Consider the following 115,343-nt stretch of genomic DNA (forward strand, 5'->3'; position numbering starts at 1 on the left):
GGCCAGGTCATCAAGGCTGCAGTGCCCTGGTTGATGCTGCTGCTCATCTACCTGGTGTTCATCACCTACGTGCCTATCGTCACCCTCTGGCTGCCAGGCTTGTTTGGCTAAGCGTTCGCTGTTGACATAAGGGTGTCATATGGCACCCTCATAATCCCCTCCCAGTGCCTGGGCCATGTGGCCCAGGCTTCTGCGAGGGGATTTTTGCATGCGGCATGCGTTGACACTGAAAAGCCGATTTATTTTGTATCTTTCATTGCTTGCACTCTGTACGCTTTTGGTGCTGGGTGCTGTATTGCATCTGCTGCGTGCAACCGACACGCTGCGTCAAACAGAAGCGGCCCGTTCTCATGCCACCCAGCTGGCCACGCGATACCAGGCGGCTCTCGACGCGTTGACCCGCAATACCATGGCATTTGTGGCCAGCGAACAACCTGAATTCGAACAGCGTTATCAACATGATCTCGCCATCCTGACTGGGCAGGCAGCGGATGTGGCAGGCATCCAGGCCAGCGCGTTGGAGCGTTTCCAAAGCGCCGGGTTCAACAAGCAAGAGATGGCGCTTATCCAGGATGCGCACGCCCAGCTCATTGCGCTTGCCCGTATTCAGCGCGAGGCCATGAATACTGCCAAGGGGCAACTGGACGATGGCCAGGGGGGTATCAAAATTGCATTGCCCAACGCCATGCTGGCCAAGGCCCTGATTTTCAGTCAGCAGTATACGGATACCGAAGCCGCCATTCGGACACTCATTCAGCACTTTGATGCCTTGCAGGCGCAACGGATGGCGCAGCGCGTGGATATTGCAGCTGCAGATGGGCGATCCGCGGGGTATACGGCGATTGCCGCCGTCCTGGCGCTATTATTGCTGAGTGCGATGGCACTGCGCAGCCTGTATCGATCCATCAAGCGTCCTTTGGATCAGGGGCTGGTGCTGGCCGATCATCTTTCTGCGGGCAATCTTACTGTCGGTATCAAACAGGTTGGGCGTGACGAAATGGGCCGGATGATGGCGGCCCTGGAAAGCGTCCGTACGGATCTGAATGAAACGCTTTGCGAGGTGGCCGATCATTTTTCGAGGGTTGATGTCAGTGCGGGCCTTCTGGTCAGCAGCCAGGGTACTGCCTTGAACAACAGCCATACCCAGCGTCAGATGGCTGGCCAGGTATCGGCGGCCATGCATTATCTCGATGAAGCCGTTCAGCAGAACCACGACCGGGCGCTGGAGGCACGGCGTTTGAGCGAGCGCAGTGATGAGCAATCCCACGCCGGCTCGGAAAGTGTGGCCCACCTGGCCCGGGCCATGTCGGAGATTACCGAAGATGGGATACGTGTCGAGACAGCCACTCGCCAAATCGAGAAAATTACCTTTCAGGCCAACTTGCTGGCCCTTAATGCTGCTGTTGAAGCCGCCCACGCGGGGCCACATGGGCGGGGGTTTGCAATCGTTGCCGCTGAAATTCGGTCGCTTGCGCAGGGTATCCGCCATGCGGCGGACACCGTGCACGCCACCATTACCCAGGCTATCAGTAATAGCCGCCAGGGACAGCAACTCGCGGTGGCTGCGCAACAGGCTATGAGCAACGTAGTCGAGGCAACGCAACGCAGCCGTGAGATCATGGACGCCGTGACAGATGCAACAAACCAGCAAGCTCAGGCGATTCACGAAACTGCCCAAGCAGCCCGTGCACTGGAATCCATGGGTGCCCAGAGCGCCCTCCAGGCGGAGGACACCGCGCAGGCTATTGCCGAGCAAACCTCGGGCATGAGCAGGCTGCGTGCAGCCTTGGCACGTTTTCAGCTGGATGTCGGGCCATTAGGCAGCAGCCATACTGCTATTGAATACGCTGAGTAACCTTGTCCCGGCCTGTGCCTCAGGTGCAGGCTGCGATGCTTCTTTTTTTGAAAAATACCGTCTGCAGGTTTAAGAAGCAGAGGTTCGAAGCCCCTTAAGCAATTGCAATGTTTCGTGGGCAGGCAGGCCCATGACGCCGCTGTGGCTGCCTGAAAGGTGGCACACAAAGCCAGCTGCGCGGCCCTGGATTGCGTATGCACCGGCTTTGCCCATGGGTTCGCCTGTGGCACAGTAGGTTTCGATCTCCACCGGGCTCAGTACCTGAAACTGAACCTCGCTGATCTGGCTGGCAGTACGGATACGGCCTTGAAACGACAGCACAATGGCCGTGTGCACCCGGTGCCGGCTCCCCGATAGCTGAGTCAGCATTCTGGCTGCTTCTGCAGGGCTGCCTGGTTTGCCAAGAATGGTGTCGTCCAGAATCACCGTGGTGTCTGCGCATAAAACAGGCGCCTGTCGCCAGTTTTTCGGCCAATGAGCCGGGATGTTGTCTGGTTGCCCCCCAGACCCCAGCCACTGGGTTGCCTGGTGCGCTTTATTCAAGGCGGTACGTTGTACGTAGTCGTCCGGGGCTTCATTGGGCAGGATGGGTTCGTCTTCGCCAGGCGGGGGAGGAACGTGCAGGACGCCATGGGGAATATCCAGCTGCGTGAGGATCTCGTGGCGTCTGGGGCTGGCTGAGGCCAGCAATATAAAAGGCACTGACACTTAGTGCACCCGCAATATTTTCAAGCCGTTGGTGCCACCGCTGTTGCTGTAAAAATCACCTTTTGTCAGGATGATCCAGTCGCCGGCCTTTAACAGGCCCTGCTGGCGCAAAATATCGATGGCTGCCTGGCTGACTTCTGCAGGGGGCAGGGCAGCGGCATCGAAAGGCACGGTATAGACCCCCCTAAATAAAGCTGCCCTACGTTGGGTGGCCACATGACGGGTGTAGCAGTAAATCGGCACACCAGAGCGGATTCTCGACATGATCAGCGGGGTGTGTCCGCTTTCAGTCAGGCTGATGATCGCTTTTACCCCCGGAAAATGATTTGCCGCATACATGCTGGCCAGGGCGATGGTTTCGTCGCAGCGGGTAAATGTTTCGCCCAGGCGGTGATGCGACTGAATACTGTTGGGCTCTTGTTCGGCACCCAGGCAGATGCGCGCCATGGCCTCAACCGCCTCAACCGGATATTGGCCCGAGGCCGATTCGGCAGACAGCATCACGGCATCGGTGTAGTCCAGTACAGCATTGGCGACATCCGAGACCTCTGCCCGGGTGGGAATAGGGCTGGTGATCATTGATTCCATCATTTGTGTGGCGGTGATGACCAGCTTGTTCAGGGTGCGGGCGTGCCGAATGATGCGCTTCTGAATCCCCGCCAGGCGGGCGTCACCGATTTCAACCCCAAGATCGCCACGGGCCACCATCACCCCGTCGCTGGCGCGGATCAGATCGTCAAGGGTTGAGTCATCATCCACGGCTTCAGCACGCTCGATCTTGGCGATGATCCAGGCTTGGCTGCCTGTCTGCTGCATCAGGGCTCGGGCCTGTTCGATATCCGCGCCGGATCGTGGAAATGAGACGGCGACATAGTCTACTTCGAGTTCAGCGGCCAGCAAGATGTCCTGATGGTCTTTTTCAGTGAGACTGGGCGCTGAAATGCCACCTCCGCGTCGGTTGATGCCCTTGTTGTTGGACAGTGGGCCTCCCACAATCACCACGGTATGTACGGCAGAGGAATCCACCGACTCCACTCGCAGGATGACTCGGCCATCGTCCAGCAACAGCTCGTCGCCGGCGGCACAATCCTGAACCAAGGGTGGGTATTCGATGCCGACAATCGCGGTTGTGCCAGCATCCAGTGGGTGTTGGGTAGACAAGGTAAAGGTGTCTCCGGCCTGTAGCTGGATGGCGGTGTCGGTAAAGCGGCCAATGCGGATCTTTGGCCCCTGGAGGTCGCCCATGATGGCCACATGGCGGCCATGACGTTGCGCGATTTCCCTGACGAGGGATACGCGCGCCCGGTGATCGTCGGCGATGCCATGCGAGAAATTCAATCGCGCAACGTCAAGGCCTGCCAGGATAAGCGCCTCGATACGCTCTGGCGAGGATGTGGAAGGGCCCAGGGTAGCAACAATTTTTGTTCTGCGACGAGCGGTCATCGGGCGGCTCCGTGAATGCGCCGGCCAGGACAGTTGGACAGCAGGGTTGGCAATCGGACGATATGCCACAAGGATACTGCAATCGGTGTTGGCCTCGGCCGGCCGCTTACTCGCGGTGGTAGGGGTGATTGGCCAGGATGCTCCATGCCCGGTAGAGCTGTTCGGCCAATAGTACCCGGACCATGGGGTGAGGTAATGTCAGTGAAGATAGGCGCAGTGCCTGGCGCGCACTGTGTTTGAGATCCGGATCCAGACCGTCTGGGCCACCCACAATAAACGCAATATCCTGGCCGCTGGCCCGCCAGGTTTCCAGGTGATGGGCCAGATCCTGGGTGGTGGTGTCACGTGCGTGCTCATCCAGAATCACACGCCAGACATGGGGGCCCAGAGCGGATTCAATCCGCTGAGCCTCGGCCCGCATCAGTTGTGCTGCAGTTTTTCCGTGTGTGCGTGGCTCTGGCCGGATCTCGTGCAGCTCTACCGGGCAATCGCGCGGCATGCGCCGGGCGTAGTCCTGCCAGGCATCCTGTACCCAGGCGGGCATCCGGGTGCCCACTGCCACGATACGCAATTTCATGCGTCGATGTCGTCATCCATGTCTGCGAAAGGCTGAGCAGGCCCGGAGGATGCCAGCCTTACACGGACTGGTTTGGCTCCCCAGATTTCTTCGAGGTTGTAGTAGCTGCGGATGGCGGGTTGCATGCAGTGCACCACAATATCCCCCAGATCGATCAGCACCCATTCGCCGGTTTCTTCGCCTTCAGTGGCAATGACCTCCAGACCGCCACGCTTGGCTTGCTCGGCAACGTGGCTGGCCATTGCGCGGGTTTGCCGGTTGGACGTGCCGCTGGCGACGATGACGCGGTCAAACAGGCTGGTCAGCCCGGTGGTGTTGAATACTTTGATGTCCTGTGCCTTGGTGTCTTCCAGGGCGTCTACGACAAGACGTTGTTGTTTTTGCAGATTCATGAGTTTTCAGAAGGATCCGGGGTGTTGCCCAAAGTTTGATAGAGCCCGTGGGCGCGAATGTAATCGAGGACGCGGATGTCGATCATGGTACCGAGTGGTTTGCCCTCAGCAAGGGCCTGGCGGATGGCCGTACTGGCAATGTTTTGAGGTAGAAACGGGATGTGCACCAAGCCACCTGGCTTGAGTGCCTGGGCCAGGTCTTTAGGGGGGCATGCCTGAGTGCCTGGGCGTTGTGCGACAGCCAGGCGCACCAACGCCAGAATATCGCGCCAGCGGTGCCAGGTGCAAAAATTGGCCAGCTGATCAGCCCCTAGAATCCAGGTGTAGTCTGCATCCTCTGGCAAGGCCTGCAGGGTATCGATGGTGTAGGTGGCACCCGGGCGCTGGAGTTCGATCGGATTGACCTGCAGGTGGGGGTTGCCGGCACATGCAATTTTAAGCATATCCAGGCGTTGCTGCGCGCTTGCACCCAGTTGCCCGCGTTGCCACGGGCGGGCGGCCGGTAATAGCTGCACGGTGTGCAGGTCAAGCGTTTCCCAGGCTGCCTGGGCCAGTGCGATGTGTGCCTGATGGACGGGGTCGAAACTGCCGCCCAGCAGGCCAATCCGGGGTTTTACAGCCATGTGCGGGGTTTTAGATAATCAGATAGCGCTGCCTCGGGAGAGCCAGGTTCTGGCGTCCAGTTGTAGCGCCAGTTGGCGATCGGTGGCATGGACAGCAAGATGGATTCGGTTCGTCCGCCTGATTGCAGCCCAAACAGTGTTCCTCGGTCGTAGACCAGATTGAACTCGACATAGCGACCCCGGCGGTATGCCTGAAAAGCGCGTTCGCGATCGGTGTATGGGGTGTCCATGCGTGCCTGCACAATTGGCACGTAAGCGGGGATGAAGCAATGGCCGACCGCCTTTGTCAGCGCAAAGCAGGTATCGAAATCAGGTTGATTCAAGTCGTCGAAAAACAGGCCGCCAACTCCGCGTGTTTCTTGCCGGTGGCGCAGTAAAAAATAATCGTCGCACCAGGCCTTGTAGCGGGGGTATTTATCGGCACCAAAAGGAGCTACGGCGTCGTGGCACACTTGGTGAAAGTGCCGGGCGTCTGCCTCGACAGGGTAATACGGGGTGAGATCCAGCCCACCGCCAAACCAGAACACGTCCTGGTCGCCACCCGTGCCGTGCGCCACAAACAGGCGGACGTTGAGGTGTGTCGTCGGGACGTGTGGGTTGCGTGGATGCAATACCATGGAGACCCCCATGGCTTCCCAGCTGCGCCCGGCAAGCTCGGGACGATGGGCGCTGGCAGATGGTGGTAGGGTGCGTCCCTGGACATGGCTGAACAAAACGCCCGCACGTTCGAAGACAGTGCCGCCTTCGATATAACGGGTTAATCCACCGCCGCCTTCGGATCGTGACCAGGAATCGTGCCCGAAAGGCGCACCTTCCAGGGCTTCGAGTGCTTGGACGATCTGGTCTTGCAAGTGGGAGAATGCGTTGTGCGCAGCCTCGATGGGAACATGCATCAGTAAGCCTCCGCTTCAGGTATCCAGGGTGCTTTTAGTGAGGTTCAGTGCTCGCCAACCAATGTCGCGCCGAAATTGCCGACCCTCAAACAGGGTTTGGTTGACGGCATCGTATGCGGCCTGTTGGGCCCTGCGAATGGAATCGCCCAGAGCGGTGACACACAGTACCCGCCCGCCATTGGTGCTGAGTTGGCCTGTTTGGCGTGTGGTGCCCGCATGAAACGTCACGCAGCTGTCTGTATCTGGTGCCAGGCTGGTGATGGCGTCTCCTTTTCGGGGAGCGTCCGGGTAGCCCGCTGCAGCCAGCACCACGCCAACCGCTGTCCGGCGATCCCATTGTGGGTCCGCCTGGTCGAGCGTGCCGTTGATCGCGTGCTCGAGGATCTCGGTGAAGTCACTTTTGAGGCGCAGCATGATGGGTTGGGTTTCGGGGTCGCCCATGCGGCAGTTGAACTCGAGCACCTTGAGTGGCCGGGTGGCATCGGGCCCGGGACCGATCATCAGGCCGGCATATAAAAAGCCCGTGTATGGAATGCCGTCGCGAGCCATGCCCAGAACAGCAGGCTGGATGACTTCGCGCATGATGCGGTTGTGCAGGGCAGGGCTGATCAGTGGCGCAGGTGAGTATGCACCCATGCCGCCTGTATTGGGGCCTGCATCGCCATCCAGCAGGCGCTTGTGATCCTGGCTGGTGGCCAGGGGTAAGACATGGTGTCCGTCGCACATCACGATAAAGCTGGCTTCTTCACCTTCGAGGAAGTCTTCGATGACAACCCGTGCGCCGGCCTCGCCGAAGGCACCTTCTTGCCCGAGCATGTGGTCGATGGCCTGCAAGGCTTCAGGCGTGGATTGGGCCACCACCACGCCTTTGCCGGCGGCCAGGCCGTCGGCCTTGATGACGATGGGTGCACCCTGGGCTTGTACGTAGGCCTTGGCTGCCTGTGCATCGGTAAAGGTTTGATAGGCTGCAGTAGGGATGCCGTGACGTTGCATGAACGCTTTGGCGTAATCCTTGGAACTTTCGAGCTGGGCAGCCGCCTGGCTGGGCCCGAAAATGCGCAGACCCGCTGCGCGAAACGCATCGACGATACCAGCGGCCAGCGGTGCTTCCGGGCCAACCACGGTAAAGGCGATTTTCTCGGCCTGGGCAAAGGCGATAAGCGCGTCAAAATCCTGCAAGGGCAGGTTTTCAAGTATAGGTGCGTTTTCGGTGCCGCCATTGCCGGGTGCGATGTAGATCTTTTGCACCCGGGGTGACTGGGCCAGGCGCCAGGCCAGAGCGTGTTCGCGGCCGCCTGAGCCGATCAGCAATAGTTTCATTCGTCGTCCATGACGGCAGTTGTATAGACCTCCTGGACGTCGTCCAGGTCTTCGAGGAGGTCGATAATTTTTTGCATGCGCTCGGCGTCGTCTCCGGCCAGCTGTACCTTGGATTCTGCCTTCATGATGACGCCGTGGATTTCGGCGGTCAGGCCGGCCGCGTCGAAGGCTTGCTTCAGGGTGGTGTAATCGGTAGGCTCGCAGGTGACTTCAATCACCCCTTCTTCGTCGGTCTGGACGTCGTCTGCACCGTTTTCTAGGCCGACTTCCATGACGGCTTCTTCGGAGGTGCCAGGAGCAAAAATGAATTGGCCACAATGTTTGAACATGAAAACAACGCTGCCGTCCTGGCCCAGATTGCCGCCGTGCTTGCTGAGCGTATGACGTACTTCGGAGACGGTTCGTTGGCGGTTGTCCGTCATGCAGTCGATGATGAGCGCTGCGCCGCCGATGCCGTAGCCTTCGTAGCGGATTTCTTCGTAGTTGGCGTCATCCGCCCCGCCAGCACCCCGCTGGATTGCCCGAAGAATATTGTCTTTGGGCATATTGGCTGCAGTGGCCTTGTCCCAGGCCAGGCGCAGGCCTGGGTTGGCATCCGGATCGGCGCCGCCCGCACGGGCGGCGACAGTGATTTCACGGATGATTTTTGTCCAGAGCTTGCCGCGTTTGGCGTCTTGACGCCCTTTGCGGTGCTGGATATTTGCCCATTTGCTGTGTCCGGCCATAGTGTTTCAATTTGGATAAAACAAAGAATCCTTGATTTTAACGCCTTGGGGCGGTTCAGTCTCCGGTACCCGTTTTAGCGTTGGGCCGTTGCAGCCCCGACCATACGATTGCACCCACAATCAGCGCACCGCCGAGGAGGGCGCGCATAGAGGGATACTGGGCAAACAGGATGGCGGCAAACAAGATGGCATAGACGGGCTCGAGGGCGATGACAATACCGGCGGTGCGAGCCTTCAGCTTTGCCAGGCTTGAAACCAGCAAAGAATGCGAGAGTGCTGTGCAGAAGACACCCAGCATAAACACCCAGAGCCAGTCGATGGAGCGCAGGGCAGCGAATTCGGTAAAGCACCAGGGCAAGGTGAGGGCAGCCACCACCGCATTTTCCCAGCAGGCCAGCTCACGCCCTGACATGCCCGTGACGGCCTTGCGATTGGCCAGTGTAAACAGCGCAAAGGTCAGTCCCGAGAGTACTGCCCAGGCCAGCCCGGTTGTGGCCTTATCCTGAAAATTGAAGGACGGCGTCACCAGCACCAAGCCCAGCGTGACCAGAATCACCACCAGCCACTCGGAGGGGCGGGTGCGTTCGTGAAACAGAAAGCCTTCAAGTAGAGTGATGAAGGCCGGGAAGCTGGCAAACCCAAGGGTTGCGATGGCAATGCCGCCAATCTTGACGGCCACAAAAAAAGTGGCCCAGTGGATGGCAAGCAGGGTGCCGGCCAGAATCAGTGCACCCCATGCCGAGCGGGCAGGCCACTGGATGCGGTGCCCGGCGTGGCCGATGAAGAGCAGCAATGTAACCGTTGCAAAGGCGGCACGCCCTGCTGTGATCAGAGTGGCACTGCCCTGGATGAGTTCGCCAAAGATGCCCGTGAGTCCAAACAATACTGCGGTGATATGAATGGCAACCTGAGCTTGACGGGAATTCATGCTAGTCTTTTTGCGTTAAGCGATATAAAGCCCAGCCGGGCGGAGGAACATACAGTGAGCAAGGCGCAGATCATTCAGATTGAGAAACATGGTGGGCCTGAGGTTTTGCAGATGGTGCAGGTGGATGTGCCTGCGCCTGCTGCAGGAGAAGTGCAGATTCGCCAAAAGGCCGTAGGCCTGAACTTTATCGACATCTATTGTCGCACGGGGCTGTACCCAAATCCCTTGCCGCATGGTTTGGGCTTTGAGGGCTCTGGCGTGGTTGAGGCAGTGGGCGAAGGTGTGACGCACGTCAAGGCAGGTGATCGTGTCGCCTATGGGCAAGGGCCTCTGGGCGCCTATTCCACCTTGCGTAATGTCCCGGGCGACAAAGTAGTCGCCATTCCGGATTCAGTCAGCTTCGAGCAGGCAGCCGCCCTGATGCTCAAGGGGCTTACTGTCCAGTATCTGTTTCGCCAGACGTACCGCCTCAAGGGTAATGAGACCATCCTGTTTCATGCTGCCGCAGGCGGTGTTGGCCTGATTGCCTGCCAGTGGGCACGCGCCCTGGGGGTGCGTCTGATCGGCACCACATCGTCCCCCGAGAAAGCCGCCCTGGCACGTCGTTATGGGGCCTCGGAGGTCATCGACTACACCAAAGAAGACGTGCCGGCCCGTGTGCTCGAGCTCACAGATGGCCAAAAAGTGCCTGTGGTCTACGACGGCGTGGGCAAGGCCACCTGGGAGATGTCCCTGGATTGCCTGCAGCCTCGCGGGATGATGGTCAGTTTTGGCAATGCCTCCGGCCCCGTCGAGGGGGTCAATCTGGCAATCCTGGCCAAAAAAGGTTCTTTGTACGTCACGCGGCCGATGGTTTCTGCCTATACAGCCACTGCTCAAGCCATGCAGGCAGCGGCAGCCGATGTCTTCGAGCTTGTGACTGCCGGCAAGCTGGATATCGTGATTGGCCAGCGCTTCGCGCTGAAAGATGCCGGCCTGGCGCACGAAGCCCTGAAATCGCGCCAGACGACAGGCGCGACGGTACTTACCCTAGATTGATCCTGGGATCAGACACAGAACAAGACGCCCCAGTGTGCAGGCAACCGCACATCGGGGCGTTTTGCGGGGACGTTTATTTTGCCGTGTGGTAACGCTGGACGCGTTCGACTTCTTCACGGGATCCCAGAATAACGCCGATCCGCTGGTGGATGCCCTCGGGTTGGACGTCCAGGATACGGTTTTCGCCATCCACTGCACAACCGCCGGCTTGTTCCACCAGAAAGCTCATGGGGTTGGCTTCGTACATCAGGCGTAGCTTGCCCTTGCCGCCTGAAGGCCGGGCATCACGGGGGTACAGGAAAACCCCCCCACGGCTCAGGATCCGGTGGACATCAGCCACCATGGATGCAATCCATCGCGTATTGTAATTTTTGCCCAGAGGGCCAGTCTCACCCTGCAGGCATTCTTCGATGTAGCGCTTTACCGGCGCTTCCCAGTGACGCATATTGGACATGTTGATGGCAAATTCTGCCGTTGTGTCGGGAATCCGGATGTTCTCGTGGGTAAGCAGCCAGGAGCCCATTTCGCGATCCAGTGTAAAGCCCATGACCCCCGCACCGACGGTTAGCACCAGCATGGTTTGCGGCCCGTAAATGGCGTAACCTGCGGCTACCTGGCGTGTGCCGGGTTGTAAGAAGTCTGCCTCGGTTACTTCCCGGCCAGCCGCCTCGGCCGGTGCCTGCAACACAGAGAAAATTGTGCCGATCGATACATTGACATCAATATTGGACGAACCATCCAGGGGATCAAACAACAGCAGGTTCTGGCCCTTGGGGTAATGATTGGGAATGCGGTGGATGGTTTTCATTTCTTCAGAAGCCATCGCTGCCAGATTGCCGCCCCATTCGTTGGCTTCCAGCAAGATTTCGTTGGATAGCACATCCAGTTTTTTCTGAATTTCTCCCTGGACGTTTTCAGTGCCCTGGCTGCCAAGTACCCCGCCCAGTGCTCCTTTGCTGACCGCGTGGCCAATGGCTTTGCAGGCGCGTGACACGGTTTCAATCAACAGACGGACTTCAGGAGAGACCGCTTTGTGTTCGCGTTGCTGTTCAACCAGATACTGCGTCAGTGTTTTAAATTTCAAGGTGTTCCCCCAAAAAAATGGAATAGCGGTCAGGCATCAAGTGCTTTGGAAATGATTTCAGACACATTGCGCGATAGGCCCGGCGCGGAGCGCACGCGTTGCAGGGCTGCCTGCATGCCCTCGCGGCAAGTGGGCTCAAACCGTGCCCATTGGTCGAAGGCCCGTGCCAGGCGGGCGGCAACCTCAGGGTTGATTCTGTTAAGCGCCAAGACTTGTTCTGCCCAGAAGTCGTAGCCTTCTGGTGTGTGCAATTGGGCAGGATTATCTATCACAAAGCGGAAAATCACAGCCCGGGCCCGGTTGGGCGTGCGCAGGGTGAAATCGGGCAATGCCATCAGCGCCCGGATCTGAGCAGCGCCATTGGCCGGGGCGCTGGCCTGAATACCAAACCAGTTGTCCAGTACCAGGGGATCATGCTGCCAGCGTGTGTGGAAATCCTGCAGAAGATCGGTGCATGCCTGTGGCGACTGCTGCAGCAGGGCATTGAGTGCCCCGAGGCTTTCGGTCATGTTTTTGGCTTGTGCGTATTGCTGCCGGGCTGTCTCGGCTGCTTGGGACACTTGGCCGGCCAGCAGATAGCTCAGTGCCAGATTGCGTAGTGAGCGCCGGCCCGCAGAGACTGGGTCGGGAGAATATGGACGGCCATCATCCGCCATGGCCGCGTATAGGTTGCGCCAATGTGTGGCAAGCTGTGCGCCCAGCGCAGCTTGCGTGGCACGCCAGACACGAAACGCCGCTTGTGGATCCTGGGGCTGGCTACGCTCGATAAGTTCGCGTAGGGCAGGGAGGCCCAGGAGTCGTGCCCGGTAGGCCGGGGAGAGGGTTTGGTCTTCTAGGGCGGTTTGCCAGAGGGCCAGCATGGGCGCCATATCGGGGGCTGGTTTTTGTGATTGCCGGGCTTCGACACCTGCCAGAAGATGGCGTAGGGCGGTTTCCTGGGTAGCATCCCAGCGGGCAAAGGGATCGGTGTCGGTGCGTGCCAGCAAGGCGAGGTCTTCAGCCTTGCGTGCCGAGGCGATGATCACTGGCGCAGAAAAGCCTCTGAGCAGGGACAGCACCGGGGGCCGCTTGACACCTTCGAGCCTCCAGCTCTGTTTGGCCTGTGTCAATTGAAGCACCAGCGTATCCATGGTTTTTCCTTGCCAGGAAATCGGCTGCGGCTGGCCGTTGCCATCCAGCAGGCCAATGGCCACGGGGATATGCAGTGGGGGCTTTTTGGCCACCGGAACCTGCCGGGCTTCCAGGCCAACTGGGCCGCATTGTTGGCTGAGAGTGATCTGCAGCGATTGGGCAGAGGCGTCGTAGTGCTGCTCGATGTAGAGCCGTGGGGTGCCTGCCTGTTGATACCAGCGACGGAAGATGCTGAAGTCTTGCCCCGGGAAACGTTGACTGTAGATGGATTCGGTGGCGTTGACGAAGTCGTCGCAGGTGACTGCCTGCCCGTCGTGGCGCCGAAAATATTCGGCCATTCCTTCCTGAAAGCCTGCTTCGCCCAGCAGTGTGTGCTGCATGCGGATGACTTCAGCACCTTTTTCGTACACGGTAGCTGTATAGAAATTACCGATTTCCTGATAGCTGTCAGGCCGGATCGAGTGGGCCATGGGGCCCGCGTCCTCGGGGAACTGCATCATGCGCAGGACGTGTACGTCGTCGATCCGTTTTACGGCCCGGGCGCTGGCCGCCTCGGCCTGGGGCAGGCCGCTGGCCAGCATATCGGCCGAAAACTCCTGCTCGCGAAACACCGTGAGGCCTTCTTTGAGTGACAGCTGGAACCAGTCGCGGCATGTGACGCGGTTGCCTGTCCAGTTGTGGAAGTATTCGTGGCCGATCACGTCTTCGATGCGCCGATAGGTGCTGTCCGTGGCACTTGCTGGGTCGGCCAGCACATAGGCTGCATTGAATACGTTGAGGCCCTTGTTTTCCATGGCGCCCATGTTGAAGTCACGCGCCGCCACGACCATAAAGCGATCCAGATCGAGCTCGAGCCCAAAGCGCGTTTCGTCCCAGTGCAGGGCCCGTGCCAGGCAGTCGAGTGCCCAGTGTGTCTGATCCTTGCAGCCACGGTCGCTGTACACCTGTAGCAGCACCGACCGGCCACTGCGGGTGGTTTCGGTACGTTCAATGCAATCGAAGTCGCCCGCTACGAGTGCAAACAGATAGCAGGGCTTGGGATGTGGGTCGCGCCAAAGCGTCTGATGGCGGCCATCTGGCAGGGTGCTTTGTTCGATCAGGTTGCCATTGGAAAGCAGGGTTGGATACTGGGTTGGGTTGGCCCGCAAAACCACCTCGTAGATGGCCATGACGTCCGGGCGATCCGGGAACCAGGTGATGCGGCGAAATCCTTGCGCTTCGCATTGTGTGAACAGCTTGTCGCCTGATACATACAGCCCCATCAGGGTGGTATTTTGGGTGGGGTTGCAGTCGCTGATGATTTCGAGAGTGAACTCACCGTTGTGTGAGGGAGGCGTCAGTTGCAGTGTGGTATCGGTCAGCTGATACTGTGAGGCGTCCAATACCTGATCGTCGATCAGTACCTGGATCAGCGTCAGATCCTCACCGTCCAGGATGAGGGGTGTGCCGGCCGGGGTATTATCGGTGGCCTGAAGGCGTAAAACGGAATGGACCCGGGTAGAGTCAGCAGCCAGATCGAACTCGAGCCGGACCTGTGACAGACGATAAGGATAAGGGCGGTAATCCTGGCGATAGATCGTCTGGGCCGTATCAGTGCGCATGGTAATTTCCGTCAAGCTTTTAAAGCCATATTGTAGTTCTCCAAACGGGCCATGACAGACTTCTGGCCGAACATGTCTGCTTGTATCACTGTGCAAAACCCTGCTTTCGAAGCCGTAAGGCCGAGTCTATGATGTCAGTGTTATATGCCGGAACAAGGTGTTTGATGTTTGTATTTTCTGCACGGTTGAAATTGGCCATGATCAGCATCGTCTTGATGCTGGGTGGTTGTGCCAGCGTATTTTCCGCTCAGCTTACGCGTTACCAGCAGTGGCCCGATCAGACGCAAGGGGCGCGGTACTGGGTGCAGCCTGATGCGGCGCAGCAAAATAATCTGCAATTTCAGACGTTTTCGGATGCCGTGCGTGCAGCCCTCGGCCCAACCGGCTTGGTCGAGGCACCATCACAAAAGCAGGCCCGCTTTATTGTGCATATCGAATACGGCAGCGAGCAAACCACCGAATGGCGCCAGCAAATGGTGGATCCATATTTTTCTGGTGCCTTTGGCGGCGGTTTTGGATACCACCGGCACTGGGGTGGCTGGGGGCCGGGTCCTGTGATTGAAACGGTTCCTGTTGAAGTAAACCGTGTGCACCTGATGGTGCGTATCGACGATCAGTCGAAGCAGGGCCAGGAGGTTTACCGTGCCACGGCTGTGACATCGGCCAGGGACAGTCAGCTGGGTGCAGTGATGCCTTATCTGGCCCGTGCGGTGTTTGATCAGTTTCCGGGGCGCAATGGCCAGGTGGTGCGGGTAAAGTACCCGCTGCCATAAATAGCGCCGCGGAAGACCTGCCTTTTATTTATATTAAGCAGCAGGTTTGATCAGAAAGGCTTCGCGTGGAGTGCCGGCTGCTTCCGCGTCTGAGACCCAACGAGGTGGTTTCCCGCGCCCGGTCCATTCGGCGTGGGTTTCAGGGTGGCGGTATTTGGGTGGTACAACGCGTTTGGCGCTGGCGGCTGGCTTGCGGGGAGCGCTGGTGGTGGGTTTGCTGGTTTTTTTGCGGTCGAAGGCAGCCAGGATTTCTTCGGGCGTAATGCCATAATCGCGCATAGACCGCACAATCGAGGTGATAACCGGTTTGCGTTGCTTGGCCTGCAGTGACTGCAGTTGTTTTTCGATTTTGGCTTTTTCTTTCTCGAGCCTGGTTTTTTGTGTTGCGTAGCTGGAACGGGCCATGGAATGCTCCGGGAACTAAATAGGTGGAAGTATGATCTGACAATAGATAAAGACCTTTTGTATTAACGTCGGGCCTTGACCGATTTTAATATGGTTTTTATCCGTCTGACTACCTGACTGCTTATTTGATTTTGTTTCAGATATTTAGTTGCGATATTTTATCCATAAGGTTTTGATATGCGGGAATCTCTGTTTCCAGTTGCTGCCGTGCAAATGGTCTCTGGTTTATCGGTTGATGATAATCTCGAACAGGCCGCCCGCTGGATTGCACAGGGTGCGGAAAATGGCGCGCGCTTGCTTGTGTTGCCCGAGTATTTTTGTTTCATGGGCCGCCATGATGCAGACAAGCTGGCCCTGGCCGAGCAGCCGGGAGAAGGGCCTATTCAGGCGTTTCTGGCCTCACAAGCCAGGCAGCACAGAATCTGGCTGGTTGGAGGCTCTTTGCCCCTGCATAGTCCAGACCCGGATCGTATTTACAACGCTTGCCTGGTGTTTGGCCCGGATGGCAAACAGATGGCGCGCTACGACAAGATCCACTTGTTTGGTTTCACCAAGGGTTCCGAATCCTACGATGAATCCATTTCCATTCGGCCGGGCGACAACCCCCCACAAGTGGTGCATATGCCCTGGGGGAAAATGTCCTTGGGGATTTGCTACGACCTTCGGTTTCCAGAATTTTTTCGCTCTCAGGGGGATGTCCGCCTGATGGTGTTACCAGCCGCTTTTACCTGGACAACAGGTTCGGTACACTGGGAAATCCTGCTTCGTGCGCGGGCCATCGAAAACCAGTGCTATGTGTTGGCCAGTGCCCAGGGAGGGCATCACGAAAACGGCCGACGCACCTGGGGCCATTCGATGCTGATTGATCCCTGGGGCGAAGTGCTTGCCTGCTTGCCTGAAGGCCCGGGGCTGGCTGCGGGCACGCTTGATTTTTCACGGATCGAGTCCGTCCGGCAATCTTTGCCGGCATTGCGTCACCGTGTGCTGTAATAGCCAAATAAATAGTGTCAGATTGTTTACATGGATCGCATCAGATGAAATTGTTTGAACCCGGTTTGGATGCGCTTAATACAGCGCGTAGCTTGTTGCTGGAGCCTTGGGGCCTGGATGAGTCGCACCTGGCTCGTGCGCTGTCAGAAATCCATACACATCGGGTTGATTATTCCGACCTGTATTTTCAGTACAGCTGCTCCGAGGGCTGGAGCCTTGAAGAAGGCATCGTCAAGACTGGCAGCTTCTCGATCGACCAGGGCGTTGGGGTCAGGGCAATCAGCGGCGAAAAAACCGCCTTTGCCTATTCTGACAGCCTGTCTCCCGAGGCGCTGATTTCCTCCGCGCAGGCGGTGCGCACCATTGCGCGCCAAGGTGCCGGCCGGCAAAAGGTGTCTGCGGGGCCAGAGACGCCGCATCACCTCTATCCAGCTGTCAACCCTGTCGAGTCTCTCTCTGCGGCAGATAAGGTTGCACTGCTGGGGCGTGTCGAAGCCATGGCCCGGGCGGCAGATCCCGAAATCATTCAGGTGATGGCAGGCCTGGCGGCCGAATACGATGTGATTCTGGTGGCAGGCAGCGATGGGCGCCTGGTTGCTGACGTCCGGCCACTGGTGCGCTTGTCTGTCACCGTGATCGCCGAGCGTAAAGGCCGGCGGGAAATGGGCCATGGTGGGGGCGGCGGCCGCACCGGCCTGGCGTATTTCACAGATGATATTTTGCGTGGCTATGTGCAACGCGCGGTTCACGAAGCTCGGGTCAACCTCGAAGCTCGGCCGGCGCCCGCCGGACAAATGACTGTTGTCCTGGGTTCCGGATGGCCCGGCATCCTGTTGCACGAGGCTGTGGGGCACGGGCTTGAGGGCGACTTCAATCGCAAGGGATCCAGTGTTTTTGCCGGCCGCATTGGTCAGCGCGTTGCCTCACGTGGGGTAACGGTGGTGGATGATGGTACCTTGCCTGATCGCCGTGGTTCATTAAATGTTGATGATGAAGGCCATCCCACTCAGCATAATGTGCTTATCGAAGAAGGCATCCTGCGAGGTTATATGCAGGATTCCATGAATGCCCGGCTGATGAAGCAAAGCCCAACAGGCAACGGGCGGCGTGAATCCTATGCGCATCTGCCGATGCCGCGCATGACCAACACGTATATGCTGGCCGGCACTGCCGAGCCAGACGAGATCCTTGCCTCTGTAGACCGTGGCTTGTACGCCGTAAATTTCGGCGGTGGACAGGTGGATATCACCAGCGGCAAGTTTGTGTTCTCTGCCTCAGAGGCCTACATGATCGAAAACGGCAAGATCAGCTATCCAGTCAAGGGGGCCACCCTCATTGGTAGCGGCCCCGAGGCCATGCAACGCATCGGGATGGTGGGGCACGACCTGGCCCTGGACTCCGGTGTGGGCACTTGCGGTAAAGAAGGCCAAAGCGTGCCTGTGGGCGTCGGGATGCCTACCTTGCGTATCGATGGCCTGACAGTGGGCGGCACGGCCTGATTTAGGGGGGGTACACACCGGCCAGGCTGCTTGCCTGCTGGGCGTACCCAACGCCCGTTGTCTTAGGCGTGCGTGTGGCCAGCCTGCTGGTGGCTGATATCGTGCCCAAACACCTGCCGCAAATAGGCAAGAAAAGTCTGGTCTGTGCAATGCTCTTTGCCGGGGCTATCGGCCAGTTTGGCCGTTGGCATGCCATTGCATTCAAAAAGCTTCATCACGATATTCAGTGGCTGTGGCCCCAGATCGTTGGTGAGATTGGTGCCGATGCCAAAGCCCAGTTGTACCTGATCGGCAAAGTGGTGGTAGATTTCCAGTGCCTTGGGCAGATCCAGCGCATCCGAAAATACAAAGCGTTTGGTTTTTGGATCGATCCGCAGTGAGCGATAGTGCGCCAGGGCTTTTTCGCCCCACTGAATTGGGTCGCCTGAATCGTGTCTCAGGCCGTCAAAAAGTTTGGCAAAATACAGATCGAAGTCCAGCAGAAAGGCATCCATCCCGACAACATCCGTGAGCGCGATGCCGAGGTCTCCGCGGTATTCCTGTACCCAGTCCTCAAGAGCACTGCGCTGAAAATCCCGCAGCCGGACTTTGCCAAATGCCTGATAAGACTGCAGGTATTCGTGTGCCATGGTGCCTACCGGCACCAGCCCGTGTTCTCTGGCCAGTGCCACGTTGGAGGTACCCGTCATGATGTGGGGTACGGCTTGTCGCAGTGTGGTGACAACCTCGGTTTGCCAGGTGCGGGAAAAGCGCCGACGCAAGCCGAAGTCGGAGATCTGCAGCGGAAAGCGTCTGGACGCCTCTTGAGAAAACGTTTTCAGCAACTGGATCTTGTTGTGCAGGCGCAAGCGCCCCTCTGCGTAGGTTTCCGGTGTCTGGTAATGGCGGAAATAGAGTTCATTGACGATTGCCAGAACAAAGATTTCGAAGCCCATCACGTGTACTTGCGGGCCACGTGCGATGATGCGTAGTCCTGCGCCTTCGGTTTCAATTGTTATGAAGCGCCGCTGAAAATGAAACAGCGAGAGAAAGTCGACGAAATCAGACTTGATATAACGCAGTCCGCGAAGATAATCGAGCTCTTCTTGCGTAAACCGTAAAGAGCACAGATGGTCGATCTGTGCCCTGACTTCATCTGCCAGGGCTGCCAGCGGGTGCTCGGGCTGATTGCGGCAGATAAAGCGATATTCTGCCTGGGCAGCGGGGTGCCGATGCAGCATGGCCTGCCACATGGTGAACTTATAGAGATCGGTGTCCAGCAAGGACACGATCACGGGCTCGAATGCGGCGGGTGTCATACGGTTTGGCTCCTGAGTCACTCGCTGAGGCGGTGGCGTTGTGCCCTGACGCGATTCAGCGTATCGCCAAATTGCGTCAGGCGGGCCTGTTCTTGTTCGACCACAGCCTTAGGGGCGCGCTCGACAAAACTGGCGTTTGACAGCTTGCCTTGGGCCTTGGCAATTTCTTTTTCCAGCCGATCGATTTCTTTATCGAGGCGGATGCGTTCTGCTGCCAGATCGATCTCGACATGGAGCATCAGCTGAGTGGTGCCCACCACCTGCACCGGCGCGCCGATCTCTGGCAGCTGTTCAAGCGCCTGAACATCGGACAGCCGGGCAAGCATGCTGAGGTACGGGGTAAGCGTTGTCAGGTCTTCGGGGGCGCCCTGAACCAGCAAAGGTACCCGTTGTCCCGGCGCCAGATTCATTTCTCCGCGCAGTGCCCGAATGGCGTCTGTCAGGGTTTTGAGTGTTTTGAGACGGCCCACGGCAACAGGATCCAGCAAGGTATCGCGGGCCTGGGGGTAGGGTTGCACGCTGATGCTGGCGGTCTGGTCGGGTGTCCGTACGCCCGCAGCCACTGACACCTTTTGCCAGAGCTCTTCGGTGATGAACGGCATGATCGGGTGAATCAGGCGCAAGAGCGTTTCGAGAACATGGATCAGGGTACGGCGGGTGGCCGCCTGCTGGACAGGCTGGCCGGACTGCAGCTGCACCTTGGCGAGTTCCAGGTACCAGTCACAGTATTCATCCCAGATGAAGTGATAGAGCCGGTCGGCGACGTGATCAAACCGGTATTGTGCAAATCCGGCATGGACGTCCGTAATCAGCTTCTGCAAGCCGTCAATGATCCAGCGGTCGGCAAAAGAGAGGTCGTCTGCTTGCGCCTGGCCGAGTGTGTGGCCCTCGACGTTCATCAGCACGAAGCGGGTGGCGTTCCAAAGCTTGTTGCAGAAATTTCGATACCCTTCGCAGCGCTTGAGATCGAAATTTATGTTGCGTCCCAGTGTGGCGTAGGCCGCCATGGTAAAGCGCAAGGCGTCGGTGCCGTAAGCGGGGACGCCCTCAGGGTAATCCTTGCGCGTGCGTTTGCGGATGGCATCCGCCTGTTTCGGGTTCATCAGGCCGGCCGTGCGCTTGGCCAGCAGCGGCTCAAGCCCAATGCCGTCGATCAGATCCACGGGGTCGATGGTATTGCCCTTGGACTTGGACATTTTCTTACCTTCCATGTCACAGACCAGCCCGTGAACATAGACGGTGCGAAACGGTACTTCGCCGGTGTGGTGCATGCTCATCATGATCATGCGGGCCACCCAGAAAAAGATAATGTCGAAGCCCGTGACAAGCACTGCCGACGGCAAATAGCGGGCAAGATCGGGGGTCTTGTCTGGCCAGCCAAGGTCTGTGAAGGGCACCAGGGCGGATGAAAACCAGGTATCCAGTACGTCAGGATCACGTGTCAGGGGGCCCTCTATGCCGGCTGCGCGCGCCTGGGCTTGCGCGTCTTCGGCAGAGCGGGCAACAAAAATCTGGCCGTCGGCCGAGTGCCAGGCAGGAATCTGGTGGCCCCACCACAGTTGCCGTGAGATGCACCAGTCTTGAATGTTGGTTAGCCACTGGTTGTATGTGGTAGTCCAGTTCTCGGGTACAAATTTGACGCGGCCGTCTTCGACAACCTGAAGAGCAACCTCAGTGATGCTTTTCCCGGGGTGCAGGCTGTCTGTGGGCGCTGGCTTGCTCATGGCGACAAACCACTGGTCAGTGAGCATGGGCTCGATGATGCTGTTGGTGCGATCGCCGCGGGGTACCATCAGCTTATGTGGTCGAACCTGCTCCAGTAGCCCCTGTGCAGACAAGTCTTCGACCATCCGCTTGCGGGCCTCGAAGCGATCAAGGCCTCGGTAGGCAACTGGTGCTTCATCGTTGATTTTGGCATCCAGTGTCAGTACGCTGATCATCGGCAACTGGTGGCGCTGTCCGACAGCGTAATCATTGAAATCGTGTGCCGGCGTTACCTTGACAACCCCTGTGCCAAATTCGCGATCGACATAACTATCGGCAATCACCGGGATCTCACGACCTACCAGCGGCAGCGTGACGGTCTTGCCCACCAGGTGGGCGTAGCGTTCGTCGTCCGGATGCACCATCACAGCCACGTCACCCAGCAGGGTTTCAGGGCGGGTGGTGGCCACAACCAGATGGGTAAGACCTTGCTCGGGGCGGGTGAGCGGATAGCGGATCTCCCACATGTGGCCGTCTTCTTCGCTGCTGACCACCTCGAGATCCGAGACCGCGGTACCCAGTATCGGATCCCAGTTGACCAGCCGCTTGCCGCGATAAATCAGGCCTTGCTGGTACAGCCGTACAAAAACCTCGATCACGCCGCGTGACAGGCGGTCGTCCATCGTGAAGTATTCACGTGACCAGTCGCAAGATGAGCCGAGCCGGCGGAACTGGCCCGTAATGGTGCTGCCGGATTTTTCTTTCCAGGCCCAGACGCGTTCCAAAAACGCTTCACGTCCCAGGTCGTGGCGTGAAACCCCTTCGGCATCCAGCTGGCGCTCTACCACGATCTGGGTGGCAATACCTGCGTGGTCGGTACCAGGAATGAAGACGGTATCGTCACCGTTCATGCGGTGGTAGCGGATCAAACCATCCATGATGGTTTGATTGAATGCGTGCCCCATGTGAAGGGTACCCGTGACATTGGGTGGCGGAAACTGAATGGCAAACGGAACAGCAGCATGTCCTGCAGCAGGCTGCACATGCTGGCCACCCGAAAAAAGGCCTTGGCGGCTCCAGAGTTCATACCAGCGGGACTCGATGTCCTGGGGTTCGAAGCTTTTGGGTAGTGAGGCAGAAGAAGAGTCGCTCATGGCGTCGGGTAGCGAAAAAACGATTATTGTAGGCGGATGTCCGCGGCGACGTGCATGATAAAATGCACGGTTAACTGTTGGCGCGTACTGCCCCGCATCCAGGGGGCAGCCAGCACAACGGGATTCATTCTACCTTTTCACCGGGAAACTCTTTTCCCCGACTCCACCGGAATACGCTCCATGGCTATTGAACGCACTCTTTCCATTATCAAGCCCGACGCCGTCGCCAAAAACGTAATTGGCCAGATCGTGGCCCGCTTCGAGCAGGCTGGCCTGAAGGTCGTGGCAGCCCGTTTGCAGCAGCTTTCGCGCGACGAAGCCGAACGCTTTTACGCTGTGCACAAAGAGCGCCCCTTCTTCAAGGATCTCGTCGACTTCATGGTCTCGGGCCCTGTGTTTGTGCAAGTACTTGAAGGCGAGTCCGCCATTGCCAAAAATCGCGACCTCATGGGCGCCACCGATCCCAAAAAGGCTGCTGCCGGTACCATTCGTGCCGATTTTGCAGACAGCATCGACGCCAATGCCGTGCATGGCTCTGACGCGTCCGAAACCGCTGCGGTGGAAATCGCCTTCTTTTTCCCGCAAAGCAACGTTTTTAGCCGTTAATCCCGGCTAATTGGCCCCGGGGTTCCGGGGCCCTGGTTTTCACTGGTTAATTGTTCATGTCGACATCAGACACCGTCAATGTTCTGGACCTGGATCCTGCAGGCCTGGAATCCCTGGTTGCCCAATGGGGCGGCAAGCCTTTTCGTGCCCGTCAGTTATCCCAGTGGGTGCATCAGCGGGGTGTCGACCAATTCTCCGACATGAGCGATCTGGCCAAAGAATTTCGCAGTCAGCTGGACGCCCACTGTGTAGTCAAGGCTCCACCGCTCAACATCGAAAAGCGTTCTGCCGATGGCACACGCAAGTGGCTTTTCGATATGGGCGCGGGCAATGCCATCGAAACCGTTTTTATTCCCGAGGACGACCGCGGCACCCTGTGCATCTCCAGCCAGGCAGGTTGCACTGTTGCGTGCCCGTTTTGCTCCACGGGTTATCAGGGGTTCAGCCGCAACCTCAGCACCGCCGAAATCATCGGGCAGCTGTGGTACGCCAATCGTGCCCTCTACGAAGACCCCCAGGCCGCACGCCTTAACGGCCCTGCCGAAGACGCCCGGCGCGCCGTCAGCAATGTGGTCATGATGGGGATGGGCGAGCCCCTGCTGAACTACGATCAGGTGCTGGGTGCCTTGCGCCTGATGGTCAGCGACCACGCCTACGGGCTGTCGCGCCGTCGGGTCACGGTGTCTACGTCGGGCGTGGTGCCCATGATCGATCGCCTCGCCCAGGATTGCCCGGTTGCGCTGGCCGTGTCACTGCATGCGCCCAACGATACCCTGCGCGATCGCCTGGTGCCATTGAACCGCAAGTATCCTTTGGCGCAATTGCTGGATGCCTGCAACCGGTACCTCGATTACGCACCGCGTGATTTCATTACCTTCGAGTACATCATGCTTGACGGCGTCAATGATGCCGACGAGCAAGCCCAAGAACTCATCCAGCTGGCCCGTAATATCCGCTGTAAATTCAACCTGATCCCGTTCAACCCTTTCCCGCAGTCCGGCCTGAAACGCTCGCCAACTGCCCGCATCCGTCTATTTGCTCAGCAGCTGACAGACGCAGGGTTGGTGGTCACTGTGCGTAAAACCCGCGGTGATGATATTGATGCCGCGTGTGGCCAGCTGGCAGGCGAGGTCAAGGATCGTACCCGCATCAACGAGCGCCTGCCAGATCGCGCCCGCATCGTCATACGTAAAAAGGAGCATGGATGAGCGAATCACAACGCGATCTGCCCGAACTTTCTGGCCAGGCAGAGTCTGCCGACGTCCTGTCTGCCGGTACTGCGCTTCGCCAGTTGCGCGAGGCAAAGGGGCTTGGTCTGTCCGAGGTCTCGGCGCGCATCAAATACTCGGCCGTGCAGCTGGGATATCTTGAAGCCGGCGACTGGGCGCGATTGCCGTCCGGGGTGCCCTTGCGCGGCCTAGTGCGTAATTACGCGCGTTTCCTTGAGGCAGACGTTGATGCCGTGCTGGGTTTGCTGGATGATGAAGTCGGCTCTACCCGGCCGCAGCCGGTCGTTGGTCAGCAAGGTACCCGCCGCGTGCTGCAACCGGCCGATATCGTCCCGCGGGGCGAGCCGGCGCACCGTACGTGGGCATGGCTTTTTCTGCTTTTGATTTTGCTGGTGGTGGTTGGCTGGTATGCCATCAATCGGGGGTGGGTACCCGATCAATGGCTGATTTTTGATTGGTTGAGGGCCTTGCGTCCATGAGTTCAGAATCTTCAGGCACCGAACCCTCGGTCGCTTCACGTCGTCCAACACGAGGTGTTGCGGTACGTTGGGGTGATCACGTGGTTCAGGTGGGCGGAGATGCCCCGGTGGTGGTGCAGTCCATGACCAACACCGACACCGCAGATCCGCTGGCAACGGCCAGACAAGTGCGCGAGCTCTGGCAAGCAGGATCCGAGCTCGTGCGTGTTACTGTCAATACGCCCGAAGCTGCCGCCCAGGTGGCGGCATTGCGCAATCACCTGGACGGCATGAATGTGCCCGTCCCGCTGGTGGGCGATTTTCACTATAACGGGCACAAGCTGCTTACCCAGTTTCCCGATTGTGCTCAGGCACTGTCCAAATACCGTATCAATCCCGGCAATATGGGTGGCGGAAAGCGTCGCGATGACAATTTCGCCCAAATGATCGAAGTTGCCTGCCGCTACGAAAAGCCCATCCGGATAGGAGTCAACTGGGGTAGCCTGGATCACGAGCTGCTGGCGCGGATGATGGACGAAAACGCGGCGCGCCCCGATCCCTGGACAGCCAATGCGGTGATGCGTGAGGCGCTGGTCGTCTCGGCTATCAGCAATGCGCAGCGTGCAGAGCAGCTTGGCCTGCCAGGCAACGCCATTGTCCTGTCGTGCAAGGTCAGCCATGTCCAGGATCTGATCGCTGTCTACCAGGACCTGTCGAAACGCTGCGATTATCCCCTGCATCTGGGCCTCACCGAGGCCGGGATGGGCTCCAAGGGGATTGTCGCCTCTACGGCGGCGCTGGCCGTACTTTTGCAACAGGGTATTGGCGATACAATCCGTATTTCTCTTACCCCCGAGCCTGGCGGCGATCGCTGCCGCGAAGTCATCGTGGCACAAGAAATTTTGCAGACCATGGGCTTGCGGGCCTTTACCCCCATGGTGGTGGCGTGTCCCGGGTGCGGCCGCACCAGCAGCACGGTTTTCCAAGAGCTCGCGGCCAGTATCCAGGATTACCTGCGCACCCAGATGCCTGTCTGGAAAACTCGTTATCCGGGTGTGGAAACCATGAATGTCGCGGTGATGGGATGTGTCGTCAATGGCCCGGGCGAAAGCCGGCACGCGGATATCGGCATCAGCCTGCCGGGTACCGGAGAGGTGCCGGCTGCTCCGGTATATGTCGACGGCAAGCGTACCGTCACGCTCAAGGGCGATGCCATTGCGCAGGAATTCAAACAAATAGTGGCAGACTACGTGGCCAGGCGCTATGGGCAGCAGCAGGCCGCAGACGCCTCGGCTCATCGCCCCGGTGTTGTGCCGCGTCAAGCAGGTTGATGCATGTCCGAATTCAAGAAACTCGCCGGCCTGACCGGCATGAAAGATACTTTGCCGCCCGAGTCCTCTCGTTGGCAGCAGCTTGAAGCGTTGGTGCGACAGTGGCTGGCTGCGTATGGCTACCAAAACATGCGTACGCCGGTGCTTGAGCACACCCGGCTGTTTACCCGTGGCATCGGTGAAGTCACGGATATTGTCGAAAAAGAAATGTACTCTTTTGTCGACCCGCTAAACAATGAGCGGCTGACCATGCGCCCAGAGTTTACGGCAGGGGTTGTGCGCTCGGCCATTGAACACAATTTTTTGTACGACCGTCCGCGTCGCATTTACGCCATGGGGCCCGTGTTTCGTCACGAAAGGCCTCAACGTGGGCGCTACCGGCAGTTTCACCAAATCGACGTTGAAGCCCTGGGGTTTTCCGGGCCCGATGTCGATGCTGAACTGATCATCATGCTGGCGCGCCTGTGGCGCATGCTGGGGTTAAACGATATCCGCCTCGAGCTCAACTCGCTTGGCCAGGCCACCGAGAGAGCAGCGCACCGAGCGGCCTTGATTGAGCACCTGGAGCGCCACATCGACGTGCTGGACGAAGAGGCCCGCCGCCGCATGCACAGCAATCCGCTCAGGGTGCTGGATACCAAAAATCCCGCCATGCAGGAGATGGCCAATGCCGCACCGCGCCTGTTTGATTTTCTCGGACCAGAGTCTCGTGCGCATTACGCCGGATTGTGCGCCCGGCTGGACGATGCCGGTATTTCCTATACATTAAACCCGCGACTGGTTCGCGGGCTGGACTACTACAACCTCACTGTCTTCGAGTGGGTCACCGACCGCCTGGGCGCCCAAGGTACCGTATGTGGCGGTGGGCGCTATGATGGCCTCATCGAGCTGCTGGGCGGCAAGCCTGCACCGGCCGTGGGCTTCGCAATCGGCATGGAACGTTTGCTGGATCTCTGGCAGCAGGATGCCCCCCAGGAGGCCAGTGCCGAATGTCAGGTGTACATGGTGCATCAGGGGGATGCCGGCCAGCGCCAGGTGGTGCGTTTGGCAGAAGCGTTGCGGGATGCCGGGTTACAGGTACTTGTTCACGCAGGCTCCACTGGGTTTAAATCGCAGTTTCGCCGGGCGGATGCCAGCGGTGCTGCTGTGGCAATTATTGTTGGGGAAGATGAGCTCTCCTCGGGATGTGCAACGGTCAAATGGTTGCGGGCCCGACAAGACGACACCCCGACACAACAAGAATCAGTCGCGTTTGCTCAACTGGTTGATTATCTCAAGCAAAGGATCTAACGACAGGCATGGCATACGATCTCGAAGAACAGGAAAAAATTGACGCCCTGAAAGCATGGTGGGAGCGTTACGGCACCTTTTTGATGGTGCTGGTGCTGGCCATATTGGCAGCCTTTGCAGGCTGGCGCGGCTGGCAATGGTATAGCGGCCATCAGGCCGGCCAGGCCATGGGTTACTACGAAGCGCTCACCACAGCGGCCAGCCAGCCGGGTGAGGACTCTGTGGTGCGCATCAAGGCGGCCAGCGCAGCATTACGAGACGATTACGCCGATTCGGGCTATGCAGCCCGCGGTGTTCTGGTCGCTGCCTGGGCCTTGCAAGAACGCAAAGACCTCGACGGCGCACGAGAGCAGTTGCAGTGGCTGGCTCAAGATCACTCTGCGCCTGCACTCCAGGCAGTGGCGCGCTTGCGCCTAGCTGGCGTCTTATTGGCCCAGAAGCAGTATGCGGCCGCACAAGATCAGCTCAAGGGAGACATTCCTGCAGGCTTTGAAGGCTTGTATGCAGATCGCCGGGGTGATATCTATGCCGCCCAAGGAGACACAAAGCAGGCTGTCGAGGCCTGGCACCAGGCACTTAAGGTGTTTGGTGCCGATCCTGCTGCCCAGATTGTCCAGCTCAAAATCGATACCACCAACGGAGCCTGAGCCCCATGCGTATCCCTGTCCGTCTGTTTCGTGCAGCTGTCATCAGCATCGCGGCTGTGGGCCTGTCCGGTTGTGGCCTGTTTTCCAGCCACGACGCCCGGTTTGATCCGGCCGAGCTCACCGAGTACACCCCATCACTGTCAGTGAGTACACGGTGGTCCACCTCTATTGGCAGCGGCGGCGACTACGGCTTTGCTCCGCAGGTAGTGGGCGATACCGCCTATGCAGCAACGCCGTCTGGCTCGGTTGTTGCGCTTGATCTTGCCAGTGGTGCGGTACGCTGGCGTGTCGACGACAAGCCTTTGCAAGCAGGCGTGGGTAGCGATGGCAACACAACGGCTGTGGTTACCCGTGAGGGGGTTGTGGTGGCCTATGATGCCACCGGCCACGAGCGCTGGCGCAGCCAGGCTGCCAGTGCAGTCAATGTGCCACCCGCCGTAGGCAACGGAATTGTGGCCGTCCGCACCACGGATTACCGCATACAGGCTTTTGATGCGGCCTCGGGGAAATTACGCTGGAACATCCAGCGTCCGGGCCCCGCACTGGCCTTGCGCACCAGCATCCGGATGGCTGTGGCACCCAATCTGCTGATCGCCGGTATGCCCAACGGCCGTTTGTTGGTAATTGATACGGCCTCTGGTGCCGTGCGCTGGGAAGGCACCGTCGCTGCTTCCCGGGGGGCCTCCGATCTCGAGCGCATCAGCGATGTGGTTGGCCAGCCGATTACCATTGGCCCGCTTTTGTGCGGGGTAAGTTATCAGGGCCGTATCACCTGCTTCGACGTCTCGCAGGGGGGGCGCGCCGTCTGGTCGCAAGATATTTCGTCGGCCACCGGGATGGTTACCGACGGACAGCGGATCTATCTACCTGATCTGCGCGACCGTGTTCATGCGCTTGACCTGAAAGACGGTCACCAATACTGGAAGCAGGCAGCGTTGCTTAACCGCCGCTTGTCTGCGCCAGCTGTTATCAAGAATGTGGTGGTGGTTGGCGACTACCAGGGTTATCTGCATTTCCTGTCGCGTACCGATGGCGCCTTGCTGGCGCGCACCCAGATAGGTAGCGACCCCATCCAGTCTGCTTTGCTGGCCACCCCGCGTGGGGTTTTGGTTCAGACAAATAATGGCAATCTCTCCCTGGTAGGTGTCAGTGACTGACCTCCGATTCAAGCCTGTGGTGGCCCTTGTGGGGCGCACCAACGTGGGCAAATCAACGCTCTTCAATCGCCTGACGCGGTCGCGCGCGGCCTTGGTGGCCAATATTTCCGGTCTTACCCGTGATCGCCATTATGGCGAGGGCAGGATGGGGGATCAGCCCTTCATCGTGGTGGATACCGGGGGGTTTGAACCCGTCTCAACACGGGGGATTCTGGTGGAGATGGCGCGCCAGACAACGCAAGCCATTGCCGAGTCCGATGTCGTGTTGTTCCTGGTGGATGGTCGTGAAGGCATCAATGCCCACGATCACGAAATTGCGCGGCTGTTGCGCAAGTCCGGGCAACGGGTATTGCTGACTGTCAATAAAGCCGAAGGTATGCGAGATCACGCTGATCTCGCCCAGTTTCATGAGCTGGGCCTGGGCGAGCCGCATGCTATCTCTGCCGCGCATGGCGATGGCGTGTCTGCACTGGTTGATGATGCATTGGCACCTTTGTTGGTCGCCTCCAAGCCTCTCGACGATGAAAGCAGCGAGGCCGATCATGCTGCGGAGGGCGCTGCACAGACGCCTGATCACCGGATCAAGCTGGCGATTGCCGGACGGCCAAATGTTGGCAAGTCCACGCTCATCAATACCTTGGTCGGAGAAGAGCGGGTCATTGCCTATGATCTCCCCGGCACTACCCGGGACGCCATCGAGATCGAGTTCCAGCGCGGCGAGCGGCGCTATACCCTGATCGATACAGCCGGTTTGCGCCGGCGGGGCAAGGTCTTTGAAACAGTCGAAAAATTCTCGGTTATCAAAACGCTTCAGGCCATTGAGGCAGCCAATGTGGTGTTGCTGCTTATCGATGCGCAGGATGGAGTGTCAGACCAAGACGCCCACATCGCCGGCTTTGCACTCGAAGCGGGCCGGGCACTGGTGGTGGGTCTAAACAAGTGGGATGCGGTTACCCAAGAGCAACGAGAGTGGGTGCAGCGCGAGTACGATCGCAAATTGCGCTTTTTGTCGTTTGCGCGGGTTGTGCATATGTCGGCGCTCAAAGGGCAGGGTGTCAGCGCAGTGCTCAAGGCTGTCGAGGCGGCGCATGCCGCAGCGTTTGCCAAGCTGTCCACGCCCAAACTGACGCGTATTTTGCAAGCGGCCGTCGAACAGCAGCCGCCTCCACGCAAAGGTATTTTCCGGCCCAAGATGCGCTATGCCCACCAGGGCGGCCAAAACCCGCCACGCATCATCATCCATGGCAATGCACTGGATGCTGTGCCGGATTCCTATCGGCGCTACCTCGAGGGGCAGTTTCGTGATGCCTTCAAGCTTTTGGGTACGCCGCTCAGTGTCGAGTTCAAGTCTTCTCACAACCCCTACCTTAAGGACGCAGAGTCGTGAGTGCCCTCTGGAGTGATCACATCGCAGGGTTGGTGCCGTATGTTCCCGGCGAGCAGGCGCGCATCCCCAATTTGTTAAAGCTCAATACCAACGAGAACCCATATGGGCCTTCACCCAAGGCCTTGGCTGCCATGCAGGCGGCCATCTCTGATGCTCTCCGCCTTTACCCCGATTATCAGGCGCTGGGATTGCGTCGGGCAGTGGCTCGCCGTTTCCGGCTTGAGCCTGATCAGGTGTTTCTGGGCAATGGTTCCGACGAGATCCTGGCGCATGTGTTTAACGCGTTTTTCAGGCGCGGTGAGCGTGCGCTCTGGCTGCCCGATGTCACTTACAGCTTTTATCGTACCTATTGCCGATTTTACGATGTGCCCCATCGGCTGATCCCGCTGGCAGACGACTTTACGCTGCGGATTGGGGATTACACTGGAGACACAGATCAGGAACCTGCCGGGATTATCTTTGCCAACCCGAATGCGCCCACCGGGTGTGCCCTGGATCTCGGATCGATTGCCGCCATTGCACAGGCACGGCGGGATTGCGCCGTGGTGATCGACGAAGCCTATGTGGATTTTGGGGCAGAGTCTGCCGCCTCCCTGCTGGGACGTTATCCCAATCTGGTGGTGGTTCACACTTTGTCAAAATCACGCTCTTTGGCCGGCTTGAGGGTTGGGTACGCCTTGGCGTCCACCGAGCTCATCAACGGGCTGTTGCGGGTAAAGGATAGTTTCAACTCGTATCCGCTTGATCAGGTGGCCCTGGCAGGCGCCCAGGCGGCCATCGAAGACGAGGCCTGGTTCGAGCAAACCTGCCAGGCCGTCGTGCAATCGCGTGAAAAACTTTCGACAGAGCTGCAGGCCTTGGGCTTTAGTGTTTTGCCGTCCAGCACAAATTTTGTGTTTGCACGGCATCGTAGCCAGGACGCGGTCGTGATTGCCCGTCGTTTGCGGGATCACGGGATTTTGGTGCGGCATTTTCAGGCACCACGGATCAATGATTACCTGCGCATTACAGTGGGGACGCCAGAACAATGCCAACGCTTGTGTGATACGCTCAAGGGTATTCTGTCGGATTAATCCGCAGACGTTTCCTTGGTGTGCCGGGCAAGCGTGCTGCGGTGCACGATTGGCATTAAAATACACGGCCGGACCGCTCTGCCATACGCCTTCCGGCGACACAGAGCATCCTAATCATAACTTCAATAACCGGAGCCCCCGTCCATGAGCAATAAAGGTCAAATTCTTCAAGACCCATTCCTCAATGCCTTGCGCAAGGACCACATTCCTGTCTCTATCTATCTGGTCAATGGCATCAAGCTGCAAGGCCAGGTCGAATCCTTCGATCAGTATGTTGTGTTGTTGCGCAATACCGTCACGCAGATGGTGTACAAGCACGCGATTTCTACCGTGGTTCCAGCCCGGCCGGTTTCTTTTCAGGTGGACGACTCTGCTGAATAACGCCCAGAGCAAACACACTGCTTTTCAGCCCGCCGTGCCTGTGGCATTGGCGGGTCTTCGTTTTGGGGTGTGGGCAGGCACGGCCATTCAGCCCGCTGCCTGGGGGTGTGCATGATCGCGCTGGTCATCAGCGTCGATCTCGGTGAGTCCGACTACACGGCGCATGCTGAGGAATTTCTCATGCTGGCCCGAGGGGCGGGTGCAGAGATCGTCGAAGTGCTGTCCGTACGGCGCAGCCGGCCGGATGCTGCAGGCTTTATTGGCTCCGGAAAAATCGAAGAGGCAGCTGCTTTGGTCAAGGCAACGGGTGCCGAGGTCGTCCTGTTCGACCAACCTCTCAGCCCAGCCCAGCAGCGCAACCTCGAGCGCCACTTCGAGGTTCGGGTGGTCGATCGCGTGGCCCTGATCCTGGACATTTTCGCGCTACGAGCCCACAGCCATGAGGGCAAGTTGCAGGTTGAGCTCGCCCAGCTTCAGCATTTGTCCACCCGCCTTACCCGCATGTGGACTCACCTCGAACGCCAAAGTGGCGGCATCGGGGTGCGCGGGCCGGGTGAGTCCCAACTCGAAACTGACCGACGCCTGATCGGGGCGCGTGTGCGGGCCTTGCGAGACCGCCTTGATCGCGTTCAGCGCCAACGTCTGACCCAGCGGCGGGCGCGCCAGCGTGGGCAGACCTTGTCGGTATCCCTGGTGGGTTATACCAATGCAGGGAAATCCACCTTGTTCAATGCCCTGACGCGGGCAGATGCCTATGCGGCAGATCAATTGTTTGCGACACTGGATACCACAACTCGCAAAGTCTGGATTGAAGGTGCGGGCCAGGTTGTGGTGTCTGATACGGTTGGGTTTATTCGCTCTTTGCCGCCCACCCTGATCGCGGCATTCCGGGCGACACTCGAGGAAACCGTGCATGCTGATTTATTGCTGCATGTCATCGACGCCGCCAGCCCGCAACGCGACGAGCAGGCGTTCGAGGTCAATAAGGTTTTAAAAGATATTGGTGCGGATGATATTCCGCAGATTTTGGTTTACAACAAAATCGATGCTGCGGGATATGAACCGCGGGTCGAAAGAAACGAACATGGTACGATTGCGCGAGTCTTTGTCAGTGCGCTGCAACGAAGCGGGCTGGATGGTTTGCGGCAATCGATTGCCGAGTTTGGGGGGTCAACGGGAAACAATGCGTGGAATGAAACTGTTCAACCTGAATGATCCGGGCTGGGGGCGCGGTCAGCAAAATCAGGATAACACCCCACCAGAAAAACCTAATTCGGCGGGTGGTCCACCTGATCTGGATGAAGTCTGGCGTGATTTTAATAAACGCCTGTCCGGGCTGTTTGGTCGCCGTGGCGGAGGCGGTGGGCCGCGTCGCCCATCGGGCGGTGGCTTGCCATCGTTGCCGGGGCCGTCACCCAAATTTGTTCTGCTGGTGATTATTGCCGCCATTTTGCTCTGGTTGGCCAGTGGCTTCATGATTGTGCAAGAAGGCCAGGTGGCGGTAGTTACCCGGTTTGGCAAGTATGTGCATACGTTTAGCCCGGGCTTGCAATGGCGCTGGCCGTCACCCATCGAAAACTCCCAGGATGTCAATATCGCCCAACTGCGGACATTCGAAGTCGGTTTTCGTGGGTCGTCGCGCAATAAGGTACTGTCCGAATCCCTTATGCTGACCAACGACGAAAACATCGTCGATGTGCAGTTTGTGGTGCAGTATCGGTTGCGGGCAGATGGCGCGCCTGCCTATCTGTTTAACACCAGCCAACCCGACGAGTCTGTCCGCCAGGCTGCCGAAACCGCGATGCGCGAAATCGTTGGCCGCAAGCCCATGGACTTCGTGCTGTACTCCGGGCGTACCGAAGTTGCCACCGAGGTCCAGGAACTGGCACAAAGCATTCTTGATCGCTATGAAACCGGGATCCAGATTTCAACCGTTGCTATTCAAAACGTTCAGCCGCCCGAGCAGGTTCAGGCTGCTTTTGATGATGCCGTGAAGGCAGGCCAGGATCGTGAACGCCAGATCAACGAAGGTAATGCGTACGCCAGCAAGGTGCTGCCCGAAGCCGAAGGCCAGGCGGCCCGGATGATCCAGGAATCCGAGGGCTACAGTGCCAAGGTGATTGGCGAAGCACAAGGTAATACGTCGCGTTTTGACAGCATTGCCACCGAATACGCCAAGGCACCAGACATCACCCGAGATCGTATCTATCTTGAAACCATGCAAGATATCCTCAGCGATACAGCCAAGGTCATGATTGATGCGCCTGTGGGCAATAACATGCTGTATTTGCCCCTCGACAAGATCATGAACCAGGTGGGCTCAGGCAAAGGTGGTTCCTCCAGTTCAGGCAGCGGCGACGCGGGCTCAAGCTCCTCCAGCAGCTCTACTGTCAGTGCGGCAGCTTCTGCTCAGGCAAGTTCCAGCAAGGGGTCTTCGTCCGGCCCGGCATCCTCTACCCGGGGATCCGTGCCTTCCGGCCTGAACGGCCTGATGAGCAGCCCGTACTCAAACTAGGAGCTTATTGATGCAACGCTTTTTTCCTGCCCTGGTTGGTCTGGTTGTCGTGGTGGCTATCTTGTCATCCAGCCTGTTTGTGGTGCGCGAGCGCGATTCGGCCCTGCTGTTTGCGCTGGGCGAAGTGCGAGAAACCATCACAGAACCCGGCCTCTACTTTAAATACCCGCCACCCTTCGAAAACGTGGTTTACCTCGACAAACGGCTTCAGACCATCGAAAGCCGTGATCCCGAGCGTATTCAGACCGCCGAGAAAAAGAACCTGCTGATCGATTCTTTTGTGAAATGGCGTATTGCAGACCCGCGCCTTTACTACGTTACCTTCGGGGCCAATAGCGGCGCCGCTGTCGAACGTCTCCAGGCCCAGATCCGCGATGCCCTGAACGCAGCGGTTAACGTGCGGACAGTCAAGCAGGTGGTTTCCAGCGATCGGGACACCATCATGAAAGAAATCCAGAATTCGGTGGCTCAAAGGGCCAAGCCGCTGGGGGTGGATGTCGTGGATGTACGCTTGCGCCGGATTGATTTCGCGCCAGAGATCTCCGAGTCTGTCTATCGCCGTATGGAGGCTGAACGCAAACAGGAGGCCAACCGTCTGCGCGCCAGTGGTGCAGCCGACAGCGAGCGTATCCGTGCCGAAGCCGATCGCAAGCGCCAGGAGGTTTTGGCGCGTGCATATGCAGAATCCCAAGCCAAGCGAGGCGAGGGTGATGCAACCGCAGCGGCCATTTACGCCCGCTCGTATGGGCAGAACCCCGAGTTCTATCGCTTCTACAAGAGCCTGGATGCTTATAGATCTGCATTCTCGGGTAACGGCAGCACCTTGGTTCTGAGCCCTGATTCAGACTTCTTCCGCTACTGGGACAACGCACGGGGCACGCCTCCGGCCGCCCCCGCGCATTAAATTCCACTAGCCAACCCGGCCTCGGCCCCTTGTTTTCGGGGTTCTGGCCGGGTTGATTCGTGCCGGATCTGATTTTGGAATAAACACACCATGATTTCAAACTGGCTGTTGCCGGAAAATCTGTCGGATATCCTGCCGGCCGAGGCGCGGCGTATCGAAGAACTGCGCCGCGAACTCCTCGATCTTTATCGTACCTACGGCTTTGAACTGGTTGCACCGCCGATGGTCGAGTACCTGGATTCCTTGATGTTGGCAGATGATGAGGGCCTGCGCCTGCGCACCTGCAAGCTGGTGGATCAGCTATCCGGGCTTACTATGGGTGTGCGGGCTGATATTACCGTGCAAGTCTCCCGTATTGATGCCCATCTTCTGAATCGCCCGGGTGTGACGCGGCTTTGTTATTGCGGGCCAGTGGTGCATGCGCGGCCTTCAGGGCTGATGTCTGACCGCGAGCTGCTGCAGATCGGCGCCGAAATTTTTGGCCATGCCGGCGTGCAGTCGGATATCGAGGCCGTGCAATTGGCCCTGGCTTCGGTGCGCCGGGCCGGTGTTCAACAACCCCGACTCGATCTCAATCACCCCGGTGTGGGGCGTGCGCTGGTGGATGCCGATCCCGCGCTGGCCGAGGTATCAGACGAGATCTACGACCTGCTCAGTGCCAAGGATGTGCCAGGGCTCGAAGCTTTGTGCGACCAGCAAGGCGCACGTCCAGAAACCCGGCAGGCGCTTCGCACGCTGACCACCCTGTACGGTGATTTGCAGACGGTGCAACGGGCCCGGCAATGTCTGCCGGCGCTGCCTCCCATCCATGCGGCACTGGACGCCTTGCAAACATTGTGTGATGCGCTGGCAGAGGCCACGATTGCAATCGACCTTGCGGACATGGGTGGCAGTTATGGCTATCACTCGGGGGTGGTGTTTTCGATTTACGCGGCCGGCTGGCATGACGCGATTGTCAGGGGCGGACGCTATGATGGTATTGGGCGAAAATTTGGGCGCTCGCGGCCGGCTACTGGCTTCAGCCTCGATCTTCGCAAGTTGTCGGCAGGCTTGCCGGATGCGCGTCAGGCTCAGGCCGTTCGTGCACCTTGGTCGGATGATCCTGCGCTCGCGCAGGCGGTAGCCAAGCTGCGCAGCGGCGGGCAGATTGTGATCCAGAGCCTGCCAGGAGAACCTCAGCAGTTCGACGAATTCAGCGTCGATCAAGAGCTGGTTTTAGTGGATGGCAAGTGGGTTCTGCGAACCCTCGCCGTCTGATGGTATAAACTTATTCGTTTCGCAAGGTGACATGGTGTCGCCACAGTCAGGGCTTATGAGCAAGAACATCGTCGTGATCGGCACCCAGTGGGGTGACGAAGGCAAGGGCAAAATCGTGGATTGGCTCGCAGAGTCTGCCCAGGGCGTCGTGCGCTTCCAGGGGGGGCACAATGCCGGCCACACTTTGTGGATCAATGGTAAAAAAACCATTCTGCGGTTGATCCCTTCCGGAATCATGCACCCACACGTTACCTGCTACATCGGCAATGGGGTTGTGCTGTCGCCAGAAGCCTTGCTCGGCGAGATCGCCGAACTCGAAGCGGCCGGGCTGGAAGTGCGTTCCCGCCTGCAGATTTCTGCGGCCTGCCCGCTGATTTTGCCTTACCACGTGGCGCTGGATCAGGCCCGCGAGGCCCGCAAGGGCGAGGGCAAGATTGGTACCACTGGCCGTGGCATTGGCCCGGCCTACGAAGACAAGGTTGCCCGTCGCGCGCTGCGTGTCCAGGATCTCTATGATCCCGCTGTGTTTGACGAAAAGCTGGCCGAAGTCCTGGATTATCACAACTTTGTGCTTACCCAGTACCTGGGTGCCAAGGCGGTTGAAGCCAGTGCCGTGCGGGATCAGGTCATGGCGCTCGCCCGCCAGATCGAGCCCATGGTGGCCGATGTCTCCAGCAACATTTATGTTGCGCGCAGGGCAGGGCACAACTTGCTCTTCGAGGGTGCACAAGGCACTTTGCTGGATATCGATCACGGAACCTACCCGTTTGTCACCAGCAGCAATTGTGTTGCAGGTGCCGCTGCAGCGGGTACGGGTGTTGGTCCGCAGGCACTGGATTATGTGCTGGGTATCGCCAAGGCCTACACCACACGGGTGGGCTCCGGCCCATTCCCCACAGAGCTGCTGGATGATACAGGTCTGCGTCTCGCTACGGTGGGCAAAGAATTCGGTTCCGTTACGGGCCGTCCGCGCCGCTGCGGCTGGTTTGATGGCGCTGCCATGAAACGCTCGGTCATGATCAACGGCTTAACCGGCCTGTGCATCACCAAGCTGGATGTGCTCGACGGCGTCGAACAGATCAAGATCGGTGTGGGCTATCGTTACAAGGGGCAGTTCCTCGACGTGCTCCCCTACGGCGCGCACGCAGCCGCCGAGGCCGAGCCTGTCCTCGAAGAAATGGCCGGCTGGACGGAATCCACCGTGGGTATCACCGAGTACGACAAGCTGCCGGTCAATGCCCGCCGCTACCTCGAGCGCATTGCCGAGGTGTGCGATGTACCCATTGACATGGTTTCCACAGGCCCCGACCGGCTGGAAACCATCGTGTTGCGTCATCCGTTTCAAGGTTGATGCGTTAGGCAAAACCGCAAGGCAACTTGCGGTTTTTTGATTTCACTCTTCTTGCAAGCAACAGGACACACCATGAGTACACCACCGAGCACTGATCGCGACCTCTGGATCAGCTGGGAGCAATACCACGCGTTGATCGAACAGCTGGCTTTGCAGGTGCATGAGTCTGGCTGGGCCTTCGACAAAATCCTGTGTCTGGCCCGAGGGGGTGTCCGCGTGGGTGATGTGCTCTCGCGTATTTTTGATTTGCCTTTGGGCATTTTGGCTACCAGCAGCTACCGCGAAGCGGCGGGTACGGTGCAAGGCCAGCTGGATATTGCCCAGTTCATTACCATTACGCGTGGCACCCTGGATGGCAAGGTGTTGCTGGTTGATGATATGGTAGACACCGGGCTTACCTTTACCCGGGTGCGCGACCATCTCCTGCATCAGTTTCCGGGCATCACCGAGCTTCGCACGGCGGTATTGTGGCAAAAGGGCCATGCCCAGGTGCAACCCGATTATTTTATCGAGCAGCTGCCCACCAACCCGTGGATCCATCAACCCTTCGAAGACTATGACAGCCTGCGGCCACACCAGCTTGAGTCCTGGATTCGCAAGGGCGTGCGCACGGCGTATCCAAATCCGTAATAACAACCACAGGCATGGATTCATCCATGGATCCATGCTAGAATCTTCTGCTGTCCAGTTACCAAGCTAATTTGGGCTGGTTTTTATAATTTTCACCGTGGGCGCACCGGCAGCAAGCAGGCCGACACCCATGATTTTGTACAGGCCATCCAAGGATTTACATGCCGATTGTTCGCCTTAAAGAAAACGAGCCCTTCGAGGCTGCCCTGCGGCGCTTTAAGCGCACCATCGAAAAAACCGGTTTGCTCACCGAGCTTCGCTCACGCGAGTTCTACGAGAAGCCCACCGCAGAGCGTAAGCGCAAGCTGGCTGCTGCCGTCAAGCGTCACTACAAGCGCATCCGCAGCCAACAACTGCCGCCGCGACTCTATTGATTGATTCCTGAATCCTTCATCCAGGAACTACTCGCGCGCGTCGATATCGTCGATGTTGTAGGCCGATATGTTCAGCTGCGCAAAGGGGGCGCAAACCTGCTGGGTTTGTGCCCTTTTCACACAGAAAAAACACCCTCGTTTACCGTCAGCCCCAGCAAGCAGTTCTATCACTGTTTCGGCTGCGGTGCGCATGGCAGTGCATTGCACTTCCTGACAGAACATACGGGGGCTCCCTTTCCGGAAGCCGTGCGCACGCTGGCAGCCAGTGTCGGGCTCACCGTGCCGGAAGAGCCCCGTACGCCCAGGCAGCGCGCGGCCGAGCGCGAGCGGCGCGAAGAAGGCTCCCGTCAGCGCGACATCCTGCAACAGGCTCAGGCACATTACCGGGCGGCGCTCAAGCAGGCGCCACAGGCAGTTGCGTACTTAAAAAAGCGCGGCTTAAGCGGGGAAATCGCTGCGCGCTACGGGCTGGGCTGGGCAGCGGCTGATCGCCGCGGTTTGGCGGCGGTCTTCGAGCACTACGAAGAGCCGGCACTGATCGAGTCCGGTCTGGTGATCGAGGCGGAGGATGGGCGCCGGCACGACCGTTTTCGTGGCCGGATCATGTTTCCGATTTATAACGGGCGTGGTCAGCTGCTTGGGTTTGGTGGCCGTCTCATTGAGGCGGGCGAGCCCAAATATCTGAATTCACCCGAGACCGCGCTGTTTTCCAAGGGTAACGAGCTCTATGGTTTGCATGAGGCGCGGGCGGGCATTCGTGCTGAAGGCTGCGTGCTGGTGGTTGAGGGCTACATGGATGTGGTGGCGCTGGCCCAGTTTGGTCTGGGCAATGCGGTGGCCACTCTGGGTACCTCCACGACCAGTGCGCATTTGCAGAAACTGTGTCGGGCCAGCGACCGGATCATCTTCAGCTTTGATGGTGACAATGCGGGCCGCAAGGCCGCGTGGCGTGCATTGCAGGCGTGCTTGCCTTGGGTGGCAGAAGACGTGTCGATGCGGTTTCTGTTTTTGCCTGAAGGGCAAGATCCAGATTCCTACATTCGTGCGTATGGTGCCGCCGCTTTGCGGGCGTGCCTGGACGAAGCCTCGCCCTTGTCGCGGTTCATGCTTGATGAGCTTGCCAGCCGCCATTCGCTCAACGAGGTGGAGGGCAGGGCGGCGTGTGTGCACGAGGCCAGGCCGCTGTTTGCCCAGATTCCATCCGGCGGATTCCGGCTCCAGCTGGAGCGTGAGTTTGCACAATTGGTGCGTCTGACGCCTGACGAATTGGCCGAGATGCTGGAAGCAGGAGGCTCGGCGCCACAGACGGGAGAACTCAAGCCTGTGTCGATACGCAAGCCTGAAAACCTTCCGTCAGGTACCAGAGGCGAGCCGGCCTGGGGCCAGCATGATGCAACCGCAGCGCAAGCGGGAGAGGCAGGGTGGGAGCCCAATGTGGGATGGGAACGTGTGCAGGATCCTGAATCCTTCCCGGGGATGAATGGATCTGCCCAGAGCCAAGGTACGCCACGGGTGCCTGGCAAGCGGCACCGAACCCGGCGTACAACGGCACGTACCGTGACGCCGATGGCGCGGCGCCTGTTGCAGTTGTTGTTGGCGCACCCCGAGCTTGTTGAGGGCCTGGGCGATCAGCAGCTTGAATTATTGGCACATCATCCCCATCTCTTGTTGGTACGGGATCTGATCGCGTTGGCCAGTACCAGTGGTGCACGGCATGCGGGGGCCCTGCTTGAGGCAGCGGATCCCGAATCCGATCTGGCCAGCGCGATACAGGATCTGAGTACCGAGCTAATGGCGCAAGAATTACCTGATCCTCGGGCCGAGTGGCGGGATGCCCTGCATCAGATTGAACTGCAATCTGTACAGGAGCAGTGCGATCGTCTCATCGAGACGGGCCTGACGGACAAAACCCAGCGCCAGCGCTACCAAGACCTCAGCCGGCGGTTGGCACGGCTGAAGTCGCGAACAGGATGAATCTTCCTGTTAACTGCAGTAAACTACATGGTTTTCAATAAGTTGAACGCCTTCATAACACTGTCAACCGAACTGACAACGGAAAGAGCACATGACCCAAGCAACTGGCAAAACCCCTGCAGCCGCCAAAAAGGCAGCTGCCAAAAAAACCAAGGCGCAGAGCACCGAGCTCGACTCCGTGGTCAAGGCGGCCAGTGCGACGGTAGCGGCCGAGCCTGCAGCGGCAAAAAAGGCTGCTAAAGCCCCCGCAAAAGCCAAGGCGGCTGCCAAGACCCCTGTGGCCACAAAAACCGCTCCTAAAAAAACCGCTAAAAAGGCAGGCGAGGCTCGTGTGGCCAAGGTGCCCAGCGGGCGTAAGCCTGGCCGCCCAGCCAAGGGCGGCAACAACGACAATGCGGATTACGTCAACGACGATGCGGATGATGGTGAAGTCATTCCCGATCTGAAACCGCTGCCCAAGCGGGGCAAGCGTGCCAAGGGCGAAAAAGAAAGCCCCTCGCGCAGCCAGATGACACCCGAAGAACAAGAAGCACGCCGCAATCGCCTGAAAATCCTGATCAAACTGGGCAAAGAGCGCGGCTATCTTACCTATGGCGAGATCAACGATCATCTGCCAGACGATCTGGTCGATGCTGAAGCAATCGACGGTATCATCAGCACGTTCAACGACATGGGGATCAAGGTCTACGACCAGGCACCGGATGCCGAAACCCTGCTGATGAGCGATAACGTGCCGTCGGCGTCCAGCGACGACGATGTCGAGGACGAGGCTGAGGCCGCGTTGACCACTGTCGATTCCGATTTTGGCCGCACCACCGACCCCGTTCGCATGTACATGCGCGAAATGGGCACCGTCGAGCTCCTCACCCGCGAAGGCGAGATCGAAATCGCCAAGCGCATCGAGGATGGTCTCAAGCACATGGTGATGGCGATTGCCGCATGCCCCACCACCGTCAACGAGATCCTTGAACATATCCGCAAGGTGCGTGATGGCTCGGCGCAGATCGACGAAGTGGTCGATGGCCTGATTGACGAAGAAGGCGAAGACTACGCAGGCTCCGGCGTCACCTCCGACGATGATGACGGTCCCGCCGGCGGGATGAGCAGCAAGCAGCTTGAGTATCTGCGGGCCAAGGCGCTCAAGAAATTTGACGTCATCGAATCCTGGTTCGACAAAATGCGTCTGGCCTTCGAAAACGAAGGCTACCGTTCACCGGCTTACGTCGAAGCCCGCGAGGCCATTCACACCGAGCTCTCAGGCGTGCGCTTTACCGCCAAGATGGTCGAGCGCCTGGCGGATGCCCTGCGCTCGCAAGTAGCCGAGGTTCGCCGCCAAGAGCGTGCAGCCATGGCCATCTGTGTCACCCGTGCCGGCATGCCACGCACCCATTTCATCAAGGCGTTTCCTGGCAATGAAACCAACCTTGATTGGGTCGTCCAGGAAGTGCAGGGTGGGTATGCGTATTCCGAAACCCTCGAGCGCCATGCGCCCGCGGTTCAGGAGGTTCAGCAAAAGCTGATCGAACTGCAGCGCAGTGTTGTGCTGCCTCTCAAAGACCTCAAAGATGTCAACAAGCGCATGGCCACTGGCGAAGCCAAGGCCCGCAAGGCCAAGCGCGAAATGACCGAAGCCAACCTGCGGTTGGTCATTTCCATCGCCAAAAAGTACACCAATCGGGGCCTGCAGTTCCTGGATCTCATCCAGGAGGGCAATATTGGTCTCATGAAGGCGGTCGACAAGTTCGAGTATCGGCGCGGATACAAGTTTTCCACGTATGCCACTTGGTGGATTCGGCAGGCAATCACCCGTTCAATCGCCGATCAGGCGCGCACCATCCGGATTCCGGTGCACATGATCGAGACGATCAACAAGATGAACCGCATCAATCGTCAGATCCTGCAGGAAACCGGCGCCGAGCCTGATCCCGCAACCCTGGCACAAAAGATGGACATGCCCGAGGACAAGGTTCGCAAGATCCTGAAAATCGCCAAAGAACCCATCTCGATGGAAACCCCGATTGGGGATGATGATGACTCCCATCTGGGCGATTTCATCGAAGATACCGGTACGGTGTCGCCCTCCGATTTCGCCCTGCATGGCTCCATGCGGGATGTGGTCAAAGAGGTGCTTGATTCCCTGACACCCCGCGAAGCCAAGGTGCTGCGCATGCGTTTCGGTATCGAGATGAGCACCGACCAGACCCTCGAAGAGGTAGGCAAGCAGTTTGATGTCACCCGCGAGCGCATTCGCCAAATAGAGGCCAAGGCTTTGCGCAAGCTGCGCCATCCCAGCCGGGCAGATAAGCTCAAGAGCTTCCTCGAAGGTCAGTAAGCTTTTCTGGCAGTATCACACGCCCCCGTACATCACCATGTTCGGGGGCGTTGTTATTGCAAGATGTTCAGGCGGAAATTGCGGGGGGATACTCCGGCTGTTTTGCGGAAAAATCGCGTGAAATGCGCGGGCTCTGAGAAGCCCAGTGTGTCGGCAATCTCGCTAATGCTGAGTGTGGTGTACACCAGGCTGCGGCTGGCTTCCAGCGCCAGTCGGGCGTGAATCATTTGCAAGGGGGTTTTGTCGGCGTGCGCCCGGGTAAGCAGTGTCAGATGGGTGGTACTTAAACCCAGCTGCCGGGCGTACCAGGCCACCATATGGTGCTGGCAATGCGCCTGCTCAAGCAGATTTACAAACCGCACATAGTGCTGCAGGCCGCGCTGTGTTTGTCGTTGCAGTGTGCCTTCGGCCGGAGAGCTCCGCAGTCGGGTATATAGCAGCGTCAGCCAGGCCTGTATCCGGGCATCCCTGAAAGGCTGATGGGCGCCGTACTGCAAATGCAGCTGGGTGCATGCCTCTTGCAGGCTGCGGTCATGATCCTGCGGGCTGAAGCGATGAATGACCGGTTCTGATGGCGGTGTTGCTGTGGGCCCCAGTTGCTGCACCAGGCGTGTCAAAAGCGCATGTGTGATGGTGATGACATGGCCGGTACAACAAGCCTCAAACTCAAAGCCGTGCACAAAGGCCTGGGGGATTTCCAGCGCCGCAGGCCCCTGAAGCACATGCCGCACGCCGTCCAGGCTGACCGCGGCACGCCCTTTGTGCAGATACAAAATCTGGTAAAGGCCCGCATGGTGATGGGGCCGGATATGCCAATCGTGCAAGCGGCTGCGCGAAGCAATAGTTTCGCAGTGCAGCATTTCTGCCAGTGGCCAGCTGTCCTGTTCCCCGTATAGCTGGAAAAGAGGGGCGCCCTGAAAATAGTTCATATTGGTAATTTTATGCTTGAAAAGTTCATTCCAAAACAGTGTGCAACTTGTCAAGATGGAATCCTCACAGATCAAGCGCAACCTTCACGATAAGGTTGCAGATAAACGGAGACGCATCATGAAGACACAGGTTGCCATTATTGGGGCAGGGCCATCAGGCCTGTTGTTGGGGCAATTGCTGCATCGTTGCGGCATTGATAACGTCATACTCGAGCGACACACGCCCGAATACGTCTTGAGCCGGGTTCGGGCTGGGGTGCTGGAGTATGGTTTTGTCGAGCTGATGCGCGAGGCGGGAGTGTCCGAGCATATGGATCGCCACGGCCTGGACCATGAGGGCTTTACGCTGGCTTTTCAGGATGGACGCCATCGCGTGGACATGAAGGCGCTCACCGGCAAGTCGGTATTGGTGTATGGCCAGACAGAAGTTACGCATGATCTGATGACGGCGCGTCAGAAAAACGGCGCTCCTATCTACTACGAAGCGACCGACGTGCAACTGCATGATTTTCTTGATGGCAAGCCCAGGGTGACATTTCAGCACCAGGGTGCGCAGCACACGCTTGAGTGTGACTATATCGCTGGTTGTGACGGGTTTCATGGGGTGGCTCGCAAGTCGGTACCGGCCGATCGCATCCACTCGTTTGAGCGGGTCTACCCGTTTGGTTGGTTGGGTTTGCTGACGGACACACCGCCGGTTGAAGAAGAGCTCATCTACGTTCATAATCCGCGTGGCTTTGCCTTGTGCAGCATGCGCTCACGTACGCGCAGCCGCTATTACCTGCAGTGCAGCCTGGCCGAGCACGTCGAAGAGTGGTCGGACGACCGCTTCTGGACGGAACTGTCGGCACGCCTGCCGGCGGATCTGGCTGCCAAGTTGCAGACAGGGCCTTCGTTTGAAAAAAGCATTGCGCCCTTGCGCAGTTTTGTGGCCGAGCCCATGCGCTTTGGGCAGCTGTTTCTGGTGGGGGATGCCGCACATATTGTGCCGCCCACCGGCGCCAAAGGGCTGAATCTGGCGTCAAGTGACGTCTATACCCTGTACCACGGTTTGCGGGGCGCCTGTCTTGAGGGCCACCCCGAGCGTCTGGATCGTTACTCGGAGATCTGTTTGCGGCGCATCTGGAAAGCCGAGCGGTTTTCCTGGTGGATGACGTCCCTGTTGCATGTATTTGACAGCGATCCCTTCAGTCAGCGTATCCAGCGGGCCGAACAGGATTACTACACCAGTACTCAGGCAGGGCTGACCACCATTGCCGAAAACTATGTTGGTTTACCTTACGAGCCCGTGGTCTGATCCTGCCTCAGGAGATTTTCGCGCGATAATGGCAGGCATGGATACTCCTTTGATTACCGTGCAGGTCAGCCAGAAGCGTGTCGTGGCCCAGGATATTGTGTGTCTCGACCTCCGTGCGCTGGATGGCCAGGATCTTCCGCCTTTTTCGCCAGGTGCCCATGTCGATGTGCATGTGCCTGGCGGGCTGATTCGGCAATACTCTTTGCTGAGTGACAGTACCGTTTGCACGGATTACCAGATTGCGGTCTTGCGTGAGGTTCAGTCGCGGGGCGGTTCGCAGGCTATCCACGATCTTGTCCAGGCAGGCGACCTGCTGCAAATCAGTGCACCCAGAAATCATTTCAGCCTGGTCCCGGCGGCCCGTACGCTCTTGTTTGCCGGAGGCATTGGCATCACGCCATTGTTGTGTATGGCGCGCCAGCTGCATGCTACCAAGGTGCCCTTTCAGCTGCACTACAGCAGCCGTAGCCAGGTGCGCGCCGCCTTCCTCGACCAACTGCAGCAGTTTCCTGCGGATGCGGTGGCACTGTATTTTGATGACGATCCCGCCAAGACACTGGATATTCGCGGTGTATTGTCTGCCCAGCCCCTGGCTGACACCCATGTATTTGTGTGTGGGCCTGCCGGCTATATCGATTATGTATGTGGGCAGGTGCGGCAGGCCGGCTTGCCGGATGCCCAGGTGCACGTCGAGCGTTTTGCGCTGGGCGAAGCCGATCGCCCTGTCATTACCGATCAGGATGTTGCATTTGAAGTGCAACTGGCCAGTACGGGGGAGATCTTCCAGATCCCCGCCGACGAATCGATCACCTCTGCGCTCGACCGTCAGGGGGTTTTTATCCCGGTATCCTGCGAGGAGGGTATCTGCGGCACTTGCCTGACAGGGATCACCGAGGGTGTGCCGGATCACCGGGACACCTACCTGACAGATGAAGAACATGCAGCCAATGACCAGTTCACTCCCTGTTGCTCACGAGCGCGTACGCCGCGGCTGATTCTAGACCTCTAGCAAGGTGCGATAGCCAATTGCTATAGCTGATAGATCTACCTGCCGGTTTACTTCATTTGGCGCTTGCACCGATAATCGGAGCATGATGACAGACGCACGTACGATTGCCGGTAATCCGGTGTTTCCCATTGGGCTGGGATGCATGGGCCTCAGCCACGGTTATGGCCCGGCTGCAGTGCACGATCAGGCAGAAGCCTTGCTGCTCGCGGCGCTTGAGCAAGGTGTCACCCTGTTTGACACCGCAGCCTTGTATGGTTTCGGTGCCAATGAAACGCTACTGGGCCAGGTGCTTGCACCCCATCGCAAGCAGTTCTTTCTGGCCAGCAAATGCGGGATTTTTCGTGAAAACGGCATGCGCCGTATCGATGGCCGGCCTGAGACCCTGCGTAAAACCTGCGAAGACTCCCTGCAGCGCTTGCGCACCGATGTCATCGATCTCTACTACCTGCATCGCTGGGATAAATCGGTTCCTATCGAAGACAGCGTCGGCGCATTGGCCGATCTCGTCCAGGCGGGCAAGATCCGGTATCTGGGGCTGTCCGAAGTATCCGCTGAAACCTTGCGCCGGGCCCATGCCGTGCATCCGATTGCTACCGTTCAAAGCGAGTACTCGCTCTGGACGCGTAATGTCGAAATTGCTGTGCTGCAGGCTTGCCGCGATATTGGTGCCGCTCTGGTGGCATTCAGCCCGCTGGGTCGAGGGTTCCTGGCCGGTGGGGTGCCCTCACCAGACGCGTTGCCCGAGACCGATATGCGACGCCGCCACCCCCGGTTTCAGCCGGATGCGTTTTCACGTAATCAGGTGTTGTTGCGCTGGCTTCAAGACCACGCCCGGACGCTGCAATGCACGTCTGGCCAGTTGGCGCTTGCCTGGCTGCTGCACCAGGGCCCCGACATTATCCCGATTCCCGGCACCTGCAATGTCCGGCACCTGCAAGAAAATCTGGCTGCGGCGCAGGTGGCCATCAGCCCGGCACTTGATCAGGTGATCTCTGCCTTCTTTCAGCCGAGTCAAATTGCCGGAGAGCGCTACGCGCCGGCATCACAGCTGGAAATAGACACGGAACAGTTTTAGTCCGGCCCTGTGCCGTCCTGCCGATATGCGGATGGGATGCGGGCCTGGCAACGTCAAGGAGGACATATGCAACAGATGCGCTTGGGCATGATTGGTTATGGTGAAGTCGGCGGTATTTTTTGTACCGGGCTGGTGCCGCAACTGCAAGCGGTATGCGCCTGGGATCTCAAATTGGCCACGGTGGCCAGTGCTGCGCCGCTAAAGGCCAAGGCGGCTGAAAACGGGATTATCCTGAGTGGCTCGATGGCTGATCTTTGTGCGGCAAGCGATCTGCTGATCTCCGCCGTGACGGCCTCCAATACGGTGGCGGTTGCCCAGGAAGCAGCGGCACACTTGCAGGCGGGTACCGTCTTTCTTGATCTGAACTCGGCATCTCCCGGTGCCAAGCGCCAGGCTGCTGCACTCATCGAAGCTGCAGGTGGGCATTACGTAGAGGCAGGCGTCATGACGTCCGTGCCGCCTTACGGCATCCGCGTGCCGATGTTGCTGGGAGGCGCGTATGCAGAGACGCTGGCCGGGCAACTCACTGCCATGGGCATGGATGCCAAAGTGGTTTCACCAGAGCTCGGTGTGGCCTCAGCCATCAAGATGTGCCGCAGCGTGATGATCAAAGGCCTGGAGGCGCTGGTGATTGAAAGCTACACCACCGCGCGTGCGTATGGAGTCGAGGATTACGTGCTGCCAACGCTGCAGGAAACCTTTCCGTCGATCGACTGGACGGAGCAGGGCCGATATTTTTTCAGCCGTGTTGTGCAGCACGGGCGTCGTCGCGCCGAAGAGATGCGCGAGGTGGCCAATACCGTTCATGAAGCGGGCTTCGAGCCCTGGATGGCTGCTGCAACAGCCGAAAAGCAAGACTGGGTGGCAGGGCAGGCTGCTGAAGGCGTGTTTCAGTCTTTGCCGGCCAAAGCCGGCTGGCAAGCCTATGCCGATTGTCTGATTGCCTCTTCCAAAAACTCGTCCTGACGCCTGCCGGTGATGTCTTTGCGTGATGTGTCAGCTTTGAATCATGGCGGGCGGGTAAACGGTTTGTATGGTTTTGTGAATAAGGTCCAGCACAGCCTGCTGCGTCAGGGTTGTGATCCGGCCGGATGCCGTGGCCAGGTATAGCTGGCTGTACAGGCTGGGCTCGGCAATTGGCCGGATGTGATATCGGTCGGGTTGCGCGGATGTCGTCACAGCGTGCTCGCTAAGAACCGCATAGCCGGCGCCGTCTGCCACCAGATCCAGAATCGCCGCCACCCCGTCAATTTCCAGGCGGATATTAGGACGCTGGCCGATTTGCGTCAGTTGCGACTCAAGCAGCATGCGTATGGTATGTGGCCGGTTGGGAATCACCAGAGGAATGCCGGCCAATGTGTTCAAAGAGATGGGTGCCTCCGAGGGGTGGGGCCCTTTGGGGCTCACAAGATATAAACGCTCGCTGGTCAGGGGGCGGAGATCGAGCTCGGCCGACACCGTTGGGTTGTATAGCAGGGCGATATCCAGGCGGCCGGCCAGCAGGGATTCCTGCATCATCAGCGAAAGCCCCTCGCTGATGGACAGCGTTGCATTGGGCAGCTGCTTGCGAAACTGTCGCGTCAGCGGCACGGTAAGCATTTTGGATGCACTGGGTGCGATGCCCAGTGCCACCCGGCCTGCCAGAGCGCCTTGTACACGGCCCATGTCTTCTTTGGCACGTTCTACCTGATGCAAAATGCCGCGGCAATGTGCCAGCAAAAGCTTGCCGGCCTCGGTGGTGGTCACCCCACGCCCATTGCGGTTGAGCAGATTCTGGCGGAGCTCAACCTCCAGCAGCCGAACCTGCCGGCTCAGGGCTGGCTGGGCAATGTCCAGTGCATGAGAGGCTTGCGTAAAACTGCCAAGTTCGGCGACCCGGGTGAAATACTCCAGTTGTTTCAGATCCATCTTAGGGTTTACCCCTATAATCCGTTATATCAACCGTACGATTATATCAATTTGATATAGCAGGTAGTGGGCGGGTGGACTTAATCTCTGAAGAAGATCCGCCCATAATAGGTTCACGTTGACATGATTGGTGAAGTAATGCAAAAGCCTGTCCCAACTCTTTTCATGCGTGGTGGTACATCCCGTGGCCCGTTCTTTCTAGAGCACGACTTGCCGCAAGATACCGCAACACGCGATCGTGTGCTGCTGGCGGTGATGGGCTCGCCCGATCGCCGGCAGATCGATGGCCTGGGCGGTGCGCATCCGCTGACCAGCAAGGTTGGGATTGTTCGTGCTGGCACCACACCGGGTGTCGACCTCGAATTCCTGTTTGCTCAACTTCAGCCCGACCGTGACACCGTGGATACCACGGCCAATTGCGGCAATATGCTGGCCGCTGTGGTGCCGTTTGCCCTCGAGCGCGGCCTGATTCAGGCACAGGGTGACGAAACCACGGTTCGCGTCCTGACGCGCAATACCGGCATGCAGTGCGACATCACAGTATTGACACCCGATACGTCTGATGGGCGCCAGGTGTGCTACGAAGGCCAGGCCCGTATCGACGGTGTACCAGGCACATCTGCGCCGATCACCATCAACTTTCTGGATACGGCGGGTTCGGTGTGTGATGGCCTGTTGCCCACTGGTAATGTATGCGATCACGTGCGGATAACACCACCGGTGGGGGCCGATTTTCCACCGTTCGAGCTTGATGTCACTTGTATCGATAACGGTATGCCTCTGGTGCTGTTCAAAGCGGCCGATCTGGGTTGCACTGGCCGGGAAACACCGGCCGAGCTCAATGCAGATACGGCACTCAAGGCCCGTATCGAGGCCTTGCGCCTGAAAACGGCGGCCATGATGGGCCTGGGTGATGTCACGGATCGCAACTATCCAAAAATGACGCTGGTTTCCGCACCGCAGGCGGGTGGGGCCATCAACACGCGTTGCTTTATTCCGTATGTCTGTCACGAGGCCATTGGCGTATTGGCGGCGGTCACCGTGGGTACGGCCTGTGTGCTGGATGGCGCCGTGCCGCATGCCCTGGCACAACTGCCGACAGGGCGGCGCAAGGCGGTTTCCATCGAACACCCCAGTGGCGAATTCACGGTCGAGCTCGAGCTGGATGCACAAGACCCCCAGAAGATCGTCCGGGCGGCGCTTTTGCGCACGGCTCGCCTGATCATGCGGGGTGAAGTCATGATTCCGGCAGGTGCCTGGCCCGCGGGCGGCAATGCCGCCTGACTTGTTTTTAAAAGGATATTGTCATGAGTCGAAAACCCCTGATCATTGATTGCCACGGGCACTACACCACGGCGCCTCAGGCACTGGCGGATTGGCGTGAACGCCAGATCGCTGGCATTCAGGATCCGGCCCTTGCACCCAAAGTGTCCGATCTCCAGATTTCGGATGATGCGCTTAAAGAAAGCATCGAGTCCAACCAGCTGCGTCTCATGAAAGAACGGGGCTCGGACCTGACCATTTTTTCGCCACGTGCCAGCTTCATGGCCCACCACATTGGTGATTTTCAAGTCTCCAGCACGTGGTCGGCCATCTGCAACGAACTCTGCCATCGGGTCTCAACCCTGTTCCCTGAGCACTTCGCCATGGCCGCGATGCTGCCGCAGTCACCAGGAGTGGATCCCGCCACATGCATCCCCGAGCTTGAGCGTTGCGTGAAGGAGTACGGGGCAGTCGGGATCAATCTCAATCCCGATCCCTCTGGTGGTCACTGGACGTCACCGCCGCTGTCCGACCGCTCCTGGTATCCCATCTACGAGAAGATGGTCGAATACGACATCCCGGCGATGATTCATGTGTCCACCAGCTGCAATGCGTGTTTTCATACCACGGGTGCGCATTACCTCAATGCCGATACCACGGCATTCATGCAGTGCCTCACCTCGGATCTTTTCCGTGATTTCCCCACGCTGCGTTTTGTGGTGCCCCATGGGGGTGGTGCAGTGCCGTATCACTGGGGCCGCTTCCGCGGGCTGGCCCAGGCACTTAAAAAGCCCTTGCTCGATGAGCATCTGCTGAACAACATCTATTTTGATACCTGCGTCTATCACCAGCCGGGCATCGACCTCCTTACCCGTGTGATTCCGGTCAAGAACGTGCTGTTTGCCTCAGAGATGATCGGTGCAGTCAGGGGGATCGACCCCGAAACCGGGCATTATTTTGATGACACCAAGCGCTACATCGAATCCGCCACCACCTTGTCGGAGGCTGATCGCTTTCAGATCTACGAGGGCAACGTCCGGCGAGTCTATCCACGCCTGGATACGGCCCTGAAAGCCCGCGGCTTGTAAGTTTTTTGGAGATTACTGACCATGAACACCCCCCTGAACCAGCTTGGTATTGTGCATCGCTCGATCAACCGGGCCGATCCTGCTGTCGTAGAAGCGTTGTCCCACTTTGGTGTGGCGACGGTTCATGAGGCCATGGGGCGCGTGGGCCTGATGAAGCCATACATGCGGCCAATCTGGCGGGGGGCACGCATGTGCGGCACTGCCGTCACCGTGCTGCTACAGCCGGGCGACAACTGGATGCTGCATGTGGCCGCCGAGCAGATCAAGCCGGGTGATGTCGTGGTGGCGGCGTGCATCACCGACAACACCGACGGCTACTTCGGCGATCTCCTGGCTACCTCTTACCAGGCGCGTGGTGCGCGGGGGCTCATCATCGATGGTGGCGTGCGAGATGTCGACACCCTGGAATCGATGAACTTCCCGGTCTTTAGCCGGGCCATCAGTGCCAAGGGTACGGTCAAGGGCACACTGGGATCGGTCAATATCCCGGTGGTGTGTGCCGGAGCCCAGGTGATGCCGGGTGATGTCGTGGTGGCGGATACCGATGGTGTCGTGGTGGTGCCTTCTGCTGTGGCAGCGCAGGTGGCCGCCAAGGCCCAGGCCCGCGAAGACAACGAAACCGCAAAACGGGAGATCTTTGCATCCGGCGTGCTGGGGCTGGACTACTACAAAATGCGTGAAGGCCTGGAAAAAGCCGGCCTTACCTATATCGACTAAGGATCTCTTATGAGTCTGGCAGAATCTTTCGTCAAGACACCTGGCTGGCTGGATTATTACGCTGGCCCCAGCAAACCGCGGTTTCAATTGCCCGCAGGGGCGGTGGATGCGCATTGCCATGTGTTTGGGCCAGGGGATGTGTTTCCCTATGCGCAGCAGCGCAAATACACCCCATGCGACGCCCCCAAAGAGGCCTTGTTTGCCCTGCGCGACCACCTGGGCTTTGAGAAAAACGTGATTGTGCAGGCCACCTGCCACGGTACGGATAATCGTGCCTTGCTTGATGCGCTGGAGGCCTCGGGAGGCCGGGCTCGCGGTGTCGCCACAGTCGGTCAGGATGTGACCGATGCCGAATTGCAGGCCATGCACGAAGCTGGTGTGCGTGGCACACGTTTCAATTTTGTGCGGCGCCTGGCTGATTTCACTCCACCTGAGGTACTGGCTGAGCTTGCTGCGCGTATTGCGCCATTGGGCTGGCACGTGGTGGTGTACTTCGAGGCCAAGGATCTTCCCGAGCTCTACGACTTCTTCACCCGCTTGCCCACTACTGTGGTGGTGGATCATATGGGTCGCCCTGATGTCACCCAGCCGGTAGATGGGCCCGAGTTTCAGCGCTTTGTGCGCTTGCTGGCAGAGCATCCGAATATCTGGACGAAAGTCAGTTGTCCCGAGCGCCTGAGTCAGTCGGGGCCTCCTGCACTGAATGGCGAACAATACGCCTACCGCGACGTGGTGCCCTTTGCCCGTCAATTGGTTCAGTCGTTTCCGGATCGTGTGTTGTGGGGCACCGATTGGCCCCACCCCAACCTGAAATCCCATATGCCTGACGATGGTCTGCTGGTGGATTACATCCCGCAGATTGCGCCAACAGCCGAGCTGCAGCGTAAGCTGCTGGTCGATAATCCCAACCGCTTGTACTGGAGGTAAGCCATGTCCCTGAACAAGCCCTATACCGATATCCCGGGTACCACGATCTTTGATGCCGATCAGTCCCGCAAGGGGTATCACCTCAATCAATTCTGCATGTCGCTCATGAAGGCGGCCAATCGCGAGCGCTTCCTGGCTGACGAAAGAGCCTATGTCGACGAATGGCCGATGTCCGAAGAGCAAAAGCAGGCTGTGCTGGCCCGGGATCTGAACCGTTGCCTGTCATTGGGTGGCAATATTTATTTTCTGGCCAAACTGGGTGCCACGGATGGTCGTTCGTTTCAGTACATGGCAGCCAGCATGACAGGTATGACTCAAGAAGAATACGCTGCCATGATGCTGTCCGGTGGCCGGTCTGTCGAGGGTAACCGCAAAATCGGAGAAAACAAGCCATGAGCCAAACCCATGCACGCATTACAGCGAGCGTTTATTCCTCGCACGTGCCGGCCATTGGCGCCGCACTCGATCTGGGCAAATCAGGCAACGAGTATTGGGCGCCCTTGTTCAAGGGCTACGATCCTTCGCGTCAATGGATGAAAGAAAACCGGCCGGATGTTATTTTTCTGGTTTACAACGACCACGCCACTGCATTTGATCTCAATTTCATTCCTACCTTTGCCATTGGCTGCGCCGCCGAGTTTCAACCGGCCGACGAAGGCTGGGGGGCTCGCCCTGTGCCCAAAGTTGTCGGTCACCCCGAGCTTGCCTCGCATATTGCACAATCGGTCATCCAGCAGGATTTCGACCTCACCATCGTCAATAAAATGGATGTGGATCACGGCCTCACCGTGCCCTTGTCGTTGATGTGTGGGCAGCCCGATGCCTGGCCGTGCCCGGTCATTCCGTTTGCAGTCAATGTGGTGCAATACCCCGTGCCGTCCGGGCAGCGTTGTTTTCAGTTGGGGCAGGCGATCCGTCGTGCTATCGAAAGCTACGATCAGCCCCTTAATGTGCAGATCTGGGGCACGGGCGGCATGAGCCACCAATTGCAGGGCCCCAGGGCCGGCCTGATCAATAGCGAGTTTGACAATGCGTTTCTTGATCAGCTGATCAGCGATCCGGCCGTGCAGGCCCGGGTGCCGCATATTGATTATGTGCGTGAAGCAGGGTCGGAAGGCATCGAGCTGGTGATGTGGCTGATTGCACGCGGTGCCATGGCTGATGTGGCTGGTGGCCCGGCGCCACGTCTGGTGCATCGTTTCTATCATGTGCCTGCGTCCAATACGGCGGTTGGGCACCTGATTCTGGAGGAACAGTAATGTCGCAGAAAACACTCAGGGTGGCACTGGCAGGCGCTGGTGCGTTCGGGATCAAGCATCTGGACGGCATTGCCCGCATCGATGACGTGGATGTGGTGGCGCTGGTCAGCCGCGATCTCGATAAGACGCGTGCGGTTGCGCAAAAATACGGCATCGAGCAGGCCACCACCGAGCTCGATGAGGTGTTGTCCCGCAAGGATATTGATGCCGTTATTTTGTGTACCCCTACCCAGATGCATGCTGCGCAGGCAATGGCGTGCCTGCAGGCGGGCAAGCATGTACAGGTTGAGATCCCGATGGCTGATTCGCTGGCAGATGCCGAAGCATTGGTGGCAACGGCGGCCAAAATGGGCAAGGTAGCCATGTGTGGCCATACGCGACGGTTTAATCCCAGCCACCAATATGTGCATCAGCGGGTGCAGCAGGGGCAATTCAACATCCAGCAAATGGATGTACAAACGTATTTCTTTCGCCGTACCAACATGAATGCACTGGGTCAGCCTCGCAGCTGGACAGATCATCTGTTGTGGCACCATGCCGCTCATACGGTCGACTTGTTTGCTTATCAATGCAATAGCCCTATTGTTCAGGCGCATGCGATGCAGGGGCCTGTCCATCCGCAGTTGGGTATTGCCATGGATATGTCGGTACAGCTGAAGGCTGCCAGTGGCGCCCTTTGCACGCTGTCGCTCAGTTTCAACAACGATGGCCCGTTGGGTACGTTTTTTCGTTATATCGGGGATACCGCAACATATATTGCCCGCTACGATGATCTCATTACCGGGCGCGACGAAACCATCGATGTCAGTCGGGTGGCGGTATCCATGAATGGCATCGAATTACAAGACCGTGAATTTTTTGCGGCGATCCGTGAAGGGCGTGAACCCAATGCCAGCGTAGCGCAGGTGCTGCCATGCTATCGCGTCCTGCATCAGCTCGAGCAACAATTGCGGGCCTGATGTGCCATACCCTTCTAAAAACCTTTCAGGAGAGAGACATGAAATCAGCATTTAAAGCCGGGGCCCTGGTTTTGGGTACAGCCCTGGCATTCAGCAATCCGGCACAAGCCGCTGACGACCTCAAAATTGGCGTTGTGCTCTCGGTGTCCGGCCCATTTGCCGATTATGGCAAACAGATTCGCGAAGGCATTGATCTGTATATGGCCGAGCACGGAGATACGGTTGCAGGCCGCAAGGTCAAGGTTTTGATCCGGGACGATACCGGTATTGCGCCGCAAATTGCCAAACGGCAGGCGCAAGAGCTGCTGATCAAGGAAAAAGTGGATATCTTGGCGGGGTTTGATCTGACGCCTAACGCTTTTTCCGCTGCGCCGCTGGCCACCGAAGCCAAGGTGCCGATGGTTGTGATGAATGCGGCAACATCCTCTGTCACCGAAAAATCGCCGTATATTGTTCGCGTGTCGATGACTCTGCCGCAAGGGGCCTGGGCGATGGCCAAGTGGGCGCACGATAACAAGTTCAAGACTGCCTACACCCTGGTGGCCGATTACGGCCCAGGCCATGATGCCGAAGAGTACTTCAAGAAGACCTTCACCAGCCTGGGTGGCAAGGTGGTTGGCAGCGTGCGTACGCCGGTGATGACCACCGACTACTCGCCGTTTCTGCAACGCATCAAGGATGAAAAACCCGATGCCGCCTTCTTCTTTGTGCCGCCAGGCAGCTCGATGGTGGCGCTCATGAAAGGTTACCGCGAGTTGGGCCTGGACAAGCTGGGTATCCAGCAGATGGGCCCGGGCGACATGACCGACGAGGCTTCTTTGGCTGCGCTGGGGGATGTGGCCCTTGGCATGGTCACTGCGTTCCATTACTCCGAGGCACATGATTCAGCCGTCAACAAGGCATTTACAGCCGCCTATGCCAAAGCCTATCCCAAGGATCGCCCCAACTTCATGTCGGTGGGTGGTTACGACGGCATGCACCTCATTTATCAGGCACTTGAGAAAACTAAAGGCGATGCCAGCGGTGATGCCTTTATTGCGGCCGTCAAGGGCATGAAATGGGAAAGCCCGCGGGGTCCGGTACAGATCGATCCGGACACACGTGACATTATTCAAAATGAGTACATCCGCAAGCTCGAGCGCGTGGATGGCACCCTGCAGAACGTCGAATTCGCCACGTTTGAAGCGGTGAAGGATCCGGGCAAGCAATAAGCCTCTTTAGCCAGCGGGCAGCCTGTGGGGCTGCCCGTCTCACCCTTCGGGATGAATCATGACTATTCTCTTTGATGGCATTGCCTCGGGCATGCTGCTGTTTTTAATCAGTGTGGGCTTGTCCGTCACCCTGGGCCTGATGAATTTCGTCAATCTGGCCCATGGCGCGTTTGCCATGCTGGGCGGCTATGTCTGCGTCATTTTGCTCAACAACTATGGTGTGCCGTTTTTGGCCACCTTGCCGGCGGCCATTCTGGTGCCCGCAGTTGTGGGCGCCATTCTCGAGCGTACGCTTTATCGCCGCCTGTATGCCTCGTCTGATCTCGATCAGGTTCTGTTTTCTCTGGGGCTGGTGTTTATGGCGGTGGCTGCGGCCCATTATGCATTTGGCGCGCAGCAGCAGCCTCTGCATTTGCCCGATTACCTGTTGGGCCAGATTCATTTGCCGGGCATGGATATCGGTGTTTATCGTCTGTTTTTGGTGGTGGTCGGATTGCTGGTTGCGGTTCTGTTGCAGTGGTCGATTATCAAAACATCTTTTGGCGCGCGCTTGCGGGCTTCCGTTGATAACCAGCGGGTAGCTCGTGGCATGGGTATCGACGTCAATCGGGTGTTCAGCCTTACCTTTGCGCTGGGTTCTGCGCTGGCCGGCCTGGGCGGTGCGTTGGGCGTGCAGATGCTGGGCCTGGATCCTGAGTTTCCAGTTAAATATCTTGTTTATTTCCTGATTGTGGTGTCCGTGGGCGGTAGCGGAAACATTCTTGGTTCTTTGTATGCCGCCATCCTGCTTGGTGTGGCCGATGTCGTGGGCAAGTATTACATCCCGCAAATTGGTGCCTTCATTATTTACGCGGTGATGGTGGCCAGCCTGATTTATCGTCCCCATGGCCTGTTTGGTCATGCTCACAAATAAGAGGCCCGACAGATCATGACGTCTGCTACTCGTACCGCAGAGCCCCGGCGCACGGGCCTGGCACAAGATCCATTGGCCAGGTTTCGTGCCGGCACGCGATGGAAACCCCTCGAATATATATTCTGGTGTCTCCCGATACTGGCGTATTTCGCCTTTCCCGGCAATTACCTGCTGCTCACCCAGATTGCCATTACTGGCTTGTTTGCCGTATCGCTCGATCTCATCTTTGGGTACGCCGGCATTATTTCGCTGGGCCATGCAGCCTTTTTTGGGGTGGGTGCCTATACCGTGGGCCTGCTGGGTTCGCATGGTTGGGGCGATCCCCTTTTAGGCCTCGTGCTGGGGGCTGCCTTTGCCGGCATTATTGGTTTTTTCAGCAGTTTTTTGTTGTTGCGTGGCAATGATTTGTCCCGCCTGATGGTTACCCTGGGCGTGGCGCTCATGATCTACGAGCTTGCCAATAAGCTCACCAATATCACCGGCGGAGTCGATGGTATGCCGGGAATCGAAATCAAACCGATTTTAGGGCTGTTCGATTTCGACCTTTACGGTAAAACAGGTTACATCTACTCGGTCGTGGTGCTGTTCCTGTTGTTTTGGGTGGCACGTCGTCTGGTGCATTCTCCGTTTGGCCAAAGCCTGCGGGGTATTCGCCAAAACGCGTTGCGCATGCCCGCGTTGGGTGTGCCGGTTAATCGGCGCCTGGTGAAGATCTACACCATCGGTGCAGCCTATGCCGGCGTTGCTGGTGCCTTGCTGGCGCAAACCAATCAGTTTGTCTCCCTTGATGTACTTGGCTTTCAGCGCTCGGCCGACTTGCTGCTGATCTTGATCCTGGGTGGGGCCGGTCATTTGTATGGCGGCCTGATTGGCGCGATTGCCTACGTCCTGCTTCATTATTTCCTGTCGGATATGAACCCCGAATACTGGCTGTTCTGGCTTGGCCTAATTCTGGTGCTGATCGTACTCTTTGCCCGTGGAGGCATCCTGGGTACTGCCAAAGCCTGGGTCAGATCTTCCCATCAGCGGGCCCAGTCACGCAATCCTGCGGAGATGTCCCAATGACTGCCGCGCTGCAAACACAGGATTTAGTCCGGAAGTTTGGCGGGTTTGTGGTGACTGACCACGTCAATCTGACGGTTGAGTCCGGCGCCCGTCATGCCTTGATTGGCCCCAATGGGGCAGGCAAGACCACCCTGATCAATTTGCTGACAGGCTATCTGGAGCCCACTTCTGGCCGGGTTTCACTAATGGGGGCTGATGTGACCCAGATGGCGCAGCACGAGCGTTGCCGTCAGGGGCTGGTGCGCACGTTCCAGATCAACCAGTTGTTTCCCGAGATGACGGTACTGGAGTCCGTTGTGTTGGCTGTCAGCGAGCGCCACGGTTTGGGTACGCGTTGGTGGAACCCACTGGCCAGGCAGGCCGAGGTTGTTGACGAGGCCGCCAGCATTCTTGATCGCCTGAAGCTCTTGCCTGATGCATACGAAGAAACCCGCAGTCTCGCTTACGGACGCCAACGTCTGATCGAAATCGCACTGGCCCTGGCAATGCAGCCCAAAGTACTGTTGCTTGACGAGCCGGCTGCCGGTGTGCCCACCAGCGAGAGTCAGGAGCTCTTTGAAACCATTGCCCAGTTGCCGCGGGATGTCACGATTCTCCTGATCGAGCACGACATGAATCTGGTTTTCCAGTTTGCTGACCGTATCTCTGTGTTGGTGTCTGGTGCCTTGCTGGTCGAAGACACGCCCGACGTGATCGCCCGGCATCCGCGCGTCAAAGAGGTGTACCTGGGAGAATCCCATGACTGAACTGTTGCGCCTGGAGAACGTATGGGCGGGATACGGGGATGCTGTCATCCTCGAAGATATCTCGTTTGCACTAGAGCAAAACGACAGCCTTGCGTTGCTGGGACGCAATGGCATGGGCAAGACAACCCTGCTGGCCACTCTGATGGGGGCAACCCGGCTGCGCCAGGGGAAAATCTTCTATCAGGGCAAGGATATTGCGCAGGTTTCCAGCCATCGCCGGGCCAGGGCCGGGTTAGGCTGGGTGCCGCAAGAGCGGGACATTTTCAAATCGCTCACCGTCGAAGAAAATCTCACCGTGGTGGCCCAGCCAGGGCAATGGACGCTCAAACGGGTCTACGAGCTGTTTCCTCGTCTGGAAGAGCGGCGGGCCAATCTGGGTAATCAACTCTCGGGGGGTGAGCAACAGATGCTGGCAATGGGACGCGCCTTGATGCTTAATCCCAGGTTGTTGCTGCTGGATGAGCCGCTTGAGGGCCTGGCACCACTGATTGCCCAAGAGCTTTTACACATTATCGATCGCATGGTGCATGAGGGCGGCATGGCTGTGATTCTGGTCGAGCAGCATGCCCGTCAGATTTTGCCCATCATGCGCCGGGCATTGGTGCTTGAACGTGGCCGGATCGTGTATGCCGGTGACTGTGCCGAGTTGCTGCAAGATCGCGAGCGCCTGGATGGCTGGCTGGGGGCCGCTTCAGCACACTCCTCCAGCGATACTGTTGCGCCTGTGCCCGAATCCATGCCTGCGATTGAAGCAATTCGCAATGAACATCGCGCAATCGCAGCCGTCCTGAATGCGCTCTCGGCCGTTGTCAAAGGAATCGAGGCCGGGCGTTTGGCGCCGGATTTCATCTTGCTGGCCAGCCTGATCGAGTACATCGCAGAGATGCCGGACAAACTGCATCATCCCAAGGAAGAACAGATCTTTGCGCTGTTGCGTACTAAAACACAAGAGCAGGACGAGCATCTGGATCGCCTGGAGGCGCAGCATCAGGACACGCTGCGAGCCACCAGCGAGCTGGACCGTGCCTTGGTGCATTACATGCAGGCTGGTGCATCCGGTTTTGTAGGATTCCGGGATGCCGTGAATACCTACATGACAGAAGAATGGGACCACATGGGTACCGAAGAGCGCCATATCCTGCCGGCTGCGCGCAAATATTTTGTACCCGACGAATGGCACGCCATCGATCAGGATTTTGCCCGTAACGGTGATCCCTGGACGGGCCCGGACAATCAGTATGCGCAGCTCTTCAGCCAAATCGCCAGACTGGCGCCTGCGCCTATTGGGGTAGGTAGCCCGCATTCAATCTGATTTTTTTGTTCAATTGGCAAAGGTTCCCTCGGGAAGCACGCATCATCCTGGGTGCACGGCTGCGGGCGCAGGTTCAAAGTGCCGCCGCTGACGGACAGGGTCTTGGAGATATGTTATGCAGTTTCATCATCAGGGATACGTTTCTGCGGATCCGCGCATTCAGCCTGCTGCTGGCACCGGGTTAAACCGTCCTGCCGAGTTGCCGGATCATATGGATGTTCTGATCGTCGGCGCAGGGCCGGCAGGTGTCGTGGCGGCGGCACAGCTGGCCCAGTTTCCCGAGATTACCACCCGCCTCGTGGATCGTCGGGCCAGCCGCCTGGAAGTCGGGCAGGCCGACGGCATCCAACCGCGCAGTGTCGAGACCTTTGAAGCCTTCGGTTTTGCTGACCGCATCGTGGCCGAAGGCTGCCGGGTGGTTGAAACAGCCTTCTGGAAACCGGACCCCAAGGATCCGACCCGGATTGCCCGGACATCCCGAGTGCTGGAAGATCCCAATCATGTCAGCGAATATCCCCATATCACCGTCAATCAGGCGCGTGTGCTGGATTATTTCTCAGAGGCAATGGCCTTTGCTCCCACACGTATGCAAACCGACTGGGGGTACGAATTTCAGTCGATTGAGCGCACAGAGACGGGCTCGCATCCGCTTAAGGTTACCTTGCTTAAAAAAAGCGCTGATGCACCGGATGAAACCCGGATTGTGCATGCCAGGTTTGTGGTGGGAGCCGATGGTGCCCACAGCCGGGTGCGTGCAGCCATTGGTTGCACGCCGGCCGGAGATTCCTCCAATCATGCCTGGGGTGTCATGGATTTGCTGGCAGTCACGGACTTTCCGGATATCCGGATCAAGTGCGCCATTCAGTCAGACCAGGAAGGCAGTATCTTGCTGATCCCGCGTGAAGGCGGGCATTTGTTCCGGCTGTATGTCGATCTTGGAGAGGTTGATCCGTCAGATCGTGGCGCAGTGCGTAAAACGTCTGTCGATCAGGTGATTGCCCAGGCCAGGAAAATCCTGCACCCCTACAACCTGGATGTAAGGGATGTGGCGTGGTTCAGTGTCTACGAAGTTGGGCATCGGGTCTGTGATCGCTTTGATGACGTGCCGCCGGCAGAAATCGGCACACGTACGCCACGGGTGTTTATCGTGGGTGATGCCAGCCACACGCACAGTGCCAAAGCCGGGCAGGGGATGAATGTCTCCATGCAGGATGGCTTCAATCTGGGCTGGAAGCTGGCCCATGTGTTGCAAGGCCGCAGCCCTGCCAGCCTTTTGCATACCTATTCTGGTGAGCGTCAGGTGGTGGGCGAGGACATCATCCGTTTTGACAAGCGTTGGGCATCGATCCTGGCAAAGCGCCCGGAAGATTTTTCCAGCCCCCAGGCCCTCGAAGAAGCATATTTGCAGATTACCGAGTTTGCTCAAGGCTTTATGACATGCTATCCGCCGTCCATGATTGCGGGCGAGGGTGAGTATGCGGGCCTGGCCTCGGGCTACCCCATTGGCCGGCGCTTCCGATCGGCGATGGTTGCGCGAGTTGCTGACGGCGTGGCATTGCATATGGGCCATGAAGCCCGTGCCGATGGCCGGTGGCGCCTGTATGTGTTTGCAGATCGGGCTGCGGCGGGGCAATCCGAGGCGATGCGCACTCTGGCCGACTGGCTGCAAAATGCAGCCGAGTCGCCTTTGCGTGGCTATACACCTGGCGGGCTGGATGCAAACGCCTGGTTCGACCTGTCTGTCATCTACCAGCAACTGCACACAGAAATCGACATTAACCAGGTGCCGGCCGTCTTTAAGCCCGCCGTGGGACAGTTTGGCCTGACAGACTACGAGCGGGTGTACTCGGTATTGCCGGGCGACGATATTTTTGCGCAGCGCCAGATTGATCGGGACGGTGCGATGGTGCTGGTCAGGCCTGATCAGTATGTGGCCCATGTATTGCCCTTGTCGGCGACTGCCCGACTGGGCGAATTTATCGGCGGGTTTACCAGCCGCCAGTCTTGAACCATGGGCGGCGGGCAGCTATAGAGATCTTGCTTCTTTAGCTGTGCCGCCTGTGTTGCAAGACCAGATGGCACACCATCCCGATCACCAGACCCCAGAAGGCGCTGCCGATACCCAGCAAGCTCATTCCGGAAGCAGTGGCCAGAAAGGTAATGAGAGCGGATTCCCGATGAGCGGGTATGGCCAGCGCGTCGTGCACGCTGCTGCCTAGCGTGCCCAGCAAGGCCAGGCCTGCGATGGCCGCTACCAGTTCTTGTGGAAAGGCTGCAAACAGGGCGACTACCGTGGCGCCGAAGATGCCTGTCAAAAAATAAAAAATACCGGCCCACACCGAAGCCTTGTAGCGCTCGCGTGAGTCGGGATCCGCATCCGGACTCATGCAAATGGCAGCCGTGATGGCGGCCAGGTTATAGGCAAAGCCGCCAAACGGCGCCAGAATAATGCCCGTGAGGCCTGTCCAGGAAATCAGTGGGGATGCAGGCACGTGGCTGTAGCCGTTGGCCCTGAGCACTGCCAGGCCAGGCACGTTTTGTGATGTCATGGTGACAATAAACAAAGGTAGCGCGACACCGATCAGGGCAGAGACTGAAAACGATGGTGCCATCCATACAGGATGGGCGGGTGCCCAGTCGAGACCTCCCAGGGGCAACTGGCCTTGCAGGCTGGCCATCGCCATCCCGGCCAGCAAGGCCAGTGGCACGCTGTAGCGGGGCAACAATCGCCGGGCAAGGATAAAGGTGGCTACCATGACAAACACCAAAGCGGGTTGCGCTTGCAATGAGGTAAACAGGTCCATCCCGAAGCGCAACAAGATGCCGGCCAGCATGGCTGAGGCCAGGTGGTGGGGTACCCAGTTCATGATTTTCTGGAACCAGCCTGTCATACCACACAGGGTGATCAACGCGGAGCTGACGATAAACACACCAATGGCCTGGGATAGCCCGATATCGCCAAGGCTGGTGGCCAGCAGGGCGGCTCCCGGGGTAGACCATGCTGTGAGTACCGGTGCTTTCCAGGCCAGTGACAGCCCGACACAGCTGAGCCCCATGCCGATGCCCAGCGCCCACATCCATGAAGCCAGTTGTGCATCTTGTGCGCCTGCTGCGCTGGCTGCCTGAAAGATGATGGCGACAGAGCTTGTATAACCCACCAGCACCGCAATAAAACCGGCTGACAGGTGTGAGATCTTGAACCAGGCACCAAGCCGGGAAAAGGCAGAAGCGGCCGGCTTTGGGCTTGGTGGTTTCATGTCGGACAGCCAGACATCAGCAAATAATTACGGTGCGGCGCGGGTGATGCCATGTGCCCAGGTAAAGGCATCCTGTACCAGCGGTGCAATCTGGCTGCTTGTCTGTTGCAAGTTGTTTAGCAATGGCGCGAGGTCTTCTGTCTGGTCGCGATCCGAGGGAAACAGCAGTGTGGCCAGCCGAAGTTCATCACCCAGGAGGCCCGTGCGGTGCAGCAGGGCGTCTCGGATAGGCACGTCCAGTTGGATCTGTTGCAGCAGATCGACCATTGTGCCGTTAAACATTTGGTCGATCACTGACAGTATGCCTGTCGTGAAGGCAGACTCTGCCCGGACGGCTTGGTCTGGGTATCTTTGCTTGGAGAGTGCCTCCATGAAGTGCCCACGCGCGCTGGCCTGGATCAGGGCGGGAGACAGATAGCCGGTGGGCCGGCCGGTCTCGGTATACATCAGCACCTGTATCCAGCGCTGAAGCTCGCGGCGCCCCAGCAGCATGATGGCCTGGGGCAGGGAGGTGATTTCCTGGCTTAAGCCATAGGCTGGTGTATTCACCATATCCAGCAAGATCTTGACCAGCTCGCTGTCTTGTTCAAGACAGCGCTGGATCTCGGGGGTTTCGCCTTCGCCCATGATCAGGGACACCAGATTGAGCAAGGTATTTTGGCGGACAGATAAGGTGGTGGCGGCGACCAGGTCGCGTGGCCACTGGCCTGCGTACAAGGTAAAGCCCAGCAGCAGAAAATTATCCAGCGTGGCTTTGTCGGGTGGATCAATGGCCAGCAACAACCGCCCTGCCTGCTTATGCTGAAAGCTTTGTTTAAATATATCAGCCTTGGTGCTGATGGCGGAGTTAAACCCCACCACTTTGACAAATGGCAGCAGGCTGCTGCGCTCGGGTTGTGCGGCAAGGTCGCCGCGCAGGCTGAAGCCCAAGCCGCCATGTGCCAAGCCTTGCAGCGCCTGGATGAGCTCAGGCGTGAGGTCGAGGATATCGGGAAACTCGAGATAGCAGCGGTTGCGCGGAAGCATGACGGCCATTGTGCTTTGCAGCAGGGCCGGTGTTGCATCAATCCAGTGGGGGGCGTATGCCAGCAGCTGGTTGATCCCGTACTCTCGGGCGGCCTGCATGACGGCCAGGCCGGCGTCAGCGCCGGGGTGTTGTGGATCTGTCCATAGAATACGGAGACGATATCCGTGCAGGCCCTGATCCTTATTGAGAACAGGCTCTCGTCGGATCAAAAAAGGAGGGGGTGCGGCTGGGGGTGTTTCTTGTTCCTTGGGGGTGTCCTGCTCGGCCATCAGGCTGGTCTCCATTGTGTATCTTGTGGTGTTGAGCCGGAACCGTACGGCATCCTGCCCCGCTGATCTTTATCTTATTGTGCAATGGTTGGCTGCATGCGTTCACCCATCGCGCAGGACATTATAGGTAAGTCTACAATCGGGAGGTTGATAAACCGGAGATACCCATGCCAGGATTGCTACCCAAGGTAGACCCAGAAGGTCTGCTGGAATACTCGGTGGTCTACACCGACCGCGCATTGAACCACATGTCTCAGTCCTTTCAGGAAGTCATGCGGGATATTTCCCGGACGCTCAAAAGCGTTTATGGTGCTCACTCGGCGATTGTGATTCCGGGGAGTGGCACCTTCGGCATGGAGGCGGTTGCCCGCCAGTTTGGCACCAATAAACGCTGCCTGGTGATTCGCAACGGCTGGTTCAGCTATCGCTGGACGCAGATTTTTGAAGCAGGCAATATCCCCTCCGAATCGTGTGTCCTGAAAGCGCGTCCCATCGAGTCCGGTGCGCAGGCATTTTTTGCCCCGCCTCCCGTCCAGGATGTCGTGGCTGCGATTCACGAATTCAAACCCGACGTTGTCTTTGCCGCACACGTTGAAACCGCGTCGGGCATCATGCTGCCCGAAGAATACATTCGCCAGGTGGCGGATGCAGTGCACGAGGAAGGTGGCCTTTTTGTGCTGGATTGCATCGCATCGGGCACCATCTGGGTCAATATGCGTGATGTGCACGCCGATGTGCTGATCTCCGCCCCTCAAAAGGGCTGGACGTCATCTGCCTGCTGCGGGCTGGTGATGCTCAGTGAAACCGCCCGTGAGCGCATCGAATCCACCCAAAGCACCAGCTTTGCCTGTGATCTGCGCAAATGGCTGGGGATCATGGAAGCCTACGAGAAAGGCGGGCACGCCTACTACACCACACTGCCAACGGATGCTCTGATTATCTTGCGCAACGTCATGGCCGAGACACACGCTTATGGCTACGACCGCGTCAAGGCCGAGCAGCAGCAGTTAGGTGATGCCGTGCGCGCCCTGTTGCGCGAACGGGGCTTTAAAAGTGTGGCAGCCCCGGGCTTTGAAGCGCCGGGTGTGGTGGTGAGCTACACCACGGACGATGGCATCCACTCCACCCGCAAGTTTGCAGAGGCGGGCTTGCAAGCCGCCGCCGGAGTGCCGCTGGCTTGTGACGAGCCTGAAGGCTTCAAGACGTTCCGCCTTGGTTTGTTTGGCCTCGATAAGCTGCACAACATTCCGCGCACGGTCGAGTCACTTGCAAAGGCGCTGGATCGCATGGCGTAAGGGCAGGCAACGCCTGACGACCTTGGTATCAGGGCCGCAGGCGATAGCCTGTGCGGAAAATCCAGGCCACTGTCACCAGGCAAACAGCCAAAAACACCAGTGTCATGGCCAGGCTAAGCCATACGTTTACGTCTGCCAGGCCGAAGAAACTCCAGCGAAACCCGCTGATCAGGTAAACCACCGGATTGAGCAAGGTCACTTGCTGCCAAAAGGGCGGCAGCATATCGATTGAATAGAAGCTGCCCCCCAGGAAGGTCAGGGGGGTTACGATCAGCAGCGGCACAAACTGCAGTTTTTCGAAGTTGTCCGCCCAAATGCCGATAATGAAACCAAGCAGGCTGAACGTCAGTGCCGTCAGCACCATAAAGGCAGCCATCGCCAAGGGGTGGTCGATTCTCAGGGGCACAAACAGTGTGGCAGTTGCCAGGATGATGATCCCCAACAACACTGATTTGGTGGCTGCCGCACCGACGTATCCCAGCAAGATATCCAGATAGGACATGGGCGCCGACAGGATCTCATACAGGGTGCCGGTAAATTTCGGAAAATAAATACCAAACGCGGCATTGGAAATACTGTGCGTCAGCAAAGACAGCATGATCAGGCCAGGCACGATAAATGCCCCATAGCTGACGTCGCCCACTTCCTGGATGCGCGATCCAATCGCAGTGCCAAACACCACGAAATAAAGAGAGGTTGAAATGACCGGCGCAATGATGCTTTGCATCAGCGTGCGCCAGGTACGGGCCATCTCGAAACGGTAGACAGCATAGATTGCGGGCCAGTTCATCAATTGGGGTTCCGGATGAGGTCTACGAAAATATCTTCCAAGGAGCGCTGTTCGGTGTCCAGATCGGCCAACACCAGTCCGGCAGACTGCACGGCCGACAACAGTGCAGGCACACCCTTGCCGGCATCGGTGGATTCGTATCGGTAGTACAAGGTGTGCTGGTCAGGCGCAAGCGTCAATGACCAGATTTTCAGGGCTTCAGGCAGTTGCGTCAGTGGATGTGCCAGATGCAGGATCAGGCGTTTTTGTCCCAATTGGTGCATCAGCCTGGCTTTTTCTTCAACCAGCAGCAGGCGGCCCTGGTTGATGATGCCGATACGATCGGCCATTTCTTCGGCTTCTTCGATGTAGTGTGTGGTGAGGATAATGGTGACGCCGGTGGCACGCAGGGATCTCACCAGATTCCACATATCCTTGCGCAAGGCCACATCAACCCCGGCGGTAGGTTCGTCCAAAAATAAAATGGTGGGGTCGTGTGACAAGGCCTTGGCAATCATCACACGCCGCTTCATGCCACCCGACAGGGTCAGTAGCCGGCTGTCACGTTTCTCCCATAACGACAAGGATTTCAGGATCTCTTCAATGCGCTGCGGGTTGGGCGATTTGCCAAACAGGCCACGGGTAAAGCAGACGGTATCCCATACGGTTTCAAACGCGTCGGTGGTCAGCTCCTGGGGCACCAGCCCGATGGCTTGGCGTGCCTCGCGATAATTGCGCACGATGTCGTGGCCGGCTACCTGTACAGAACCGCCACTGGGGTTCACCAAGCCACAGATGATGCTGATCAGGGTGGTCTTGCCCGCTCCGTTAGGGCCCAGGAGAGCAAAGATCTCACCCCGCTGGATGCTCAGGCTCACGGCGTGCAGCGCCTGGTGGCCGGAGGCATAGGTTTTTTCCAGCAAGTGGATATCGATCACAGGATCCGGGGAACGAACGGGGCGTGTATCTTCAGAATCTGACATATCGGGTGACTGACATCCACTGAGCGTTTTAGCTGGCTTGTGCTTAAGGTTGGGGGCCGGAAGGCGTGGAATGGGCGCCCAATACGATGCCGTTCACCACTTGTCCGTAAAGATCGTGCTTGCCGCCATGATGTGCTTTGATGGTGGCTTGCAAATCGCCTTTGAAGCGGGGGTCTTGTGGGCGTTCGTGGGCGTTAATGAAATACGCAACATCCCAAGCCGATTGCTCTGAAAGGCTGCCCCCTTGGCTTAATGGCATGTTGGCGTGGATGAATGCCGCCGCGGTACTGACAGAGTGCATCCCGGCACCCCAGTTGTAGGAGTCATCGCCCCACAATGCCGGAAACACCATTCCTCCGGTGGCATCGTGCTGGCCCTGGCCTTCTGCACCGTGGCACACTGCACAGTGTTGTTCAAACACTTTTTGTCCGCGCACATAATCGGCGGGCTGGTTTGGTTCTGCCAGCTTTGGAAATCCCTGGCCTGGCAGCTTTACTCCCGTGGGGGCGCCTTTGGCCATCCAGTACATATAGCTTTGCAGGTCGACAATCGTCTGGCTTTCGGCCGGGGGTGCCTTGCCGTTCATGCTGAACTGAAAGCAGCCTTGCAAGCGTTCTGCCAGGGTATTGACATGACCATTTTTAGATCGGTAAGCAGGGTACAGCACGTAGGCTGCCCATAGTGGTGCAGCATTAGCTTGACGGCCGGCGTCCATATGGCAGCTTGCGCAATTCATCGAGTTGCCAACGTAGCTGCCGGCAAATTTTGAAGTATGCAGAAAAATATCCTGGCCACGGCGCACGGAGTCGCCGAAATCGCCGTCCGGAATACTATCGGCTGCTGGAGGCGTGAACTGAGGGGGCGTCGCTGCTTTTGCTGTTGGCGCTGTGGCCTTGGGGGTTTCCGGGGTGGCTTGTACCAGAGCAGTATGGAAAGTAAGGGCGCTGGCTATACAGAAGCAAAGAGGTGTCCATTTCATTTTTTTGCTCCATTGGCGGCTTGGTTTGCCTGGGGAAGATCGGCAAAATAGCTCGCAACCACATCAATTTGGTTATCCGTCAGACGCTTGGCGATATTACCCATTAGGGCACCCGGGCCGCCGGGGCGTTTGTCGGCCTTCCATAAGTTGAACTGCGCCACGATATAGTTTTTGCTTAGCCCGGCGATCGCCGGAAACTGGCTTCCGACCCCAATGCCGCCGGCCGCGTGGCACTGCGTGCATGCGGGAACATCGCGTGACCAGTCACCTCGGTTGGCCAGCCATGCGCCGCTGTTGATCGGCGCTGGGTAAGTGTCTGCTTTGGTGGCGATTATGTTGGGATCCCATGGATGCGGCAACGAGCTGACGTAGGCAGCGACCGCTTCACGCTGGCTGCCAGATAACGCAGATGCCATGGGTTTCATAATGGCGCTTTCCCGGGTGCCGTCTGCCAGATAGGTTAATTGCTCGGCCAGATATGTCTTGCCTTGGCCCGCCAGGTAGGGAAAGCTTGCAGCGGCATTGCCTTCGGCATTGACACCGTGACAGGTGGCACAGGCAGGCGTGCCTGCGGCCCCTTGGGTGTATATTTTTTTGCCTTCATCCTGTTGCGTGTCGGCCCACGCAGTAGACATCACTGCCAAACTGAGGCACCCTGCCAACAGTAACAGGCAATTGATAGGCCTGGTGGTTGATTTCATGGTTCGTCTCTTGAGAGTTGGATGACCTTTTGGATCGTTTAATTATAGACATTGCCGCCATTTTCCCTTGTCGGATCTTACGGCTTTGTGCTGTGTTTGCCGCAGCAATGTTGCTGGTGGCGTGTGCCGGCCCTCAGGGCGGCCGCTCAGGTGTTGCGCAAGGTCCGCATATCAGCCCGGCCCAGCGCACGGAAGTTGTGCTGACGGCGTTAAGCCTTCTGGACACCCAATATCGCTATGGTGGTGCGCGGCCTGTTGGTGGCTTCGATTGCAGTGGCCTGGTCAAGTATGTGTTTGCCACCGCTACAGATACGTCGCTGCCGCACAACACTGATCAGATCGCTCAACTCAGTCATCCGGTGCCTCGCAGCCAGTTGCAGCCGGGTGATCTGGTGTTTTTCAATACCCTGGGGCGGCGTAATTCGCATATGGGTATTTATGTGGGTGATGGCCGCTTCATTAACGCGCCCTCAACAGGAGGGCACGTGCGTATTGATTCTCTGGATAGTGCTTATTATCGGCGGCACTTTCAGTCGGTGGGTACCCTGTTTGCCCGATAAGGCAGCGTGCTGCCGGGTACTACTGTTTGTCTGTTTCTGGCCAGTAGTGGCTATCGGGCAGTTTGCGAGAACCAAAAATGGCCTGGCCCACCCGCACAGTGGTGGCGCCTTCTTCGATGGCCCACTCGAAATCGCCGGACATACCCATGGATAGCTCGGCAAATGCCTCGCCCTGGGGGGCATCCTGGCGCAACTGCTCGCGCAGGCTGCGCAGCAGCCGAAAACAGGGTCGTACGTGATCTTGGTCGGATGAAAACAGAGCCAGCGTCATCAGCCCGCGGACACGCAAAGCACGATAGGCAGGCAAGGCGCGTGCAAATGCCACGACCTCATCAGGAGCAAGGCCAAACTTGCTGGCCTCGCCCGAGGTGTTGACTTGCACAAACACATCCAGGGCGCGGCCTTCTTCCTGCAGTCGGCGATCCAGTGCTTCGGCAACCCGCAGGTTATCCAGTGCCTGAAACTCTGTGGCAAAGCGGGCTACAAACTTGGCCTTGTTGGTTTGCAGGTGGCCAATGACCGCCCAGTTCAGATCAGAGAGATCCTGCATGGATTCCCATTTGCCGTAGGCTTCTTGTACCTTATTTTCGCCCAGCAGGCGGCACCCGGCAGCGTAGGCCATGCGGATCCTGGCTTCATCCACTGTTTTGCTGACAGGCAATAGCCGTACCTCGGCCGGATCCCGGCCGGCACGCTGGCAGGCCGCCAGAATGCGTTGTTGGATATCGGCAAGGTTTGCCTGGATTTCTTCTTGTGAGGTGGCCGTGTGGTAGGCCGGGCGGGCAGGGGCAGCAGCACTCATGGTGGTTCTCGAAAAAAAGCGGGTCGGCGCCCTAAAGGATACCTCTTTATCACGGTGGCCTTGCGTACCCATCATCTGTGCGCCGGTGCAAAAGCCCTGGCTTGCCTGCCCGGCCCGGGCCGCTGCCTGGATCCCGTATGATGTCAAATGTCGTGGCGCAAGCATCCGGAAACAGGGAGGGAGATGAACACGCAGGCCATCGAACTGACACCAGGATTGGTGCTGGTGCACGGCAATCGCGCCGAACAGCTGAGAGATGTGCTGGCTGCCTGGATGCAGCATAGCCCGCTGGAACCCCTCGAAAACGAATGCGTTTTGGTGCAAAGCAACGGCATCGCCCAGTGGCTGCGGCTGGCGCTTGCCGACAACCGATACGGCGGCGTGGCCGCAGCCCTGGATTTTCTGTTGCCGTCCCGCTTTATGTGGCAAGCCTACCGCAGCGTGCTGGGGCCAGAGTCGGTGCCCGAGCGCTCGGCCCTGGACAAGGATGCACTCGTCTGGCGGCTCATGCGCCTGCTGCCGGAGCTGTCTGCTCAGACCAGGTACGCCGTCCTGCAGCAGTTTTTGGCAGATGATCCTGATGTGCGCAAGCGCTACCAGCTGGCATGTCAGGTGGCTGATATTTTTGACCAGTACCAGGTGTACCGGGCTGATTGGTTGCAGGCCTGGGCTGAGGGCAGGCAAGTGCTTCCAGGGATGCATGCCGAGCCCGATATCCCCGAAACGCAAGTTTGGCAGGCACACCTGTGGCAGGATCTGTTGGCCGATCTGGCGGCGGATCCCCAGGTGTGCGGCTTTTTACAGGCGGGAGGCCGTCCCGTGGTCGGCCGCGCAGCCATCCACGAAGCTTTTATGGCTAAAGTGCAGACAGAGCGCTTGGACCAACGGCCACAGGGGCTGCCACGTCGCATTCTCGTGTTCGGGATTTCTGCCATGCCCCGTCAGGCATTCGAAGCACTGGCCGCCCTGTCCCGGTGGGTTCAGGTATTGGTGTGTGTCCATAACCCTTGTGCCCACTATTGGGCCGATATCCAGGGCGGGCGGGAGGTCTTGCGGGCGCGGTTCAAGCGTCAGGCGCGCCGCCCGGGTTTGCCGGACCATCTGGATGAAGCTGCCTTGCATCAGCAAACCCATCCCCTGTTGGCCTCGTGGGGGCGCCAGGGGCGTGACTACATCGGCATGCTGGATGATTTTGATGATCCGGCCCAGAGAGACCGCTGGATTCCTCAGTTTGATGCCCTGCATCAACGCATCGATGCCTTCGAGACGCTGCCGGGTGCTACGTTGCTGGCGCAGTTGCAGGATGATATGCGTGATCTTCGGCCGCTGAGCGAAACCCGCCAGCGCTGGCCTGCCATCGATCCCACGACAGACAACTCCATCTGCTTTCATGTGGCGCACGGTGCCTTGCGCGAGATCGAAATCCTGCAGGACCAGCTGCTGGCAGCATTCGATGCAGATCCTTCCTTGCATGCACGGGATGTCATCGTCATGGTGCCTGACATCGACACCTACGCCCCGCATATTCAGGCAGTCTTTGGCTTGTATGGGCCTCAGGATGCGCGTCATATTCCCTACAACCTGGCAGATCGCAGCACCCGCCAGACCGACCCGCTGATGGTGGTGCTCGAACAGCTGCTGTTTTTGCCGCGACAACGCCTGGGTCTCTACGAAGTGCTGGAATGGCTGGAGGTACCGGCCTTACGCCGCTGTTTTGAGATCTCTGCAGAAGACTTGCCCGCCGTTCAGGCCTGGGCACGTGAAGCCCGGGTGCGCTGGGGCCTGCATGCGGGCCATCGGGATTCGTTTGATCTTGCCCAGTCACCACAAGCGGCCTATCGATATACCTGGCAATTTGGCTTCGACCGTATGCTGCTGGGGCATGCGGCGGGCGCCAGTTCCTCTGCCTGGCAAGGTATCGAGCCCTATGCCGAGCCCTCCGGGCTGCAGGCAGTTGTCCTGGGTGGAATCGGACATTTGCTGGATCGGCTGGATCACTATTGGCAGATACTGGCCAAACAGGCCACGCCAGGGCAGTGGCTAAGCCAGTTTCAGTCCTTGCTGGCAGACTTTTTTGTGCCGGATACCGATGCCGAGGCCCTGATTCTGGGGCAGTTTCGTGAATCGCTGCTGGCCTGGTTCGAGCACTGCGAGGCCGCTGGCCTGCAAGAGCCTTTGCCTTCCTCTATCGTGGCCGAACATTGCCTGGCGCAGATCGATCGCTCAGGTTTGTCACAGCGGTTCTTTGCGGGTTCTGTCACGTTTGCAACCTTGATGCCCATGCGCGCCATTCCCTTCCGTCGGGTGTGCCTGCTGGGGATGCAGGATGGTGAGTTTCCGCGTCGGGCGGTGCCCTCGGATATGGACTTGATGGTCAGCCATCCTCGGCCGGGCGATCGTTCCCGACGAGAAGACGACCGTTATCTGTTTCTCGAGGCAGTGCTGTCTGCGCGCGACCAGTTATATCTCTCGTGGGTTGGACGCAGCATCCTGGATAACGCAGAGCAGCCACCGTCCGTCTTGATTTCGCAACTGCGGGATCACCTTGATCGTGGCTGGCAGTGTACCGATACCCAGGTGCCTGTCTCTGAAGCCCTCACATGCCTGCACCCCCTTCAGCCGTTCAGCCTTCGGTACTTTCCATCCAACCCATTGGCCGGCGCCAAAGCGCTCTTCACCTATGCGCATGAGTGGCGCTCTCGCCTCCCGGCTACGCAGCCGTCTGCTGTGCTTGCGCAGCCAGACGATGACGTCAAGGCAACGCTGAAGCTGGAAGATTTGCAACGTTTTTTAAAGACCCCTGTCGAGCAGTTTTATCGTCGGCGCCTGCGGGTGGGCTTCAATGACATGACTCAGGCGGAAGATGAAGAAGAACCATATCTGTACGACGGCCTCCAGAAATGGCAGCTAGACGGCCGTTTGCTGGAGGCGGTTTGCCAGGCGGCATCTTCAGGCGTGGATCTGGCAAACAGCCCTCAAGCCGGCCTGATGGCAGCGTTGGATAAGACCTTGCTCCGCTTGCAAGGAGAGGGGGGAATTGTCGACGGCAGCCTGGGAGACGCGATTGCCACGCGTATCAAAGCCTCATTGGTGCCCGCCATCGAGCAGTACGTAGAGGCGTGCACCCAGTGGCCGCTTGACGCAAAAGGTCATTCCTTGCGACTTTCCCAGATGCTGCCGGGCACCAGCAACCTTGCTGCGTTTGAAGACACCCTTGGAGGCTGGCGGCAAAGTACCGACGGCCAATGGGCGCGAGTCATCCTGCAGCCCAGCCACCTGGTGAAGTCCAGCAGTCATTACGCATTTAAAAACATGGTGGCTGCGTGGGTTGAACATATTACCGCGCATGTCTGGGCGCGGCCTTCCACCCTGGTGCTGATTTCACCCAAAGGAAAAATCCAGTTTGACCCTTTGCCCGTGCACGAGGCGCAGCGCGTGTGGGGCAACTGGTGGGCCGTCTGGCAGCAGAGCCAATCAGCTCCATTGCCGATAGAGATCGAATCCGCTTCGGCCTGGCTTAGGGCGGGTGCCGATCCAGACCCTGACAGTGGTGCGTGGCAGGCAGCAGAGAAAGCCTATCAGCAGGCACAAGATCGTTCGTTGTGCCTGCGTCGCAGCTACGCAGATTTTGCACAGCTGGTGTCGGATGGTCGTTTTTTTGATCTGGCCAACACACTGTATGGTTCCCTGGCCGCAGCATTGCCACAAAAAAAGCAGCGCTCAGTGGGTAGCAAGCAAGCCCTCCGGCAAGAGGATGCCGTATGACAAATCATCCTGGCATCGACCCGATTGCTATTGCCCAAGTAGACCCCCTGCATTTCAGCCTGCGTGGCAGTCATCTGATAGAAGCCAGTGCAGGCACGGGCAAGACGTGGACAATTGCCGCACTTTATGTGCGTCTGGTGCTTGGGCACGGTGGCCAGGCAGCGCGGCTGCCCGCGCAGATCCTGGTGCTGACGTTTACCGAGGCGGCCACACACGAGTTGCGGGATCGCATCCGCAGCCGCCTGATCCAGGCGGCTGCCTGCTTTGCTGGCCCTTCGGTTTCTGCCGAGGAGTGTCAGGATCCGTTTTTGTGTGCCTTGCGGGCAGAGTATCCAACAGCCCAATGGGCCGGGTGCGCACGTTTGCTGGATCTGGCTGCACAATCCATGGATGAAGCCGCAATTTCCACCATCCATGGCTGGTGTAACCGGGTGCTTGGCGAACACGCCTTTGATAGCAGTCAGCTGTTTCATCAGCAACTGCTCGAAAATCTGGCAGACCTCACACGGGAAGTCGCCTGGGATTATTGGCGGGCCTGCGTGGCATCCCTGGATGGCCGCTCGCTGGATATTGTGCTGGGTATGTGGGCCAACCCGGATGCGCTGGCGGCAGCCATGTCTTCGGCCCTTACCCGTGAGGGGCTGCCACAGGTCGAAATGGATTCCCTGCAATCAGCATGTCGGCAGGGGATGGCCGAACAGCAAGCCCAGGTGCGTGTGCTTAAGGCGGCCTGCGAGGCCACCCTGGACGATTTCCAGGCCTGGCTTGAGTCTCAGGGCGGTGCAATCAAAATTGATGCCAGATCCAGAGGCAAGTGGCTGGGTGCTTTGCGCGCGTGGGTGCTTGATGACGAGCAGATCCGGCCCGCGCTGACTGACACGGGTTTGGCTGCTCTCACACCAGAAGGGCTGGCAAGCCGTTGGCGTGGCGAAGGCCAGGTGCCCAGTTGGCCGGCAGGCAGCGACGTAGTGCAGACGCTGGTGGCCCAATTGCCGCAGCTATCCCATGCCTTGCGTGCGCCTGTGTATGACCATGCGCTGGTGTGGATGGCGCAGCGGCTGCAGGCCATGCTGACGCAGCGCGGTGCGATGGGCTTTGATGGCTTGCTCAGCAACCTCGACTCCGCCTTGCGCCGGGCGCAGGGAGAGGCGCTTGCGCAAACCTTGCGACACCAGTTTCCCGTGGTGATGATTGATGAGTTTCAGGATACGGATCCTTTGCAATACCGGATCTTTGATCGCATCTATCGGGTGGCAGAGCCTTCACCCGATACCGCGCTGATCTTTATCGGAGATCCCAAACAAGCCATCTACGGGTTTCGGGGGGCGGATGTACAAACCTATCTGCTTGCCGCTCAGGCCTGTGCCGGGCGCGTCCAGACCCTGAGCCGAAACTATCGGTCAGACAGCCTTCTGGTGCAGGCCGTCAATCATTGTTTCGATCGCCACGAGGACGGCGCGGTGTTTCCCACCGCCCGGCACGGTGAGTCCATTGCCTTTCATCCCGTGCAGGCCGAGGGACGGGCCGAACGCTGGTTCTTTGATGGCAAACATCCGGCAGTGCTGCAGGCCGCCTGGCTGACCCCCGAAGACGCCGATACCTTGTCAAATACCGCCTATCGCAATAAAGCGGCCATGCTTTGTGCAAGCCAAATCGTTCAGGTGCTTCGAGGCGGTGCTGAGGGGCAGGCGGGTTTCCTGTCGGCCGAGGGCCTGCGGGCCGTGCGCCCGTCTGATGTGGCTGTATTGGTGAATTCCCGGGGAGAAGCCCAGGCAGTACGGGATGCGCTGACAGTGCAGGGCGTGCGTAGTGTGTATTTGTCAGATCAGCGTTCGGTGTACGCCTCCGAGATCGCGCAGGAGATTGGCTTCATCCTGCAGGCCTGCGCACATCCTCAGGACGAGGCGGCCATTCGCGCAGCCCTGGCAACACCCTTGCTGGCGCAGTCTTTATCACAACTGGCTCAATGCGTGGATGACGAATGGGCCTGGGATGAGCGGGTGGAACAATTTCAGGCTTATGCCGTGCGCTGGCGCCAGGCGGGTGTTTTGCCTGTCTTGCGTCAGGTGTTCCGCGATTTTGATGTGCCGGCGCGGCTGCTGTCCCTGGGGGCTGCCGGAGAGCGTCAGCTGACGGATTGCCTGCATGTGGCCGAGCTGCTGCAGCAGGCCAGTGTGCAGCTGGATAGCGAAGGAGCGCTATTGCATTACCTTGCCCGTCAACGTGAAAGTGCGCAGGATGCCGTCACAGAGGATGCCCGGCGGGTTCGCCTCGAAAGTGATGATCAGCTGGTTCGTGTGGTCACGGTTCACAAGTCCAAAGGGTTGGAGTACCCCTTGGTATTTCTGCCGTTTGTCTGCAGCGGTGGGTGGCCGGGCCCCAAATCCGGGCCGCAGCAATTGCACTGGGGCGGTCGACGTCAGTGGCTGTTTCAGCTGGATGATGCCCAGACGCAGCAATGGGCGCTTGAACAACTTGGCGAAGAAGTCCGAAAGTTTTATGTGGCCCTGACTCGTGCAAAGTTTGCCGTCTGGCTGGTTTTGGCTGATGTCGACAAGCGCAGTACCAGTGGCATCGCCCATGCGCTGGGCGATCCTCTCAAAGATGCCTGGGATGAGCGTTGCCGCTTGTATCCGGATCAGTTTGCCTGGTTGCCGGATAGTCCTCAAGGCGATGAAGTGGGCCAGGAGGGTTGGGCGGGCATTTCCGTGGTTTCCCCTGCTCAAGCGCCTGGGCCTGCCCGGCGCTTATCCCGGCCGGTGCTGGATACTCCCTGGTGGATTGCCAGTTATTCTGCCTTGCATTGGGATAATGCAGGCCAGGCCGTGTCCTGGACACGCCCGGAAGCCCCTGAGACAGTCACGGGGGAGATCTTGCGTGAAGACTTCCCTGTGCATGCGTCCCAGCCGGAGACCGGCGACGCGTCGCTAGCCCTGCCAGGGTTTCCTCGTGGCAGTGAAGCCGGTACCTTTTTGCATGGTTTGCTGGAGTGGGCAGGGCGGCGCAATTTTCGCCAGCTGGAGGGGGGCGCGCGAGACATGATTGCGCGGCGTTGCGCTGTGCGTGGATGGGAAGCCCATATCGACATGTTGTACGACTGGCTGTTGCAGTTTGCCCAGACACGCTGGCTTCCGGATTTGCCACAAGCGCCCGTGCTGCAGCTAAACCAGGTACAGCGTTGTCTGCCCGAGATGGAGTTCTGGCTGCCGGTACGGCACCTGTCTGTGCAGACGCTGGATAAAGCTCTCACGGCCGGCACCTTTGGTGCGATCCCTCGGCCGGAACTGGAGCCTCATCTGCTGAATGGCCTGTTCAAGGGCTTTATCGATCTCACCATACAGGTGGATGGCCGTTATTACCTGATCGATTACAAGTCAAATGATCTGGGGCCAGCGTGGCAGGATTATGCGCCTGACGCCTTGGTCAAAGCAGTGTGTGCTGCACGCTACGATGTGCAGATGCTGATGTATGTGCTGGCCTTGCATCGGCAGCTGCGCGCCCGCCTGCCGGATTACGACTATCACCGGCATATGGGGGGCGCTGTCTACATGTTCCTTCGGGGCCAACCGTCTCCGGGGCAGGGCCTGATTTCCCTGCGTCCGCCCAGAGTCCTTGTCGATGCGCTGGATGCGCTGTTGCTGGGGCCGGAGCCTGCCTATGACTGATCATTTTCCGGATCCATCGGCGGGAAATCAGAACACTGTGCAGGCACCCTATTTGCCGAGGGGGCAGTCGGGTCATTGGCCGGATTGGCTGCAGTATGGTCAGGAAGATCCCGTGCGCAATCTGGATGTGGCATTTGCCCGCTTCCTGGCTCAGCATGATCCCAGTGCATCTCCTCTTGCCTTGCGGCTGGGCTTGCTGTGCTCCGCCCAATTGGCCCAAGGCCATGTATGTCTGGATCTGATGGCCCCCGCAGTGCTTTTGCCAGCCTCCCCCGAGCGCTGCCTTGAACAGTTGGCGTCGGCGGTATTTGTCGGTGATGGAACCGGCCCCGAGCCTCTGGTATTGCATGACACCCGCCTTTACCTGGCACGTTACTGGCATGCGGGTACCCGGATTCGCAACAGTATTGCCAGCCGGTTGTTGCCGGTTGGTGATCCGGCCGTGAATGTTGCTCTGGCTCGCCAGTGGCTGGATACGCTTTTTCCGCCAGCCCCAAAAGACACTGGCTTCAATTGGCAGAAGCTGGCTTGTGCGATGGCCTTGCGACAACGCTTCAGCATCATCACCGGCGGCCCGGGTACGGGTAAAACCACCACAGTGGTGCGCTTGCTGGCTATTTTGCAGGGCCTGGCGCAGGCGGGGGGTGTTTCTCAAGGTTTGCGCATCCGGTTGGCAGCGCCTACCGGCAAGGCGGCTGCGCGGCTCAGCGAATCCATTTCAGATCAGTTGCAAGCGCTTCTCGCTACTGCAGATCTGGTACTGAAGGCAGCGCTGGACAGCGTCCCTTCGGGGGTGCAGACCGTGCATCGGCTGTTGGGCAGCCGTCCCGATACCCGGCAGATGCGCCACCATGCGGGGCACCCGCTGGATGTTGACGTGCTGGTGATCGATGAAGCTTCGATGCTGGATATCGAAATGGCAGATGCAGTGACCGCTGCCTTGCCACCTCATGCACGCCTGATACTGCTGGGCGACAAAGACCAACTGGCGTCGGTAGAAGCAGGCGCGGTGTTGGGCGAGCTTTGCCGCGACGCAGAGGCCATGCACTACACCGAAGCCACGTGTCGCGCATTGGCCGACTTATCTGGCCAGGATGTGTTGCTGGCTGCCAAGGCACTGACGCTCGCCCAGGAAGATCCTGCGCAGGCTCCGCATTGTCCTGATCTGGCCGGCTCAGATTTGTCGCAAGCTGTCGTGATGTTGCGGCATAGCCGCAGGTTTGGTGTCGATAGCGGGATTGGCCGTTTTGCCGGTGCCGTGAACCAGGGAGATATCCGTGCGGTGCGGGCGCTGCTGCATGCCGGGCTGCCAGATCTCCAGAGTTTTTCGGGTGCAGGCTGGCTGCAGCGTTGTGAGGCCTTGTCGGCGTCGGGTTATCCGGCTGTATTCAGTGCCATGCGTGACCAACGTCCTGGCAACGATGCCGGGCAGTTGTCGTGGGATCACTGGGCACTCGAGCTCTTGCATCTGCAAACCCGCTTTCAGGTGCTGTGTGGCTTGCGTGACGGGCCTTGGGGGGTGCAGGGGCTTAATCAGCAGATTCATACCGCCTTGCAGAGCTTGGGGTGGGTCGCGCCCGATGCCCGCCAATGGTATGCAGGGCAGCCGGTGCTTGTGCGTCGCAATTTGCCCCACCTGGGCCTGGCCAACGGAGATATGGGACTGGTGTTGCCCGTGCCGGGCCCTTCAGGCAAGCCGCATCGCTTGCGGGTGGCGTTTGCCGGGACAGGGCTGCAAAAAGTGCGTTGGGTGTCCCCTGCGCGTTTGCCTGATCTCGAAACGGCCTACGCCCTGACGGTTCATAAATCCCAGGGCTCGGAGTTCGATCGTGTGGTGTTGGTGATGCCTGATCAGGCCGTCCCCCTGGTTACCCGCGAGCTGCTATATACCGGCGCAACGCGTGCCCGCAAGCATCTTGCGCTGGTGCTGCCGGGAGGGGATTCGGTATTGGGCGAGGCGGTGTTGCGGCGCACCCGGCGGGCCGGCGGCATCTGGGACCCCTGAGCCCGGTCAAGCACTGCAGACGCCTGCTTCGCCGCTAAAATGATTGTTCCTCTACTGGAGACGTCCATGCCATCGATCTTCGACCAGAATCTGCCGCAGACACCGGCCAACTTTGCGCCGCTGACACCTTTGTTCTATCTTGAGCGGGCCGCTGATGTATACCCTGATCGCCTGGCGGTGGTGCATGGTCTGGGGCCATCGGCACTGCGCTATAACTGGCACCAGCTCTATCAGCGGTGCCGCCGGCTGGCCAGTGCGCTGCTGCAGCATGGTCTGGGGCAAGACGATACGGTTGCCGTGATGCTGCCCAATATCCCTGCCATGGTAGAGGCGCATTTCGGTATCCCGATGGCGGGTGCGGTACTTAATACGCTCAACACCCGGCTTGATCCAGCCACTGTGGCGTTCATGCTCGACCACGGCGAAGCGCGTGCCGTGATTGTTGATCGCGAGTTTTCGGCTGTCATGTCTCAGGCGTTGGCCTTGCGTCAGCGCGAGACACCGCTGCTCGTCATTGATGTGGATGATCCGCTTTATGACGGCTCCGGGGATCGCATTGGCACACTGGAGTACGAAGCCCTGCTGGCGCAGGGTGAAGCAGATTTTTCATGGCAGCCGCCTGAGTCCGAGTGGGATGCAATCTCCCTGAACTACACCAGCGGCACCACTGGCAACCCCAAGGGGGTTGTCTACCATCATCGGGGAGCCGCCATCAATGCGGTCTCCAATATCCTTGAGTGGGACATGCCCAAGCATGCTGTCTATCTGTGGACGCTGCCCATGTTTCACTGCAATGGCTGGTGTTTTCCCTGGACAGTCGCTGCCCGCACCGGCGTCAACGTGTGTCTCAGGCGGGTCGATGCACAGGCCATCATAGACCGCATGGTCGAGCATGGTGTTACCCACTATTGTGGCGCGCCCATCGTGCATAGCATGCTGGTCAATGCGCCGCAGGCCTTGCGTGATCGTATTCCCCCAGGGGTCAGCGCCATGGTGGCGGGGGCGGCACCGCCGGCCTCCATGATCGAAGGCATGGAGGCGCTGGGCATCGACCTCACGCATGTGTACGGCCTTACCGAGGTCTATGGCCCGGCCACCGCGTGTGCAAAGCACGCACATTGGCAGGATCTGGATATCGGCCAGCGCGCACGCCTGAATTCACGCCAGGGCGTCCGTTATCATCTCCAGCGCTCGGCTGATGTTTTGGATCCCGAGACGATGCAGGCAGTGCCGCATGATGGCGAAACCATGGGCGAAATCATGTTTCAGGGCAATATCTGCATGAAGGGGTATCTTAAAAACCTGCAGGCCACTCGGGCAGCCTTTGCGGGTGGCTGGTTTCACAGCGGAGACCTGGCTGTGGTGGATCCGGACGGCTACATCAAGATCAAAGACCGTTCCAAGGACATCATCATCTCGGGGGGTGAAAACATCTCCTCCATCGAGGTAGAGGACGTCCTGTATCGCCATCCGGCAGTACTGTCGGCGGCCGTGGTGGCCCAGCCCGACGAGCGCTGGGGAGAAACCCCTTGCGCCTTCATCGAACTCAAGGCAGACGCCACCGTTACGGCAGAAGATATCATCGCGCATTGCAAGGCCCACTTGGCGGGCTTTAAAGTGCCGCGCCACATTATCTTTGGTGAGCTGCCCAAGACTTCCACAGGAAAAATACAGAAATTCGAACTCCGGCAGCAGGTGGCCGGCAAATCATGATGCCCGCCGCTTCTTCCAGACATGTTTTGCTTACCACCGCCCAGATGGTGGCAGCCGATCAGGCGGCAGTGTCAGCAGGGGGGGCTTCCAGCGCCTTGATGGCGGCCGCAGGGGCGGCCGTGGCGCGTGAAATCCAGGCCCGCTGGGCACCCACCTCTGTCGTGGTGTTGTGCGGCCCGGGCAATAACGGCGGAGACGGCTTCGTGCTTGCACGCTGTCTGCAGGCTGCTGGCTGGCCTGTGCGCGTGGCACTGTGGGGAGACGCCTCCGCTCTGCGCGGAGACGCCGCCAATGCTGCCGCAGCCTGGGGGCTCGAGATAGCACCGGCGTCGCCTCAGGTGCTCGAAGGGGCCGGCTTGATTGTGGATGCGCTCTTGGGGGCGGGCCTGAACCGTACGCCTGATGCGGGCCTGAAAGCCCTGATTGAGGCTATTAATGCGGCGTCGGCTCCGGTATGTGCTGTGGACGTGCCCAGCGGGCTGGATGGCACGACCGGCCAGGCGCCCGGTGCGGCCGTACAAGCAGCGCTTACCGTCACCTTTTTTCGCCGCAAACCTGGCCATGTGTTGTTGCCGGGGCGCAGCTTGTGCGGCGAGACGCGCTGTGTGGATATTGGTATCCCGCCATCGGTGCTAGACAATATCGCGCATGACACCTGGGTCAACGACCCGGATCTCTGGCTGTCCCGGTTCCCCTGGCCACAGTCCTCGGATCATAAATACCGGCGTGGCCATGTGCTGGTGGTCGGCGGTGAAACCATGCCTGGCGCCAGCCGCCTGGCGTGTCTCTCGGCCGCCCGCATTGGCGCAGGGATGGTCACGCTGGCTGTGCCACCGGCGGCATGGGCCGTGCAGGCGACAGCACTCACCTCGGTCATGGTAGAGGCCCTGCCGGCAGATGGCCGCCTGGACAAGGTCTTGTCGGATGCACGGCGTTCGGTTTTGCTGATTGGCCCAGGGCTGGGGCGTTCTTCGTTGACCCGGTCTCAGGTTTTGTCGATGCTGGACACAAAACGGCCTTGCGTGCTGGATGCGGATGCACTCAGCGTGTTTGCAGATCAGCCCGAAATACTGATTCGGGCCTTGCACCCGCACTGTGTCATGACGCCCCACGAAGGCGAATTCGCGCGTCTGTTCATGGTGGCTGGTGATAAACGTCAGCGGGCGTGTGCGGCAGCTCAGGCCTGCGGCGCTGTCGTGGTGCTCAAGGGGCCTGATACTGTCATTGCCGCGCCGGATGGTTCAAGTGTCATCAATGACAACGCGCCACCCACCTTGGCCACCGCAGGGGCAGGGGATGTGTTGGCGGGGGCCATTGCAGGGCTGTTGGCTGCCGGGATGCCCGGGTTTCTGGCGGCATGTGCTGCCGTCTGGTTGCATGGTCTGGCAGCCGACCAACAAGGCCTTGGTTTGCTAGCCGAAGATCTGCCCGCTGCGTTTCCCCAGGCGCTGGCCACTTTGGCCCGTCTGGGCGAGCCTCGACGGCAAACGTATGGCTGAGACATCGGTGGTGCTGAATGATGAGTCGGCCATGGCGCTGGCCCTTGAGCAAGCCCGGTTGGCGGCGCAACTGGGCGAGGTGCCCGTGGGTGCCGTGGTGGTGGATGCCACCGGCAGGATGCTGGCTGCCGGCCATAACCGCACCATCCTCGATCACGACCCAACAGCCCATGCTGAAGTCGTGGCGTTGCGCCGGGCTGCCACGGCACTGGGTAATTATCGTCTGACGGGCGCACGCCTGTATGTCACGCTTGAGCCTTGTCTGATGTGCCTGGGGGCGATGTTTCATGCGCGGCTGGCAGAAATCGTTTATGGCGCGAACGACCCAAAAACCGGTGCATGTGGTGGCGTGGTTGATTTATCTCCAGTGTCGCGCCTGAACCACCGTACGCAGGTGCGCGGCGGGATTCTGGCATCAGAATCCGGTACCATGCTGCGCGATTTCTTTCGGGCCCGCCGGCGTTCTGCCGTACCTGCACCCCTACCAGAACCTGCTGTGCCGGCAGCAACCCATTTACCGGAAATCAAGCCCATCAAACCTTTGGCAAATACCATGAGCAATCACACCGAACATACCCATTGGGCATGCCCCACGGGTGCCGAGCATGCGCACCACCACGAACCTCCGTCCGGCATCTATCTGATCTCGCCCTCTGGGGCTGTGCCGGACCCCGCCGTGCTGGATCTTTCTGTACAGCGTCTCAAAGAGATGGGATATCGGGTGACGCTTGATCGCACCGTGAGTGCAGTGCACGAGCGTTTTGCCGGCACTGATCGCCAGCGGCTGGCATGCATCCAGCGTGCCCTGAAACAAAAGCATCCGGTAGTGATGGCCACGCGGGGCGGGTACGGGCTTAGCCGCCTGCTGCCTTTTATCGACTGGCAGGCCGTGGCTGACAGCGGCAAAACCTTTATTGGGCAAAGTGATTTCACAGCGTTCAGTTTGGCCCTGCTGGCACAAACAGGCGCTGTCAGCCTGGCGGGGCCCACCGCCCTGTACGATTTTGGTGCAAAGAAATTGGATGACCTGACCCAGGCACTGTTTCAGGAGACCTTGTCGGGCGAGCTCGAAATCCTGAGTTTCGAAACCACGGATGCAGACCCTGTAGATGCCCGGGGTATCTTGTGGGGTGGCAACCTGGCGATGGTGGCATCGCTGGTGGGTACCCCTTATTTGCCTGATATTGATGGTGGTATTTTATTTCTTGAGGACATTGCCGAGCACCCATTCCGCATTGAAAGAATGCTTGCCCAGCTGTGGCATGCCGGTGTGCTGGCAAAGCAGGCTGCCATCGTGTTGGGGCACTTCACCGATTACCGTCTGGCGCCGCACGACAATGGCTACACCCTTGATTCTGTGGTGCACTGGTTGCGCAGCACAGTCAAAGTGCCGGTGGTCAGGGGGTTGCCGTATGGGCATGTCAAGGTGAAGGCCACCTTGCCTGTGGGCGCTCAGGCTGGGATTGCCACCGAAAAAGGCATGGCTCATCTGGTGTTGCAAGAGCACGAACACTGATTTATTCGGTCAGAAGCAAGGGTGCCCACCGAGGCTGCTAAAATCATAGGTTATTTTGCTTTTTCCCTGGTGCACCCTAAACGTGATCTCTACCAATAATCTTACGATTCAATTCGGCAGTAAACCGCTGTTCGAGAACGTCAGCGTCAAGTTTGGCGACGGCAACCGCTACGGCCTCATTGGCGCCAATGGCTCGGGTAAATCCACACTGATGAAAATCATTGGTGGAGACCTCGATCCTTCCTCCGGCAATGTGGCCCTGGATCCTGGCGTGCGCCTGGGAAAACTGCGTCAGGATCAGTTCGCGTTCGAAGATCAGCGTGTGCTTGACGTCGTCATGATGGGGCACGTCGAGATGTGGCAGGCCATGACCGAACGTGATGCCATCTATGCCAACCTCGAAGCCACCGAGGACGATTACATGCGGGCGGCCGAGCTCGAAGGCAAGTTTGCCGAATACGACGGCTACACCGCAGAAGCCCGGGCCGGCGAGCTGTTGTTGGGTCTTGAAATCCCGGTAGAGCAGCACCAGCTGCCCATGCGCGAAATTGCGCCGGGCTGGAAACTTCGCGTACTGTTGGCGCAAGCCCTGTTTTCAAATCCGGATGTACTGCTGCTGGATGAGCCCACCAATAACCTGGACATCAATACCATCCGCTGGCTGGAAACGGTGCTCAATGGTTATGACAGCACCATGATCATCATCAGCCACGACCGCCACTTCCTCAACGAGGTGTGCACGCACATGGCCGATCTGGATTATGGCGAGCTCCGGGTGTATCCGGGCAACTACGATGACTACATGCTTGCCTCCACTCAGGCCCGCGAGCGGCAGGTGGCTGCCAATGCCCGTGCCAAAGATCGCGTCAGCGAACTGCAGGATTTTGTGCGCCGTTTTGCCGCCAACAAATCCAAATCCCGCCAGGCAACGTCGCGGCTCAAGCAGATTGATCGCATCAAGGCCGAAACGGTTCAGGTCAAGCCGTCATCGCGGCAAAACCCGTATATCCGCTTTGAAGTCAACAAGGTCTTGCATCGCCAGGCGGTTCACATCGAAGATCTCTCCAAGGCCTATGATCGCCCAATTATTCAGAACCTCAGCACCATGGTCGAGGCGGGTCAAAAAGTGGCCATCATTGGGGCTAACGGGGTGGGGAAAACCACATTATTGCGTCTGCTGGCAGGTAACTTGGCGCCAGACCAAGGCGTAGTCCGTTGGTCTGAAAACGCCGATATCGGCTATATGGCGCAAGATGTCTCCGACCAGTTTGATTCTGACCGTGATCTCTTTGACTGGATGACGGATTACCGTCAGCCGGGCGACGAGGACCAGTCGATCCGCTCTGTGCTTGGCCGCTTGCTGTTTTCGGGCGATGAAATTACCAAGGCCGTGCGCGTGCTGTCTGGTGGTGAGAAAAACCGCATGAGCTTTGGCCGCCTGATGCTGGGCCGCCATAACGTGATGCTGATGGACGAGCCCACCAATCACCTGGATATGGAGTCGATCGAATCCCTGCAATATGCGCTCGAGCAATATCAGGGCACGCTGGTATTTGTGTCGCATGATCGCCAGTTTGTCTCCGGGCTGGCAACGCGCGTCATCGAAATTTTGCCCGATGGCAAGCTGAACGACTACCCCGGCACCTACGAAGACTACCTGGCCTCGCAAGGGATAGAGGTCTAGGCCTGCGCCAGGCCCGATGCCAGGCCATGGCCGCCACATGTCCAGTACTTTAACCGCGCCCAACCGCTACGAAACAGAGGTTCGTAAGAGCCGTTTTCTGGCGTTGGCCGCACCCATTGCTGATGCCCAGGCCGCCCAGGATTTTTTTGCGGCTCATCACGATGTCCAGGCAACGCATCATTGCTGGGCCTGGCAGTATGGTGACCAATATCGCTTCAATGATGACGGCGAGCCCGGCGGCACCGCCGGGCGACCCATTTTGCAGGCCATTCAATCGCAGGGTTGTGATCGGGTCGCGGTGCTGGTGATCCGCTGGTATGGCGGCATCAAGCTGGGTACAGGCGGCCTGATCCGGGCATATGGGGGTGCAGCCGCCGAATGCCTGCGCCTGGCTGATAAGGTTGAGCTGCGTGAGGAAACCCTGGTGTGTTGCACCTGCGCTTATGCGGAGATGGACCGGGTGCAGGCCCGTTTGCTGACTGCGGGGGCGCAGTTCGATACAGCGGAGTTTGATGCCCACGGCGTCACTTGGACGCTACGCTGCGCTCGCGCAGAGGCCTTGGCGATGGAAGCCTTGTATCGTGACCAAACCCGGGGGCAGGGGCAATGGGACGTCATCTCGCAGCAGATCGGTACATAGTGTATTGCTGGGGCTCCGGGAATAGCGGCCTGATCCCTTGGGCGGCGGTATTTTAGCCCTGAATTAACCATTGTCAGTGCCTGTGTTAGACAGATTGGGCCGTCCGCAATCTCGTACACTGGCCGTTCAGATCGTTTTGATGTTTCAACAGGAAACCGGCACATGAGCGCCAGCCAACCCATGGTGGATGATTCTGCCAGCCTCACAGGCACTAACCGCTTCGAGCTTTTGTTGTTCAAGCTGGGCACCAATACCGAGTCCGGCCAGTCGGAGCTTTACGGGATCAATGTCCTGAAAGTACGTGAAATCGTCACGATGCCCACCGTAACGGCAGTTGCGGGCTCGCCGCGCTACTCCCTGGGTGTTGTTCAACTGCGCGATCAGGTCATTCCGGTCTTTGATCTCCCCGCGATCGTGGGCAGCAAGCTGTCTGCACCGCCGTCCTTGATGCTGGTTACCGAGTTTGGCCGCACGACGCAGGCTTTTACGGTCGAGTCTGTTGACGATATCGTGCGTCTCGATTGGAACCAGGTCATCTCCGCCGAGTCCACCGGTACGTCGCAAAGCCTGGTCAGCAGCATGGCCCGGCTGGATGGTGCGGGCGACAATTCGCGCCTGGCACAAGTGCTGGATGTCGAGGCGATCCTGCAAAAAGTAACGCCCGAGAAAGATCGCCATCAGGTCAAGGAACAGGAAATTGGCGAGAAACTTTCCATCCGGCCAGGTTCTATCGTGCTGGCGGCCGACGATTCCTTTGTGGCGCGTTCCTTGCTCGAGCAGGCACTCAAGGCCATGCAGTTGCCTTTTGAGATGGTCAAATCGGGGCGTGAGGCCTGGGACAGGCTTAATGCACTCAAAAGTGAGGCAGACACCGAAGGAAAATCCATCCAGGACAAGGTCGGCCTGGTGCTGACAGATCTCGAAATGCCCGAGATGGATGGTTTCACGCTTACCCGCAACATAAAGCAGGACCCCCGCTTGCGGGTCTTGCCTGTAGTGATCCACTCGTCTCTGTCGGGCTCTGCCAACGAAGACCACGTGCGTAGTGTGGGGGCCGACGGCTATGTCGCCAAGTTCTCTGCCGCCGAACTCGCTGCTGCCTTGCGCAAGGCACTGCCCGGCAAAGCCTGAGCCCAATCAAGCTCAGTAGGTGCCCCGTGAGGGGCATTTTCATGGGCAGGCCAATACGCTACCATGTCTCTTTATTGCTGCAACGCAGCACCCAACAGGAGACACACCATGCAAGATATCGTAGTTATTCAGGCTTGCCGCACCGCGGTGGGTGATTTTGGCGGCGGCCTCAAAGACGTGGCACCCTGCGAGCTGGGCACCCTCGTCGTTGGCGAGGTACTGTCACGTGCGGGCGTCTCTGCGGAAGAAGTCGGCCATGTGGTGTTTGGTCATGTCATCAATACCGAACCTCGCGATATGTATTTGTCGCGGGTGGCCGCGATCAATGCGGGAATTCCCCAGACAACCCCTGCCTTCAACGTCAATCGTTTGTGCGGCTCTGGCCTGCAGGCCATTGTGTCGGCGGCGCAAGGCTTGATGCTGGGAGACGCCGAAGTAGCCATCGGCGCAGGCGCCGAGAGCATGAGCCGTGCGCCTTACATTGCAGCGGGCCAGCGCTGGGGCTCCCGGATGGGTGATTCTCGTCTCATCGACATGATGACAGGCGCCTTGTCATGCCCCTTCGAAAAATATCACATGGGTGTGACGGCAGAAAATGTCGCCAAGAAATACGGCATCTCGCGCGAAGATCAGGATGCACTGGCGCTCGAGTCTCATCACCGGGCAGAAAACGCCATCAAACAAGGCTATTTCAAGTCACAGATCGTTCCAGTCAAACAAAAAACCCGCAAAGGCGAGGTCGTGTTTGATCAGGACGAGCACGTGCGTTTCGATGCCACTCCCGAAAGCTTCAGCAAGCTGCGCCCTGTGTTTGCCAAAGAAGACGGTACCGTCACAGCCGGCAATGCGTCTGGCTTGAACGACGGTGCCGCGGCAGTGTTGCTGATGACAGCCAGTGCCGCCAAAGCCCGGGGGCTCAAACCCATCGCGCGTCTGGTTTCCTATGGGCATGCCGGGGTTGATCCCCAATACATGGGCATTGGCCCAGTGCCGGCTACGCGGGCTGCCTTGCAACGTGCAGGCCTGACCCTTGATCAGATCGATGTGATTGAAGCCAACGAAGCCTTTGCAGCACAAGCATGTGCCGTGTCGCGCGAGCTGGGCTTTGATCCTGCCAAGGTCAATCCAAATGGCAGCGGGATCAGCCTGGGTCACCCCATTGGTGCCACGGGTGCTCTAATCACCGTCAAGGCCTTGCATGAACTTGAGCGGGTGCAGGGGCGCCATGCCCTGGTTACCATGTGCATTGGTGGCGGGCAGGGCATTGCAGCCATCTTCGAGCGTCTCTGATCGCCGGCTCTTTTTACTGTCGCAACCCTATGGCCCACGCCCGTAAATCCCGTAGCCGCCCGCAGTCAGCCTGGGAAGATGACGAGCCGACTCTGTCCGAAGAAGCCGGTATCCGGTTTCTTCACTTTAATTCAGAGTGGATCCAGGGGGCGATGCGGGTGGCCAGGCCGTCCGAACTGGTGCTTGCGTATACCCAGCAAATGATGGCCTGGCTCCTGTTTGTGCGGCCAGGCAGCCGTGATAGTCTGGCCATTCTGGGGCTGGGTGCCGGTTCGCTCCTCCGGTTTTCCATGCGCCATACGCGCTCGGCAGTAGACACCGTCGAGCGCAATCCGGCGGTCACTGCGATGTGCCGGGTGTTTTTCCGCTTGCCAGCCCAGGAAAGATCTGTCATTCACCATGCGGATGCTCTGGATTGGGTGGCGGATCCCGCCCGGGCAGGGCGCTATCGGGCCTTGATGGTAGATGTGTACGACAGCCATGCGCAGGGCCCGGTGTGTGATACGCCGGCCTTTTACCAGGATTGCTATCGTATCCTCGATGAGCCTGGTGTCATGACGGTCAATCTGTTTGGTCAGCATGCCAGCTTTGAGCGCAATCTGCAGGCCATCGACCACGCATTCAATGGTCAGTTTGTGTGCTTGCCGGAGGTGGATGAGGGCAATACCGTGGTTTTGGCGTTCAAGGGTCATGTGCTGTCCGGCAGTGCCCAAGACTTGATGGATCGTGCCGCTGCGCTTGAGACGGCGACCCGCTTGCCGGCACGGCGGTGGGCCCGCTCGCTCCTGTCGCAACTCGCCCAAACTGAAGCGGCATCAGGCAGCCCGGCCAATGGCTTGGTGGCTTCTCAAGCGACCAGATCCCATCCCTCGGATGGTCCTCTGTAATCGCCCCAAGCCATTTGACAGCTCTAAAAATCACCCATACAATCTCGTTCTTTCTTCAGGCGGTTAGCTCAGTTGGTTAGAGCGCTACGTTGACATCGTAGAGGTCGCTGGTTCGAATCCAGTACTGCCTACCAGTATTTTCAAAGCCGCTGCTTCCTACAGGCAGCGGTTTTTGTTTTTCCAATCGTAAAAAGTTCTGATGTTTTAGTGGCTGATCCGTCGATGCAAATTGCTTGTTGGCAGCCTGATTGCTAAACTGATACAAGACCCTTCCTGCATGGCAATCTAAATTATTCCGACGCGGCGCAGGCCGCGTTTTGTATTTTCAGGACACATATTCATGGTTTGCATCACCTTACCCGACGGCTCACAGCGTGAGTTCGATCATGCGGTTTCTGTACTCGACGTTGCTCAGTCGATCGGAACTAGTCTGGGCAAGGCGGCATTGGGTGGCAAACTCACGACAAATGGCGAAACCCATCTGGTGGATGTCAGCCACCAAATCAATCACGACGTAAATCTCAGCATCATCACCGAGAAAGACCCCGAAGGCCTGGACATGATCCGGCATTCCACGGCGCATTTGCTGGCTTACGCGGTAAAAACCTTGTTTCCGGATGCTCAGGTCACGATCGGCCCGGTGATCGATAACGGGTTTTACTACGATTTTTCGTACAAGCGGCCCTTTACCCCCGAAGACCTCGAAGCCATCGAGAAGAAAATGGCCGAGCTTGCCCGCCGTGATGAGACCGTGGTGCGTGAAGTCTGGGATCGTGATGAGGCCGTGGCCTTTTTCAAGAAAATTGGCGAGGCCTACAAGGCAGAGATCATCGCGTCCATCCCCAGCAACGAGAAAATCAGCCTGTACCGCGAGGGCGATTTTATCGACCTCTGCCGCGGCCCCCACGTGCCTTCCACGGGGCGCCTCAAGGTTTTCAAGCTCATGAAAGTTGCCGGTGCCTACTGGCGCGGAGACAGCAACAACGAAATGCTGCAGCGCATCTATGGTACCGCCTGGACACGTCAGGCCGACCAAGACGCCTATCTGCACATGCTTGAGCAGGCCGAGCTTCGGGATCACCGCCGAATTGGCCGTGAGCTGGATCTATTTCATTTCCAGGACGAAGCGCCCGGCCTGATTTTCTGGCACCCCAAAGGCTGGACCATCTGGCAGCAAGTCGAGCAATACATGCGTCAGGTATACCAGGATAACGGCTACCAGGAAGTCAAGGCACCGCAAATCCTCGATTTGTCTCTCTGGAAAAAAACCGGCCACTGGGACAACTACAAAGAAAACATGTTCACCACAGAGTCCGAAAACCGTGTGTACGGGCTCAAGCCAATGAACTGTCCCGGCCATGTGCAAATCTTTAATGCCGGGCTGCATTCTTATCGCGAACTTCCCCTGCGCTATGGCGAGTTTGGCCAGTGCCACCGCAACGAGCCCTCTGGTTCGCTGCACGGCATGATGCGCGTGCGCGGTTTTACCCAGGACGACGGCCACATTTTTTGTACTGAAGACCAGTTGCAAGACGAGTGTGCGGCCTTTACCCGGCTGCTGCAAAAGGTGTATGCCGATTTTGGCTTCACCGAGATCCTCTACAAAGTGGCCACGCGTCCCGAGAAACGCATTGGTGCCGACGACGTCTGGGACAAGGCCGAAAAAGCCCTGATGGACAGTCTCGATCTGGCGCATTGCTCCTACGAGGTATCCGAAGGTGAGGGCGCGTTCTATGGTCCCAAGATCGAGTACACGCTCAAGGATGCCATCGGGCGTCATTGGCAGTGCGGTACCATTCAGGTAGATTTTTCCATGCCTGCGCGGCTTGGGGCCGAGTACGTGGATGCCCAGGATCAACGCCGCACGCCTGTGATGCTGCACCGTGCCATTCTGGGTTCCCTCGAGCGCTTTATCGGGATGCTGATCGAAAACCACGCGGGCGCATTGCCCGCTTGGCTGGCGCCGCAGCATGCGGTGGTGTGCTGCATCTCTGAGGGTTCTGCCGATTATGCGGCACAAGTTTCCAAAACCCTTGTTAAACAAGGGTTTAGGGTGTCCTCCGATTTGCGTGGTGAAAAAATCACTCGTAAAATTCGAGAACACAGTCTGCAAAAGGTTCCGTATATCCTTGTTGTGGGCGACAAAGAGCGCGAATCTGGTATCGTTTCTGTGCGCGGGCGTGGCAAACTTGATTTAGGTACCATGCCGCTGGCCGATTTTGCGGCGCGCCTGCACCAAGAAATCGCCACCCGAGACCAAGGAGGGCAGTCAGGTCAGGCCTGATACCCTCGTTTTATTAATTTCCAGGAGTCCTTGACATCGCAACCGAAAAAAAACACCGCGTCAACGGTGAAATCCGTATCCACGAAGTCCGCCTGATTGGCATCGATAGCGAGCAACTGGGCGTTATGCGCACCAGCGAAGCCCTTGCGCTCGCAGAGCAAAACGACGTCGACCTCGTCGAAATTTCGCCAACAGCCACACCTCCCGTGTGCCGGCTGATGGATTACGGCAAATTCAAATACCAAGAACAAAAGCGCCAGGCCGAAGCTCGTGCGCGCCAAAAAACAATTCAAGTCAAAGAAGTCAAATTCCGTCCAGGCACCGATGAAGGCGACTACCAGGTCAAGCTGCGCAATTTGCGCCGCTTCATCGAAGACGGCGACAAGGCTAAGGTTACGCTGCGCTTCCGTGGTCGCGAGATGGCTCACCAAGAGCTCGGCATGCGAGTCCTCGAACGCGTGCGCGACGATCTCGGTGATCTCGTCCTGGTCGAAGCCATGCCCAAGCTCGAAGGCCGGCAAATGGTCATGGTGCTGGCACCGCGCCGTAAGTCGGGCAAACAGGGTGATGCAGCCTGATCTTCTTTTCTGATCGGCCTGGTGTCGGTGCCGGGTCGATCTGCCTCACATGGATAATGTTGTCATGCATGTGCTGTTTGTGATTGATCCGCTCCCCGGCCTGAAAGCCTGGAAGGACTCCTCTGTGGCCATCATGCGCAGCCTGGCTGCGCAAGGCCACCGCTTCAGTTTTGCCTTGCAGGCTGATCTCTTCATTGATCAGGGGCGGGTGCGGGTGGCGGCCACTGGCATGCAGCTGCGGCCCGATGCCGATTGGCAGGGTCACAACTGGTGGATCCAGGATGATGCCGCGGTTGATGCCGACCTGGCCGACTTCGATGCGGTTCTGATGCGCAAGGATCCGCCCTTCGACATGGAGTACATCTACTCCACGCATCTGTTTGATTATGCCCAGGCACAGGGCGCACGCGTGTTCAATACGGGGGCGGCGATTCGCAACCACCCCGAGAAACTCGCCATCACAGAGTTTGCGCAGTACACCACACCAACCCTGGTCAGCCGCGATATGGCCCGTTTACGGGCCTTTCACGCCCAGCAGGGTGATGTCATCGTCAAGCCGCTGGATGGCATGGGCGGCAGCGGAATATTCCGTCTTCAGCCCCAAGAGCCCAATCTGGGAACCATTCTCGAAACCCTCACCGAGATGGGCACTCGCACCATCATGGCGCAGCGCTATATTCCGGAGATCGTCGAGGGCGACAAGCGTATTCTCATCATCGGTGGCGAGCCTGTGCCGTTTGCTCTGGCGCGCTTGCCGCTACAAGGAGAAACGCGGGGTAATCTGGCTGCAGGCGGACGGGGGGTTGCACAACCCTTGTCGGCCCGCGATCTCACGCTCGCCCAGGCAGTTGCCGGTCGCCTGGCGTCGCGTGGGCTTTTATTGATTGGCCTGGATGTGATCGGCGACTACATTACCGAAATCAACGTCACCAGTCCCACGTGCTTTGTCGAGATCACAGAACAAACAGGCTTTGATGTGGCTGGCCGCTTCGTGCAGGCGCTGCAACAGGCCGTGGGCGCCCGCGCATGAAAACCCGTATTGCCCTGGTGATGCATCAGCCTTTGGGCTCAGCGTTTCAGTCCTGTGCCCAGCACGTGCTGGGCCGGGTGCCTGATCTCCAGGTATTCGACATTCAACCTGATTCCCCCCCCGATCAGCACACTGATCGCCTGTTGGCCTGGATTCGTACCGGTGAGGTGGATCAGCCCATCTTGTTGCTCAGCGACCTCTACGGCGCAACGCCTTTCAATATTGCGGCCCAGGCGCTACGCCAGGCACTCGAAGAAGGCTATATCATTCATCTATTGACGGGCACGAACGCCTGCATGGTTCTCAAAGCCTTGACCGACCAGCAGGACAACCCGGAATCCCTCAGCGAACGCGTGCGACAGGGGGCGTTACGCGGGATAGTCAACGCAGATCCCCCTCCCGACTGCTAGTTAGGAGTTTTGCCCATGCCATCAATGGATCTGGTGATTTCCAATAAACTTGGCCTGCACGCGCGTGCGGCGGCAAAGCTTACCCAGTTGGCAGGCCGCTTCGTCAGCGACGTATTTATTTCGCGTGGCGCGCAACGAGTCAATGCAAAAAGCATCATGGGTGTCATGATGCTGGCCGCCGGGCTTGGAGTTACCGTGCGTATTGATGCCAGTGGCGCCGATGAGCAGCAGGCGCTCAAGGATATCCGGGCTTTGTTCGAGGGCAAGTTTGGAGAGGCCGAATGATCATCGGCAGGATGACAGGCCGGGTTTGCCCATGAGTGGCTCAGAACCAGATTCCGAGCTGTCCTCGACACTCTGTTTGTATGGGCAGGGCGTTGTGCGTGGCTATGCCATTGGCCGCGCAGTTGTCATGAGCGCCGCCGCGCTCGAAGTCGCTCACTACCGAATAGCCGACGAAGACATCGCCGCCGAAAAAAATCGGCTGTGTGCGGCCGTAGACAGTGCAGTCCAGGAGCTGCAGCAGATGGTGGACATGCTGCCACCAGACGCGCCTCGTGAGCTGGGTGTGCTGCTTTCTGTGCATGCCATGTTGTTGCAGGATCCCATGCTGGTGCAGTCAGTCTGTCAACTGATCGACGAGCGCCAGTACAACGCCGAATGGGCGCTTACCACGCAGGGGCAATCGCTGGCAGAACAATTTGCCCAGGTGGAAGACGCCTACCTGCGCGAACGCGGTGCCGATGTCCGGCAAGTGATCGAGCGCGTGCTCAGGGTACTGTCGGGCACCGCATCGTGGCTGCCCAACCTGGACGGTGTGGATATTGATGGCAGCCTGATTGTCGTGGCGCGCGATATTTCGCCGCCAGACATGATGCGACTGCGTGGTGGCAAGTTTGGTGCCTTTCTTACCGATCTGGGTGGCGCAACTTCGCACACCGCCATTGTTGCGCGCAGCATGAACGTGCCGGCCGTGGTGGGAATGGGAACAGTGCGCGCTTTGGTGCGCGATGGCGATGTCCTGATCGTCGATGGCGTCAACGGGATGGTGCTGGTCAATCCCTCCCCGAGCATTTTGCGCGAGTACCAAGAGCGGCAAGCGGCATTCTTGCGCGAGCGCGACGAACTCAAAGCCTTGCGTTTCGCACCGGCCATAACACTTGACGGCGTACAGGTGCGAATGGAAGCCAATATAGAGCTGCCCGAAGAAGCTGCCGATGCATTGGCGGCAGGTGCCGAAGGTATTGGTCTGTTTCGCAGCGAGTTCCTCTTTATGGGACGAGCCGAGTTGCCCGACGAAGATGAGCAATATGCTGCCTATGCATCGGTAGTACGGGCAATGGGCGGTCGGCCGGTGACCATCCGTACGCTTGATATCGGCGCTGATAAGACATTGGATGGCGAGGCAACGGTCGCGACCAATCCCGCCCTGGGATTGCGTGCCATTCGCTATTGTCTGGCCAACCCGGAGCTCTTCAACATTCAGTTGCGCGCACTGCTGCGGGCAGCGGTGCATGGTCCGGTGCGGGTGCTGATCCCCATGGTGTCGCATATGCACGAAGTCGTGGCTGTGCGGCGCGCGTTGGCGCGTGCAGCCGAAGAGCTGAGTGACGCAGGAATCTCCCACGAAACCAGGGTGCAACTGGGTGCCATGGTCGAGATCCCTGCGATGGCCATTGCCATCGAGCCCTTTGCGGAGACGCTCGACTTTCTTTCGATTGGCACCAACGATCTCATCCAGTATGTGTTGGCCATTGATCGGGGCGACAAGGATGTGTCATCGCTGTACGACCCCATGCACCCGGCCGTCTTGCGGCTTATTGCGCACACGATCAATGCAGGCGAGCGCGTTGGCAAGCCTGTGTCCGTCTGCGGCGAGATGGCCGGTGACGTGCGGGTGACGCGTATGCTGCTGGGCTTGGGGCTGACCGGTTTCTCCATGCACCCGCAGCAGTTGCTGGACGTCAAAAAAGAGATTCGCAAGGCGCATTCCAATGCTTTGCGCGTCAAGGTGGCCTCTGCACTGAATCGAGCGGCGCGCATCGATCTAAGTACCTTGTCAGCCTGAATTTCTTTCTATGGCCTTATTTGTCCGGTGTTTGCATCGGGTCTTTTGTGTCCAGTTGTTGGCTGCGCCAGAGCCGCCTGTGTGCCCACTTGCTGCGTTTTTCCCTTGGGCGTCCAAATTAAAACCCGTGTTTTGCCTGGCGCTGCCTGCAATGGCTGTTTACATGTCAGGGTTTACCCTTTATCCAAGGTCGATAGAATTGTAACTAGCCCGGCTGTTACAGTCCGGTCTTTAAAAAAATTCCGTCGATGGAAACTGGAAAAGGGAAGATCATGAATACAATGCGCAAAACGCTTACCATGGCCGCAGTCGTCGCTTCAATGGGCCTGCTGGCGGCTTGCTCCAAGAGTGACGAACCCGCAGCACCCCCGGCTGCGCCGGTTCCGTCCACAGCCCCTACGCCAGCCCCTGTGCCGCCAGCCACTCAAGAACCCTCTACGACGCCTCAGTCGTCCCAGGATTCCTCCTCCCAGACTGATAAGCCTACGTTGGAAGAGCAGATCAAGCAGTCTGGCGAGGATGCGAAGACCAAGGCAGAGGAACTCGGCGACAAGATGGGTGAGGCTGCCACCGACGCCCGTGATGCAATCAAGGAAGGTGCTGAAAAGGCTGATGGGGCGATTCAGGGCGCCGTGGGTAGCGGCACTGACAGCAGCAAATAAGCCTGCTTGGCCATTATGTGTGGCCAGAGGATAGTCAACGAAAAAAGGGCGCTCAAGCGTCCTTTTTTCGTGAACATGAAGATTTGCCGCGGAGCGCGTCGCTAGGCCATGGGGTAAGCGTTCTCTCCGTGATCGCTTTGATCCATACCGACACTTTCCTGGTCGGCGGATGCCCGCAAACCGATCAGGCCGTTGGCCACAAATACAGCCAGTGCGGCCACAACGCCAGCCCAAATGATGCTGATAACAACCGCTTCTGTCTGCAGCCATGTCTGCCACAGTATGGACAGGACGCCGGCGGGGCCTGCTCCCCCCAAACTGCTCGACTGGAATATGCCGGTCAGCAGGGCGCCGACGATGCCGCCCACTGCGTGGATGCCAAAGACATCAAAGGCATCGTCAACGCCCAGGAGGCGCTTGAGTCCGTTGACGCCATAGAAGGCCGCCCAGGCCGCCAGGGCGCCGATCACCAGGGCACCGCTGGGTGCAACCAGCCCGGCGGCCGGGGTGATGCCGACCAGGCCGGCAATCGCACCCGAGACGGCTCCCAGCAAAGATGCCTTGCCTCTTAAGACACGTTCGATCAGTAGCCAGACCAGCACACCGCAGACGGCTGCCATCATCGTATTGACCACGGCAAGCACGGCTTGCTCGTTGGCAGCAAGTGCCGATCCGCCATTAAAGCCAAACCAGCCGATCCAGAGCAGTGCGGCACCAGTCAGGTTGAAAGGAAGATTGTGGGGAGGCATCGCCTGGCGGCCATAACCTTGGCGGGGGCCCACCAGATGGGCAGCAACCAGACCTGCGGTGCCTGCGCTGATGTGCACAACGGTGCCACCTGCGAAGTCGAGTGCGCCACGCAGATGCAACCAGCCATTGGGTGCCCAGACCATGTGGGCAATGGGCAGGTAGGCGAGTGTGAACCAGATGCCGGTAAACAGCATCATGGCGCCAAAGCGGGTACGCTCGGCGATACTGCCCGTAATCAGTCCGCAGGTGATTGCTGCAAATGCACCCTGAAACAGTGCAAACAGCAGCTCGGGAATAGTGCCGCTCAGGGGCAGGGTGGTGCTTGCGCCCTGGACATAGAGCCCGGCCAGACCCAGATGTGTCAGACCGCCCAGGATGCCCGAGCCCGGTGCAAAGGCCAGTGAGTAGCCGTAAACAAACCAGAGCACCATGGCTAGTGCGCAGGCCCCCAGTGTTTGGCTCATTACCGACAGCACATGGCGTCCGCGGGCCAGCCCACCGTAGAACAGCGCCAGGCCGGGGACGCACATCAGCCAGACCAGAAGGGTACTTACCAGTACCCAGACAACATCGCTTTTATCCATTTTTACAGGTTCCGGTATGGTTCAAAGGACAGATTCGCCGGCTTCACCCGTGCGAATCCGTACAGCGTGTTCAAGGGGCGTGACAAAAATTTTGCCGTCACCAATCTTGCCGGTGCGTGCTGCCTGGCACACGCATTCAATCGTCAGTTCAAGCTGTTCGTCAGACACAGCGATCTGAATCTGCAATTTGGGTAAAAAGCTGACCTGATATTCAGCGCCTCTATAGAGCTCTGTGTGACCTTTCTGCCTTCCGAAGCCGCGAGCTTCGGTCACTGTCATGCCCTGAATCCCGGCTGCTGTCAGGGCGGCGTATACCTCGTCCAGCTTGAAGGGTTTGATGATGGCGGTGATGAGTTTCATGAGTCTTCCTTGTTTATCTGGCAGTGCCTACACAGCAAAAGGCGTGCCAACACATTGCCGTGTTGGATATGTCGTGAACTTGCGAGTGTTGGGGTAGGGGCACGCGCTCTGGAAAGGTGCAATTTGCGCATTTTTGCAAGGCGCAATATGCCTCGCGATGGTGCAGGGAGAAGGGGGTGTGCACCCGTTTGGTGCAGGACAGAATGAGCCTGTTCCAATGCCCGGCGGTGGCTGGGGCCCGTATAGTTTGGGGCAATGATAAGGATGGGGAGAGATGAGCAATGTCGCTTGCTGTGCTGGCCGGTCGGGCCATGTTTGGGCTTCAGGCCAGGCCTGTCCAGGTAGAGGTGCATGTAGGCTGTGGCCTGCCTGCTTTTTCGATTGTGGGTTTGCCTGGCGCCGGCGTTCGAGAAAGCCGGGACCGGGTTCGATCTGCCATCCTTAGCTGCGGCTTTGAGTTTCCATCCGGCCGGATTACCGTCAATCTGGCACCGGCAGATTTGCCCAAAGACTCTGGCCGCTTCGACCTCCCGATTGCAGTGGGGATTCTGTTGGCTTCCGGCCAGATCGACCGGCCACCCTCGGGTACCACAGAGATGTCGCACTATGTCTTGGCGGGTGAGCTGTCCCTGACCGGCGCGCTGATGGCCGAACGGGCGGCGCTGGCCATTGCCCTGGCGCTTGCGCGCGAAGATCATGAAGCGGTTCTGATCCTTGCTCCGCCTGCTGCGGGTATTGCAGCTCTGGTACCCGGTCTGTGTGTACTTCAGGCCCAAAGTCTGGAAGAGGTTGTGGCGCATATGGCCGGCCGGCAACCGCTATCGGTTGCGCCGCCTGCTGCTTTGCCGCTTGCTTCCGGGCAGTTGGCCTGCATGAGCGAAGTGCGCGGCCAGGCGCTGGCACGCCAGGCCCTGGAAATCGCCGCCGCTGGCGGCCACAGTGTGCTGTTCTGTGGGCCGCCAGGCGTGGGCAAAAGCATGTTGGCGCAGCGTTTGCCCGGCTTGCTGCCGCCGCTTACCCAAACGCAGGCACTGGAGGTCGCGGCGGTTCAGGGGCTGGTATCCATACAGCAAGGCCTGAGCGCCGCGCCCCCCTTCAGGGCCCCACATCATGGGGCGTCCACAGCTGCGTTGGTGGGAGGTGGTGCACATCCCCGCCCGGGAGAAATCAGTCTGGCACATCATGGTGTGCTGTTTTTGGATGAGCTTCCCGAGTTTGATCGCCGGGCACTGGAAGCCTTGCGCGAACCCCTGGAAACAGGCTCGGTAACAGTGGCGCGGGCTGCAGGCAGTTACCGCTTTCCAGCTCGATTTCAGCTTCTGGCTGCCATGAATCCGTGTCCGTGTGGTTGGTACGGTCATCCTCGGCGTGTGTGCCGCTGTCCTCAGGAGCGCATCCTGAAGTATCGTGCTCAGGTGTCGGGCCCCTTGCTCGACCGGATCGATTTGCATGTGACGCTGGCCGCCGAGAAAGCCTGGCACGAGCTACCGGCTGGAGAGTCTTCGGAAGCAGTTCGGGTACGTGTATTGGCGGCCCGCCGGCGGCAGTTGCAACGTCAGGATTGCCTTAATGCCCAGCTTGGGGCAACTGGCCTGCTGGCCAATGTTCAACTGGATGACGCGGCCCGCGCATTGCTGGCAGAGGCTATCCATCGTCTGGGCTGGTCTGCGCGGGCGAGTCAGCGGGCTTTGCGAGTGGCCCGTACCCTGGCCGACCTGGATGGGCTTGAGCAACCTCGATTGGAGCACGTGGCACAGGCGGTGCAATTTCGCCCCTCATCAGATGATGTCGGTGCGTAAGCCGTTAAAATAAACGTTTTACCTGCAGGAGGACCCTCATGATCGCTCCCAATCAATGGCTGGACGACTTTCAAAAAAATGTGTCCGACATGCTGGCCAAGACACCGGCGGCCGACATCGAGCGCAACATGAAAGCGCTGATGGCACAAACCTTTACACGTATGGATCTCATCACGCGCGAAGAATTCGACGTGCAAACGGATCTCCTTGCGCGTGCCCTTGATCGCGTGCAAGCACTCGAGTCCCGTGTGCAGGCACTTGAACAAGCGCAGACAGGCGCCGGGTTAGACAAAACTCAGTAAATCATTCTATAATCAACAGCTTTTCCATGTTTCAGTTATGGAAAACAAGCCCGTTCGTGCACGTTGCGCATGGCGGGTTTTCAGCAGATTGCGGATACCGGGTTGGACAAGTGCCTCGATGTGTCGGGCCACCTGAATTCGCAAAGTCAACAGAGTAATCGTCATGCCCAAAATGAAGAGCAAAAAAGGCGCGTCCAAGCGCTTTAAGGTGCGCGGCAGTGGTTCCATCAAGCGCGGCCAAGCTTTCAAACGTCATATCCTGACAAAGAAAACCACGAAAAATAAGCGTCAGCTGCGTGGTTCGGCTGCTGTCCATGAAACAAATATCGCCTCCGTAAAGGCGATGTTGCCTTTCGCCTGATCGGAGATACCTAATGCCTCGCGTCAAACGCGGCGTCACAGCTCGTGCACGCCATAAAAAAGTTCTTAAAGCCGCCAAAGGCTACCGCGGTCGCCGCGGTAATGTATTCCGGGTCGCCAAGCAGGCAGTCATGCGTGCAGGCCAATATGCCTACCGCGATCGCCGCAACAAAAAGCGCACGTTCCGTGCATTGTGGATTGCCCGTATCAATGCAGGTTGCCGAGAGCTCGGCGTTACCTACAGCGTGTTCATTGCCGGCCTGAAAAAAGCCTCCATCGAACTCGACCGCAAGGTGCTGGCCGATATGGCTGTCAACGACAAAGCTGGTTTTGCTGCCGTCGTGGCTCAGGCGAAATCCGCACTGGCCGCCTGATTAAAACAGTTTCGTTATCGATTCTGTCTCATCGCAAACGGAGCTCATTTGGGCTCCGTTTGTGTTTTGGAAGAAGCTATGGACACGACGCTCGACGAGTTGATTTCGCACGCGAGGGCGCGCTTTGCGCAAGCTGCAGACGCTGCGACACTCGAAAATGAAAAAGCTGCCTTTTTGGGCAAGCAAGGCTCTTTAACCGCATTGCTCAAGGGCCTTGCGGGTCTTCAGGGCGACGAAAAACGCAGTCGCGGCGCCGAGATCAATCAAGCCAAGCAGCAGGTAGAACAGCTGCTCAATGCGCGCCGGGCCGAGATCGCCCAGGCAGCGCTCAACCAGCGCCTGACGGCCGAAACCATCGATGTCACATTGCCTGGCAGAGGGCGCGGCACCGGGGGCATTCATCCGGTCATTCGTACCTGGCAGCGGGTCGAGCAGATTTTCCGTTCGATTGGTTTCGATGTGGCTGACGGCCCCGAAATCGAAAACGACTGGACCAATTTCACCTCGCTCAACAATCCTGAAAACCACCCTGCACGTTCGATGCAGGATACGTTTTACGTGGATATGCAAGACAATACGGGCTTGCCACTGGTGCTGCGTACGCACACCAGCCCGATGCAGGTACGCTACGCGCGGATGAACAAGCCGCCCATCAAGGTCATCGCACCGGGCCGCACCTATCGGGTTGACAACGATGCCACGCACTCGCCGATGTTTCATCAGGTTGAAGGTCTGTGGATCGCAGAGGACATTTCCTTTGCCGACCTCAAAGGCGTGTACACCAATTTTCTGCGTGCTTTCTTTGAAACCGACGACCTCACACTACGGTTTCGACCCTCATTTTTCCCGTTCACCGAGCCATCCGCCGAGATCGACATGATGTTTACCTCAGGCCCCAATCAAGGCCGGTGGCTTGAAATCTCCGGTTCCGGGCAGGTGCACCCACAAGTCGTGCGCAATTTCGGGCTGGATCCCGAACGCTATATCGGCTTCGCCTTTGGCTCCGGGCTCGAGCGCCTCACGATGCTGCGCTATGGCGTCAATGATCTTCGCCAGTTCTTCGAGGGCGATCTGCGCTTCCTGCGTCAATTCAATCTCTGATATCCCAGTCTCTGCACTGAGCGAAACGGAACCGAATCATGCAATTTCCAGAATCATGGCTGCGTAGCTGGGCCAATCCCGATATTGACAGCCAGACCTTGTCTCATCGCCTCACTATGGCAGGCCTTGAGGTAGAAGACGCTGAGCCTTATGCACCGGCATTTTCCGGTGTGGTAGTGGCAAAAATCGAATCCATCGAGCCGCACCCCAATGCCGACAAGCTGCGGGTTTGCCAGGTCAACGACGGTTCGGGCACCTTGCTGCAGATTGTTTGCGGGGCGCCCAATGCTGCAGCGGGTCTTACCGTGCCTTTGGCACAGGTAGGGGCGTGCTTGCCAGGGGGCATGACGATAGGCCCGGTCAAAATGCGCGGGCTCGAGTCGCACGGGATGCTGTGCTCGGCACGCGAGCTTGGCCTGTCGCAAGATCACGCGGGCTTGCTCGAGCTCTCAGACCAACTGAAAGCCGGTACTGATCTGCGCACGGCACTGGATCTCGACGATACGATCTTCACGATCAAACTGACACCCAACCGGGCCGATTGCCTGTCCATACAGGGCGTCGCACGCGAGGTTGCCGCGCTGACGGGGTGTGCGCTGCATCAGCCCGAGGTGCCTGTTGTGCCAGTAATGCTGCAAGACCGTCTTGCAGTAACCGTGCAAGCCCCTGATCTTTGCGGCCGTTTTGCGGGCCGTATCGTGCGCGGCGTTAATGCCCGGGCCGCTACTCCCGAGTGGATGAAGACCCGCCTTGAGCGTGCCGGCCAGCGCTCGGTGTCGGCGCTGGTGGACATCTCCAACTACGTGATGCTGGAGCTTGGACGGCCCACGCACGTGTTCGATCTGAGTGGCATCCAGGATGGGCTGACCGTGCGCTGGGCGCACGAGGGCGAGTCGCTGGAGCTCCTTAACGGCCAGACAGTTGCCTTGTCGCCGGATGTCGGTGTCATTGATGCAGGCCATGGCCCCGAAAGCCTGGCAGGCATTATGGGTGGGCAAGCCTCTGCCGTCACCTTGGACACCACAGATGTGTTCCTCGAGGGTGCCTTTTGGTGGCCCAAGGCCATCATGGGGCTTCCGCGTCGCTTCAAGCTTAGCTCTGAAGCAGCCCACCGCTTCGAGCGCGGGGTGGATTTTTCCACGATTCCTGCGCATCTGGACATCATGACACAGCTGATTCTGGATATCTGCGGGGGCCAGGCTGGACCGCTCGACGACCAGATCATCCAATTACCCAAGCGTGAGCCTGTTTCGCTCCGGCTGTCCCGGTGTGTCCGGGTATTGGGTGTGGCACTCGACAGCCGGCAAGTGGCCGATGTGTTTACCCGGCTGGGCTTTGAATTCACGCATACTGACGATGTCTTTCTGGTGACGCCACCTGCCGCACGCTTCGATCTGGAGATTGAAGAAGATCTGATCGAAGAAGTGGCACGCATTTACGGCTTCGACCGGATTCCCGATTTGCCACCTGTTGCCCCGGCCCGCATGCGGGTGGTGCCGGAAACCCTTTATGGCCCGCATGCCATGCGTGCGGCCATGGCAGGGCTGGATTTCCAGGAAGTGATCAACTTTTCTTTTGTGGAAGAAGCCTGGGAGCAAAACTATTGCGGCAATGGTCAACCCATTCGCCTGCTGAACCCCATCGCCAGCCAGTTGGCCGTGATGCGCTCCAGTTTGATCGGTGGTTTGTTGGCCAATATCGCGCACAACGCCAAGCATAAACAGAACCGTGTACGGGTGTTCGAGCTTGGCCGTGTGTTTGCGCGCGATGGCTCCGTGGCTGATGGCGATCTCGCGGTGGCTGGTGTATCCCAGCCCACCCGGCTGGCTGCTGCTGCGTGGGGGCCTGCCGTGCCCGAACAATGGGGCGTCCCAGATCGCGCGGTCGACTTTTTCGACCTCAAGCGCGATCTCGAATCCTTGCTGGGTGCCCGTGCAGGCAGTTTGCGCTGCGTGGCCGCCAGCCATCCTGCCCTGCACCCAGGCCGTAGCGCACAACTGCTGCTGGATGGGCAGGCCCTGGGCTGGCTGGGTGAGGTGCATCCGCGCTGGGCCCAGGCACTGGATCTGCCTCTTGCTCCGGTGGTGTTCGAGATTGACGCCGGCATCATTGCGCAGCGCGTGTTTCCCGCCCCTCAAAACCTGTCACGACAGCCTGTGGTGGTGCGCGATTTGGCTATCTGGGTAGAGGCTGATCAACCCTGGCAGTCTTTGCTTGATACACTTGAGCACCAGATTGCGTCGGATGCTGCCCTGTCGGTGGTTAAAGACATTAAACTGTTTGACATCTGGCGCGACACCTCTTCGGGCAAGCAGCGCAGCTTGGCCTTGCGTTTCTGGTTTCAAGGCCAGGATGCCACCCTCGAAGAAGCCCAGATCGAACATTGCATGCATAGCCTCACAGAGGCTCTGTCCCGCCAGCACGGGGCCCGTTTGCGTACATAGGAGACTTGTCGGTGAATACAGATCGGACACTCACAAAGGCCCATCTGGCCGAACTTCTGTTCGAGAAGGTTGGCTTGAACAAGCGTGAAGCCAAAGACGTTGTGGATACTTTCTTTGCCGAGATACGCGACGCTTTGGTTGATGGCGTTGAAGTCAAACTGTCCGGGTTTGGCAGCTTCCAGGTGCGCAATAAACCGCCGCGCCCGGGGCGTAATCCTAAAACAGGCGAAGTCATCCCGATTTCTGCCCGGCGTGTGGTTACTTTTCACGCCAGTCAGAAACTCAAAGACTGTGTTGAGTGTGCCGGAGAAGCCGCATGAGTGCTGCAACACCTGCAACCACATTGCCTCCCATTCCCGCCAAACGCTATTTCACGATTGGCGAGGTCAGCGAACTTTGCGGGGTCAAACCGCATATCCTGCGCTATTGGGAGCAAGAATTCGCGCAGCTGAAACCGGTCAAGCGTCGCGGTAATCGTCGTTATTACCAGCACCACGAAGTCCTGCTTGTGCGCCGGATTCGTGATTTGCTCTACGAGCAGGGGTTTACGATTGCCGGTGCCCGCAACCGTCTGGGCGAGGGCCCCGACATGCCGCATGATCAGGATGCCGCTGTACGCCTGACAGGTGCCGAGCTTCAAGCGCTTAGGGCAGATCTTTCAGCGATCCGCGATCGCCTTGGCGAGGCACTCCAAGGCAGGCATCGGCCTGATCAGGCCGAAGGCCTGCTTAATTTGTAGCAGGGCTTGCTTCCAGGTGCACTGTTTGCTGCACCTGGGTTTCGTCTGGCAGTGGTTTTAAGGCCGCCCACGTCAAAAATAGCAGCACGGCTACCGCCACAATCAATCCCAGGGTTCGCCAGGCGCGCGGCTGTTTAAAGTAGTTTCTTGAGACGTGCGTCCTTGCAACTTCCGGGGGTTGCGCATCGGCAGCACCCGTATCAGGCTCCGCTGAAGCTGCTTGTGGGGGGCAGGGCTCCATGCCCAGGCTGGCTTCCAGCTGCGCAAGCACAGACGGCGGTGGCTGCGAGGCAGGCAGCGCGTCAACGATATCCAGAAAATAGGTTTCCCACTTGAGTGCGCGGGCAGCTGCAGCGTCGTCGCGTGCCAATCGTGCCTGGATCTCTTGCGTGTGTGGGCCCATATCCAGGCCCAGTACATATCGCGCAATTTCGTGATCAGAGTATGAGCGATGCGATTTCATGCGTGAACCGCCTCGTCGATGTGGGTCAGGACGGTCTCGATGGAGGCGTCGATATCCGGCTCGGAGCGATCGAGTTGATCGGCGATGCGGGCGGCATTGCCACCGTGTAGATAAGCGTATAACAGGGCATCCAGCTGGGGAGCCGGTAAGCTGGCCAGCACATGGCGCACGGCGCCGGACGGGCGTTCCGGGTGTAAGGACAGGGTGGGCAAGGGCAGCTGTTCGACACTGGTGTTGCCCTGTGCGCGCAACTGGCGTTGATGGTCGAGTGCGCGGTAACGCAAGATACTGTAGATCCAGGCCCGTGCGGTGCCGATACCAGCGCTGTAGCCAGCGGCATTGTGCCAAATCAGTGTAAATGCCTCGAGCAGGACCGTATCGGCCAGCGCTTCATCTCCTAGCATAGCCAGGGCCAAAGCCCGCATGGCGCCGGCCTCTTGGTGGTACAACGCATGGAAAGCCGAACGATCGCCCTGGGCACACGCCAGAAGCTCACCCTCGTAGTCGAATACCGAAACAGTCATACAATCTCTCCGGCTTGGCCGGGTTTTCCTTGATGCGCTCTATTGTATGCGCTGCAACCCTGGCGGCCCATTGGGCGCCGCCACAACTTGTCACCTACATTTTCGGGACGTTTCATGCGTTTCTCTCATACCGGCCCTGCGCCTGCGCGGCGCGACGACTGGCAGACCCTCAAGAACCTCTGGCCGTATGTCTGGGCCTTCCGGGGCCGGGTCATCTTGGCGTTTTCCTGTTTGATCATTGCCAAGCTGGCCAATGTCACCACACCTATCTATCTTAAAGACTTGATTGATGGTCTTGGGGCTCCGGCCTCCGTATTGGCGGTGCCGGTCGCTGCCTTGGTGGGTTATGGCCTGGCACGTCTCATGACAGGTGTGTTTGGCGAGTTGCGCGACGCCTTGTTTGCGCGGGTGACTCAGGGGGCTATTCAGCAGGTAGCCAGCCAGCTGTTCCGGCATCTCTTGTCGCTTTCCTTGCGTTTTCACATGGGGCGTCGTACTGGCGGGCTGACTCGTGATATCGAGCGTGGCACCAAGGGAATTGGTTTTCTGCTGAACTTCACGGTCTTCAATATCCTGCCGACACTACTGGAGATTGCCATGGTGACGGGCGTGCTGCTCTGGCGCTACGACTGGGTGTTAGCCGCCCTGACGCTGGCCACCATTGCCGCCTATGTATTGTTTACCTTGCGTGTAACCGAGCGGCGCATGGTTTACCGGCGCACGATGAACACCCTGGACAGCCAGGCCAACGGCAAGGCCGTCGATGCGCTGCTGAACTATGAAACCGTCAAATATTTTGGCAACGAAGGCTACGAAAGCGGCCGCTACGACCACGATATGCGCAGTTGGGTGGATTCTGCCGTGCGCAACCAGGTGTCGCTTAATTTGTTGAACATGGGCCAGGGCTTGATCATTACCGTTGGCATGACGGCCTTGCTGTGGCAGTCGGCGCTGAGGGTGGTGCAGGGCAGCATGACCGTTGGCGATGTCGTGCTGGTGTCTGCGTACCTTACTCAACTGTATGCCCCGCTTAATTTCCTGGGCTTTGTTTATCGCGAGATCAAGCATGCGCTGGCGGATATGGAACGCATGTTCGAGCTCATGGCGCACCACCAGGAAGTCGCAGATCGTCCAGGCGCAAAGACATTGCAGACGCGCCAGGCAAGCGTCACCTTCGAATCGGTCGATTTTGGCTACCAGGCGGATCGGCAGATCTTGCATGGTGTGGATTTTGAGGTGCCGGCGGGCGGATCCCTGGCTGTTGTGGGTGCGTCCGGGGCGGGCAAATCAACGTTGTCCCGCTTGCTGTTCCGCTTCTATGATCCCACCGGAGGGGCCGTGCGCATCAACGGATACGATATCCGTGATTACACCCAGGACAGCTTGCGTGCACATATTGGCATTGTGCCCCAGGACACTGTGCTGTTTAACGACACCATCGGCTACAACATTGCCTATGGCCGTACTGGTGCCAGTCAGGATGAGGTGGTGGCTGCAGCACAGGCGGCGCACATCCATGATTTTGTTACCTCGTTGCCGCAAGGTTACGACACGCAGGTGGGCGAACGCGGCCTGAAACTCTCGGGGGGTGAAAAGCAGCGGGTGGCGATTGCCCGGGCCTTGCTGAAGTCGCCCCCCATTCTGGTGTTTGACGAGGCCACCAGTGCCCTGGACACCCGAACCGAGCGGGCCATCCAGGAACAACTGAACCGCATTGCCGAAGGCCGCACGACGATCATCATTGCTCACCGCTTGTCCACGATTGTCCATGCCGACCTGATTTTGGTGCTTGATGCGGGTCGGGTGATAGAGCAGGGTACGCATGCGCAATTGCTTGCGCAAAACGGCCGGTATGCCCGGATGTGGGCGTTGCAGCAATCCCGCACACAAGAGGGCACCTTATCGGCTGAAGCGTCTGGCATGCCAGCGCCTGCGGCGGCCGTGGATGGGCCCGATCGCAATTAGGGTTTGACCTAAACCGTACCAAAGTAGTACTATTTTATTTCCTGAATTCTTCCCTGGAACAGCCGATGCTGCGGATCAGCAAAATCGTCGATTACGGAATCCTTGTGCTGACGCATATGGCTCTCCAGCCGACGCATGTTTGCAGTGCAGCGGAGCTTGCTTCCGGCTTGGGCCTGGGGCAGCCGGTCGTCAGTAAAGTGCTCAAACTTTTGGCGCAACACCGTCTGGTTACCAGTACCCGTGGGGCGCATGGCGGTTATCGCCTCGAGCGCGATGCCGAGCAGATCTCGGTGGCAGAAATCATTGATGCGCTTGAGGATCAGCCGTTTGGCCTGACCGAGTGTACTGCAATGCCCGGCGCCTGCAGCGTCGAAAGTGGTTGCCATATTCGTACCCACTGGCAGCGGATCAATCTGATTGTGCGCCGCACCCTCGAATCCGTTACGTTGGCCGACATGCTCAGCGACACGTCGGCCGTGCCCGTATCCGTGGCACCGGTTGCATCTGTCGCAGCCCCTGCACGGCCCATCCCGAATACCCCGAACTGGAGTCTGTCCAAATGAGTACTGTCAACGACAAGCTCGATACCTTCCTTGATCGCGAGTATGACGCCGGCTTTGTCACCGAGATCGAATCCGAGACTTTTCCAAAAGGTCTGGATGAGGATGTGATCCGTCGCCTGTCAGCGGTAAAGCGTGAGCCCGAATTCATGCTGGAGTGGCGGCTGAAGGCCTATCGCGAGTGGCTGAAAATGCCTCGGCCAAACTGGGCCAAGGTTAATTTCCCGCAGCCCGACTTCCAGGACATCAGTTATTTCTCGGCGCCAAAATCCAAAAAAGACGGGCCCAAGAGCCTGGATGAGGTGGATCCCGAGTTGCTCAAAACCTACGAGAAATTGGGCGTACCGCTGCATGAGCGCGCCAAGCTGGCTGGCGTGGCTGTAGACGCGGTGTTTGATTCCGTCTCTGTGGCCACGACATTTCGCAAGCAGCTGGCCGATGTCGGGATTATTTTCTGTTCCTTTTCCGAAGCGGTGCGCTCGCACCCCGATCTGGTGCAGAAATACATGGGCTCTGTGGTTCCGCCGGGTGATAATTTTTATGCGGCACTCAACTCGGCCGTGTTTTCGGATGGCTCGTTTGTCTATATTCCCAAGGGTGTCAAATGCCCCATGGAGCTGTCCACGTACTTCCGCATCAACAACGCCGATACCGGCCAGTTTGAACGTACGCTGATTATCGCCGACGAAGGTGCGATCGTCAGTTATCTCGAAGGCTGTACTGCCCCAATGCGCGATGAAAACCAGCTGCACGCGGCTGTGGTCGAGCTTGTCGCACTCGAAGACGCACGCATCAAGTACTCAACCGTGCAAAACTGGTATCCGGGCGACGAGAACGGTGTGGGCGGCATCTACAACTTTGTCACCAAACGGGGTGATTGCCGGGGCGCGCGGTCGCGTATTTCCTGGACTCAGGTAGAAACCGGTTCTGCGATTACCTGGAAATATCCCAGCGTGATCCTGCGGGGTGATGACTCCACCGGCGAGTTTTACTCTGTCGCTTTGTCCAATCACTACCAGCAGGCCGACACGGGCACCAAAATGGTGCACATGGGGCGCAATACCCGCAGCACCATCATCTCCAAGGGGATTTCGGCCGGACACGGAAGCAATACCTTCCGCGGTCTGGTGCGCATGACGCCCAAAGCCGAAAACGCGCGTAATTACACGCAGTGTGATTCGCTGCTGATTGGCAAGGAATGCGCAGCGCATACGTTTCCCACCATCGAGGTACAAAACCCCAGCGCCAGTGTCGAACACGAAGCAACCGCCTCGCGCATTGCAGAAGACCAGTTGTTTTATGCCATGCAACGCGGCCTTTCAGCCGAAGATGCGGTATCAATGATTGTTAACGGCTTCTGCAAAGAAGTTTTCAAAGAATTGCCCATGGAATTCGCAGTCGAAGCACAAAACCTGCTTGGCGTGAGTCTGGAAGGCAGCGTCGGTTAAGGAGTCCACTCATGCTGAAAATCAACGATTTGCACGCCTCTATCGAGGACAAAGAAATTCTGCGCGGCCTCAGCCTGGAGATCAATCCAGGAGAAGTGCATGCGATCATGGGGCCCAACGGGGCAGGCAAAAGCACGCTGTCGCAGGTGCTGACAGGGCGCGACGACTACAAAGTAACCAGTGGCACCGTACAGTTTGAGGGTCAGGACCTGCTTGAGCTGCCGGTAGAAGAACGCGCCCGTGCCGGGATTTTCCTGGCGTTCCAGTACCCGATAGAGATCCCGGGTGTCTCCAATGCCTATTTTTTGCGTGCTGCGGTCAATGCGGCGCACCGTCATCGTGGCTTGCCAGAACTCGACGCCATGGATTTCGTCAAGCGTGCCAAGGCCGAGATGAAGCAGGTGGGGATGCGCGACGAGTTCCTCTATCGCTCGGTAAACGAAGGGTTTTCGGGTGGCGAGAAAAAGCGCAATGAAGTGCTGCAGATGGCCTTGCTCGAGCCCAAGCTGGCTATTCTCGACGAAACGGATTCCGGTCTTGATATCGACGCCCTGAAAACGGTGGCAGATGGCGTCAATCGTCTGCGTTCCCCCGAGCGCGCCATGATCGTCATCACGCACTATCAGCGCTTGCTGGATTACATCGTGCCCGATTTCGTCCACGTGCTTGCCCATGGCAAGATCGTGCGCTCGGGCGGCCGCGAGCTTGCCCTTGAGCTCGAAGCGAAAGGTTATGGCTGGATTGAAGGGGTTAACGAGACCCCCACTAAACGGCCGCTCAAGGCAGCAGACGACGGCAAGAAGATCGGTGTAAAACCAGGGGCACGGTCATGAGCACAGACCTGCAGCCGTGGGCCGATACGTTCGGCCGGCGCGCGGGTCAGTTGCCCGGCGCGCAGATCCCCTGGCTGGCAGCGTTGCGTCAGCAATCGCTTGATCGTTTTCTCGCAGAGGGCTGGCCGACACCCAAAATCGAGGCATGGCGTCATACCTCTCTGTCACCATTGGCTGCTGCCAGCTTTACAGATGGCAGTGCCCAACCCGTTGATCAGCAGATTGCCGCATTGAAGGCCGGTGATGCCGGCCATTGGCTGGTGTTTGTGGATGGCGTATTTAATGCGCAAGCCTCTGATATTGGCGATTTGCCCGCTGGTGCGGTGGTACTGCCTTTGTCCCAGGCCTGGGCTGTACATGCCGAGGCTATCCAGCAGGCTTATGGTCAGGCTGAAGACGGCCACAGTACCAGCGCCCTGAACCTTGCGCTGGCCGGTGATGGTGCGTTCATCCAGCTGGGTCGCGGCGTTGCCCTCGAGACCCCCATCCATATTGTCTGTGTGGCGGCATCGCCACAGGCGGCACATTTCTTGCGTCATTTGGTTCATGCACAGGCAGGCGCACAAGCCACCGTCGTAGAACACTATATTGGCGCACCCGATGCCAGCAATTTCCATCATGCCAGCACGCGCCTGACACTGGATCAGGATGCCAGGATCACCCATCTCAAGCTGCAGCAAGAATCTGAAAAAGCCTGGCATCTGGGCGAGATCGATGCCTGGCAGTCTCGTGGTTCTTATTTTGCCTCGCACTCGGTGTCTCTGGGAGCCCGTCTGGCGCGTCATGATATCGCCACACACTTTACCGACGAGCGCTGTGAAACCCTGTTCAATGGCCTGTATTACGTCAATCAGCGCCGCCACGTCGATCATCACACCCTGATCGGCCATGAGCGGCCGCGTTGTGTCAGCCACGAAACCTACCGGGGGATCCTGGCAGATACATCTCACGGGGTATTTAGTGGCCGCATTTTGGTGGCGCCGGGTGCTGATGGTACCGATGCCATCCAGCGTAACGACAGTTTGTTGCTGTCACGCCTGGCCAAGTCGGATTCCAGGCCAGAGCTTGAAATCTACGCCGATGACGTCAAGTGTGCCCATGGTGCCACAGTGGGGCAGATCGACGCGGACAGCCTGTTTTACTTGCGCTCGCGAGGTCTGGATGAAGCACATGCGCGCGATATCCTTACCTATGCGTTTGCTGCGGCCAGCGTGGCGCGCATCGAAGCGCAGCCTCTGCGACAGCGGGTCGAGCAAGCCATACGCAGGCTGTTGCCTGGCGGTCAGATGCTGGAGGCAGCATGAACGCACCCCTGAACTCATCTGTCACGCAGCGCCTTGCTTCGGCGGATGGCACCGACTTGAGCCTCGTGCTGGATGGTCGTGTCCTGGCGGAGGATTTTCCAATCCTGGCGCAAGCCGTGCGTAAACGTCGTTTGGCTTATCTGGATAATGGCGCCACCACGCAAAAGCCACAGGTAGTGATTGATGCCTTGAGCCAGTTTTATACCCACTCCAATGCCAATATTCACCGGGGTGTGCATTGGCTCTCGCAGCATTCAACCGATCTTTACGAGCAGGCACGCACGCAAGTGCAGCGCTTGCTGAATGCTCCCGATAGCCAGGACATCATTTATGTGCGCGGCACCACAGAGGCCATCAATCTGGTGGCTCAAACGTGGGGTCAGTCGATCCAGGCAGGGGATGAGATCCTGGTCACCGGGATGGAGCATCACTCCAATATTGTCCCGTGGCAACTGCTCTGTGCCAGAACCGGCGCCACTTTGCGCCATGCCCGCATTACCGATACGGGCGAACTGGACATCGCGGATTTCAAGGCGCAGCTCAACAGCCGCACCCGGTTGGTGGGGATTGCCCACGTATCCAATGCCTTGGGAACCATCAATCCGGTCGCCGATCTTGTGCGTCTGGCGCACGAGGCCGGTGCACTGGCTTTGGTGGATGGTGCACAGGCGGTGGCCCATGGCTCGGTGGATGTACAGGCGCTGGATTGTGATTTCTATGCCTTCTCGGGCCACAAGATTTATGGTCCTACCGGTATTGGCGCCTTGTATGTCCGGGCATCGATTTTAAAAGATCTGCCGCCTTGGCAAGGGGGTGGAGACATGATCCGCACTGTCAGCTTTGAGGGCAGTACCTGGGCAACCGGCCCCCAACGCTTCGAGGCGGGTACGCCCCATATTGCCGGAGCCGTCGGCCTGGGTGCAGCCATCCAGTACGTGATGGATACTGGTCTGGACACCATTGCAGCACATGAATCCGCCTTGTTGGCGCGAGCCACCGAGGCCATGCAGGAGATCGAAGGGGTGCGCCTGATCGGTACGGCCGCACACAAAGCAGGGATTTTGTCGTTCCTGGTGGATGGCATTCATCCGCACGATCTTGGCACCATTCTGGATACGGATGGTGTTGCCATCCGGGCGGGTCACCATTGTGCCATGCCGCTCATGTCGCATTTCGGGATCCCGGGGACGGCGCGTGCGTCTTTTGCGCTATATAACAATTTGCAGGACGTCGACGCCCTTGTGGCCGG

At 58.5% G+C, this 115,343-nt stretch carries 102 protein-coding genes, 1 tRNA gene and 1 pseudogene (1 of these 104 running past the window's edge); 77 read left to right on the plus strand and 27 right to left on the minus strand.

Going from position 1 to position 115,343, the window contains the following annotated elements:
* The first annotated feature begins 208 nt into the window (after window positions 1-208).
* The gene (locus tag ABS758_RS12185; protein WP_350383311.1) at window positions 209-1,855 is read left to right on the plus strand and encodes a methyl-accepting chemotaxis protein; all 1,647 of its coding nucleotides are present in this window, start codon (window positions 209-211) and stop codon (window positions 1,853-1,855) included.
* Between the two features lie 69 nt (window positions 1,856-1,924).
* On the opposite strand, the gene ABS758_RS12190 is transcribed toward ABS758_RS12185, so the two are convergent.
* The 9 genes from ABS758_RS12190 to ABS758_RS12230 all read right to left on the minus strand — a co-directional run bounded on the left by ABS758_RS12190 (window position 1,925) and on the right by ABS758_RS12230 (window position 9,464).
* Window positions 1,925-2,563 (minus strand): Maf family protein, encoded by a 639-nt coding sequence (locus ABS758_RS12190; RefSeq protein ID WP_350383310.1) that lies wholly within the window; start codon window positions 2,561-2,563, stop codon window positions 1,925-1,927.
* Window positions 2,564-4,006: a pyruvate kinase gene (pyk, locus tag ABS758_RS12195; RefSeq protein ID WP_350383308.1), complete on the minus strand. Its 1,443-nt coding sequence runs from the start codon at window positions 4,004-4,006 to the stop codon at window positions 2,564-2,566.
* A 106-nt stretch (window positions 4,007-4,112) separates the two neighbouring features.
* On the minus strand, window positions 4,113-4,583 hold the full coding sequence (rlmH, locus tag ABS758_RS12200) for a 23S rRNA (pseudouridine(1915)-N(3))-methyltransferase RlmH (protein ID WP_350383305.1): 471 nt from the start codon (window positions 4,581-4,583) through the stop codon (window positions 4,113-4,115).
* Entirely contained in the window at window positions 4,580-4,975 is a 396-nt protein-coding gene (rsfS, locus tag ABS758_RS12205) for a ribosome silencing factor (protein ID WP_350383304.1), read from the minus strand. The genes rlmH and rsfS overlap by 4 nt, the downstream gene beginning before the upstream one ends.
* Window positions 4,972-5,598, minus strand: coding sequence for a nicotinate (nicotinamide) nucleotide adenylyltransferase (nadD, locus tag ABS758_RS12210; RefSeq protein WP_350383302.1), 627 nt, complete (start codon window positions 5,596-5,598; stop codon window positions 4,972-4,974). Before nadD ends, rsfS begins: the two co-directional genes overlap by 4 nt.
* On the minus strand, window positions 5,589-6,491 hold the full coding sequence (hemF, locus tag ABS758_RS12215) for an oxygen-dependent coproporphyrinogen oxidase (RefSeq protein ID WP_350383299.1): 903 nt from the start codon (window positions 6,489-6,491) through the stop codon (window positions 5,589-5,591). Before hemF ends, nadD begins: the two co-directional genes overlap by 10 nt.
* A gap of 15 nt (window positions 6,492-6,506) precedes the next feature.
* Window positions 6,507-7,811, minus strand: coding sequence for a phosphoribosylamine--glycine ligase (purD, locus tag ABS758_RS12220; RefSeq protein ID WP_350383297.1), 1,305 nt, complete (start codon window positions 7,809-7,811; stop codon window positions 6,507-6,509).
* Window positions 7,808-8,536: a YebC/PmpR family DNA-binding transcriptional regulator gene (locus tag ABS758_RS12225; RefSeq protein ID WP_350383294.1), complete on the minus strand. Its 729-nt coding sequence runs from the start codon at window positions 8,534-8,536 to the stop codon at window positions 7,808-7,810. The genes purD and ABS758_RS12225 overlap by 4 nt, the downstream gene beginning before the upstream one ends.
* A gap of 55 nt (window positions 8,537-8,591) precedes the next feature.
* Window positions 8,592-9,464, minus strand: a complete 873-nt coding sequence (locus ABS758_RS12230) for a DMT family transporter (RefSeq protein WP_350383292.1) — start codon at window positions 9,462-9,464, stop codon at window positions 8,592-8,594.
* A 54-nt stretch (window positions 9,465-9,518) separates the two neighbouring features.
* On the opposite strand from ABS758_RS12230, the gene ABS758_RS12235 reads away from it, so the two are divergent.
* Window positions 9,519-10,502: a quinone oxidoreductase family protein gene (locus ABS758_RS12235; protein WP_350383289.1), complete on the plus strand. Its 984-nt coding sequence runs from the start codon at window positions 9,519-9,521 to the stop codon at window positions 10,500-10,502.
* A 73-nt stretch (window positions 10,503-10,575) separates the two neighbouring features.
* Here the strand turns inward: ABS758_RS12235 and ABS758_RS12240 are convergent, their stop codons facing one another.
* Both ABS758_RS12240 and pepN read right to left on the minus strand, forming a co-directional pair.
* The gene (locus ABS758_RS12240) at window positions 10,576-11,586 is read right to left on the minus strand and encodes a class 1 fructose-bisphosphatase (RefSeq protein ID WP_350383287.1); all 1,011 of its coding nucleotides are present in this window, start codon (window positions 11,584-11,586) and stop codon (window positions 10,576-10,578) included.
* A gap of 29 nt (window positions 11,587-11,615) precedes the next feature.
* Entirely contained in the window at window positions 11,616-14,318 is a 2,703-nt protein-coding gene (gene pepN, locus ABS758_RS12245; protein ID WP_350383285.1) for an aminopeptidase N, read from the minus strand.
* Window positions 14,319-14,515: 197 nt separating this feature from the next.
* Between pepN and ABS758_RS12250 the strand changes: the two genes are divergently transcribed.
* Window positions 14,516-15,091, plus strand: a complete 576-nt coding sequence (locus ABS758_RS12250; RefSeq protein WP_350383282.1) for a DUF4136 domain-containing protein — start codon at window positions 14,516-14,518, stop codon at window positions 15,089-15,091.
* A 33-nt stretch (window positions 15,092-15,124) separates the two neighbouring features.
* Here ABS758_RS12250 and ABS758_RS12255 read toward each other — a convergent pair whose 3' ends face one another.
* Window positions 15,125-15,496 carry an H-NS histone family protein gene (locus ABS758_RS12255; RefSeq protein ID WP_350383280.1) on the minus strand — a complete coding sequence of 124 codons (372 nt, stop codon included), beginning with the start codon at window positions 15,494-15,496 and terminating at the stop codon, window positions 15,125-15,127.
* Window positions 15,497-15,673: 177 nt separating this feature from the next.
* Between ABS758_RS12255 and ABS758_RS12260 the strand changes: the two genes are divergently transcribed.
* Together ABS758_RS12260 and tldD are read left to right on the plus strand one after the other, a co-directional pair.
* Entirely contained in the window at window positions 15,674-16,486 is an 813-nt protein-coding gene (locus ABS758_RS12260; RefSeq protein ID WP_350383278.1) for a carbon-nitrogen hydrolase family protein, read from the plus strand.
* A 44-nt stretch (window positions 16,487-16,530) separates the two neighbouring features.
* The gene (gene tldD, locus ABS758_RS12265) at window positions 16,531-17,985 is read left to right on the plus strand and encodes a metalloprotease TldD (RefSeq protein ID WP_350383277.1); all 1,455 of its coding nucleotides are present in this window, start codon (window positions 16,531-16,533) and stop codon (window positions 17,983-17,985) included.
* Window positions 17,986-18,047: 62 nt separating this feature from the next.
* On the opposite strand, the gene pncB is transcribed toward tldD, so the two are convergent.
* Both pncB and ABS758_RS12275 read right to left on the minus strand, forming a co-directional pair.
* Complete coding sequence (gene pncB / locus ABS758_RS12270) at window positions 18,048-19,283, minus strand: nicotinate phosphoribosyltransferase (RefSeq protein ID WP_350383275.1); 1,236 nt, start codon at window positions 19,281-19,283, stop codon at window positions 18,048-18,050.
* 17 nt (window positions 19,284-19,300) lie between these two features.
* Entirely contained in the window at window positions 19,301-22,141 is a 2,841-nt protein-coding gene (locus tag ABS758_RS12275; protein ID WP_350383273.1) for a valine--tRNA ligase, read from the minus strand.
* A 180-nt stretch (window positions 22,142-22,321) separates the two neighbouring features.
* Here ABS758_RS12275 and ndk point away from each other — a divergent pair, with 180 nt between their 5' ends.
* The 19 genes from ndk (at window position 22,322) to rpoD (ending at window position 43,037) form a co-directional block, all read left to right on the plus strand.
* On the plus strand, window positions 22,322-22,747 hold the full coding sequence (ndk, locus tag ABS758_RS12280) for a nucleoside-diphosphate kinase (protein WP_350383272.1): 426 nt from the start codon (window positions 22,322-22,324) through the stop codon (window positions 22,745-22,747).
* A gap of 56 nt (window positions 22,748-22,803) precedes the next feature.
* Window positions 22,804-23,955 (plus strand): dual-specificity RNA methyltransferase RlmN, encoded by a 1,152-nt coding sequence (gene rlmN, locus ABS758_RS12285; protein WP_350383270.1) that lies wholly within the window; start codon window positions 22,804-22,806, stop codon window positions 23,953-23,955.
* A complete protein-coding gene (locus tag ABS758_RS12290; RefSeq protein ID WP_350383267.1) occupies window positions 23,952-24,455 on the plus strand; it encodes a helix-turn-helix domain-containing protein in 504 nt (167 codons plus the stop codon). Before rlmN ends, ABS758_RS12290 begins: the two co-directional genes overlap by 4 nt.
* A complete protein-coding gene (gene ispG / locus ABS758_RS12295; protein WP_350383265.1) occupies window positions 24,452-25,765 on the plus strand; it encodes a flavodoxin-dependent (E)-4-hydroxy-3-methylbut-2-enyl-diphosphate synthase in 1,314 nt (437 codons plus the stop codon). The genes ABS758_RS12290 and ispG overlap by 4 nt, the downstream gene beginning before the upstream one ends.
* Before the next feature lie 3 nt (window positions 25,766-25,768).
* Window positions 25,769-27,055: a histidine--tRNA ligase gene (gene hisS, locus ABS758_RS12300; protein WP_350383263.1), complete on the plus strand. Its 1,287-nt coding sequence runs from the start codon at window positions 25,769-25,771 to the stop codon at window positions 27,053-27,055.
* Window positions 27,056-27,063: 8 nt separating this feature from the next.
* Window positions 27,064-27,702: a YfgM family protein gene (locus ABS758_RS12305; protein WP_350383262.1), complete on the plus strand. Its 639-nt coding sequence runs from the start codon at window positions 27,064-27,066 to the stop codon at window positions 27,700-27,702.
* 5 nt (window positions 27,703-27,707) lie between these two features.
* The gene (bamB, locus tag ABS758_RS12310) at window positions 27,708-28,859 is read left to right on the plus strand and encodes an outer membrane protein assembly factor BamB (RefSeq protein ID WP_350383261.1); all 1,152 of its coding nucleotides are present in this window, start codon (window positions 27,708-27,710) and stop codon (window positions 28,857-28,859) included.
* On the plus strand, window positions 28,852-30,246 hold the full coding sequence (der, locus tag ABS758_RS12315) for a ribosome biogenesis GTPase Der (protein WP_350383260.1): 1,395 nt from the start codon (window positions 28,852-28,854) through the stop codon (window positions 30,244-30,246). The genes bamB and der overlap by 8 nt, the downstream gene beginning before the upstream one ends.
* A complete protein-coding gene (gene hisC, locus ABS758_RS12320) occupies window positions 30,243-31,319 on the plus strand; it encodes a histidinol-phosphate transaminase (protein WP_350383258.1) in 1,077 nt (358 codons plus the stop codon). Before der ends, hisC begins: the two co-directional genes overlap by 4 nt.
* 144 nt (window positions 31,320-31,463) lie before the next feature.
* Window positions 31,464-31,700: an RNA chaperone Hfq gene (gene hfq / locus ABS758_RS12325; protein ID WP_350383256.1), complete on the plus strand. Its 237-nt coding sequence runs from the start codon at window positions 31,464-31,466 to the stop codon at window positions 31,698-31,700.
* 111 nt (window positions 31,701-31,811) lie between these two features.
* Complete coding sequence (gene hflX / locus ABS758_RS12330; RefSeq protein ID WP_350383254.1) at window positions 31,812-32,915, plus strand: GTPase HflX; 1,104 nt, start codon at window positions 31,812-31,814, stop codon at window positions 32,913-32,915.
* Window positions 32,893-34,215, plus strand: coding sequence for an FtsH protease activity modulator HflK (gene hflK, locus ABS758_RS12335; RefSeq protein WP_417252465.1), 1,323 nt, complete (start codon window positions 32,893-32,895; stop codon window positions 34,213-34,215). Before hflX ends, hflK begins: the two co-directional genes overlap by 23 nt.
* Window positions 34,216-34,225: 10 nt before the next feature.
* Window positions 34,226-35,119 carry a protease modulator HflC gene (hflC, locus tag ABS758_RS12340; RefSeq protein ID WP_350383249.1) on the plus strand — a complete coding sequence of 298 codons (894 nt, stop codon included), beginning with the start codon at window positions 34,226-34,228 and terminating at the stop codon, window positions 35,117-35,119.
* Window positions 35,120-35,212: 93 nt separating this feature from the next.
* Window positions 35,213-36,376, plus strand: coding sequence for an ATP phosphoribosyltransferase regulatory subunit (locus ABS758_RS12345; RefSeq protein ID WP_350383329.1), 1,164 nt, complete (start codon window positions 35,213-35,215; stop codon window positions 36,374-36,376).
* A gap of 55 nt (window positions 36,377-36,431) precedes the next feature.
* Window positions 36,432-37,727: an adenylosuccinate synthase gene (locus ABS758_RS12350; protein WP_350383247.1), complete on the plus strand. Its 1,296-nt coding sequence runs from the start codon at window positions 36,432-36,434 to the stop codon at window positions 37,725-37,727.
* 72 nt (window positions 37,728-37,799) lie between these two features.
* Window positions 37,800-38,357: a phosphoribosyltransferase gene (locus ABS758_RS12355; RefSeq protein WP_350383245.1), complete on the plus strand. Its 558-nt coding sequence runs from the start codon at window positions 37,800-37,802 to the stop codon at window positions 38,355-38,357.
* Between the two features lie 161 nt (window positions 38,358-38,518).
* Window positions 38,519-38,731, plus strand: a complete 213-nt coding sequence (rpsU, locus tag ABS758_RS12360; RefSeq protein WP_298015764.1) for a 30S ribosomal protein S21 — start codon at window positions 38,519-38,521, stop codon at window positions 38,729-38,731.
* Window positions 38,732-40,705 (plus strand): DNA primase, encoded by a 1,974-nt coding sequence (gene dnaG / locus ABS758_RS12365; protein WP_350383242.1) that lies wholly within the window; start codon window positions 38,732-38,734, stop codon window positions 40,703-40,705. It abuts the gene before it with no gap.
* Between the two features lie 91 nt (window positions 40,706-40,796).
* Window positions 40,797-43,037 (plus strand): RNA polymerase sigma factor RpoD, encoded by a 2,241-nt coding sequence (rpoD, locus tag ABS758_RS12370; protein WP_350383240.1) that lies wholly within the window; start codon window positions 40,797-40,799, stop codon window positions 43,035-43,037.
* Between the two features lie 53 nt (window positions 43,038-43,090).
* Here the strand turns inward: rpoD and ABS758_RS12375 are convergent, their stop codons facing one another.
* Window positions 43,091-43,966: a helix-turn-helix domain-containing protein gene (locus ABS758_RS12375; protein ID WP_350383237.1), complete on the minus strand. Its 876-nt coding sequence runs from the start codon at window positions 43,964-43,966 to the stop codon at window positions 43,091-43,093.
* A 118-nt stretch (window positions 43,967-44,084) separates the two neighbouring features.
* On the opposite strand from ABS758_RS12375, the gene pobA reads away from it, so the two are divergent.
* From pobA to ABS758_RS12395, 4 genes are all read left to right on the plus strand, one after another.
* Window positions 44,085-45,263 (plus strand): 4-hydroxybenzoate 3-monooxygenase, encoded by a 1,179-nt coding sequence (gene pobA, locus ABS758_RS12380; RefSeq protein WP_350383235.1) that lies wholly within the window; start codon window positions 44,085-44,087, stop codon window positions 45,261-45,263.
* A gap of 37 nt (window positions 45,264-45,300) precedes the next feature.
* Window positions 45,301-46,272, plus strand: coding sequence for a PDR/VanB family oxidoreductase (locus tag ABS758_RS12385; protein ID WP_350383232.1), 972 nt, complete (start codon window positions 45,301-45,303; stop codon window positions 46,270-46,272).
* A gap of 82 nt (window positions 46,273-46,354) precedes the next feature.
* The gene (locus tag ABS758_RS12390; protein WP_417252462.1) at window positions 46,355-47,347 is read left to right on the plus strand and encodes an aldo/keto reductase; all 993 of its coding nucleotides are present in this window, start codon (window positions 46,355-46,357) and stop codon (window positions 47,345-47,347) included.
* A 66-nt stretch (window positions 47,348-47,413) separates the two neighbouring features.
* Window positions 47,414-48,313 carry an NAD(P)-dependent oxidoreductase gene (locus tag ABS758_RS12395; RefSeq protein WP_350383230.1) on the plus strand — a complete coding sequence of 300 codons (900 nt, stop codon included), beginning with the start codon at window positions 47,414-47,416 and terminating at the stop codon, window positions 48,311-48,313.
* A 30-nt stretch (window positions 48,314-48,343) separates the two neighbouring features.
* Here the strand turns inward: ABS758_RS12395 and ABS758_RS12400 are convergent, their stop codons facing one another.
* Complete coding sequence (locus ABS758_RS12400; protein ID WP_350383227.1) at window positions 48,344-49,255, minus strand: LysR family transcriptional regulator; 912 nt, start codon at window positions 49,253-49,255, stop codon at window positions 48,344-48,346.
* A gap of 138 nt (window positions 49,256-49,393) precedes the next feature.
* On the opposite strand from ABS758_RS12400, the gene ABS758_RS12405 reads away from it, so the two are divergent.
* The 14 genes and pseudogenes from ABS758_RS12405 to ABS758_RS12470 all read left to right on the plus strand — a co-directional run bounded on the left by ABS758_RS12405 (window position 49,394) and on the right by ABS758_RS12470 (window position 62,723).
* Complete coding sequence (locus ABS758_RS12405; RefSeq protein ID WP_350383326.1) at window positions 49,394-50,539, plus strand: 4-oxalomesaconate tautomerase; 1,146 nt, start codon at window positions 49,394-49,396, stop codon at window positions 50,537-50,539.
* A gap of 38 nt (window positions 50,540-50,577) precedes the next feature.
* Window positions 50,578-51,606: an amidohydrolase family protein gene (locus ABS758_RS12410; RefSeq protein WP_350383325.1), complete on the plus strand. Its 1,029-nt coding sequence runs from the start codon at window positions 50,578-50,580 to the stop codon at window positions 51,604-51,606.
* Window positions 51,607-51,627: 21 nt separating this feature from the next.
* Complete coding sequence (gene ligK / locus ABS758_RS12415; RefSeq protein WP_350383225.1) at window positions 51,628-52,323, plus strand: 4-carboxy-4-hydroxy-2-oxoadipate aldolase/oxaloacetate decarboxylase; 696 nt, start codon at window positions 51,628-51,630, stop codon at window positions 52,321-52,323.
* Window positions 52,324-52,332: 9 nt separating this feature from the next.
* Window positions 52,333-53,250, plus strand: a complete 918-nt coding sequence (locus ABS758_RS12420) for an amidohydrolase family protein (RefSeq protein WP_350383223.1) — start codon at window positions 52,333-52,335, stop codon at window positions 53,248-53,250.
* Window positions 53,251-53,253: 3 nt separating this feature from the next.
* Window positions 53,254-53,646 carry a protocatechuate 4,5-dioxygenase subunit alpha gene (gene ligA, locus ABS758_RS12425; RefSeq protein ID WP_350383220.1) on the plus strand — a complete coding sequence of 131 codons (393 nt, stop codon included), beginning with the start codon at window positions 53,254-53,256 and terminating at the stop codon, window positions 53,644-53,646.
* The gene (locus ABS758_RS12430; protein ID WP_350383218.1) at window positions 53,643-54,509 is read left to right on the plus strand and encodes a class III extradiol dioxygenase subunit beta; all 867 of its coding nucleotides are present in this window, start codon (window positions 53,643-53,645) and stop codon (window positions 54,507-54,509) included. The genes ligA and ABS758_RS12430 overlap by 4 nt, the downstream gene beginning before the upstream one ends.
* Entirely contained in the window at window positions 54,509-55,468 is a 960-nt protein-coding gene (locus tag ABS758_RS12435; RefSeq protein ID WP_350383217.1) for a Gfo/Idh/MocA family oxidoreductase, read from the plus strand. Before ABS758_RS12430 ends, ABS758_RS12435 begins: the two co-directional genes overlap by 1 nt.
* A gap of 38 nt (window positions 55,469-55,506) precedes the next feature.
* On the plus strand, window positions 55,507-56,679 hold the full coding sequence (locus ABS758_RS12440; protein WP_350383216.1) for an ABC transporter substrate-binding protein: 1,173 nt from the start codon (window positions 55,507-55,509) through the stop codon (window positions 56,677-56,679).
* Between the two features lie 58 nt (window positions 56,680-56,737).
* Complete coding sequence (locus tag ABS758_RS12445; protein ID WP_417277319.1) at window positions 56,738-57,592, plus strand: branched-chain amino acid ABC transporter permease; 855 nt, start codon at window positions 56,738-56,740, stop codon at window positions 57,590-57,592.
* Between the two features lie 15 nt (window positions 57,593-57,607).
* Complete coding sequence (locus ABS758_RS12450) at window positions 57,608-58,657, plus strand: branched-chain amino acid ABC transporter permease (RefSeq protein WP_350383214.1); 1,050 nt, start codon at window positions 57,608-57,610, stop codon at window positions 58,655-58,657.
* Window positions 58,654-59,403, plus strand: a complete 750-nt coding sequence (locus tag ABS758_RS12455) for an ABC transporter ATP-binding protein (RefSeq protein WP_350383212.1) — start codon at window positions 58,654-58,656, stop codon at window positions 59,401-59,403. The genes ABS758_RS12450 and ABS758_RS12455 overlap by 4 nt, the downstream gene beginning before the upstream one ends.
* A pseudogene (locus tag ABS758_RS12460) lies at window positions 59,396-60,094 on the plus strand (ABC transporter ATP-binding protein); the annotation flags it as partial. The gene ABS758_RS12455 and the pseudogene ABS758_RS12460, both read left to right, overlap by 8 nt.
* Before the next feature lie 45 nt (window positions 60,095-60,139).
* Entirely contained in the window at window positions 60,140-60,715 is a 576-nt protein-coding gene (locus ABS758_RS12465) for a hemerythrin domain-containing protein (RefSeq protein ID WP_350383322.1), read from the plus strand.
* 115 nt (window positions 60,716-60,830) lie between these two features.
* Window positions 60,831-62,723, plus strand: coding sequence for an FAD-dependent monooxygenase (locus ABS758_RS12470; RefSeq protein WP_350383211.1), 1,893 nt, complete (start codon window positions 60,831-60,833; stop codon window positions 62,721-62,723).
* Window positions 62,724-62,760: 37 nt separating this feature from the next.
* Here the strand turns inward: ABS758_RS12470 and ABS758_RS12475 are convergent, their stop codons facing one another.
* Together ABS758_RS12475 and ABS758_RS12480 are read right to left on the minus strand one after the other, a co-directional pair.
* The gene (locus ABS758_RS12475; RefSeq protein WP_350383209.1) at window positions 62,761-63,972 is read right to left on the minus strand and encodes a benzoate/H(+) symporter BenE family transporter; all 1,212 of its coding nucleotides are present in this window, start codon (window positions 63,970-63,972) and stop codon (window positions 62,761-62,763) included.
* Window positions 63,973-63,999: 27 nt separating this feature from the next.
* Entirely contained in the window at window positions 64,000-65,283 is a 1,284-nt protein-coding gene (locus ABS758_RS12480) for an EAL and HDOD domain-containing protein (protein WP_350389095.1), read from the minus strand.
* A gap of 152 nt (window positions 65,284-65,435) precedes the next feature.
* Here ABS758_RS12480 and ABS758_RS12485 point away from each other — a divergent pair, with 152 nt between their 5' ends.
* Window positions 65,436-66,563, plus strand: a complete 1,128-nt coding sequence (locus tag ABS758_RS12485; protein WP_350383207.1) for an aminotransferase class V-fold PLP-dependent enzyme — start codon at window positions 65,436-65,438, stop codon at window positions 66,561-66,563.
* Between the two features lie 28 nt (window positions 66,564-66,591).
* Here the strand turns inward: ABS758_RS12485 and ABS758_RS12490 are convergent, their stop codons facing one another.
* Genes ABS758_RS12490 through ABS758_RS12505 form a run of 4 tightly spaced genes read right to left on the minus strand, consistent with a single transcriptional unit; the run spans window position 66,592 to window position 69,995 of the window.
* Window positions 66,592-67,353 carry an ABC transporter permease gene (locus ABS758_RS12490; protein ID WP_350383205.1) on the minus strand — a complete coding sequence of 254 codons (762 nt, stop codon included), beginning with the start codon at window positions 67,351-67,353 and terminating at the stop codon, window positions 66,592-66,594.
* Window positions 67,353-68,315 (minus strand): ABC transporter ATP-binding protein, encoded by a 963-nt coding sequence (locus tag ABS758_RS12495; protein WP_350383203.1) that lies wholly within the window; start codon window positions 68,313-68,315, stop codon window positions 67,353-67,355. The genes ABS758_RS12490 and ABS758_RS12495 overlap by 1 nt, the downstream gene beginning before the upstream one ends.
* Window positions 68,316-68,358: 43 nt before the next feature.
* A complete protein-coding gene (locus ABS758_RS12500) occupies window positions 68,359-69,294 on the minus strand; it encodes a c-type cytochrome (protein ID WP_350383201.1) in 936 nt (311 codons plus the stop codon).
* The gene (locus tag ABS758_RS12505) at window positions 69,291-69,995 is read right to left on the minus strand and encodes a c-type cytochrome (protein ID WP_350383199.1); all 705 of its coding nucleotides are present in this window, start codon (window positions 69,993-69,995) and stop codon (window positions 69,291-69,293) included. The genes ABS758_RS12500 and ABS758_RS12505 overlap by 4 nt, the downstream gene beginning before the upstream one ends.
* Before the next feature lie 92 nt (window positions 69,996-70,087).
* Between ABS758_RS12505 and ABS758_RS12510 the strand changes: the two genes are divergently transcribed.
* Window positions 70,088-70,555, plus strand: a complete 468-nt coding sequence (locus ABS758_RS12510; protein WP_350383198.1) for a C40 family peptidase — start codon at window positions 70,088-70,090, stop codon at window positions 70,553-70,555.
* Between the two features lie 19 nt (window positions 70,556-70,574).
* Here the strand turns inward: ABS758_RS12510 and ABS758_RS12515 are convergent, their stop codons facing one another.
* Complete coding sequence (locus tag ABS758_RS12515) at window positions 70,575-71,357, minus strand: YggS family pyridoxal phosphate-dependent enzyme (RefSeq protein WP_350383197.1); 783 nt, start codon at window positions 71,355-71,357, stop codon at window positions 70,575-70,577.
* Window positions 71,358-71,540: 183 nt separating this feature from the next.
* Between ABS758_RS12515 and recC the strand changes: the two genes are divergently transcribed.
* The 19 genes from recC (at window position 71,541) to ABS758_RS12615 (ending at window position 98,184) form a co-directional block, all read left to right on the plus strand.
* On the plus strand, window positions 71,541-75,122 hold the full coding sequence (recC, locus tag ABS758_RS12520; RefSeq protein ID WP_350383195.1) for an exodeoxyribonuclease V subunit gamma: 3,582 nt from the start codon (window positions 71,541-71,543) through the stop codon (window positions 75,120-75,122).
* Window positions 75,119-78,787: an exodeoxyribonuclease V subunit beta gene (gene recB, locus ABS758_RS12525; protein WP_350383194.1), complete on the plus strand. Its 3,669-nt coding sequence runs from the start codon at window positions 75,119-75,121 to the stop codon at window positions 78,785-78,787. Before recC ends, recB begins: the two co-directional genes overlap by 4 nt.
* Window positions 78,780-80,792, plus strand: coding sequence for an exodeoxyribonuclease V subunit alpha (gene recD / locus ABS758_RS12530; protein WP_350383192.1), 2,013 nt, complete (start codon window positions 78,780-78,782; stop codon window positions 80,790-80,792). Before recB ends, recD begins: the two co-directional genes overlap by 8 nt.
* A 66-nt stretch (window positions 80,793-80,858) precedes the next feature.
* On the plus strand, window positions 80,859-82,505 hold the full coding sequence (locus ABS758_RS12535; RefSeq protein WP_350383191.1) for an acyl-CoA synthetase: 1,647 nt from the start codon (window positions 80,859-80,861) through the stop codon (window positions 82,503-82,505).
* The gene (locus ABS758_RS12540; RefSeq protein ID WP_350383189.1) at window positions 82,502-84,004 is read left to right on the plus strand and encodes an NAD(P)H-hydrate dehydratase; all 1,503 of its coding nucleotides are present in this window, start codon (window positions 82,502-82,504) and stop codon (window positions 84,002-84,004) included. The genes ABS758_RS12535 and ABS758_RS12540 overlap by 4 nt, the downstream gene beginning before the upstream one ends.
* The gene (gene tadA / locus ABS758_RS14990) at window positions 83,997-85,520 is read left to right on the plus strand and encodes a tRNA adenosine(34) deaminase TadA (protein WP_492304511.1); all 1,524 of its coding nucleotides are present in this window, start codon (window positions 83,997-83,999) and stop codon (window positions 85,518-85,520) included. Before ABS758_RS12540 ends, tadA begins: the two co-directional genes overlap by 8 nt.
* An 82-nt stretch (window positions 85,521-85,602) precedes the next feature.
* A complete protein-coding gene (locus ABS758_RS12555; RefSeq protein WP_350383188.1) occupies window positions 85,603-87,204 on the plus strand; it encodes an ABC-F family ATPase in 1,602 nt (533 codons plus the stop codon).
* A gap of 37 nt (window positions 87,205-87,241) precedes the next feature.
* Entirely contained in the window at window positions 87,242-87,844 is a 603-nt protein-coding gene (locus tag ABS758_RS12560) for an IMPACT family protein (RefSeq protein WP_350383186.1), read from the plus strand.
* A 162-nt stretch (window positions 87,845-88,006) separates the two neighbouring features.
* On the plus strand, window positions 88,007-88,975 hold the full coding sequence (locus ABS758_RS12565) for a chemotaxis protein (RefSeq protein ID WP_350383185.1): 969 nt from the start codon (window positions 88,007-88,009) through the stop codon (window positions 88,973-88,975).
* A gap of 108 nt (window positions 88,976-89,083) precedes the next feature.
* Complete coding sequence (bktB, locus tag ABS758_RS12570) at window positions 89,084-90,265, plus strand: beta-ketothiolase BktB (RefSeq protein ID WP_350383184.1); 1,182 nt, start codon at window positions 89,084-89,086, stop codon at window positions 90,263-90,265.
* A gap of 29 nt (window positions 90,266-90,294) precedes the next feature.
* The gene (locus ABS758_RS12575; RefSeq protein WP_350383183.1) at window positions 90,295-91,152 is read left to right on the plus strand and encodes a class I SAM-dependent methyltransferase; all 858 of its coding nucleotides are present in this window, start codon (window positions 90,295-90,297) and stop codon (window positions 91,150-91,152) included.
* A gap of 57 nt (window positions 91,153-91,209) precedes the next feature.
* Window positions 91,210-91,286 (plus strand) — tRNA-Val (locus ABS758_RS12580).
* A gap of 206 nt (window positions 91,287-91,492) precedes the next feature.
* Window positions 91,493-93,436 carry a threonine--tRNA ligase gene (gene thrS, locus ABS758_RS12585; protein WP_350383181.1) on the plus strand — a complete coding sequence of 648 codons (1,944 nt, stop codon included), beginning with the start codon at window positions 91,493-91,495 and terminating at the stop codon, window positions 93,434-93,436.
* 35 nt (window positions 93,437-93,471) lie between these two features.
* Window positions 93,472-94,014, plus strand: a complete 543-nt coding sequence (gene infC / locus ABS758_RS12590) for a translation initiation factor IF-3 (RefSeq protein WP_350383318.1) — start codon at window positions 93,472-93,474, stop codon at window positions 94,012-94,014.
* A gap of 64 nt (window positions 94,015-94,078) precedes the next feature.
* On the plus strand, window positions 94,079-95,044 hold the full coding sequence (gene gshB, locus ABS758_RS12595) for a glutathione synthase (protein ID WP_350383316.1): 966 nt from the start codon (window positions 94,079-94,081) through the stop codon (window positions 95,042-95,044).
* The gene (locus tag ABS758_RS12600) at window positions 95,041-95,454 is read left to right on the plus strand and encodes a PTS sugar transporter subunit IIA (RefSeq protein WP_350383179.1); all 414 of its coding nucleotides are present in this window, start codon (window positions 95,041-95,043) and stop codon (window positions 95,452-95,454) included. The genes gshB and ABS758_RS12600 overlap by 4 nt, the downstream gene beginning before the upstream one ends.
* A 15-nt stretch (window positions 95,455-95,469) precedes the next feature.
* Window positions 95,470-95,739, plus strand: coding sequence for an HPr family phosphocarrier protein (locus tag ABS758_RS12605; RefSeq protein ID WP_350383178.1), 270 nt, complete (start codon window positions 95,470-95,472; stop codon window positions 95,737-95,739).
* A 31-nt stretch (window positions 95,740-95,770) separates the two neighbouring features.
* A complete protein-coding gene (gene ptsP / locus ABS758_RS12610) occupies window positions 95,771-97,522 on the plus strand; it encodes a phosphoenolpyruvate--protein phosphotransferase (RefSeq protein WP_350383177.1) in 1,752 nt (583 codons plus the stop codon).
* A gap of 272 nt (window positions 97,523-97,794) precedes the next feature.
* A complete protein-coding gene (locus ABS758_RS12615) occupies window positions 97,795-98,184 on the plus strand; it encodes a hypothetical protein (protein WP_350383175.1) in 390 nt (129 codons plus the stop codon).
* Window positions 98,185-98,285: 101 nt separating this feature from the next.
* Here ABS758_RS12615 and ABS758_RS12620 read toward each other — a convergent pair whose 3' ends face one another.
* Both ABS758_RS12620 and ABS758_RS12625 read right to left on the minus strand, forming a co-directional pair.
* Entirely contained in the window at window positions 98,286-99,518 is a 1,233-nt protein-coding gene (locus ABS758_RS12620; protein ID WP_350383173.1) for an ammonium transporter, read from the minus strand.
* 21 nt (window positions 99,519-99,539) lie between these two features.
* A complete protein-coding gene (locus tag ABS758_RS12625; protein WP_350383172.1) occupies window positions 99,540-99,878 on the minus strand; it encodes a P-II family nitrogen regulator in 339 nt (112 codons plus the stop codon).
* A gap of 281 nt (window positions 99,879-100,159) precedes the next feature.
* Between ABS758_RS12625 and ABS758_RS12630 the strand changes: the two genes are divergently transcribed.
* The 8 genes from ABS758_RS12630 to ABS758_RS12665 all read left to right on the plus strand — a co-directional run bounded on the left by ABS758_RS12630 (window position 100,160) and on the right by ABS758_RS12665 (window position 106,997).
* Window positions 100,160-101,677: a YifB family Mg chelatase-like AAA ATPase gene (locus ABS758_RS12630; RefSeq protein WP_350383170.1), complete on the plus strand. Its 1,518-nt coding sequence runs from the start codon at window positions 100,160-100,162 to the stop codon at window positions 101,675-101,677.
* 38 nt (window positions 101,678-101,715) lie between these two features.
* Window positions 101,716-101,979, plus strand: coding sequence for an accessory factor UbiK family protein (locus ABS758_RS12635; RefSeq protein WP_350383168.1), 264 nt, complete (start codon window positions 101,716-101,718; stop codon window positions 101,977-101,979).
* Between the two features lie 163 nt (window positions 101,980-102,142).
* A complete protein-coding gene (rpmI, locus tag ABS758_RS12640; RefSeq protein WP_298015901.1) occupies window positions 102,143-102,340 on the plus strand; it encodes a 50S ribosomal protein L35 in 198 nt (65 codons plus the stop codon).
* Between the two features lie 13 nt (window positions 102,341-102,353).
* A complete protein-coding gene (gene rplT / locus ABS758_RS12645) occupies window positions 102,354-102,713 on the plus strand; it encodes a 50S ribosomal protein L20 (RefSeq protein WP_350383166.1) in 360 nt (119 codons plus the stop codon).
* A gap of 78 nt (window positions 102,714-102,791) precedes the next feature.
* The gene (gene pheS, locus ABS758_RS12650) at window positions 102,792-103,814 is read left to right on the plus strand and encodes a phenylalanine--tRNA ligase subunit alpha (protein WP_350383165.1); all 1,023 of its coding nucleotides are present in this window, start codon (window positions 102,792-102,794) and stop codon (window positions 103,812-103,814) included.
* A gap of 38 nt (window positions 103,815-103,852) precedes the next feature.
* Complete coding sequence (pheT, locus tag ABS758_RS12655) at window positions 103,853-106,258, plus strand: phenylalanine--tRNA ligase subunit beta (protein ID WP_350383164.1); 2,406 nt, start codon at window positions 103,853-103,855, stop codon at window positions 106,256-106,258.
* 11 nt (window positions 106,259-106,269) lie between these two features.
* The gene (locus tag ABS758_RS12660) at window positions 106,270-106,578 is read left to right on the plus strand and encodes an integration host factor subunit alpha (protein ID WP_350383161.1); all 309 of its coding nucleotides are present in this window, start codon (window positions 106,270-106,272) and stop codon (window positions 106,576-106,578) included.
* Window positions 106,575-106,997 carry a MerR family transcriptional regulator gene (locus tag ABS758_RS12665; RefSeq protein WP_350383160.1) on the plus strand — a complete coding sequence of 141 codons (423 nt, stop codon included), beginning with the start codon at window positions 106,575-106,577 and terminating at the stop codon, window positions 106,995-106,997. Before ABS758_RS12660 ends, ABS758_RS12665 begins: the two co-directional genes overlap by 4 nt.
* On the opposite strand, the gene ABS758_RS12670 is transcribed toward ABS758_RS12665, so the two are convergent.
* Window positions 106,987-107,460: a hypothetical protein gene (locus tag ABS758_RS12670; RefSeq protein ID WP_350383158.1), complete on the minus strand. Its 474-nt coding sequence runs from the start codon at window positions 107,458-107,460 to the stop codon at window positions 106,987-106,989. The genes ABS758_RS12665 and ABS758_RS12670 overlap by 11 nt on opposite strands.
* Complete coding sequence (locus ABS758_RS12675) at window positions 107,457-107,984, minus strand: sigma factor (RefSeq protein WP_350383156.1); 528 nt, start codon at window positions 107,982-107,984, stop codon at window positions 107,457-107,459. The genes ABS758_RS12670 and ABS758_RS12675 overlap by 4 nt, the downstream gene beginning before the upstream one ends.
* Before the next feature lie 114 nt (window positions 107,985-108,098).
* On the opposite strand from ABS758_RS12675, the gene ABS758_RS12680 reads away from it, so the two are divergent.
* The 6 genes from ABS758_RS12680 to ABS758_RS12705 all read left to right on the plus strand — a co-directional run.
* Window positions 108,099-109,949, plus strand: a complete 1,851-nt coding sequence (locus ABS758_RS12680; RefSeq protein ID WP_350383154.1) for an ABCB family ABC transporter ATP-binding protein/permease — start codon at window positions 108,099-108,101, stop codon at window positions 109,947-109,949.
* Between the two features lie 65 nt (window positions 109,950-110,014).
* Window positions 110,015-110,512 (plus strand): SUF system Fe-S cluster assembly regulator, encoded by a 498-nt coding sequence (locus ABS758_RS12685; RefSeq protein ID WP_350383152.1) that lies wholly within the window; start codon window positions 110,015-110,017, stop codon window positions 110,510-110,512.
* The gene (gene sufB / locus ABS758_RS12690; RefSeq protein ID WP_350383150.1) at window positions 110,509-111,957 is read left to right on the plus strand and encodes a Fe-S cluster assembly protein SufB; all 1,449 of its coding nucleotides are present in this window, start codon (window positions 110,509-110,511) and stop codon (window positions 111,955-111,957) included. Before ABS758_RS12685 ends, sufB begins: the two co-directional genes overlap by 4 nt.
* An 11-nt stretch (window positions 111,958-111,968) precedes the next feature.
* Window positions 111,969-112,790 (plus strand): Fe-S cluster assembly ATPase SufC, encoded by an 822-nt coding sequence (sufC, locus tag ABS758_RS12695; RefSeq protein WP_350383148.1) that lies wholly within the window; start codon window positions 111,969-111,971, stop codon window positions 112,788-112,790.
* Window positions 112,787-114,094 (plus strand): Fe-S cluster assembly protein SufD, encoded by a 1,308-nt coding sequence (sufD, locus tag ABS758_RS12700; protein WP_350383147.1) that lies wholly within the window; start codon window positions 112,787-112,789, stop codon window positions 114,092-114,094. Before sufC ends, sufD begins: the two co-directional genes overlap by 4 nt.
* Window positions 114,091-115,343, plus strand: partial view of a cysteine desulfurase gene (locus ABS758_RS12705; RefSeq protein WP_350383145.1) — the 5' portion only. Its footprint extends 34 nt past the window's final position; the window shows 1,253 of its 1,287 coding nt (coding positions 1-1,253); it begins with the start codon at window positions 114,091-114,093; its stop codon lies beyond the right edge, outside the window. Before sufD ends, ABS758_RS12705 begins: the two co-directional genes overlap by 4 nt.

Origin of the sequence: Castellaniella sp. FW104-7C03, assembly GCF_040276085.1 — a bacterium.
Lineage (GTDB): Bacteria > Pseudomonadota > Gammaproteobacteria > Burkholderiales > Burkholderiaceae_B > Castellaniella.

What these genes read in the sequence shown, in the direction of transcription:
- ispG (WP_350383265.1), top strand. Translation starts at nt 24,452, where the DNA reads ATGAGTTCAGAATCTTCAGGCACCGAACCCTCGGTCGCTTCACGTCGT.
- rsfS (WP_350383304.1), bottom strand. Translation starts at nt 4,975, where the DNA reads ATGAATCTGCAAAAACAACAACGTCTTGTCGTAGACGCCCTGGAAGAC.
- ABS758_RS12625 (WP_350383172.1), bottom strand. Translation starts at nt 99,878, where the DNA reads ATGAAACTCATCACCGCCATCATCAAACCCTTCAAGCTGGACGAGGTA.
- ABS758_RS12480 (WP_350389095.1), bottom strand. Translation starts at nt 65,283, where the DNA reads ATGGAGACCAGCCTGATGGCCGAGCAGGACACCCCCAAGGAACAAGAA.
- rpmI (WP_298015901.1), top strand. Translation starts at nt 102,143, where the DNA reads ATGCCCAAAATGAAGAGCAAAAAAGGCGCGTCCAAGCGCTTTAAGGTG.
- ABS758_RS12250 (WP_350383282.1), top strand. Translation starts at nt 14,516, where the DNA reads ATGATCAGCATCGTCTTGATGCTGGGTGGTTGTGCCAGCGTATTTTCC.
- ABS758_RS12435 (WP_350383217.1), top strand. Translation starts at nt 54,509, where the DNA reads ATGTCGCAGAAAACACTCAGGGTGGCACTGGCAGGCGCTGGTGCGTTC.
- ABS758_RS12350 (WP_350383247.1), top strand. Translation starts at nt 36,432, where the DNA reads ATGAGCAAGAACATCGTCGTGATCGGCACCCAGTGGGGTGACGAAGGC.
- ABS758_RS12620 (WP_350383173.1), bottom strand. Translation starts at nt 99,518, where the DNA reads ATGGATAAAAGCGATGTTGTCTGGGTACTGGTAAGTACCCTTCTGGTC.
- ABS758_RS12670 (WP_350383158.1), bottom strand. Translation starts at nt 107,460, where the DNA reads ATGAAATCGCATCGCTCATACTCTGATCACGAAATTGCGCGATATGTA.
- purD (WP_350383297.1), bottom strand. Translation starts at nt 7,811, where the DNA reads ATGAAACTATTGCTGATCGGCTCAGGCGGCCGCGAACACGCTCTGGCC.
- bktB (WP_350383184.1), top strand. Translation starts at nt 89,084, where the DNA reads ATGCAAGATATCGTAGTTATTCAGGCTTGCCGCACCGCGGTGGGTGAT.
- pobA (WP_350383235.1), top strand. Translation starts at nt 44,085, where the DNA reads ATGAAGACACAGGTTGCCATTATTGGGGCAGGGCCATCAGGCCTGTTG.
- ABS758_RS12675 (WP_350383156.1), bottom strand. Translation starts at nt 107,984, where the DNA reads ATGACTGTTTCGGTATTCGACTACGAGGGTGAGCTTCTGGCGTGTGCC.
- bamB (WP_350383261.1), top strand. Translation starts at nt 27,708, where the DNA reads ATGCGTATCCCTGTCCGTCTGTTTCGTGCAGCTGTCATCAGCATCGCG.
- pheT (WP_350383164.1), top strand. Translation starts at nt 103,853, where the DNA reads ATGCAATTTCCAGAATCATGGCTGCGTAGCTGGGCCAATCCCGATATT.
- ABS758_RS12390 (WP_417252462.1), top strand. Translation starts at nt 46,355, where the DNA reads ATGATGACAGACGCACGTACGATTGCCGGTAATCCGGTGTTTCCCATT.
- ABS758_RS12685 (WP_350383152.1), top strand. Translation starts at nt 110,015, where the DNA reads ATGCTGCGGATCAGCAAAATCGTCGATTACGGAATCCTTGTGCTGACG.
- ABS758_RS12500 (WP_350383201.1), bottom strand. Translation starts at nt 69,294, where the DNA reads ATGAAATGGACACCTCTTTGCTTCTGTATAGCCAGCGCCCTTACTTTC.
- ABS758_RS12440 (WP_350383216.1), top strand. Translation starts at nt 55,507, where the DNA reads ATGAAATCAGCATTTAAAGCCGGGGCCCTGGTTTTGGGTACAGCCCTG.
- ABS758_RS12400 (WP_350383227.1), bottom strand. Translation starts at nt 49,255, where the DNA reads ATGGATCTGAAACAACTGGAGTATTTCACCCGGGTCGCCGAACTTGGC.
- pheS (WP_350383165.1), top strand. Translation starts at nt 102,792, where the DNA reads ATGGACACGACGCTCGACGAGTTGATTTCGCACGCGAGGGCGCGCTTT.
- thrS (WP_350383181.1), top strand. Translation starts at nt 91,493, where the DNA reads ATGGTTTGCATCACCTTACCCGACGGCTCACAGCGTGAGTTCGATCAT.
- rpoD (WP_350383240.1), top strand. Translation starts at nt 40,797, where the DNA reads ATGACCCAAGCAACTGGCAAAACCCCTGCAGCCGCCAAAAAGGCAGCT.
- recD (WP_350383192.1), top strand. Translation starts at nt 78,780, where the DNA reads ATGACTGATCATTTTCCGGATCCATCGGCGGGAAATCAGAACACTGTG.
- ABS758_RS12485 (WP_350383207.1), top strand. Translation starts at nt 65,436, where the DNA reads ATGCCAGGATTGCTACCCAAGGTAGACCCAGAAGGTCTGCTGGAATAC.
- ABS758_RS12515 (WP_350383197.1), bottom strand. Translation starts at nt 71,357, where the DNA reads ATGAGTGCTGCTGCCCCTGCCCGCCCGGCCTACCACACGGCCACCTCA.
- ABS758_RS12495 (WP_350383203.1), bottom strand. Translation starts at nt 68,315, where the DNA reads ATGTCAGATTCTGAAGATACACGCCCCGTTCGTTCCCCGGATCCTGTG.
- ABS758_RS12470 (WP_350383211.1), top strand. Translation starts at nt 60,831, where the DNA reads ATGCAGTTTCATCATCAGGGATACGTTTCTGCGGATCCGCGCATTCAG.
- recC (WP_350383195.1), top strand. Translation starts at nt 71,541, where the DNA reads ATGAACACGCAGGCCATCGAACTGACACCAGGATTGGTGCTGGTGCAC.
- ABS758_RS12475 (WP_350383209.1), bottom strand. Translation starts at nt 63,972, where the DNA reads ATGAAACCACCAAGCCCAAAGCCGGCCGCTTCTGCCTTTTCCCGGCTT.
- rpsU (WP_298015764.1), top strand. Translation starts at nt 38,519, where the DNA reads ATGCCGATTGTTCGCCTTAAAGAAAACGAGCCCTTCGAGGCTGCCCTG.
- ABS758_RS12505 (WP_350383199.1), bottom strand. Translation starts at nt 69,995, where the DNA reads ATGAAATCAACCACCAGGCCTATCAATTGCCTGTTACTGTTGGCAGGG.
- hemF (WP_350383299.1), bottom strand. Translation starts at nt 6,491, where the DNA reads ATGCATGTTCCCATCGAGGCTGCGCACAACGCATTCTCCCACTTGCAA.
- hflK (WP_417252465.1), top strand. Translation starts at nt 32,893, where the DNA reads ATGAAACTGTTCAACCTGAATGATCCGGGCTGGGGGCGCGGTCAGCAA.
- ABS758_RS12540 (WP_350383189.1), top strand. Translation starts at nt 82,502, where the DNA reads ATGATGCCCGCCGCTTCTTCCAGACATGTTTTGCTTACCACCGCCCAG.
- ABS758_RS12260 (WP_350383278.1), top strand. Translation starts at nt 15,674, where the DNA reads ATGCGGGAATCTCTGTTTCCAGTTGCTGCCGTGCAAATGGTCTCTGGT.
- hfq (WP_350383256.1), top strand. Translation starts at nt 31,464, where the DNA reads ATGAGCAATAAAGGTCAAATTCTTCAAGACCCATTCCTCAATGCCTTG.
- ABS758_RS12665 (WP_350383160.1), top strand. Translation starts at nt 106,575, where the DNA reads ATGAGTGCTGCAACACCTGCAACCACATTGCCTCCCATTCCCGCCAAA.
- ABS758_RS12450 (WP_350383214.1), top strand. Translation starts at nt 57,608, where the DNA reads ATGACGTCTGCTACTCGTACCGCAGAGCCCCGGCGCACGGGCCTGGCA.
- gshB (WP_350383316.1), top strand. Translation starts at nt 94,079, where the DNA reads ATGCATGTGCTGTTTGTGATTGATCCGCTCCCCGGCCTGAAAGCCTGG.
- nadD (WP_350383302.1), bottom strand. Translation starts at nt 5,598, where the DNA reads ATGGCTGTAAAACCCCGGATTGGCCTGCTGGGCGGCAGTTTCGACCCC.
- ABS758_RS12635 (WP_350383168.1), top strand. Translation starts at nt 101,716, where the DNA reads ATGATCGCTCCCAATCAATGGCTGGACGACTTTCAAAAAAATGTGTCC.
- rlmN (WP_350383270.1), top strand. Translation starts at nt 22,804, where the DNA reads ATGTCGACATCAGACACCGTCAATGTTCTGGACCTGGATCCTGCAGGC.
- ABS758_RS12575 (WP_350383183.1), top strand. Translation starts at nt 90,295, where the DNA reads ATGGCCCACGCCCGTAAATCCCGTAGCCGCCCGCAGTCAGCCTGGGAA.
- sufD (WP_350383147.1), top strand. Translation starts at nt 112,787, where the DNA reads ATGAGCACAGACCTGCAGCCGTGGGCCGATACGTTCGGCCGGCGCGCG.
- ligA (WP_350383220.1), top strand. Translation starts at nt 53,254, where the DNA reads ATGTCCCTGAACAAGCCCTATACCGATATCCCGGGTACCACGATCTTT.
- recB (WP_350383194.1), top strand. Translation starts at nt 75,119, where the DNA reads ATGACAAATCATCCTGGCATCGACCCGATTGCTATTGCCCAAGTAGAC.
- rplT (WP_350383166.1), top strand. Translation starts at nt 102,354, where the DNA reads ATGCCTCGCGTCAAACGCGGCGTCACAGCTCGTGCACGCCATAAAAAA.
- ABS758_RS12430 (WP_350383218.1), top strand. Translation starts at nt 53,643, where the DNA reads ATGAGCCAAACCCATGCACGCATTACAGCGAGCGTTTATTCCTCGCAC.
- ABS758_RS12630 (WP_350383170.1), top strand. Translation starts at nt 100,160, where the DNA reads ATGTCGCTTGCTGTGCTGGCCGGTCGGGCCATGTTTGGGCTTCAGGCC.
- ABS758_RS12490 (WP_350383205.1), bottom strand. Translation starts at nt 67,353, where the DNA reads ATGAACTGGCCCGCAATCTATGCTGTCTACCGTTTCGAGATGGCCCGT.
- hflX (WP_350383254.1), top strand. Translation starts at nt 31,812, where the DNA reads ATGATCGCGCTGGTCATCAGCGTCGATCTCGGTGAGTCCGACTACACG.
- pncB (WP_350383275.1), bottom strand. Translation starts at nt 19,283, where the DNA reads ATGACACCCGCCGCATTCGAGCCCGTGATCGTGTCCTTGCTGGACACC.
- ABS758_RS12445 (WP_417277319.1), top strand. Translation starts at nt 56,738, where the DNA reads ATGACTATTCTCTTTGATGGCATTGCCTCGGGCATGCTGCTGTTTTTA.
- ABS758_RS12385 (WP_350383232.1), top strand. Translation starts at nt 45,301, where the DNA reads ATGGATACTCCTTTGATTACCGTGCAGGTCAGCCAGAAGCGTGTCGTG.
- ndk (WP_350383272.1), top strand. Translation starts at nt 22,322, where the DNA reads ATGGCTATTGAACGCACTCTTTCCATTATCAAGCCCGACGCCGTCGCC.
- ABS758_RS12405 (WP_350383326.1), top strand. Translation starts at nt 49,394, where the DNA reads ATGCAAAAGCCTGTCCCAACTCTTTTCATGCGTGGTGGTACATCCCGT.
- ABS758_RS12275 (WP_350383273.1), bottom strand. Translation starts at nt 22,141, where the DNA reads ATGAGCGACTCTTCTTCTGCCTCACTACCCAAAAGCTTCGAACCCCAG.
- tadA (WP_492304511.1), top strand. Translation starts at nt 83,997, where the DNA reads ATGGCTGAGACATCGGTGGTGCTGAATGATGAGTCGGCCATGGCGCTG.
- ABS758_RS12255 (WP_350383280.1), bottom strand. Translation starts at nt 15,496, where the DNA reads ATGGCCCGTTCCAGCTACGCAACACAAAAAACCAGGCTCGAGAAAGAA.
- ABS758_RS12305 (WP_350383262.1), top strand. Translation starts at nt 27,064, where the DNA reads ATGGCATACGATCTCGAAGAACAGGAAAAAATTGACGCCCTGAAAGCA.
- pepN (WP_350383285.1), bottom strand. Translation starts at nt 14,318, where the DNA reads ATGCGCACTGATACGGCCCAGACGATCTATCGCCAGGATTACCGCCCT.
- ptsP (WP_350383177.1), top strand. Translation starts at nt 95,771, where the DNA reads ATGAGTGGCTCAGAACCAGATTCCGAGCTGTCCTCGACACTCTGTTTG.
- ABS758_RS12615 (WP_350383175.1), top strand. Translation starts at nt 97,795, where the DNA reads ATGAATACAATGCGCAAAACGCTTACCATGGCCGCAGTCGTCGCTTCA.
- ABS758_RS12395 (WP_350383230.1), top strand. Translation starts at nt 47,414, where the DNA reads ATGCAACAGATGCGCTTGGGCATGATTGGTTATGGTGAAGTCGGCGGT.
- ABS758_RS12600 (WP_350383179.1), top strand. Translation starts at nt 95,041, where the DNA reads ATGAAAACCCGTATTGCCCTGGTGATGCATCAGCCTTTGGGCTCAGCG.
- pyk (WP_350383308.1), bottom strand. Translation starts at nt 4,006, where the DNA reads ATGACCGCTCGTCGCAGAACAAAAATTGTTGCTACCCTGGGCCCTTCC.
- ABS758_RS12455 (WP_350383212.1), top strand. Translation starts at nt 58,654, where the DNA reads ATGACTGCCGCGCTGCAAACACAGGATTTAGTCCGGAAGTTTGGCGGG.
- ABS758_RS12355 (WP_350383245.1), top strand. Translation starts at nt 37,800, where the DNA reads ATGAGTACACCACCGAGCACTGATCGCGACCTCTGGATCAGCTGGGAG.
- tldD (WP_350383277.1), top strand. Translation starts at nt 16,531, where the DNA reads ATGAAATTGTTTGAACCCGGTTTGGATGCGCTTAATACAGCGCGTAGC.
- ABS758_RS12565 (WP_350383185.1), top strand. Translation starts at nt 88,007, where the DNA reads ATGAGCGCCAGCCAACCCATGGTGGATGATTCTGCCAGCCTCACAGGC.
- hflC (WP_350383249.1), top strand. Translation starts at nt 34,226, where the DNA reads ATGCAACGCTTTTTTCCTGCCCTGGTTGGTCTGGTTGTCGTGGTGGCT.
- rlmH (WP_350383305.1), bottom strand. Translation starts at nt 4,583, where the DNA reads ATGAAATTGCGTATCGTGGCAGTGGGCACCCGGATGCCCGCCTGGGTA.
- ABS758_RS12185 (WP_350383311.1), top strand. Translation starts at nt 209, where the DNA reads ATGCGGCATGCGTTGACACTGAAAAGCCGATTTATTTTGTATCTTTCA.
- ABS758_RS12230 (WP_350383292.1), bottom strand. Translation starts at nt 9,464, where the DNA reads ATGAATTCCCGTCAAGCTCAGGTTGCCATTCATATCACCGCAGTATTG.
- ABS758_RS12605 (WP_350383178.1), top strand. Translation starts at nt 95,470, where the DNA reads ATGCCATCAATGGATCTGGTGATTTCCAATAAACTTGGCCTGCACGCG.
- ABS758_RS12680 (WP_350383154.1), top strand. Translation starts at nt 108,099, where the DNA reads ATGCGTTTCTCTCATACCGGCCCTGCGCCTGCGCGGCGCGACGACTGG.
- hisS (WP_350383263.1), top strand. Translation starts at nt 25,769, where the DNA reads ATGTCCGAATTCAAGAAACTCGCCGGCCTGACCGGCATGAAAGATACT.
- ligK (WP_350383225.1), top strand. Translation starts at nt 51,628, where the DNA reads ATGAACACCCCCCTGAACCAGCTTGGTATTGTGCATCGCTCGATCAAC.
- ABS758_RS12225 (WP_350383294.1), bottom strand. Translation starts at nt 8,536, where the DNA reads ATGGCCGGACACAGCAAATGGGCAAATATCCAGCACCGCAAAGGGCGT.
- sufB (WP_350383150.1), top strand. Translation starts at nt 110,509, where the DNA reads ATGAGTACTGTCAACGACAAGCTCGATACCTTCCTTGATCGCGAGTAT.
- ABS758_RS12465 (WP_350383322.1), top strand. Translation starts at nt 60,140, where the DNA reads ATGCCTGCGATTGAAGCAATTCGCAATGAACATCGCGCAATCGCAGCC.
- ABS758_RS12560 (WP_350383186.1), top strand. Translation starts at nt 87,242, where the DNA reads ATGTCCAGTACTTTAACCGCGCCCAACCGCTACGAAACAGAGGTTCGT.
- sufC (WP_350383148.1), top strand. Translation starts at nt 111,969, where the DNA reads ATGCTGAAAATCAACGATTTGCACGCCTCTATCGAGGACAAAGAAATT.
- ABS758_RS12420 (WP_350383223.1), top strand. Translation starts at nt 52,333, where the DNA reads ATGAGTCTGGCAGAATCTTTCGTCAAGACACCTGGCTGGCTGGATTAT.
- ABS758_RS12535 (WP_350383191.1), top strand. Translation starts at nt 80,859, where the DNA reads ATGCCATCGATCTTCGACCAGAATCTGCCGCAGACACCGGCCAACTTT.
- ABS758_RS12290 (WP_350383267.1), top strand. Translation starts at nt 23,952, where the DNA reads ATGAGCGAATCACAACGCGATCTGCCCGAACTTTCTGGCCAGGCAGAG.
- ABS758_RS12375 (WP_350383237.1), bottom strand. Translation starts at nt 43,966, where the DNA reads ATGAACTATTTTCAGGGCGCCCCTCTTTTCCAGCTATACGGGGAACAG.